Here is a 115,343-nt window from a genome sequence, read left to right as displayed (position 1 = left end):
AAATGCTGCATACCCAAGCGTTCTCAGCGATGACATTGTCGGGCCACCGAGTAATCGCAATCGTAAGATATCTGGATCAGTTATGCTGGGAGAAAGACATGTCATCGTTGCTCCAAGAAATGACAAATGCGACGACTGACTTAAGGTCTCGTACTCCCGCCTCCTCAATTCGGTAAAACTGGCAATTTCAGCATCTGAAAATCCAAATTGTTTTTCGATTGCAATTATTCTCTTATGCAATTTTGTAGGACCGGCTTTCTTATGCCAAAAATCGAGTACTTTGGCATCCGTGGTGGCTGAAAGATAATCGTCTGCTAGCTTGGAATCGTACTGAGTGGCAGCTAGAAGCAGTAATGCTTCTGTATATGTTCTAAGCTGTGCCTTTGCGGGAGTATCGTATCCTGCGGCACAAGAGAGCAAAAGTGATGCGCCGAATCCTGAAGCTGCACCAACGAGAGCCCAGGGCGCCAGCCTTCTGTGTTCAACTGGCGGACCTGGAACATTATTATTTAGCGACAGGTAGATATTAAAGAGCAAGTCCACCGTCACCTCTTGAACCGCAAACCACGGCTGAAGTGCATCAATCTCAGCCTCTGCTGCTAACAACGATGCCTTTGGTCTGTAGTTGCGCAGACCATGAATATCAGAATACTCGATGCTGGCATCTTTGAAGTATCGCGACCAAGCTTGCAAGAGTTCATCATGGATAGGATGCATAGCAGTTGGGATCGTGATATCTAACTTAGATAGTCATTCGAAATAGCATTGGCTACAACTACCCCGCCTTCCCATCCACTCTCGCACGCCAATAAATCGGTGCAAACTTGACCGCCCACAACCCAAAACACGTCAACCAAACCAGCGCCGCCAGCACGTAGAACATCGGTGCAATCGCCGAGATGAGGTCGGCCAGAATCCGGATCACGGCGGTTGCTTGGAAGCCCAGGAACAGCAGCCAGGTAATGCGGTCGAGTTCCAGTGGCCGTCCGGAGTGGCCGAGGGTGACGCGCGAGGCCATGGCGAGGATCATGCCGGAGAAGAAGCCGATGCCGATGGCGTGCAGCGGGGCAAGGCCCAAAATCAGGTTGCCGGAGGCGAAATACACCAGGCTTTGCACGGCGTAGAGCACCATAGCCACACCGAACCAGGCGAACGAGATGTGCAGCACCGCCAGCAGGCTCACTTTAAAGCTGCGTTGCAATCCCCAGCGGTACGATAAATACAGTGCGCACCCGGCCAACGGGAAGTCGGCGAGCCACAGATAAGCTGTTAACTCAAAGCATTGCAGCAAACCGTGCGCAGCAATGCAGCCGAGCATCAACCACAGCATCCAGAACGGCCGCACCATTTCATAATTGTCGAGCACGCGGCTGGAGAAAAACGGGATCATGCGATGCGAAACGGTCAGCACGATCGGCAGCAGGAAAAACCAGATACCGGCATGGCGGGCAAAATTCAGTATCACCGCACTGTCAGTAACCAGCCAGACCAAATATGCCCCCACGCCCAGCCAACCCATCAACAGCGCTACGCTGGTGACCCGGGCATGACGCTTGTCTTGCGCCGGTGTCGTGAGCAAGATGCGAAACAACACGTAAACGGCGATGCTCCATCCGGTCAGTATCAGTTCCACGCCGGTAATGCTGATGACTTTGTGCGTCAGCAAGCCTGCATAAAACAGCACCACGCCCGCCGCCATCAAAGCACAGGTGGCGATATATTCTTGCGGTTTTACCTTTTCACCGTTCATCCAGTTGGGATACGTGGTGAACAGAAAACCGAAAATAAAAAACGGGAAAAAACCATAAATCATCAGGAATGCGTGCGCCCAGGTCGGAACGATGCTCCAAACGGTCATCGATCCGGCGATGCCGTAACGTCCTGTCAGGTCGAATATCCACCATAATACCGTCAGCACGCCTTGCAGCGCGCCTGCCAGAAAGAGGCTGCGATGCGGCGCAGCGGCCAGATGATCGCGAACAGTTTGTAGCATAGTCATTGGGAGTCCTTACAAAATGGTTTTTCTATCATGTATCTAACTATCTCTTTCATTATCCAATACAATTATTTCTCTTCAATCGGGTTATTTGCTATCATGCGTGTCCCGCGATGCGCAACGGATTTACATGCTCAATATTGATTTGCATTGTCACTCCACCATTTCCGATGGTGTGTTATCACCCGCTCAACTGGTTGAGCGTGCCGCCTTGCGCGGCGTCGAAACACTGGCGTTAACCGATCACGACGATATCGCCGGACTTGCGGAAGCGCGGCAGGCCGCCGAAACGAAAAGTATCACATTTATAAACGGCGTGGAAATATCTGTCAGCTGGCGCGGCCGCACTTTGCATATCGTCGGACTGGATATTGATCCGGATTATGCGCCGCTGGTTGAAGGTTTGACCGCCGTTCGCGCCGGACGCACCCAACGGGCCGAGAATATTGCCGCGGAGCTGGCAAAAACCGGTATCCACGGAAGCCTGGAAGGCGCTTATGCCTATGTCGGCGTGCGACGTTTGATCGGACGCACACACTTTGCGCGTTTTCTGGTTGAACAAGGGTATGCCAAGGATGTTAAATCGGTATTCAAGAGATATCTGGTTAAAGGCAAACCCGGGTATGCGCCGCACGAATGGGCCACGCTCAGCGATGCGGTCAGCTGGATTTGCGGCAGCGGCGGCCACGCCGTGATAGCGCATCCGGGCCGCTACGATCTGGGCAAAAATGTGCTCAGCGATTTGCTCGACGAATTTTGCGCACTCGGCGGATCAGGCCTCGAAGTCGTTACATCCAGCCACACCCTGGAGCAGGCACAGCGGTTTGCCCAGCATGCCAAAGACAGAAATTTGCTGGCATCGTGCGGTTCGGATTTTCACGGACCAGGGGAAAGCCATTTCGATCTCGGGCAGTTACCTGAATTCCCACCCGGTTGCACTCCGGTCTGGCAGCATTGGAAAAATACGGTTACAGCCGAGCTTGCGTATTGATGTTTTGATGTGAAATTCAAATAATCCCGATTCCGTTTCACTGTGGCCCAATTTTTCTCCATTCATACCGACACCCCGCATTTACGCTTGATCAAACAAGCGGTCGCCATCGTGCGCAGCGGCGGAATCATCGTGTATCCGACCGATTCGTGCTACGCCTTGGGTTGCCACCTCGGCGATAAAGAAGCGATGACGCGCATTCGCACCATCCGGGAAGTGGATGAACGCCATCATTTCACGCTGGTGTGCCGCAACCTGGCGGAAATCGCCACCTACGCCAAAGTCGACAACAGCCAATACCGCCTGCTCAAAGCCACAACGCCCGGCAGCTACACGTTTATTTTACAGGCAACCCGCGAAGTACCTCGCCGCATGCAACACCCAAAACGCAGCACCATTGGTCTGCGCATTCCCGATCATCCGGTGGTGCTGGCTTTGCTGGAAGAACTCGGCGAGCCGTTGCTCAGTTCCACTTTGATATTGCCCGGAGACGAACTGCCGCTGAACGATGCGGAAGAAATCCGCGAACGCCTTGAGCATCAAGTTGAACTGGTGATGGATGCGGGTTCCTGCGGCATCGACATGACCACCGTGATCGATCTGACGACCGCCGTGCCGGAATTGATCCGGCCTGGTAAAGGCAGCCTCGAACTGTTTGGAATCGAACATGGATGAGATTATTCGAGGCATTGCCATTTATGCCTTGCCAGTCATTCTGGCTATCACCATGCATGAAGCGGCACACGGCTATATCGCCAAAAAATTCGGCGATCTCACTGCTTTTAACGCCGGGCGCATCAGTCTCAATCCAGCGCGGCATATCGATCCTGTCGGCACGATCGTGGTGCCGCTATCGCTGTTTGTTCTCAGTAAACTGACCGTCGGTGCAGGATTCTTGTTCGGCTGGGCCAAGCCGGTACCGGTTAATTTCGCCAATTTGCACCACCCGAAGCGCGATATGCTGTGGGTCGCCGCTGCAGGACCCGGCGCCAATCTGCTGATGGCGTTTTTCTGGGCGTTGATGATCAAACTAGCGCTTGCCATGCCGGAGAGCAGTTTTGCCAAACCATTGGCGCTGATGGGAATCGCTGGAATCGAAATCAACATCGTCCTGATGGTGCTTAATCTGCTGCCGCTACCGCCGCTGGACGGCGGCCGCATGACCATGAGTCTGCTGCCGTACCGCTTGGCTTACCAATTTTCCCGGATTGAGCCTTACGGCTTTATGATATTGCTGGTATTGTTATTCAGCGGTATTTTGAGTACCGTGATCGGACCGGTGATTCTCTGGGCTAAAATCATCATCGTATCCATTTTTGGGTTATATATTTAACAACGTTTCACATTTAGGATTTCAACATGTTTGCTGATCGCGTTTTATCAGGTATGCGCCCCACCGGCAGCCTGCATTTAGGACATTATCACGGCGTATTAAAAAATTGGGTGACGTTGCAGCAGCAATACGAATGCCTGTTTTTTGTCGCCGATTGGCATGCCTTGACAACGCATTACGACACGCCGGAGATCATCGAGAAGAATGTCTGGGATATGGTCATCGACTGGCTGGCTGCGGGCGTTGATCCGTCGCAGGCGATTTTATTCATTCAATCCAAAGTCCCGGCGCATGCTGAATTGTATTTGTTGCTGTCGATGATGACGCCGCTGGGCTGGCTGGAACGCGTGCCGACGTATAAAGACCAGCAGGAAAAATTGTCCGAAAAGGATCTCAGCACCTACGGTTTCCTTGGCTATCCGCTTTTGCAAAGCGCCGATATTCTGATTTACCGCGCCAACCGGGTTCCAGTCGGTGAAGATCAAGCACCGCATCTTGAATTCACGCGTGAAATCGCACGCCGCTTCAACCACATCTACGGCAAGGAACCGGGGTTTGAAGAAAAAGCGGAAGCGGCGATCAAAAAACTGGGATCGAAGAAATCCAAACTGTACACCGAGTTGCGCACGCTGTATCAGGAGCAGGGCGATGAAAATGCATTGGAAGAGGCGCGTTCATTGCTGAACGAACAACAGAATTTGAGCCTGGGTGACCGCGAACGCTTATTCGGCTACCTGGAAGGCGGCGGCAAAATGATTCTGGCCGAGCCGGAAACATTACTGACCGAAGCATCGCGGATGCCGGGATTGGATGGGCAGAAAATGTCCAAGTCATATAACAACACCATCAGTCTGCGCGAAGATCCGGAAAGCATCCGCAAAAAAGTCCGCACCATGCCGACCGATCCGGCGCGCGTGCGGCGCAGCGATCCGGGCGATCCAGCCAAATGCCCGGTATGGCAGCTCCACTTGGTGTACTCCGATGACAAAACCCGGGAATGGGTGCAGCGAGGATGCAAGAACGCGGAAATCGGCTGTCTGGATTGCAAAACGCCAGTGATTGATAAAATTCTCGCGGAACAAGCCCCGATGTACGAGCGCATCAAAAAATACGAAGAAGATCCGACACTGGTGCGTAACATCATCGCGGACGGCTGCGAAAAAGCCAACAAGCTGGCGGAAGAAACCATGCGCGACATTCGTGAAGCAATGGGACTCAGTTATTCCTGATATGTTTTCCACTGATTGAAACGGTGAATCTGGTTATTGATGTTGCAGAGCCCCAGCCGGTCGCCAAAATCTGCGGCGAACCGCTGCTGGAAATTCCACAGGATTTATATATTCCGCCGGATGCACTGGAAGTTTTTCTGGATACCTTCCAAGGCCCGCTGGACTTACTGCTGTATCTGATCCGCAAGCACAACCTGAATATTCTCGATATTCCGATGGCCGAGCTCACGCAGCAATACATGACTTATGTCGAAATGATGCGCGTGGATCAACTGGAACTGGCCGCCGAATATCTGCTGATGACTGCCCTGCTGATCGAAATCAAATCGCGCATGCTACTGCCGAATCCCAAGACGGCTGCGGAGGAAGAGCACGATCCGCGCGCCGATCTGGTGCGGCGCTTGCTGGAGTACGAGCAAATGAAAACAGCCGCGTTGCGCTTGAATCAATTACCGCAGGCCGAGCGCGATTTCAGCATCGTTCAAGTCTGGATCGAACAAAAAACTGCGACGCAATTACCCCATATCAATATGGACGATTTACGTAGCGCCTGGGCCGCTATTCTGACACGCGCCAAAGTCAACCGCCACCATCACATCAAACGCGAAACCCTATCTGTGCGTGCTTATATGAGCCAAGTGCTGCGCGATCTGCGCGGATTTGAGCAGGTTGAATTTTATGATTTGTTCAGCCCCCTGGCGACCGTCGCCGAGGTCGTCGTCACTTTCCTGGCTATCCTGGAATTGGCCAAAGAGTTGTTGCTGGAAATCTCTCAATCTCCCGATAGCGGAATGATTTATGTCCGTTCGATCAATGCCGCCTGAGTATAGTCAGCCTGAAGTACAGGATTCGCTCGGCCCTAGAAAAACCAGGCAAATTCTAGAAGCCGCTTTGCTTACCACGCAAGAGCCATTAACGATCAGCGAATTACGGAAATTATTCAATAACGAGTTAAGTGCTGCGGTCTTGGCGAATTTATTGGAGGAAGTCCGCGAGCAATGGCGCGATAGCGGCATAGAACTGGTCACTGTAGCCAGCGGCTGGCGCTTTCAGACCAAAGCGGAAATGCAGCCGTATTTGGAACGCTTAACGCCGCAAAAAGCACCGCGTTATTCTCGCGCGATTCTGGAAACGCTCGCGATCATCGCTTACCGCCAGCCGGTCACTCGTGGCGATATCGAAGAAATACGCGGTGTCGGCGTTTCCAGCGCCATACTCAAAACACTCGTGGCGCGCGGCTGGATTGAAGCAGTTGGACACCGCAACGTGCCCGGAAAACCAGAACTATTTGCCACTACAGCGCATTTTCTCGACGACTTGAATCTGCGCTCGCTTGAAGAACTGCCGCCGCTGGAAGAGATGAAATCCTTGCTTGAATCCGGCAGCGAGAATGAGCATCTGCCGCTGGAACAACCGGAGGCATCCGGTCATTGAGATTTTGCCGCGCTCTGTACTTCGATGAGTGCCGGTGTGAGATGCGGCGCAATCACTTGCAGCAAGTGCCCGAATATCTTGGGATTTCCGGCAATTATCTGACCACTTTCCAATTGTGTTTCATTGCCTTCCAGATCACCAACCAGCCCGCCGGCTTCAGTAATCAACAAGCATCCGGCCGCCATATCCCATGGCGCTAAACCGATTTCCCAGAAACCATCATAGCGGCCGCACGCGACATACGCCAAATCCAATGCAGCAGAACCCGGACGGCGGATACCCGCGATGCGCGGCACGAGGTCTTTCAGCATGGCAAAATACGCATCGATGTGCGTCAAATCACGAAATGGCAAGCCCGTGCCGATCAAACAATCGTCCAGCTTAGTGCGTTTAGCGACGCGAATGCGGCGATCGTTCAGAAAGGCGCCGCATCCACGGCTGGCGGTAAATAATTCATTATTCGTGGGATCGTAAACCACCGCATGACTCAATGCACCTTTATGCTTGAGCGCGATGGAAACCGAGTACTTCGGAAAACCGTGCAAGAAATTGGTCGTGCCATCCAGAGGATCGATAATCCACTGATATTCTGAATTTTTCTGATCGCCTCGGTGTCCGCTTTCTTCCGCCAGAATCGCATGATCAGGATAAGCGGTCTGCAACACCTTGATAATGGCTTCCTCAGCTGCGCCATCGACTTCACTGACATAATCGCTATGCGATTTTTTCGATACATTGAGTAGATCCAGATTTTGAGATGCCTGATTGATAATACTACCGGCACGGCGCGCGGCTTTCACCGCGATGGTCAGCATGGGGTGCATAGTGTTGATTCAGCTTTTAAAAAAAGCGCGATTTTATTATGAATTGAACTTACTTGCTTGATTTTATAGTGCTGTGGATTGCCTAATTAAATAGATTGAATTATTTCAGAATGACAAACCAGGATATAAAAAACCCGCACTTTAATGCGAAGTGCGGGCTTCTTGCGAACTAAAGCTTTATGCCTTAAGCACTGATACGGCGGCGTGCTGAGAAGCCGATCAGACCTAAGCCAGCCAGCAACATTGCATAGGTTTCTGGTTCTGGAACGGCCATGATGTATTCATAACCAAAAGTAACAGTATTAGAGTGACCAAGTGCTAAATCAGATACAGCATAGACGGTTCCCAGATTAAAAGCCAAGTTGATTGAGCTATCCGAAAAACCTTGGCTACCAGCTTGTCCAGCAGCAAAAATGGTAGCAGGGCTAACTGGACTGCAGCAGCTAAACGGATCAACATACCCAGCAACATCAAATGCCCCTGCACTGGTGGTATTAGCCAAGGTTAACGACCATCCATCCAGACTGGTCGCTTGCACAGCAGCAGCGCTGCCTGTTCCCAGGATCACATTTGTTGTGCCAAATCCGACACCGCCTGGAACACCTTGGTCAGGATCAACACCAACGCTCCATTGCACACCGCTAGCATCAACACCCGTGTTGTTGGTCAATTGAATTTGAACAGCTACGTGACCGCTCGATGGAATACTGACTGTCTCGAGCAGACTCCAGCCACCGCCGCCAAGATTAGTAGTAACGGAAATGCTGCCGCCCACGGGAAAAGAAATCGAACTTAACGGATTGGTACCGGCCACCGAATCAGCAACGGCAACAGCTCCGCTACTGTCATAGAGCGACCAGTTGGATGCGAATGTGCCATTATTAACAAATTCTCTGCCCAAGAAGCTTAAGCCAAGTGCGCCAGCGGGTGAGATATAACCTGCGTCGGCGATCGTAGCGGAAGTAGTGCCGAAACCGCTAATCGCGACTGGAGCAGCTTGAGCTGTAGTTGCCAATGCGCCGCAAAAAGCCAGTGCCACAGCTTTTGTAATATGACTTTTCAATTCAAATTTCATAATTATTACTCCTTATTTTAAATTCTAAGACCACTAAATTTAATTAATTTTTCATATATATACATATATCCCCCTTTTTTAGGGGTATGCATATTTTGTCGATAAAATGTCCTTATTGCAATAAGGATTTTGCTTATATTTCATTTTTTTTTATTATCAAATAATCTGACAGCAAGAACCCCAATAAAATAATTACTTTTCAATGATCTATAAATAATTTTGAAAAGATATTGCACATAAAAGTATTTCAAAATATCTGACAAAAATTCTATTAAAAATTTTTTATTTTCACTGTCTTAAAATCTCTTTTTTAAATTTATCCGGCGAGCTTTTTTCTCATAACAGCAAATAACACCAACTATCCACTTCTTTTTGCCACTTGGCATACCGTCACGCGTTCATAGAATAACAATCATAAATTAAGCCTTAATCGGCAGCGGGTTCAAATCGGTCGCAAAGTCCCCTTAATCCCGCCTAACGCCTATGACAAAACAATATAAGAATCAGTATGACGAATAGATTACATCATAAAGTTCGTGTACTTGTCGCAGAAAATTATGATCTTATTCGCATAGGCTTACGCGCTTTATTCAAGGATCACACTTCCTTGCATCTGGTCGCCGAGACCGGCGACATAGTCAATCTTTTTGCCCTAGTTGCAGAGCATCGCCCGGATGTGGCGCTCATTGATTGGCAGTTAAGTGAATGTGCCGCTGCTGAGCACATTTGCAAATTAACGCGCTTGCATCCCCAAACCAAGGTGCTGGTATTTTCTGATTGCATCAGCGAACCGATCAATTTAATCGCATTCCATTCCGGTGCATCAGGCATTATCAGCAAACATCACTCCTCGCAAGTGCTACTGAGTGCCATCCATGCAATTCATGCGGGAAAAACCTGGTTTAACCGTGACACCGCAGAACCGGAACAACAGCAGGCGCGATCCGATCCACAGGCAGAAATACGCTGCAATGACAGCATTTGGGCTCATCCTAAATTCAGCAATTGCGAACGCCGCATTGCTTTTCTGGCAAGCCAGGGCTTATCCGCCAAAGAAATAAGTAGCGGCTGGATATCACGGAAAAAACTGTTCGTAACCAACAATTATCCGCAATCTATCGAAAAACCGGTGTCAAAAAACAAATTGAATTATGTCTAATAGCTTCCCAATTTGATCACTTCAAATAATCCTACACAATAGGGATATTTTTTCTGATAAATTTCAAATAATGATATTTTCATAGGGACAAATACCATCTATCTATCAACATGCAAATTTGATAAAATCTGTTGCTAAATTAGACAGATATAATAATTCACTTTTATAATCTTTATATTACATAATATATCTCGAATGAATACGAGATTTGGTGTAATTTGGGCACGACTCCTGCAAATAAATCAGCCCCTCCTTTTTAGGGCTACATATAATTTAGAATACTAAAAAGCATGGTCGAGGAGTCTCATACAGAAATACGTCTCTTGGTAGCTGAAAGTTTTGAGCTCGTGCGTATAGGCTTGCGTTCACTGTTTGAAAACCACCATTCCATCCGCCTCGTTGCAGAGGCCAACTCAATCGAGGACTTATTCAAGCTGGCAGCACAGCATAAGCCGGATATCGTTCTTATGGATTTACAGCTCAGCGGTGGTAACTATGCCGAACATATCACCAAATTGCTGCATGCTTGTCCGCAAAAAGCAAGGTGCTGGCCTTTTCTCACCAGAATAGCGAACAAACGCACCTAAAAACCTTTCGCTCCGGAGCGATGGGCATTATCAGCAAGCATCACTCTTCCGATTTACTGTTGAAAGCCATCCATGCCATTCATGCAGGTCAAATCTGGTTCGATCGCAACGTCACCAAACTGCTCTGGCAAGCACAGTTTGATTCCAATCCACCGGTAGAAATCAAAACCGACAAACGCTCATCGCAGCAACCCAAATTAAGCGATAGTGAGCGTCATATTGCCTATCTGGCATGTAAAGGCTTATCGGCGAAAGAAATCAGTGCGCAGTTACTGGTCACAGAAAAAACAGTAAGGAATCAACTCTCTGTTATTTATAGAAAAATTGGTGTAAAGAAACAGATCGAGCTGTGCCTGAAAGCACCGTTGTATAATTACTTCAAAGAATCCTATCTTTTCGGGACATTTTTCCCGCAAGATCACGAAAAATAGCATCACCTTAAGGACAAATAGCTTCTATTTTACAGAAGTTATGTTTGTTAAAATCCCTCTCTGATTAAATAGATAGCAAATTTTTACCTCTGCTATCCATTGCTCAAATCGTAGGCTTCGCGCGAATCGTAGATCTCACTGAAAGAAAGTACCCGAACGCACTAACCGCAATGTATTTTCCCCTCACGGTTCGCTGATTACGAATTTTTTCACCACAGGAGGGAAACCTAAATGTCGTTTCAAGTTATTCAATCGAGCTGTGACATGCCACTCTCGCAGCACGGCATCGAAACAGCAAAGATTTCATACCGCTCGCTATGCACGCGAGCCGTTGCCGGTTTTGCACTGGCAATGTCAATATCTTTTATCGGCGCGGATAAAAGTTATGCCGCCGAACACGTGATCGAAATGTACGCGGAAGATATCGAGGACGATGGCTTACTGCTGGCTTATGGAATGGGCCGTCATACAGTGGATGGCCTCGATGTCACCGAACGGTACAGTCCCAATGCCACCATCCCGGGACCGATTATCGAGCTAACCGAAGGCGACAAAGTCAAGCTGACACTGATTAATAAGATCAGGGACAATTACCCGGTTAAGGGAATCAGCAAACAGGTCAGCGTGCATGTGCACGGCGTTCATTACAAAATCCTGAGCGACGGCACGCTGAAAGCGATCAATCGTGTCCTCGACGAGGGTGCTGGAGAAGGTCCGGAAAACAACTTTGTATCGTATGAGTACGAATGGGACGTTGCGCCTGGAACCGCCGGTACCTGGGCCTACCACGATCACAATTACGAAAACCATAACGGCGCCGAGCACAAGGGTCTGTTTGGCGCAATCATCGTCCATCCGGCAGGAAGCTCTCAACAAGCCGGTTCCTATTCCAAAGAATACTTACTTTACTTGGGTGACGATGCTTTCTGGGGGGCTGAAATTGATGGCGCCACCAAACGGCAATCCAAACATGGCGTTAATCCATCGTTCAATGCATCCAAAAACACCGATGTCCGCTTTCATCTCATTGCTTTGGGCACGGATATTCACAACTTTAGCCTGAATGGCTACAAATGGTTTGATCCGGGCACGCACAATCTTATCAATCAAATTGCAATCGGTCCTCTGGAAAAACATGTATTCGTTGTCAAAGCGAACAAAAGCACCCAATACATGGATAACAATTTCACCAACAAATTATTGGGAATGACCGGTAACTTTATCGTTGATTAATAAGCAATTAAGGATCACATCATGAAAGAACAGATTATAGGATTCAAAAAACGCATTGCGGCATTGGCAGTCTTTATGCTGCTTGCCGTCGCTTTCTTGTCATCGTCGATGGCGATGGCCGCCGTTCATAGTTTTAGTTTCACAGCCAAAACCTTACCTAACGGACAATTAGGCTACGCGCCCGGCAGCGATGCCGAGGCGGTTATTCCCGGCCCGGCCCTGTTCGTCAAACAAGGCGATACCATCCAAATCACATTGACCAATAACACCGCAGTCGACGTCGGCTTCAATGCCCCAGGGTTGGTGAATAACAATAGCGCCAAGGCCACACCAGGTCAAACACAAAACTACACATTACATGCCAATAAAACCGGCACCTATGTTTATCATGGCGACAACAATGGCAAAGAGTTGTTAGGGCTTTTCGGCGCCATCATCGTCGACAAAAAGAACGGTCCGGTCGATAGTTTCGTCAACGGCGATGGCAGCATCGTTCCAGTCACGCAGGCCGATCTCGACAAACAATTTGTATTGTTCATGGTCGGCTCAACGTTCTGGGGTACCGAAATATCCGCCGATGGCGTGCAAAAACCGCTTTGGGCAGCCCCTGATTTAGGCGCGGTCGAAAACGATCTGGTACGCTTCCATGTGTTATCAGTAGGGCCTGGGCACACCTTCCACTTGCATGCGCATCGTTGGCTCAAAAAAGATACAACGACTGTTATCGATACCAAATTGCTGAATGACGGTATCGATACCCACAGCTTTACCATTAAAGCCGGTAGCGGCGTTGGTCCGGGCGATTGGCAATTCCATTGCCACTTGATCGCGCACATGGAAGCCGGCATGCACGGCAGTTTCCGCGTTGATCCGGTAGGTGGAGACGGACACAGCGTTGTGGGCGCATCGCCTTATGGCAATATCCTGTTGGGTACGCGTCCCTCCGAACCCGGTTTGGTGACATTGGAAGTCAGCGACGAACCCGCCAGCTGGTTTAGAAGCGCGCGTGGCGATGCCATCGTTGGACTGCCTTTCGATATCAAAACCAAATCGCTGGAAGTCATCTATCCGGGCAGCAGCGTGAATTTCATCATGTCCGATACCAACGGCGTGCATACCATCAGTACGCTGTTATGGCCTACTGGCGCGCATCATATGCCGTTTGATCAAAGTTCCGCCTACCGTGGTGGCGGTATCGTCAAACTGACGACGCCGGGATTGTACGTGTTTACTTGTAAAGTCCATCCGTACATGTTTGGCGCGGTGATTGTCGACGATCCGGAAACCGACGGCCTTGATTTAGGCAATCCGGCAATGGATTACAAGATTGACCTGGTAACCGGCATCAGCGGCTTGCCGACCAGCAGCGATCTGGCTGTACGTTTGCTCAAAACCTTCTTTATCGCCACATCACCGGCTAACTGGCAGGATTACTCAACCGGTGTCTGGAACGTTAGATTCCCCAATCTGCCCGTTAGAATTTCAGGTGTACCTTATGGGGGTATAAAGAACGGTGGAATTGCAGCACCATTGTCTGATGATAGTTTACAACTAAATATTTATAACGCACCGCTTCCGATGCCTGGTTCAATAGAAACACCTCATCCAGCAACACCTGGGGTAGGGGAAGTATGGGTCAACACGCAATTTGAGAAAACCGCCGGAAAATACAAACCCGGTACCACGACAGTGGTAGATACCTCCAACTGGACGGTTAAACGCAAGGTTGCATTGCCGGAAATCAACAACAACAATCCGCATAACATGTGGACCAACCGCGATCAATCGGTGATTTATCAAACCCAATGGTTTGATACCAAGCTCTCAATGATTAATCGTGAAACGGGTAAATTGATCAAAAACATCACCGTTGGCAACACACCGTCGCATGTAGTGACGCTGCCTTCCAACGACGATCTGACCATTGCGATCAACGGCGAGAACGGTGTTGCGATCATTCCTGCCGGCACCACCACTGTCAGCAAAATGCTGCCGACTCAGGCGCATGGCCATACCTCAGCCAATCCGCATGGTCACTGGGTAAGCGCTGACGGCACCAAAATTGTGACACCGAACATCAACACCAATGATATCGGTATTTATGGTGCTACTGGTGGAATCCATGCACGTACCCCAACGGGAAATAATGCCCCGGGCGCTCATCCGATCGCCATCGGTATGATGCCGGATTCCAGCAAAATTTATGCAGCGAATCTGTTGCATCATTCGCTATCGGTTGTTGATGGCGCAACCGGCGCGTTGTTGGATACCGTCAATCTGATAGCAAACTACAACCATATTACTGGAGATATTTCCGGCCCAGTTGGTGTATTGCCGATTCAATCACCGGTGTCTCCGGATGGTAAGGCCGTCGTGATCGCCGCTACTGGCGGACAAATTGTCATCGTCGATACGAAGACTGACAAAATCGTCAAAATGCTGCCTTGCGATCCAGGTTGCCACGGCGCGAACTTTGGCGCGAAAGAGGGTGGCGGTTACTACGCTTACGTCACCACCAAATTCGGTAACCGGCTGACGGTAGTCGATATCGATCCGGACAATAACGGTGATATCAGCGATGCGCATATTGCTGGCTATGTTTCTCTGGTGGATACTGCAAGCACCGCTAAGGATGACACTGTGAGCAGCTTGCCGGGATTTGGCGGACAGGGGGTTATGGCTGTACCGAATGTCTACAACGGCTGGGTGCAAAACCTGCCGGATGTATGGAAAAACGGTTTAACAGCTGCACAGCGGAATCCTATAGGGCATTAATCTTAATCGTAGCTATAAAAGCACAACTGCCAGCTTAAGCTGGCAGTTGTGCTTTATCAACTCAATATAAAGGAAATATATCCAAAGGCTATGAATCATGCGTCAGCGCATTGCTTGCCAACCGGATCGAACTGGAATCGACTAGCTACAAGCCTCCTGGTCATATTTCCGTCAATACATCAGTGTGTTAAAGCATAACAGCATGTAAGTTCTCCGAAAATGCACATAAAAAAACACCCCGCTAAACGAATAGCGAGGTGCCAAGGCTTCGTTACGCGCTGATAATCTTCTGGCTGCTGCGTACGGAGCAATAAAGAGAACGATGAATTATGCTTTAAAAGCCGATTCCAACATAACCGCCCGCGGTCATACCGCTCAAATTAACACCGTCTGTCTTATTGACCAATTGATAGCGGCCATCGATACCGATAAAGAAATCTTTCCAAATATTGTAATCAACGCCTGCGCCAAACTGAATGCCTGGCGCTAAATACGTAATGGCCTCAGACGTTGGACTCATCACATGAATTGCTAAACCTGCAGGAATAATCCAAGGTCTTATTTTAGAACCTTCAAAAAATTTGATTTTAGGGGATGCCGTTAAAGTAAACTGACTGACTGTTACATTAATCGGATTGAGTGAACCGCCCGCTAACATAGTAGGCGCATTAGCCAGCGCATTGCCCTGAACATGGTTGCCAAACTGTTTATATTCAAACATCAATTCTGCAAAGACTGTCGTTCTTGGCATAAACCCCCACATATCTCTGGTCAGTCCCCAATCAATACCTGCACCCACATACCATCCATCTTTACCAGCCTGATCTTGAGCTCCAACCGGCGCGACAATACTTTGTATGCTTGAGCCGTTACGCTGATTCATTTGGTGTGTAAAACCGCCGCGGAAGTGCAGCATACGATTTTTTTCTGTGATATCTGTACCGATCCGTTGCGTTAGAGGATCTACCTTATCTAGGAGCGCTGCCTTCCTCTCTTCAAGACTATTTATTTTCTGTTCTGTCTGAGTAGCGGTTTGTTCTATACTTTTAACCTTTTGTGCAGCCTGAGCGGATTCAGATTTTATTCTTTGTAATTCAACTTGAATGGCCTGCAAGCTTTGTTCCAATTGCTTAATACGCTCAGCAGCCGCCTCATGTGCCACGGCTTGAGGCGCAGCCATTGCAATAGCTGCTAAAAGCGAACCAGCAAGAAAATTGCCGGTTAATTTTTTATTGGGTGATAAATACTTCATAACATTCTCCTTTAGAGGGTTGGTTTTTTTATTAGCAACTGACTTCAACCGCGACAGCATAAAAAAAAAGATTTACAGACACATTGATCTGCATCAACTTGAACAAAGAACACCGTTAATACTTTGCTGCTTGCAGCAGAAGCGCTTGATTTAAAACAGCCTAAAAATTAGGACATTTACCCCTATTTATCGGGATATTTGACTAGTAGGGTGCGCAGCGTAATGCTTCGGGATATATGTCACATATTTTCCCAAGTAACGATTTGATAAAATCACTGACAAATTAAACAGATAGCGAAATTATTCCCAAAATGAACTCTTTTACACCGTTTCCACCCGTGGAAAATGCGCTTACCGAGCCCAACGGGTTATTGGCTGTGGGAGGGGATTTATCACCGCAACGCTTGCTTGCGGCTTATCACAAGGGCATTTTTCCTTGGTTCAATGAAGACGATCCCATCCTTTGGTGGAGTCCAGATCCCCGAATGGTGCTGTTTCCTGCCGAATTAAAAATTTCCCGGTCATTACGCAAGACGCTGAAAAAAGACCACTACCACATTTGCACGGACCACAGTTTTACTCAGGTCATGCAAGCCTGTGCCGCGCCGCGCAAAGATCAGGCAGGCACATGGATACATCCGCAAATGATTGCGGCTTATAGCGCTCTGCACGAAATGGGATTGGCGCATTCGGTCGAAACCTGGATTGATGGTGAACTTGCTGGCGGGCTTTATGGTGTTGCGCTAGGAAAAGTATTTTTTGGTGAATCGATGTTCTCGCGCCAGCCAGATGCATCAAAAATCGCCTTCGTGCACCTGGTAAAGCAGCTACAATATTGGAAATTTGGCTTGATTGATTGCCAGGTCAGAACCAGCCATCTGGCGTCTTTGGGTGCGCGGGAAATTTCGCGAACGGAATTCAGTCAAACGTTGGATGACTTAATAACCGGAATCGAGCCCGGCAACACATGGAATTTTGATCGCGTTCCAATCGAATAATGACAGATACCCGTGCTTAAATTTCACACCACCAATCCTTATTCATGCAGTTACTTGCCCGGCAAGCTCGCTTGCTCTGAGGTCGTCACGCCGGAACATCATATCGATGCGCAAGCTTATGGAAAATTAGTACAAGCCGGTTTCCGCCGCAGCGGCCATTACACCTACCGGCCATGCTGTGAGCATTGTCATGCTTGTCTTTCCGTAAGGGTCAAGGTCGCCGCCTTTGTGCCCAAGCGCGCGCAGCGTCGTGCTTGGAAACAACATCAGCAGTTATCCGCCACCGTGCATCCGTTGCATTACAAACCAGCGCATTACGCGCTTTATCAACGCTATCAAACCAATCGCCATTTTGGCGGCGGCATGGATAACGATTGCCGCGAGCAGTATCACAATTTTCTATTGCAGAGTCATGTGAATTCCAAATTGGTTGAATTCCATGACAAAGATCAATTGCGCATGGTCAGTATTATCGATGTGCTGCCGGATGGCCTGTCATCGGTCTATACTTTCTACGATGCCGAGGTCGCTCAGGCGAGTTTTGGGACTTACAACATCCTTTGGCAGATTGAACAGTGCCGGGAGCACCATTTGGACTACCTTTACTTGGGCTATTGGATCAAAGAAAACCGGAAAATGCGTTATAAAGCCAATTTTCAACCGCTTGAAATCTTAATTAACAATAAGTGGGTTTTGCTGGACAGTAGCATTTTTTCGTAAAATCGATCCAAATCCGCAACTCTACAAAATAAAATTAGCATGTTCTACACACTTCTTCGCCCGCTTCTTTTTAAGCTTGATCCCGAGTCTGCACATCGCGTCACGTTCAATGGCATTGAGCTGGCCAGAAAGTTGGGTTTATTAACGCCCGCTGTCATCGCTTGCCCGTCCCGCACTGTCATGGGATTAAATTTCCCTAATCCGGTCGGGCTTGCCGCCGGGCTGGACAAAAATGGCGAATACCTGGATGCGCTAGCCATGCTGGGATTCGGCTTTATCGAAATTGGCACTGTCACGCCACGGCCGCAACCGGGAAATCCGGCGCCGCGAATATTTCGTATTCCCGAAGCCAGTGCAATCATTAACCGGTTGGGTTTCAATAATTTAGGTGTGGATCAATTGGTTGAAAACGTTAGGCATTCAGCTTATCGAGGCATACTCGGCATCAATATCGGCAAGAATTTCGATACCCCTCTGGAAAAAGCCGTTGACGATTATCGAATGGGTCTACAGAAAGTTTACCCGTATGCCAGTTACGTGACGGTCAATATCTCGTCGCCAAATACACAGAATTTGCGGCAGCTGCAAAACGCCGATGCACTTGATCAGTTACTCGATCAATTAAAGTTGGAACAAGCCAAGCTGGCGCAAATACATGCAAAATATGTCCCGATGGCAGTCAAAATCGCCCCCGATCTGAACGAAACTCAGATCCAGTCAATTGCCGCACTGCTGATAAAACATCGCATCGACGGTGTGATTGCCACCAATACTACGATTGCACGGACAGGTATCGAGCACTTGCCGGCCGCACAGGAAAGCGGCGGATTAAGCGGCGCCCCGTTGACGCAACGCGCCACTGCGGTTATCCGGCAACTGCATAGCATGATGCAGGGCGCCATGCCGGTTATCGGCGTCGGTGGCATCTTGTCGGCGCATGACGCGCAAGACAAGCTGGCGGCAGGCGCAAGCCTGGTACAGCTCTATACCGGTTTGATTTATCGCGGCCCGGATTTGGTTAAGGAAATTGCACGGGCTATCTGTACTGATCACGCAAAAAAATCGAATTAACATGAATCCATTGTTAATAGAAGAAATCGACGCGCTATTGCCGCAAACGCAATGCGGAAAATGCGGCTTTCCTGGCTGCAGGCCTTACGCGGAAGCGATAGCCGAAGGTCGCGCGGATATTAATCAATGCCCTCCCGGAGATCAGGAAGGTATCGGAAAATTGGCACAATTATTGGGCGTCCCGCCCAAACCGTTGAACACGTCGCATGGCTTTCCCCGGCCCGGTAAAGTTATTGCCAGAATTGACGAACAGTTGTGCATCGGCTGCACGTTCTGTACCCGAGTTTGTCCTGTTGACGCCATTGTCGGAGCTGGCAAACAAATACACACGGTCATCGCCGCGGAATGCACCGGCTGTGAGTTATGCATCGCGCCTTGTCCTATGGATTGTATTAACCTTGTGTCCGTCGCTGAGAAAACTGACGATATATGGCAGAAGCAAGCCGCTGATAGCGCGCGCTCACGGTATCACTTCAGATTGCAGCGCTTAGCAAGAGAAAAACAAACCAGTCCCAAAGCATTCACCAAAGCCATTGCACAACCGAAAATAACCCCTACTGCAGCGGAAAAACGTAAGCACGCCATCGTGCAAGCAGCCTTGAAACGTGCCATGGCCATCCGTACCCAAGCTGATAACAACCGCCCGCCGGTGAAATGACATGAATTCAGCCAAGCGGCACGAAATCTTTACTTGCTTGCAATCAACCAATCCGCATCCAACCACCGAGCTAGAATATCGTTCTCCTTTTGAACTGCTGATCGCGGTTATTTTATCGGCGCAAGCTACTGACAAGAGCGTGAATCTAGCGACACGGAAATTATTTCCTCAAGCCAATACACCGGAGAAAATTCTTGCTTTGGGTGAAGCGGGTTTGCTTGAATGTATCAAAAGCATTGGGTTATATAAAACCAAGGCGAAAAATATTCTGGCAACCTGCCAATTGCTGATACAGCATCATCATAGCGAAGTACCACGTACGCGCGAACAACTGGAAGCATTGCCCGGGGTCGGACGTAAAACTGCCAATGTCATTCTGAATACCGCGTTTGGCGAACCTACGATTGCAGTGGATACGCATATTTTCCGGGTTGCCAATCGTACCGGATTAGCACCCGGCAAAAATGTGCTGGAAGTCGAATTAAAGCTGCTCAAGGCAGTACCGAAGGAATTTCGTCATGATGCACACCATTGGCTAATCCTACATGGCCGGTATGTTTGCAAAGCCAGAAAACCGGCCTGTGCAATTTGCACGATCAATCATTTATGTGAATTCAAAGACAAAAATTTTGCACTCTAATCCCACTATTTATGTTTAAACCATCGAGAGAACAAGCACGGCAATTATTTTTCGACACGTGGCGTAAGTACCGCCAGCGGGAAATATTATCCGGTATCGAAACGATCGCGCTTGAGGTCATTCTGTTGCACCCGGAATACCATGACATTCTTAGCAACCCTGAGCGCTATTTGGATAAGGATTACTTACCGGAAATGGGTGACACTAATCCATTTCTGCACATGAGCATGCACGTCGCGATTAAAGAACAGCTATCCATTAATCAACCGGTTGGAATTTGCGAGCGATTTGCTCGTCTACAGAAGAATTGCGGAAGTGAACACGTTGCCGCACATCAGACGATGGAGTGTCTGGCAGAAATGATATGGCAAGCGCAGCGAACGCAGTCCGCGCCGGATGCCAGCATCTACTTCGATTGTTTGGATAAACAGCTAGGTTCGGTCAATTAAAATGAAAGCGGGATAAAACCATCAACTGGTATTTATCCCGCTTTTGAATTCGCGTTGTCAGCTCAAATAAATATTATTTGTTTGAATTCAGACCACCTGCCTGGCTGGAATAATAGAAAGCCAGGTTTTCAATATCGGCCGGGGTCAAATTGGCAGTCATTCCCGCCATAATCGGGTCATTCCGGGTGCCGGATTTGTAATCTTTCAATGCTTTTGCTATGTAAGTTCTGTATTGTCCGCCAATTTTTGGGAAATTTGGTGCCGGGCTATTACCGTCAACACCATGACAGGAAGCACAAACTTCAGCTGCTTTACTTTTACCTGCTTCAATATCAGCAGCCATTACTTGACTTGATAATATCAACGCTGCTCCGCTCACTGCGGCAATTAAATAATTCTTCATAATTCGTTCCTTGCGTGAATGACTCAGTTAATTTTTAGAATAGTATGCAGCAAGATCTTCTATATCTTGTTGAGACAATGTCTTAGCCAAGGCTGTCATGGTAGGATGGCTACGTGAGCCATTTTTGTAACCTTCCAACGCTTTAATGATATATTCTGCATGTTGTCCGCCCAGCTTTGGAACATGATAAGCGCTAGGAAAAGCGGTTTTATAACCTGAAATCCCGTGACAACCTGCACACATTGATAACTTGTCTTTTGCTGCCGCTGCGTCTCCAGCTGCTTGAGTTGCTCCCGAAAATGCCAAGAACATGCCCAAGGCAAGTAGTAAATTCATAATCGATTTTTGTTTCATGTAAGCCTCCTTCTCTCAAAAGTTGAACTTTAAACGATGCGCCCGATTTGGTCAATGAATAAGTGTAAGCATGTCCATGTTGTTTATGGGGAAATTTGTTGCCGGAGCTACATTTTTGCAGTAGATTTCGACTCCAATTCTTCCCATTTTGCAAGGTAGTCTGTCAATTCTTTTTCAATCGCCGCTAAGCGTGTTTGTAATGCTTTTACTTCGTCTGGGTGATCACGATAAATTGCTGGTTCGTTCAGGCGTAAAGTGATATTGGCCTGCTCCCGTTCCAACATATCAATTTTACCAGGTAATGCTTCAAGTTCACGTGTTTCCTGATAACTCAGTTTTTTAGTCCGAGCAAGTTTTGGCGCTGTAGAACCACTGTTTGGTGAGGTTTCCGGCTGCTTTGATAATATTTTTTGCTGATTGCTATTATCTTCAAACTGTTTTGCACGTATCCAATCTTCATAACCGCCAATATATTCACATAATTTTCCATTTCCTTCAAATGCAATTACTTGTGTAACGACATTATCCAGAAATTCCCGGTCATGACTGACCAAAAACAACGTACCGGAATAATCTTGCAACAACGCTTCCAGCAATTCCAGCGTTTCGATATCCAGATCGTTGGTGGGCTCGTCCAGTACCAGCACATTGGCAGGGCGGGTAAATAATCGCGCCAGCAACAAACGATTGCGTTCGCCGCCTGAAAGTGATTTGACGGGCGATCGAGCGCGTTCCGGGGGAAACAAGAAATCCTCCAGATAACTGATAACATGCTTACGCTTACCATTAATCTCAACAAAATCCGAACCGGGGCTGATGGTATCCGTCAGAACCATTTCTTCATTGAGCTGCTCGCGCATCTGATCGAAATAAGCAACCGACAGCTTGGTACCTTGCTGAATGTTGCCGGAATCCGGTTGTAATTCGCCCAGAATCAATTTTAATAACGTCGATTTTCCAGCGCCATTCGGACCCAGCAACCCCACCCGGTCACCGCGCATAATGCGACAGGAGAAATCCGTGATAATCGCTTTGTCACCGTAGCTTTTACTAACATGCGCCAGTTCAGCAACCAACTTGCCCGAACGTTCACCCGCGTCGACACTGATATTGGCCTTTCCAACCTTGTCCCGGCGCGCCGCGCGTTCCAGACGCAATGATTCCAGCCTTCGCACTCTGCCTTCGTTACGTGTGCGCCGCGCTTCGATTCCTTTGCGTATCCAAACTTCTTCCTGCGCCAGGAATTTATCGAACTTCCGGTTATGTATCGCTTCAACTTCCAGCATTTCCGCTTTCTGGCGCTGGTAATCGGAGAAATTGCCGGAAAAAGTCTGCAAATTTCCGCGATCCAGCTCAATAATTCTGGTCGCTACGTTATCGAGAAAACGGCGGTCATGCGTGATAAACAAAACGCTACCGGAAAAATCCCGCAGCAATCCTTCCAGCCATTCAATGGAAGAAAAATCCAAATGATTGGTAGGCTCATCCAGTAACAGCACATCCGGCGATATCACCAGCGCACGCGCCAACGCCACACGCTTTTTTAACCCTCCGGAGAGATGATCAATCAAAGTATCCGCAGGCAAATTCAGCTTATTGATCACAGTTTCTATTTTTGCTTGCAGGTTCCATCCGCCGTCGACTTCCAAAGCACCTTGCAAATCTTGCAAACGGATCAGCAATGCTTCGGTATTTTCCGGTGTTTCGCCTAATTCATGCGAAATAGCGTGATACTCCAGCAATATCCGGCTGATATTGCCCAATCCTGTGGAAACTTCTTGATATACCGTGTTGGTGGGATTCAGAAGCGGCTCTTGCGGCACATACGCCAGCTTTAAATTGGGCGCACGCCAGAGCCGGCCGTCATCGAGTTTAATCTCGCCAGCCAGTGATCGCAGTAAGCTTGATTTACCGCCGCCGTTTCTGCCGATCAGACCGACACGCTCGCCTGGGTCGAGCTGTAAGTTGGCATGATCAAGCAAAGCATGGTGGCCAAAAGCGAGGCAGGCATTTTCCAGTGTAATGAGCGGCATCAGTGAAGTTTAATGTGGATAAAATCGATTGCGGGATTAATCAAGTTATTGATTTTTCATTTCCCAATAAACCAAAGGGAGGCAATTTTGTCATGCTTTGGCCCGCTTGGCAAAAACAGGAGTAATAAAAATGGAGCCCGAAGGCTCCATTTCGCACGGTTGCGCGTCAAAAAGACTGCATTACTCAGCCGCAGTGACGCTAATTTTCTTCGGTTGCACAGCTTCACGCTTCGGTATAACCACCTCCAGCACACCGTGTTTTGACGATGCGGAAATCGCTTCAGCGTTAGCGGTATCCGGCAGACTGAAGCGGCGATAGAAGGAGCCGTACGTACGCTCAACGCGTTTGTAGCCTTCTTTTTCGGTTTTACTTTCGGATTTTTTCTCACCTTTGATGGTGAGTACGCCATCTTCCATGCTGATATCGATTTCTTCCGGTTTTACCCCCGGAATATCCGCATGAATAACAAATTTATCTGCTTCTTCCCTAATATCCACCGCGGGAGACCACTCCGCCGTTGCGGTAGAGCCTTCAGCGACACTGCGTTCCAATTCTCTTTGCAGTTGACTCAACAATCCCCAAGGTTCATAACGTGTAATAGCCATACTCAATTTCTCCTTATCAATTAAAAAAGCACATTGTGTAAGTTCAACATCAACGCCTCATTCAATCTCAAATTGCTCTAGGTTTAATGCAGCGTTCTCACAGTTACAAAAAGTACACTTTCAAACTTGATATAAGGATCAATTATTTTTTTTCAAGCACCCCGGAAAAGTCACTCAATACACTTATTATAATTCTCAATACAAATCAGATATGTAGCTAACGCGCGTAACGCCGCCGCAAACCATAATAGGCAGCCGCAAGCACCGCTAGCAGCAAAGCAACCCAGACTCCATTCCGTTTCATCCACTCCGACAGATTCGCCTGAACGGAAAAATTCGCTTCGGCGAGACCCAGCGCTTTAGTGTCTGCCTGCGCATTATCTTGCGTCACTATATGCAACTGAAACTTCAAAACCTGCTCCCCGGATGATTCCGGCGTCACGCGCCAGCGCCATTTAGCTGTACCGCCATAATCCGAAACCGGATCCTGCGCGCCCAATCTGTCAATTTCAAAACCATCGCCAGTGATCTCGGCCTTCATATTGGGCGACACAACACCGCGAATTCCCTGTATCGAAGTCCCTTCGGACGCCGTCGCTACAATCTCATTCAAAAACTTAGCAAGATGTTTTGTTTCCAGATTGACCGCCACCTCAAACGGTTCATATTGTTTCACCTCCGACGGAATCGTAATCACCGTGCTATCCAGCGGCAATTTCATGATCACCGGATTGTGTAGCCTTTTAGCCGACAACATATGCAACACCGCATTGATCGAAAAAGGCACCAGCAATAAAACAGCCAACATGGCAATTGGCACGATGAAATTAAAATTCAAACCGAATTGAGGTTCTGAGTCACGCATGATTTCTCCAGCGATGGGTTCATATTCAGGAGCAAATCATAACATTGTTGAAAGCCAAACTGAGTGAATCTCGAGTATAGCGAGCTCCACCTATCGGAACGATTCACTGGCATTAATCAGCTCAATCGCTAAAAGCGTCCCGATATTAGGCAAAAATAAACAAGCGGTTACGGGTTTATCTGGTAATTTACTGTAAAACGCCATGCTTGCGCAATGGTATTGTGATTTACCTTACGGCACGATAGAAAGGCATCCATTGCGAATGATGCGCTTCACTGCGCTCAGCACATCCTACGGCTCTAACTTGGTTTTAAAAGATGATGCGGTATGAAAGGCATCGTGGCGACTCAATGATCATCGCAAGTTTAAGGCATTTACTGGCGCAAAACTTTGCCGGTGTATTTTGCAAGCGCCATATTCTTGCAGTGCGGCCAAATGCGCTTTGGTTCCATAGCCTTTGTGCTTATCAAAGCCATAGCACGGATAAAGCTGGTGCAATCGCTTCATTTCTGCGTCACGCGCAGTTTTGGCTAAAATGGAAGCGGCTGAAATGGCGGGTATCAGACTGTCACCCCGGATGATGGTGCGCACCGGACATGGCAAGCGCGGGCTTTGATTTCCATCGACGAGTGCGATATCAGGCACAAACGGTAAGCTTCTCACGGCACGTTGCATGGCCAATAAGCTTGCTTGCAGGATGTTGAGCTGATCGATTTCTTCGACTGTGGCCGATGCCACAGCCCATGCGGCAGCATGTTGTTTGATCATGATTGCAAGCGCATCGCGCTTGTTTTCACTGAGCTTTTTAGAATCGGCCAATCCAGTAATCGGGTGATCGGAATTCAGTATCACACAGGCTGCATAAACGGGTCCGGCGAGAGGTCCCCGGCCAGCCTCATCGACGCCGCAAATCAGTTCATTAGCGGCAGCTTCAGCTCCGTTGCCAGTCACTATTTTAATCGATAGGATTGGATCCTAGACACTTCTAGCGGTACACATCAGTTGAGCTTCAGTCACCAGTTGTCCATCGACTTCCGCACGCGCCGAATATTTCCACAGTCCTTTGATTTGCCGTTCGATGGCGACTTTGAGGATTAACTGATCACCGGCAATGACCGGTCTCTTGAAACGGACACCGTCGATACCGACAAAATAGTAAACCGTGTCTTCTTTGTTAACCGTATCTTCGGTTCTCAGCGTCAGAATCGCGGCAGCTTGCGCTAATGCTTCGACAATCAAAACACCCGGCATGACGGGATGATGGGGAAAATGTCCGGAAAAAAACGGCTCATTAATGGAAACATTTTTCAATGCGACGATATCCTTACCCGCCTCATATGAAATGACCCGGTCTACCAGTAAAATCGGGTAGCGGTGCGGTAAGTATTTTAAGATTTCGTGAATATTCATAGTGCTCATTTTATTTTCCTTTCTAGCCCTAGGGACGCAATCAACATTGATTGAATTGTGACTTGTTATTCTTTGTCGAGCGTTTTAATCACTTTATCCGTGATATCGATGCGCTGGCTTCTATACACCGAGTCTTGCAATTGCAATATCAGATCATAATTTTCCGCTTCAGCGATTTTGCTGATAGCACGATTGGTGCGCTCCAGGATGATGCTGTATTCTTCATTTTGACGCACGCTTAGATCTTCTCGCATTTGACGCTGCGCGCGTTGATATTCCCGGCTCAGATTGGCGAGGTTTCTTTCCAGGTTGCGCCGTTCGGTTTCTTCCATCTTTATGCTGTTTTTTTCCAGCTTATCTTGCAGGTTCTTGGCTTCCAAAGCCATTTTCTTGATATCTTCGTCACGCGGCACGAATTCCTGCTCGATTTTTTTCTGCGCTTGGATCGCCGGCGCGGATTCGCGCAGAATTTTTTCGGTATTCACTACGCCGATTTTGATATCACCAGCAAAGGCAACCGTGAATCCACAGGCAATGATAGCGGCAGTTACCGCCATAACCAGATTGCGCCGCTGTTGATTGATTTGTTGTTGCAACATATACACTACCGGAGTCTCAACTAAATCAGAATTGTTGCCCGAACATGAACTGGAATCTTTGCAAATTATCGCCGGGCTGATCATTCAAGGGTTGCGCAATACTAACTTTCAATGGCCCCATCGGTGAGACCCAAGTGAGCGCCAATCCGGCCGAGTAACGCATAAAATTATTCAGATCGCCGAATTTATTGAATGTGGTACCGCCATCCAGGAATGTGCTCAAGCGCAACGATCGATCGTCTTTCATAAAGGGCACCGGGAACATCAGTTCGATATTACCCACAACACGCTTGCTGGCGCCAACGGCGAACAAGATTGAATTGCTGTTTGAGGTATTTGTAAACTGATCACGAGGACCCAAAGAGTTCAAATTATACCCTCGCACGGAATTATTACCGCCAGCAAAAAAGTTTTTGAAGAACGGCAATGTATTTCCGGTATATCCGTCACCGTAACCGGCTTCGCCATTTAGCATCAAAGTGAAGAAATCGGTAATGGGAAAATACCATTTTTGATTGTAACTGACTTTGTAGTAATTCAAATCCCCGCCGGGCACACTGACTTCACCGAACAATCGATGCGTCGTGCCGGAAGTGGGCCAGATGGCGCTGTCACGGCGGTCTCGAGCCCAGCTGATGGTCAACGGGAAATTATTGGTCGATGTGCCAAATTCCTTGACAAAGTTCAGATAACGCCTTGGGCTATCGTCAAAAGTTCCGATATGGGTATTTTCCGCAGCCAATCCGAAAGAAACGATATCGCCTTCGGCAATGGGTATACCCAACCGGACGCCAGCCCCGACAGTTTCCGTTTTAAATGCGCCAACCTGCGTCAAAGGCCGGGTATTCAAATCCCGCTTGTAAACATCGAAACCGAGACTGACTCCGTCCACGGTAAAATAGGGATTGGTGAATGAAGCGGCATAGGTTTTATTGATAAGACCGGTATTAACATCCAGACTGAAAAAATTACCGGTGCCAAAAATATTGTTCTGAGAAACCGAGCCATTCAGAATAATACCTTGTTGTTGCGAATAACCCGCACCGAACATGATGGACCCGGTCGGTCTTTCTTCCACCTTGACATTGATGTCCACCTGATCCGTTTTATTGGGTACGGCGGGCGTTTCGACATTGACGCTATTAAAGAAAAATAAACGGTCCACACGCACTTTGGAGAGATTGATATTTTTCGTGGAATACCAAGCGCCTTCCATTTGCCGGAACTCGCGCCGGATCACTTCGTCACGTGTGCGGTCGTTACCTGTGATGTTAATTTTCCGGATATAAACCCGGCGGCCGGGATCAACAAAGAATGTAAATCCAGCTTGCCGTTTTTCATGATCGATTTCCGGCGATGCATTGATATTAGCAAAAGCATAACCATCGTCACCCAGGCGGTCGGTCATGGATTTGATCGACTCGGTCAGCTTTTGCCGGGCGAATACCGTGCCGCTTTTGAGTAATATCAGTTTGCGCAATTCTTCTTCCGGCACAATGGTATCGCCAGCCACTTTGATATCGGAGACGGTATATTGAGCGCCTTCGGTCACATTGATGGTGATATAGATGTCGCGTAAGTCCGGTGTAATCGATACTTGCGTTGATTCAATATTGAATTCAAGATAGCCGCGATCCAAATAATAAGAGCGCAGCGTTTCCAAGTCGGCAGCTAGTTTCTGCTTTGAATATTGGTCATTTTTGGTGAACCAGCTCAGTAAATCAGGTTTCCTGAGAACCAGTATGCCACGCAACTCTTTGTCAGGAAATTTTTCATTACCGACAAAACTTATTTTTTTAATTCTGGCCGTGCGGCCTTCCTTGATGTCAAAATTAATCGCCACACGGTTACGTTCAAGAGGCGTTGTGGTTGTGGTAATTTTGACAGCATATTTGCCACGACTGATGTACTGACGCTTCAATTCCAGCTCCGCCCTTTCCAACAACGAACGACTGAAAATCCGCGATTCCGATATGCCTGCCTGTTTTAATCCTTCGAGCAGTTTGTCTTTCTCGAATTCCTTCGCGCCATTGATACTGATTTGCGCAATTGCCGGCCGCTCTACAACTTCCACGATCAAGATGTTGTTCTCGGATTTTAATTTTACATCTTTGAAAAAACCAGTTGCATAAAGCGCCTTGATCGCCTCGGTGGCTTTGTCTTCATTCATAGCATCGCCGACTTTAATCGGCAGATAGCTGAATACCGTGCCAGCTTCGGTACGTTGTATGCCTTCCACACGGATATCTTTGACAATGAAAGAATCGCTGGCCCAACAGGAGAATGCATAAAAAAAGCTGACAAGTGCAACGGCAAAATGCTGGAATTTCATTATCTAGCCAGTAATAAGCCGGTTAATATCGTTATAGATGGCAAATGTCATCAGGGTAAACAACATGGCCATGCCAATCTTCTGCCCAATGATGATGGCTTTGTCAGGAAGCGGATTGCCTCTTATGATTTCAATGAGATAGTACATCAGGTGCCCGCCATCCAGAATCGGGATCGGCAATAAGTTTAAAACACCGATGCTGACACTGATTAATGCCAGAAAAGCGAGATAAGATACCAGCCCCATCTGCGCGGATTGACCGGCATAATCGGCAATGGAAATCGGTCCGCTGACATTTTTCAGGGAAACGTCGCCCGTGATCATTTTGGACAGCATTTGCAATGTCAGTATGGTCGTTTCCCAAGTCTTCTCGATGGCTTTTTGGAATGCTTTGCCGGGAGAATAACTGACGGTGACGAGCAATTCGTCAAACTCAGCCTGATGGATAACTGGCGCCACACCGATTTTGCCGACTTGCTTGCCATTTTCAACCGTTGTTTCCGGCGTAACAGTCAGCGCGATCATTTCGCCGCTGCGCAAAATCTCCAGCTCCAGTGTCCGTCCGGCGCTCGAGCGTATTTCTTTGACAAAATCCATCCAAGTATGGATTTCCGTATCATAGACAGCGATGATTTCATCGCCTGCTTGCAGTCCGGCTTTGTTGCCAGCACCATCGGCTATGACCTGTCCGATGACTGGCTTGATGATGGGTTGATAACTGGTGAGTCCAATAATACCTGGAAAATTTTCATTAAGCTTATCCGGATCGACACGGCTTAGATCCAGTTTGCGCAAATTGATTTCGCCATTTTTATTAACGGTTTGCATCGTTACGTTCGCGGATTGATCAATAGCGTATCGTAATAAAGCCCAACGCGCATCCTGCCAGCTGGCGACCGGCTCGTTTTCGATGCTGACAATGGTCTCGCCTTCTACAAATTGTGCATGGGCGGCAGCCGTTGCAGGTTCAACCGGACCCACCACGGGCTTCATACCATTAACACCGAGAATGAAGAGCAGCCAATATAAAACAATCGCTAACAAAAAATTGGCTATAGGTCCCGCAGCTACGATAGCGAAACGCCGGGCAACCGGCTGACGGTTGAATGCGCGCGGTAAATCCTCCGCTGCAACGTGGCCTTCATTTTCATCCAGCATCTTGACATAGCCGCCCAGTGGAATTGCGGCAATCACCCATTCTGTCCGGTCTTTTCCCCAGCGTTTACGGAAAATGGGTTGACCGAATCCAATGCAAAACCGCAGTACTTTCACACCATTCCAACGTGCTACCAGATAATGGCCAAACTCATGAAATGTAATCAATATACCCAGGGCCAGTATGAACGAAATGATAGTATAGGTTATTGACATAGTGGATTATTACGTAAGGGATGCAGGTAGAGGGAGGGTTGTGACCGCACGATACTTATCATTTCACTGCTGATGCTGATTGAATAATACGCGATACTATCATTAATTCAGGAAAATAGAATCTAGTCACTGCAACAATTTTCTCACGAGGATTATTGCAGGTTTGCAAGCCAATTCCGCGCGACATCACGGGCCAGTGTGTCTGTTTTCAATACGTCATCCAATGTCACCATTTCTTCTTGCCGTACTGTTTCCATGGCATGCGCAATCATGGTCGGGATGGCGGTAAACGGCATACGTCTTTTAAGAAACGATTCCACTGCGATCTCATTGGCAGCATTCAGCACTGCGGGCATATTTCCGCCTGCGGCGAGTGCTTGATAGGCTAATTTCAAACACGGGAATTTTTTAAAATCAGGCTCTTCAAAATCCAGGTGAGCAACCTTGAACATATCTAAAGCGGATACTCCACTTTCTATCCGCTCGGGAAAGCCCATCGCATGGGCAATGGGTGTGCGCATATCCGGATTCCCCAATTGCGCAATGACCGAGCCATCGACATAAGCAACCATGGAATGAATGACACTTTGCGGATGAATCACCACTTGGATTTTCTCCGGTGGCGCCTCAAACAGCCAATGCGCCTCAATCACTTCCAATCCTTTATTCATCATGGTGGCGGAATCCACCGAAATTTTTTGCCCCATGTCCCAATTCGGATGCGCACAGGCTTGTTCCGGCGTAACGCTCGCGAGTGATTCTAACGGTGCGCGACGGAATGGCCCGCCCGAAGCGGTTAGTAGAATGCGGCTGATACCGGCTGCCGCCAAATTGCCATTGAAATGGTGCGGCAATGACTGATAGATAGCGTTATGCTCGCTGTCGATCGGTAATAATGTGGCATTGTGCTGTTTGACCAAATCCATAAAAATACGCCCGGCCATGACCAACGTTTCTTTATTGGCGAGCAGCACCAGTTTTCCGGTTCGTGCTGCCGCAAACGTCGGGCGGATACCGGCTGCGCCCACAATGGCAGCCATCACGGCATCGACTTCGGGAAGGGAGGCGACCTTTTCCAGCGATTCGATACCGGCCAGAACTTCCGTCCGGATCCCGGCTGCTTTAATTGCATCAGCCAGTTGCCCGGCACTGGCCGTATCCAGCATGACCGCAAATCGCGGCTGAAAGCGCTGGCACTGCGCGAGCATTTTTTCGACACTGTGATTGGCCGTTAATGCAAAAGCCTGAAAACGGTCCGGATGCCGTGCGATAACATCCAGCGTGCTCTCCCCGATGCTGCCGGTAGAGCCAAGAACAGTGATTTGACGGATAGTTTTCATAGTGCTGGAGAATAAAAAATGAGTAAGGCTAAAATGGCAAATGGCAGCGAAGCGGTCAAAGCGTCGATTCGATCTAAAATACCGCCATGACCCGGCAGAATATTTCCACTATCCTTAACTCCAGCCTGACGTTTCATCAGCGATTCATATAAATCGCCGACGATACCCAATATCGCCATCAGCAACAGTAACGGTATCAATTTAACCGCCAAAGATTCTTCAATAAACCAAAAATCCCAAGCCAGGCCATAAATGATTACTGCGATAAGAGCGCCAAATACACCTTCCCAGGTTTTATTCGGGCTGATCTGACTGGCGAGTTTTCGCTTACCCAATGATCTTCCGGTGAAATACGCCGCAGTATCGGAAATCCAGATAGTAGCCATGAGGCCCAGTAAAAGCGCCGGACTGATAGCGCGCAATTGATACAGCGCGAGACATGTGGGTAACAAAAGCATCCAGCCAGCCAACATCAAGAGTAGCGGATTTTTAATAGTGTAAAGCTGATTCAGATAGGGTGGCACACTGATGACCCAAAAAGCGGCCGATACAATATAAACCCAGATCAAATCTGAAGAGTAAACGTTGGTTTTTAACGATTCACTCATCTGAAACAACAATTCTCCCCCAATGAATGTAGTCAGGAGCATAAAAATGATGGTATTTCTTACCGAAAATCCGGCTAACCGGCTCCATTCGCGCGACCCGATCACTGTCAGTGACAGTAACACAATAGCCCAAAAGATATCTTGCAAGAAAAACAATGCCGACAAGAACAAAGGAAGAATGATAATTGCAGTTAGGATGCGGGTTTTAAGCATAAAAAGGCTACTTTTACCCTTCAGCGGACAAGTAACATTTGCAGTTGCTCGCTGGTACGGCCAAAGCGGCGCTCACGCTGCTGGTAAGACTGGATGGCCAATTCAAGTTCATGCTCGTCAAAATCCGGCCATAAGGTATTGGTGAAATATAATTCGGTGTAGGCCAGTTGCCATAATAAAAAATTACTGACGCGATATTCCCCGCCGGTACGGATGAATAAGTCCGGCTCGGGCGCATAACTCATGGATAGATATTGCGCCAAACTTTCTTCTTCAAAGTTAAGCGGCAGATCTTTTGATTGTGCCATCATCTTGCGCATGGCCTGCATGATATCCCAACGGCCGCCATAATTGGCCGCAATCGTAAATGTGAGACGCGTATTATTGGCAGTGAGTTGCTCGCCAAGGCGAATGAATTCTACGATTTTAGGATCGAATTTTGATATGTCGCCAATGACTTTAAAACGGATGCCATTTTCATGCAATTTGGCGATTTCTTGCTCCAATGCGCCAAGAAACAGTTGCATGAGAGACGTAACTTCATCCGTAGGCCGCCGCCAGTTTTCGCTGCTGAAAGCAAATAGTGTGAGGAAGGTAACACCGCGTTCCATACAGGCTTTAATAACGCCGCGAACTGTTTCGACACCTTGCTTATGACCGGCAATCCGAGGCATGTAACGGCTTTGTGCCCAACGGCCGTTACCATCCATAATAATAGCGATGTGTTTGGGTATTGAACCTGTTTCAGGTAATTCTGGGGTTGAACTCGGGCCTTGAGGCATATCAAACCGCCATCAGTTCGGCTTCCTTAACCTGTAAAACCTTATCAATTTCTAAGATATAACGATCTGTTAACTTTTGAATTTCGTCTTGACCCCGGCGTTCCTCGTCTTCTGATATGTCTTTAGACTTTAATAAGTCTTTCAAGTGTGTATTCGCATCCCGGCGAATATTGCGCATGGCCACTCGCACTGCTTCGGCTTCATGCTTAACCACTTTGATCAAGTCACGGCGGCGTTCCTCAGTAAGCGCCGGCATGGGCACACGAATCGTTTCACCTACCGGCATCGGATTTAAACCCAGATCAGATTCGCGAATAGCCTTCTCAATAGCGTTAGCCATTTTCTTTTCCCAAGGAATAACTCCGATCGTCCGCGCGTCTATGAGATTGATATTGGCGACTTGGTTGATCGGCGTTTGCGTGCCATAATAATCAACAGTGACATGGTCCAGTAAACCAGTATGTGCTCGCCCGCTTCTAACTTTACTCAAATCCACTTTCAATGCTTCCAGGCTTTTTTGCATTTTTTGTTCAGCGGATTTTTTTACATCGGCAATCATAATATCCTATCCCTCTTGAATCTATTTCAGAAGACCCGACTATCGTAGCATCAGACCGTCACTAACGTTCCTTCATCCTCTCCTGTTATTATACGTTTAAGAGCGCCAGTCTTGAAAATACTGAATACATTGAGCGGTAATTTTTGATCCCTGCATAGCGTCAGTGCTGTTGCATCCATTACCTGTAAATTCTTCGCAATCGCTTCATCAAAAGATAACTGGTGAAAGCGCGTCGCTTCCGGATTAATCTTAGGATCACTGGTATAAATGCCATCCACCTTGGTTGCCTTAAGCATGATATCCGCATTCATTTCCATGCCTCGCAAAGCGGCTGCGGTATCAGTGGTAAAAAAAGGATTGCCCGTTCCTGCCGCAAAAATTACCACCCTGCCGTCTTTCAGATAACGAATGGCACGTCCGCGGATATAAGGTTCCACGACTTGCTCGATGCGTAAAGCAGATTGTATTCGCGGCACCAAGCCGACAAGCTTCATGGCGTCTTGCAGTGCCAGGGCATTCATCACAGTGGCTAACATGCCCATATAATCGGCAGTAACGCGCTCAAGCCCGTCATTGGCGGACTTCATGCCACGAAAAATGTTTCCGCCGCCAACCACTATGGCAATTTCAACACCTAATTTACTGACCTCTTGAATCTCAGCAACAATTCTGCCCATCACTGCATGATTGATCCCATACTTATCTTCACCCATCAGGGCTTCGCCAGATAGCTTCAGTAAAATACGTTTATAAGCAACAGCAGTCATTGATCGTTAATTGGAGAGATTGGAGAGGTTGGAGAGATGATAACTCGTGCTACTTTGCTTGTTCCATCTGGGCTTTCACTTCTTCCGCAAAATTCTCGGATTTCTTTTCTATCCCTTCTCCAACCACAAACATCGTAAACCCGTTTACTTTGGCGGATTTTTTAGCCAGTAATTTTTCGATGGTTTGTTCCGGATCCTTGACAAAAGGCTGACCTAATAAGGTAATTTCAGCCAGATACTTTGCAATGCGGCCATCGACCATTTTTTCAATGATATTTGCCGGTTTGCCGCTATCAGCCGCTTGTGCCGTGAAGATCTGCCGCTCATGCGCCAAAACATCCGCGGACACTTGCTCTTTGGAAACGCACATGGGTTTACTTGCAGCGATGTGCATAGCCAGATCTTTGCCCAGCACTTCATCACCGCCGGTATAATCGATCATTACACCAATTTTAGTGCCATGAAGATAATAAGCCAGCTGACCTTGTGTTTCATGACGTCCGCAGCGGCGGATGCTGATATTTTCACCCAGCTTCATGATCAACGCTTTACGAACCGTTTCAACAGTTTCACCGCTCGGCAGCGCCGCTTCGCTTAATACTGCAACATCCGTAATATTCTTTGTGGCTATCAACCCAGCTAAGTTTTTGGCAAAACTGATAATATCTTCATTTCTAGCCACAAAATCCGTTTCACAGTTAACTTCAACCAGTGCACCGCATTTGCTGTCAGTCGAAATATACGCGCCAATGACACCTTCAGCAGCAATTCGCCCCGCTGCCTTACTCGCTTTGGCACCGCTTTTAATTCTTAACAGATCTTCTGCCGCTTTCATATCACCGTCAGTCTCTGCCAGCGCTTTTTTGCATTCCATCATGCCAAGACCGGTCATTTCACGCAATTCTTTGACCATGCTCGCGGTAATTTCCGCCATATTTACTCCAGTTACAAAATTAATTTATGAATGAATATAGATTTTAATCAAGATAAGATTAAAATTTACTTAACATTCAATGGCAAATTAAACAAACTTCAAATTCGCCACAGGTTGATAAGCCTTACCTTGAAACAGTTAAATTGTATTCATACCCAACGTAGCTACGCGCATGCGGCAGCTCTCAAAAAATGCAAATTCCTTAACTTTGCTCAGCCTCTGCACTCATTTGAACGATTTCTTGAATAGATTGATTACGTCCTTCCAGAATGGCATCGGCCACACCGCGGGCATATAGGCGTATCGCCCGGCTCGAATCGTCATTTCCAGGAATAATGTACTGTAAATTATCTGGATTATGATTAGTATCAACGACACCAATAACCGGAATACCAAGTTTTCTGGCTTCTGTAATAGCGCCTTTTTGATAACCTACATCAATGACAAATAGCGCATCCGGCAATCCTTTCATATCCTTAATGCCGCCCAAGCTGCTATTGAGTTTATCCAATTCGCGCTGAAGATCAAGCGCTTCTTTTTTCACAAGCTTATCCAGCGTTCCATCTTGTGTCATTACTTCCATCTCTTGTAAACGCTTAATTGATTGCTTGATGGTCTTGAAATTAGTCAGCATTCCGCCTAGCCAGCGTTGATCTACGTAAGGTGATCCGCAACGCTGGGCTTCCTCGCGCACAATGTCGCGCGCCTGGCGCTTAGTACCGACAAATAAAATAACACCCTTGTTTGCTGATAATTGACGCACATATTTCATGGCTTCTTCATACATCACCAAAGTTTTTTCGAGATTGATGATGTGAATTTTATTGCGATGGCCGAAGATATAGGGGGCCATTTTGGGATTCCAGAAGCGGGTTTGATGACCAAAATGAACACCTGCTTCCAGCATTTGACGCATAGTTACTGACATAAATTTTCTCCTTAAGGATTGAGCCTCCATTCGCTTTAATGATTCAAAATTAAGAGCGAATGTGTGTATTTAATTCAACTAGTATTTCATGCACTACCGCATAGACCGTTAAATTATGGCAGTATTATATAGCATTTTCCTTGGCTTACTCAAGCTGACAGAAGAACAGAATAACGCAGGCAATTAATACGGATGTGCAACAAGTGCTTTTCTAGCGTGGCGCTATGATAATAATCGTTGAAGATTTAATGGCTTTTTAGCAACTATCACTTTCAAGTGATGCAGGACGAGTTTCCCATTTTCAGTCTTAAGCGGGCAATATCATTTATTTGAATGTGTTTATTATCCACAGTGATGATATTCTCGTCTTGCAGTTTTGAAAACGCACGACTGACAGTCTCTAATTTAAGACCAAGATAGCTTCCAATTTCCTCGCGCGTCATGCGGAGATTGAATTCTGACTCGGAGTAACCGCGCATTAAAAAGCGGCGTGACAAATTGAGCAGAAATGACGCCAAACGTTCTTCGGCCTTCATACTGCCGAGTAACAGCATTACGCCATGATCCCGGACAATTTCACGGCTCATGATTTTATGAAAATGACGCATGAGAGAGGGGATGGTGCGGCTAATCTCTTCCAGCTTGGCGAAGGGAATTTCACACACTTCGCTATCCTCAAGCGCTATCGCATCGCACGTATGAGTGTCCGTACTGATGGCATCCAAACCCAGCAGCTCTCCGGTCATATGAAAACCGGTCACTTGCTGACGTCCATCTTCCTCAAGCACAGAGGTCTTCAAAAATCCGCTACGAATGGCAAACAAGGATTGAAAGCTCGAACCAGTACGATGCAGGTAGCCGCCACGTTGAATTTTCCGTTTATGGCTGACGACATCACCCAGAACCTGAATTTCCTGATCATTAAGACCGACAGGCAAGCAAAGCTCGCGCAAACTGCAAGTAGCGCAGCTAGATCGAATGTGCGAGATATTGAGATGATGTAGCGATGTATCGTTAAGCAAAGTGTTTTCCAAATTGGGAATTACATTTCAACGCTTTAATTGATCTGAATCAAAATTAACATTTCTAACCCGCAGCATAATTCTACGATATTGCCGGAGGAGTGGATATTCTTTTTTAAATTGATCGCATTCAGCACTATATACATTAGGTTATGAAAACCAGTAAATGATGGCATATCAATGCAGATTTCTTTGGGTAAAATTCTTCACAAAATGAGATTCCCAGTGCATCCACTAAGATTTTCCGATTCATCTACTGATTTGCTTCAAATCAGCTCCGAACTCATTCGCCGGTTCGGTATTTACAATGCTGATTATCGCTTGTACCCGGAGACGGATTACTTTGCCGAAACATTTGATGCGTGCACCTATTCCACATGGTTGAACAATTGCAAATCAGGGCACTTCCGCCGGCCAATCTCATTATATGTGCACATCCCGTTTTGCCGTTCTTTATGTTTTTACTGTCAGTTTAATCAGATCATCACTGACAAAAACGACAGCATATCGACCTATCTCGATTACTTATCACGTGAAATAAGACTACAAGCGCAGTTTTTCAGAGAAGACCCGAAGCTAGAACAGCTATATTTCGGAGGGGGCACACCAACGCTGCTAAATGATGCTCAGTTAAGCAGTATCTTAAAAGAAATCCAACGAAATTTTAACCTGATAAAAGACGGCGAATTCTCAATCGAAATCGATTCGCGGCAAATGCCTGATCTATCCATGCAGGCTTTGAAAGAAATAGGTTTTAATTGCGCGATTATCGGTGTTCAGGATTTCGATGATCATGTGCAACAATCCGTCCATCGCGTTCAGACAGAAAATGCCACGTTACTTGCTATCCGTGACGCTCAACAAGCCGGCTTTAAAACAATAAGAACGGAATTGATTTATGGGTTACCCAAGCAAACTGTAAAAAAGTTTGAATACACGCTGGGAAAAATCATAACGGCCGACCCGGATCAAATTAACTTATTAAATTTCCAGCACCTGCCAGAAAAATTTAAACCGCAACAAAATATAAATCCGGAAGATTTACCTGATATAGAAACCGGATTGGAAATGCTTTTGCTTGCTATTGCCCGTTTAACGGCAGCAGGATACCTGCACATCGGCATGAATCTATTCACAAAACACGATGATCAACTGATCGTTGCACAACGTCAAGGCCGGCTTTACTACGGTTTGCAAGGTTATTCGATCTATCCTGACAGCTATCGCGTCGCATTGGGAGTTTCGGGAATCGGAAGCATTGGCCCGGCTTTAAGCCAAAATGATTGCGATCTGCTGCAGTATTACAGCAAACTGGAACACAATATTCTGCCGATCAGACGCGGTATCGAATTAAGTCCCGACGATTTAATCCGGCGCTCCGTCATGCAAGCGCTTATTTGTCATTCCGTGCTTTCGTTTGAGTCGGTAGAAGCCTATTTTCCCATTGAATTCAAAAACTATTTTGCTACGGAATTGGCAGAACTCACGGTTTATGAACAAGCTGGCTTGGTCACGCTAAATGATCAGGAAATTACGGTAACGCCCAAGGGGCAATTATTGATGAGCAGTATTTGCGCAGTTTTTGATAAGTATCTGCGCGCTGTGCAGCAACGTAAAAACCGCTCGATACCCATTTGAGTTTTACCTGAGAATCACTGGATTCCCAGGTAATTTGGAATTATTTGACTTGGCTATTCGTTAAAATATATTCAGCCAAACGGTCGGCAGATTCACCCTGAATATTCTTAAATGCCGGCATTCTCATACTGCCCGATTGAAATTTCTTGATGATTGCATCCTTATTGGCCACTTTTTCGCTTAAGACCATTGCCACATTAGCGCTTAAAGGCTTATGGCATTCTGTACAAGCAGAGCTAAAAATTGTTTCTCCGGATGCATCTGCTGGCGGAGTATAGTCTTTGCTTGCGCCACAGCCGACTAAAATGAATAGCGCCGATATCGTTAATGCAAAATTTAATTTTTTCATTCCCTGACTCCAGTTTATTTACTTCAATAAAAATACCGGGAGTAATCCCGATCCCTACTTGGTTGCTTATAAAATTTATCAGCTCCGCGCTTTAGAAGACCAACCATACCCAATATCATAACAGCTTGCCAAACAAATGTTTTAAGACAGTTTCCCGGCATCCCGAGGTCATCCGGTGTAAATAAGAGCATTGAGCATTACCTAAGAATACAACACAATCAATGAGATAACGCATATTTGCCGAAGCTGCCAAACTGATTAAAATCTCCGTTTCAATAGCATTGTTGGCATTAAGTGTAATTCTTAACAATTTCTTAACATTTCCCATGTTATTGTGCGCAGCAGTTCTGAATTATTATTAATTTAGGCTCTTCAATTTTAATAACAATTAATGACAATAGCATCATTTACGTTAAGCGTGATTCTTAACAATTTCTTAACATTTACTATGCTACTGTGCGCAGCACTGTAGTAAAAAGAACGACAAAAATTCTTTTTCTACAAAAAAATCAAGTGTTACGCTAAAAAAATGAAGTTAGCAACCCGCTATCATCAATATAATTGAAGCAGTTGCATGCAGTAGAGTTTTTTTGTATTGGTAACAAAACATTAACCAACAGTTTAGTAAAATCACATTGCATTAATAGGGAGATTGCATGTTTAAAAAGATAAGTACTGTTATTTTGTTGGCTGCATTTGGCTTGTCGCTGAGCAATCCAGCTGCTGCTGACGCTACGGCGGAAGATTTTGAAGTTTGGGGAGGTATTTTCTCACAGGGTAATTTCGGTTTCGTAAACCCACAAAACCCCGAATTGAAAAAATTCAGATGGTGGATGGAAGGACAAGGCCGGTTTGGTAATGATGCTACGCAATTTTCGCAATCGTTAGTTCGTCCGGGCTTAGGTTATGCGGTAACCGATAAAATTGTTGTGTGGGCAGGTTATGCTTGGGCACCGACTGCTGAACCTTTAGCATTAAAGTCAGGACATCCATTCAACGAGCACCGGATTTGGGAGCAAATAACCTGGGCGGATAATTTCTCATTCGGTAGATTATCGGCGCGCAGCCGCTTCGAGCAACGCTTCTTTGATCATAATGCACCGCTTCCCGGTGCAAATGATGTAGCACATCGGTTCCGTCAATTGGTCAAATTGGCTGTTCCATTGCCTCAAGTCAATCCGAATTTAAGCTTCATCGTTCAAAGCGAGTTGTTTATTGCCATGACAACCATTGATAACAATCCTGGCTTTATTTCCCGCGGTTACGATCAGAACCGGGCATTCGTTGGATTGGGTTACAAAATCAATCAGTATGCGACCGTTGAAATGGGTTACATGAACCAATTCATCAACAGACCGCACAGCAGACGTCCGGATCAAATGATGCATAACTTTGTAGCCAGTTTATTCCTGAACTTCTAAGACACACTATGTGATGCTAAGCAGTTAACACCTAGTTTGTTTTCAAATAGCCGGTTAATTTCCTAATCTTAGGAAATTAACCGGCTAATTTTTTTCCACAATCGCTAGATTGTATTCGCGGATACAAAAATCCGGCTCTTTATTCTCGATTTTCTGCATTGAATATCAGCAGACACAAGAAATAGTAACTTTTTCTTCGCATTCTATTACTATACTGCTCCTTTTCGACCACTCACAAAGTAACACATGCAAGATTTTAAACCAGGCCAGTGTTGGATCTGCGATGTCGATCTGCAACTGGGATTAGGCACGGTGCAAACCGTCGAACACCGGATCGTCACCATTCTGTTTAAAGCAACCGGTGAAACCCGTTCATACGCCAAGCAATCGGCGCCGCTAACGCGGGTAATCTTCAAACCGGGCGATACCGTCAGCAGTCAAGATGGCGCCGTCATCAAAGTCACCGGCGTGATCGAACGCGATGGATTGATTGTTTATACCGGCACCCGCGCAGACGGCAGCCGGACTGAGCTAGCGGAAGACCGGCTAGCGCCGCAGGTACAATTGAACCGTCCGTCCGAGCGCCTATTCACCGGCCAATTCGACCAGGACAAATGGTTTCGCATCCGCTATCAAACACTGCTGATCCGCAACCAGCTGGCAATCGCCCCGCTGTATGGACTGGTGGGCACGCGCACCAGCCTGATTCCGCACCAACTCTATATTGCCCGTGAAATCGGCCGCCGTTTTGCGCCGCGCGTGCTGCTGGCCGACGAAGTCGGATTGGGCAAAACCATCGAAGCCGGTCTGATTTTGCACCAGCAATTACTTACCGAGCGCGCCAAGCGCGTGCTCATCGTGGTTCCGGAAACCTTGATTCATCAATGGTTAGTGGAAATGCTGCGGCGCTTTAATTTGCAATTCAGCATTTTTGACGAAGAACGCTGTTTGTCGCTGGAAGCAAGCGATGAAGATGACGATGAGGACGAGGAAGTCGAAAAAGATCAGCAAGACGAGAATCCTTTTCACAGCGAGCAACTGGTGCTGTGCAGCCTACATTTTCTGCGACAGCATCCAAAACGGTTTGAACAAGCGCTGGAAGGCCGCTGGGATTTGCTAGTGGTCGACGAAGCGCATCATTTACACTGGTCACCACAAACCGCCAGCCCGCAATACGCCATGATCGAGCAGTTGGCGGCACGCACTCCGGGCGTGCTGTTACTGACCGCAACACCGGAACAATTGGGTAAAGCCAGCCACTACGCCCGCCTGCGCCTGCTCGACCCGCACCGCTTCAACAGTTTTTCCGGATTTGTCACCGAAGAACAATCGTACGAACCCATCGCCTGTGCCGTCGAAGCGTTGCTCGAAGGGAAAGACTTAACCGGAGACACCCGCCAATTGATCGCGGACACGCTTGACCCGGCCCAAGCCCAAGCACTACTGGCGGAACTGCAAGACCAGCAAGCCCGGAATAAACTCGCGGAATCATTGCTCGACCGGCATGGCACCGGGCGCATTCTGTTCCGCAACACCCGCGCGGCGGTCAAAGGGTTTCCCGCGCGCAAGCTGGTCGCCAGTCCGCTGCCGCTACCGGCGGAATACCTGCCGTTCCTGGTAACGTTTGAAACCACGCCACTGTCCAAGCCGCAATTGCTGCTATGCCCGGAACTCATCTACCAGGTGCGATGCGAAGACGATCAGCCGTACTGGAGCGAAATCGACCCGCGCGTGAATTGGCTAATCGCGACGCTCAAGCGGGTGAAACCGGAAAAGGTGCTGGTCATCGCTGCCAATGCGCAAACCGCGCGCGATCTGGCGCAAGCGCTTAAAGAAACCACCGGGCAATTCATTCCGGTATTCCACGAAAGCATGAGTCTGATCGAGCGCGACCGCGCCGCGGCGTTCTTTGCCGACAAGGAAACCGGCGGGCAAGTACTGATCTGCTCGGAAATCGGCAGCGAAGGGCGCAATTTCCAATTTGCGCATCATCTGGTTTTATTTGATTTGCCGCTCAATCCCGATTTGCTCGAGCAACGCATTGGCCGCCTGGATCGCATCGGCCAGACCGACACCATCCAAATCCATGTGCCCTATTTGGAAAACAGCGCGCTGGCGGTGATGTTCCATTGGTATCACGAAGGCTTGAATGCATTCGAGAAAACCTGCCCGGCCGGTCAAACGGTGTTTGTCAAAGTCGAAGAACAACTCATCGCCGCGCTACATCAGCGCCAGACTCAGGCCGAAGCATTGGCCGGATTGATCGGCGTCACGCAAACGGCGCACCGGGAATTGAACGAAGCGCTCGACCGCGGGCGCGACAAGCTGCTGGAATACAATTCGTTCCGGCCGCTCGCAGCGGAACAGCTCACGCATGCCGCACGCGCGCAGGATAACGACCCGCTGCTGCCGCAATACATGGAAACGGTATTCGATTGCTGCGGCGTGCATATCGAAGACCACCGCAGCGGTAGCTTTCTGATCGAACCGAGCGAACACATGAGCATGCCGTTTCCCGGCTTGCAGGACGAAGGCTCGGTCATCACCTACGCGCGCGAAGTGGCGCTGGCCAACGAGGACATGTACTTCCTGACGTGGGAACACCCGATGGTCACGCACGCCATGGAACGGATTCTAAGCCACGAAAACGGTAACGCCGTGGTGGCCATGATGAAACACAAACAAGTGCAACCCGGTACCTTGCTGCTGGAAACCCTGTTTGTGCTCGAAGCCAGCGGACACAACGTGCAGCAAAGCAACCGCTACCTGCCGCCCGCCGTAATCCGCATTGTGCTCGACGAACACGGTAGCGGCGACTACCCGTTCCTGGATCACGACTCGATCAATCAACACCTGCAACCGGTCGCAACCGGCATCGCCAAGCAAGTGATCCAACTGAAAGAAGACGCCATCCGTGAGCTATTAACCGCCAGCGAACAACAAGCCAGCGCGCAAGCCCCGCAACTCATCGCCGCCGCTGAAACGCGCATCCGGAAAACCTTCGCTCCGGAAATCGAACGCCTCAAAGCGCTGCAACAAGTCAACCCGAACGTGCGCGACGAGGAAATCCAGTTCTTCGAAAAACAGTTGCAACAACTGACCACCGCGCTGCAATCCAGCAACCTGCGGCTCGATGCCGTGCGGGTGATCGTGGCGACGTGAAACCATCCAGCAGCACGGCAATGACGAAATAAACATGGTCAACTTTGGCGAGAGGTATGATACAAACCCGTGTTACCCAAACCTCAGGAGTCTGCATGAATCAGCAAATCATCTTGCAGCGAGTGCAAAACCGCTTACCGGATCTGCTGGCGCTGTATGCCTTTGGCAGCCGCATCCAGGGTCAAGCCAACGCTGAAAGCGATCTGGATCTGGCGGTATTGGTGGCCGGTTATGCCGATCCATTGCTGTTGTTCGATCTGGCTGGAGAATTGGCCGATGTTGCGGGTTGTGCCGTGGATTTGCTCGATCTGCGAGCAGCGTCGACGGTCATGCAATACCAGATCATCACCACGGGCGTGCGCTGGTGGCAAAAAGATAGTCAGGCGGCACTTTTTGAGACGGCTATTCTCAGCGAAAAGACCGCGCTGGACGAAGCGCGCTACGCGCTGATCAATGACATTCAACACCGGGGAAGCGTGTATGGCCGATGATGTCTTGCTGAACAAAGCCGCCACCATTGAGCGTTGCGTGCTGCGCGCCCGCGAGGAGTACGAAGCTGATCCTACCACGTTTGCCGAAAATCACACCCGGCAGGACGCCGCCATTCTAAACATTCAGCGCGCCTGCGAAGCGGCGCTGGATATGGGTCAGCACTTGATCCGCCGCGAAAGGCTGGGCATCCCGCAAAGCGCGCGCGATGTGTTTGCGCTGCTGGCGCAGGCGGGCTGGATCGATGCGGCCTTGGCGGACAAACTGAAGCGCATGGTAGGGTTTCGCAACATTGCGGTGCATGAGTATCAGGCGCTGCAATTACCGATCACCGTGGCGGTAATCAAAAACCATCTGGACGAATTTTTGCAATACAGCAAGGCAGTGCTGCTCAAGGATGCTGTGCACGCGCGGCGGCAGGAATGAGGTAGGAATGTGGCGATTTTGCTTCGGCTCAATTCAGCATGGAAGTGGAAGAAAAATTTTTGGGATAACTCCGCGATCAATTTCGATTTGTACCCTAATAGCATTGGGAACTAACCAACTATCGAGGATTTCTCGGTGGTTCAGAATAAGAGCTGTCGAAAATACACTCAAGTACTTTGGCTTGAGTGCCATCATTGCGGTGGAACTGGTGCAACGCAGCAAAACGCAGTACATTTGCGATACATTCTCAGATTAAGGCTATGCGTGAAGCCCGCAAGAGTTAAGCCTTGTCCATCCGTGCCTCTGCAAACATTAAGCAGTTATTGCGGGTAGCTAATGAATGTGAATACGCTCTATCACTTCGATAAATGAAGGTGTTGATTTTGGATTACGCGCAGCAGCATGGCCTGAAACCTAAGATAAATGTTATCAAGGTTGATGAAGGAAAAGATGATTAACAAACTGGAGCTATCCGAACGGGATATCTGCACCAAGTTCATCACCCCAGCCATCCAGCAAGCTGGCTGGCTACAACACCAGTTTCGCGAGGAAGTGAATCTTACCGATGGCCGCGTCATGGTGCGCGGCAGGCTTGCCGTCCGCATCAAGAATCCCGAAGCCAAAGGCGGCCCGAAACGTGCCGATTTCGTACTCTACGCAAGGCCCAACGTTCCTATCGCCGTTATTGAAGCCAAACAAGCTAAATTCCCGGTTGGATATGGCATGCAACAGGCCTTGGCTTATGCCGAAATGCTGGATGTTCCATTTGCCATCAGCAGCAATGGGGATGGCTTCCTGCTACATGATCGCACTGGATTGAACTCGCCTGTCGAGCGAGAGCTATCACTCGGTGAATTTCCCTCCTTTGATGACCTTTGGCGGCTGTACCAGCAGTGGAAAGGACTGACCGAGCCCGCGGTCGTCAAGCTTGTTGAGCAGCCTTTCTATTCGGATGGCAGTGGCAAAGAACCTCGCTATTACCAGCGCGTAGCCACCAATCGTGCCATCGAGGCCATTGCGAAAGGACAACAGCGCGTGTTGCTGGTCATGGCCACTGGCACCGGTAAAACCTACACCGCTTTTCAAATTATCTGGCGCTTATGGAAAGCCAAAGCCAAGAAGCGCATTCTGTTTTTGGCTGACCGTAACATTCTCGTTGACCAAACCATGCAACAGGATTTCGCCCCATTCGGCGAGGTGATGCACAAAGTCATTAACCGGGAAGTCAAGAAAAATTATGAGATCTACCTGGCGCTGTATCAGGCCGTGACCGGCAAAGAGGAGTGGAAGCAGATCTACCGCCAGTTTCCGGCGGATTTTTTTGACCTGGTGGTCATAGACGAATGCCACCGGGGTAGTGCTGCCGATGACTCGGCGTGGCGTGACGTGCTCGATTACTTCAGCGGAGCCACACACTTAGGCTTGACTGCTACGCCCAAAGAAACCAAAGACATCAGCAATATCACCTATTTTGGTGACCCGGTCTACACCTACTCGCTCAAACAAGGCATTGAAGACGGCTTTCTCGCACCTTACAAGGTGATCCGCATCGCGACCGATGTGGACGCCGTCGGTTACACGCCGGAGAAGGGCAAGGTCGACAAGCTCGGCCAAGCGATTGAACAGCGTCAGTACAACATCAAGGATTTCGACCGCAATCTGGTACTGGAAAAGCGCACCCGGCTCGTCGCCAGCAAGGTATGGGAGTACCTCAAGGCCACCGACCCGATGGCCAAGACCATTGTTTTCTGCGATGACCAGGACCACGCCGAGCGCATGCGGCAAGAGCTGGTCAAACTGATCCCAGCCGCCGCCAGTAACCGCCGTTATGTGATGCGCATCACCGGCGACGACAACGAAGGCAAGGCCCAGCTCTCCTACTTCATCGACAATGACGAGCCGTATCCGGTCATTGCCACCACCTCCAAACTGCTCACCACCGGGGTTGATGCCAAGACCTGCAAGCTTATCGTGCTCGATCAAAACATCAACTCGATGAACGAGTTCAAGCAAATCATTGGCCGTGGCACACGCCTGCGCGAAGATTACCAGAAACTCTACTTCACTATCATGGACTTCAAGGGCGCCACACGCCTGTTTGCTGATCCGAACTTCGATGGCGAACCGGTGGTGATCTATGAACCCAAACCCGATGAATCCGTGGTGCCGCCGGAAGACACAAATCCACCGGGTGTTGGAGAACCCGAACCACCGCCTTATGTCCCCGGCTCCACCGGCGGTGGCGGCGAAGGCCGCATCAAATACGTCATCGACGACGTCAATGTGCGCGTGGCAGTGGAGCGCTCGCAATACCTCGATGCCGATGGCAAGCTCATCACCGAGGACTACCGCGTTCTGCTCAAGGACGACATCAAAAAAGCGCTGCAAGCCGAGTTCGGCACGATGACCGGCTTTCTGCGCCGCTGGAACAGTGCCGAGCGCAAGCAGGCCGTGCTGGACGAGCTGGCCGGCCACGGCGTGCCGCTCGAAATCTTGCAGCAGGCGGTTGCCAACGGCAGCGAGCTGGATGTGTTCGATCTGGTCGCCCATGTCGCCTTCGACCAAAAACCACTCACCCGCCGTGAGCGTGCCAACAACGTCAAGAAACGGGACGTGTTTGGCAAGTACGGCGAGCAAGCCCGCGCCATACTCGAAGCCCTGCTCGACAAATTCGCCGACCACGGTGTGCAGGACATCGAGGACGCCAAGGTACTGGAGCTGCCGCCGTTCGATCGGTTTGGTAGCAAAACACAGATCCGCCGCGGCATTTTCGGCAGCGTCGAGCGATACACTCAAGCCGTAAAGGAGCTTGAGCAAGCCCTCTACGACAGTCACGAACAAAAACAAGGTTGATCCAAGCTATCAATCAAAGCGACCAAAGAACTACTCGATGAATCTCAACAGCACCATCAAATCCATCCAAGACATCATGCGTAAGGACGACGGCGTCGATGGCGACGCTCAGCGCCTGGGTCAGCTCACCTGGATGCTTTTTCTGAAGGTATTTGACCAACGCGAAGAAGAGTGGGAAGACGACAACGCAAAATATAAATCGCCTCTGCCCGAGCGCTTTCGCTGGCGCAATTGGGCCGCCTACAAGGCCGATGCTGAAGGCAAGAAGAAACCCCAGATTGCCGCCAGTGACTTGATTTCTTTTGTCAATAACGAACTGTTCCCGGCGCTGAAAGAAAAAATAGATGCCAGCGTGAGCCCACAGCACAAGGTTGTCAAAAGCGTGTTTGAAGACGCCAACAACTACATGAAATCCGGCCCGCAGATGCTGGCCGTGATCGAGAAACTGGAAGATGCCATCAACTTCCACGATTTTAAAACCCGCGCCAGTCTGGGCGACGTGTACGAGCAAATGCTCAACGACCTGCGCAGCGCTGGCAATGCGGGCGAGTTCTATACCCCACGCGCTATCACCGCTTTCATGGTTGACCGCATCAATCCGCGTCTGGGCAAGCGCGAAACCGTGATGGATCCGGCCTGTGGTACAGGTGGCTTTCTCGCCGCCGCGATCGACCACTTGCGCCTCCAGATTACTACCCAATCCAGCGCCGAAGACCAACGTGCCATCGAATCGCTGATCCACGGCATTGAAAAAAAGCAGCTACCGCACCTGTTGTGCACCACTAACATGCTGCTGCACGGCATCGACGTACCGAGTCAGATCGAGCACAAAAACACGCTGGGCATCGGCTGGAACGAATGGAGCGCCCATGACAAGGTTGACTGTGTCATCACTAATCCCCCGTTTGGCGGTTATGAAGATGACGGTGTTGGCAGCGACTACCCGGCCGACCTGCGTACTCGTGAAACCGCCGACATGTTCATGGCCCTCATCATCAAGAAGCTATTGAAGGAAAACGGCCGCGCCGCTGTGGTGCTGCCCGATGGTTTCTTGTTTGGCGACGGCATCAAGGGCACGCTGAAAAAACTGCTGTTGCGCGACTGCAAGCTGCACACCATCATCCGCCTGCCCAAGGGCGTGTTCGCGCCGTACACCACCATCAAAACTAACCTGCTGTTCTTCACCAAGGGCGCCACGGTGGATGACGGCACCGAACACTTTCACACCGACACCATCTGGTTTTACGAGCACCCCTACCCACAAGGTTACAAAAGCTACTCCAAGACCAAGCCGATCCGGCTGGAAGAGTTCAAACCTGAACAGGAGTGGTGGGGCGATGAGGCCAACGACTTCGCCGATCGCGTGGAAACCGAATTCGCCTGGAAGGTAGACTTTAAAACCAAACGCGAACAGGCGGAAATCCTTGCACACCCGCATTGGCAGCGCGCGGAAGACCTGAACAACCAAGCCGCTGCGATCGAAGCTGAGGCCAGCAATCTGCGCAAAAGCCTGATTGGCAACACCGACGCGACCTACCGCGAAAAGATCGACGCCCAGATTGCCGCACTGCGCGCCCAGGCCGAACCGCTGCGCCTGCAAGCCCGAGATGCGCAGGCCGCAGGCGACCGCATCTACTGGCCGATCTTCAATCTCGACATCAAAAACCCCAACGCACCCGAAGAAGAAACGCACGACCCGGATGTATTGCTGGAAAAATACAAGAAGCTGCTGGGCGAAATCGAAGAAACCGAAAACCAGCTCAAGAGCGAACTGGCTGCCGCGCTGGCGCATCACTTCAGCGCAGAAGCGGTGCCCAAATGAGCAAGCTACCTGCCGCTTCGCCAACGCCCGCCGATCAGCAACTGCTGGGTGATATTCGCAGTCTCATCGCGCAAAGCCGCCAGCAGCTTGCCACTGCCGTCAACAGCGCACTGACGCTGCTCTACTGGCATATCGGCCAGCGTATTCGCAATGAAGTGCTACAAAGCGAACGGGCCGCTTATGGCGAGCAGATTGTCTCCGCACTGGCGAGACAATTGGAGAGCGACTATGGGCGCGGCTTCTCCGCCAAAAACCTGCGCCACATGCTGCGCTTTGCCGAAGCTTTTCCCGACATGCAGATTGTCTCGACACTGTCGAGACAATTGGCCTGGAGCCACTTTCTGGAGCTCATCTACCTCAAGGACCCGCTGGCCCGCGACTTCTACACCCAGATGTGCGCGCAAGAGCGCTGGAGCGTGCGGCAGCTGCGCGAGCGCAAGGAGACGATGCTGTTCGAACGCACTGCGCTGTCGCGCCAGCCCGATGAACTACTGGCCTGGGAACTGACCGCCTTGCGCGAACAGGGCGAACTGAGCCCAGCGTTGCTGCTCAAAGACCCTTACGTGCTCGACTTCCTCGGCCTGCAAGACCGCTATCTGGAAAAAGATCTCGAAGACGCCATTCTGCGCGAGCTGGAAAACTTCCTGCTCGAACTGGGCGCAGGCTTCACCTTCGTCGCCCGCCAAAAACGCATCCAGATCGACAACGACGACTTCTACATCGACCTGCTGTTTTACAACCGCCGCCTCAAGCGCCTGGTCGCCATCGACCTTAAACTTGGCGACTTCAAAGCCGCCGACAAAGGCCAGATGGAGCTCTACCTGCGCTGGCTCGCCAAACACGAACAGGAGTCCGGCGAAGCCCCGCCGCTCGGCATCATCCTGTGCAGCGGCAAAAAGCAGGAACAGATCGAACTGCTGGAACTCGACGCCAGCGGCATCCATGTCGCCGAATACCTCACCGAACTGCCACCCAAGGCTGTGTTGCAGCAAAAACTCCACGACGCCATCGAACGGTCGCGCCAGCGGCTGGAAAACCGCAGCGGGGAACAAGGCTGATGGATGCACAGCAGTTCTTGGCAGCGTTTGGGCATATTGCGAATGCGCCGGGGGGTGTGGGCAAGCTGCGCGAAATGGTGTACCAGCTGGCCATTACAGGAACATTGACACCTCAACGCGATACTGATGGTGATGCACGTGAGTTACTGGCCGACATCGCAATATTAAGGGATCGGTTAATTCGCGAAAGAGCGTACAAGCGCCTGCCAAAGTTGGAGGCTGAAGCGATTGATATTCCGTCAGCCATAGAGCTACCTGCCTCATGGTGTTGGACACGCCTTCTTGATCTTGGCGAAATTAGTCCGAGAAACGACGCGCCAGACGAAGCCGCTGCGTCGTTTATTCCAATGAGCGGTTTCTCAGACGTCCACACGGGAGCACTGGCACCAGAGGCGAAGAAGTGGGGAAAAATAAAGAAGGGGTTCACCCACTTTAGAAACGGCGATGTCGTTGTTGCCAAGATCACGCCATGTTTTGAGAACGGCAAAGCCGCTGTTATTGATGGATTGGAGCATGCTATTGGCGCGGGCACGACCGAGCTGCATGTATTCCGACCGATCCATACGGGCATATTGCCGGGTTACATCTATCTATTTTTAAGGTCGCCATTTTTCGCTGTTGAAGGTGAAAAAAACATGACCGGCACTGCGGGCCAGAAGCGATTGCCAACGGAATACTTTGCTACCCGTGCTTTGCCACTACCACCGTCCGCCGAACAATCCCGCATCGTCGCCAAAGTCGATGAGCTGATGGCCTTGTGCGACACGCTAGAAAAGCAACAGCAAATCCGCCTCAAACTGCAAAACAACCTGCGCCAGTCCACCCTGCAAGCCGTCGCAAGCAGCCAAAGCCCTCACGAACTGCAAACTACCTGGACACGCCTAGCCGATAACTTCAGAGAGCTGTTTCATGCGCCGGAGGATGTGACACAACTGAGAAATTTGATATTGGACTTGGCCATTCACGGCTTATTGGTTCATCAATTAGACGCTGATGAGCCTATTGCGAAATGGTTGTCAGACATCGCAGCTAAGAAGGCTGGGTTAGCCAAACAAAAGCTCATAGCTAAGCAAATTGCATTGGCCGATGTTTCTGAAGAGGAATATCCGTTTCCGCTCCCTAAAGGATGGGCCTTTGTCAGACTTGCTCAGATTACAAACAAGATTGGCTCTGGCAGTACCCCCAGAGGCGGAAGAGAGGTATACATCAAAGTAGGGATTCCATTTCTGCGTTCTCAAAACATATGGAACGATGGATTACGCATGGACGACGTCGCCTGCATAACGGCTGAAGAGCACGAAAGAATGTCGGGGACGACGGTGCTTGGCAACGATATTTTGCTAAACATCACGGGCGCATCACTTGGACGTTGTGCACTGGTGCCATCCGACTTTGGTGAAGCAAACGTAAGCCAACACGTCACGATCATCCGTCTAACTGATCCTGAAGTTAGAGAGTATCTGCACCTTTGTATCTTGTCCCCATACACGCAAGCAATGATTTGGAACAGGCAAGTCGGAATGGCTCGAGAGGGCTTGAGTAAGAAGGTTCTTGAGCAATTCGAGATCCCTTTGCCGCCACTTGCAGAACAACGGCGAATAGTGGGCCGAGTAACGGAGTTAATGCGCTTCTGTGACGTACTCGAAAGCCAATTGCGGCATGCAAACATCGTTGCTGAGCGTTTAGCAACCACCTCTATAGCTAGCCTCACCGGTGTCGCCATCGAACAACAAGAGGAACCCATGAAAGCTCCACAAACCGAATTGATTGCTCCACTGCATTTGGGTACTGCACCCGACATCAAGGCCCAAGCCCCGCTGGCCACCATCCTGGCCCGTCACAACGGCGAAATGAGCGCCAAGGATTTATGGCAGCGCTTCGGCGGTGAAATCGATGCCTTCTACGCGCAGCTGAAAACCGAAGTGGCCCACGGCTGGATTCTGGAGCCCGCGCCCGCCGAAGTGCTCAACTTGTTATGAATAAACAGCTTTTCGCGTCCCGCGATGTTTTTTCAATCAGATTCTGAATCTAATAGCGTCAATAAGTTTTTTATGTCGCCCACAGCGACAGGTCAATCGAACATGTCGCAAATTTTAGGTTTTTGCGACATGTTCAATCAGGAAACTTAAACATTAAACCGGAAGTGCATCACGTCACCATCCTTGACGATGTATTCCTTGCCTTCAAGGCGCATTTTTCCGGCTTCCTTGGCGCCTTGTTCGCCGTTGTAGGCGATGAAGTCGTCGTAGCTGATGACTTCGGCGCGGATGAAGCCTTTCTCGAAGTCAGTATGGATGACACCGGCAGCTTGCGGCGCGGTGTCGCCTTTGTGGATGGTCCAGGCGCGGACTTCTTTGACACCGGCGGTGAAGTACGTTTGCAGTCCGAGCAGTTCATAGCCCGCGCGCACCAGGCGGTTAAGGCCAGGTTCTTCCAGGTTCAGGTCGGCTAAGAAGATTTTCTTATCTTCATCGGACAATTCCGCGATTTCAGCTTCGAGTGCCGCGCAGATGGCGACGACCGGCGCGCCTTCCTGGGCGGCATATTCTTGCACGCGGGTCAGCAGCGGGTTGTTTTCAAAACCGTGGTCGTCGACATTGGCGACGTAGATCGCGGGTTTGGCGGTCAGTAAGCACAGCGGCTGCAATAAGAGTTTTTGCTCTTTATCCAAGTCCATTGTTCTGGCGGGTTTGCCTTGGTCAAGATGCGCTTGAACTTGCTCCAGCAGGGCACATAACTTGATCGCATCCTTGTTGCCGGATTTGGCGACCTTGGATTCGCGCAGCAATGTTTTTTCGACTGTGGCGAGATCGGCCAAGGACAATTCAGTTTGAATGACTTCGATATCGGAGATCGGATCGACTTTACCGGCGACGTGCACGACGTTGTCATCGTTGAAGCAGCGCACCATGTTGACGATGCCGTCGGTCTCGCGGATGTTGGCGAGGAATTTGTTGCCTAATCCTTCGCCTTTGGATGCGCCCGCGACCAGCCCGGCGATATCGACGAATTCGACGATGGCCGGTTGTATTTTTTGCGGTTTGACGATGCCGCTGAGTTTTTGCAGGCGCGGATCAGGTACTTCGACAATGCCGACATTCGGATCGATAGTGCAAAAAGGATAGTTTTCCGCCGCGATGCCTGCTTTGGTCAAGGCATTAAACAAGGTGGATTTGCCGACATTGGGTAGACCCACGATTCCACATTTCAGACTCATGACCGGTTTCTCATTAAAAAGGGTTAAATAACAATGTTATGAATTATTGCTGGAATTTATGCTTTCGTGTGCAGTTTCAGCATGGCCGCCTCGCACGCGCCTTGCGCGATGAGCGGCCAGACTTCCAGGCTTTTTTGAATGGCTTCATCAATCAGCGGCGCTTCTTCTTTTCTCGGCAGATGCAACACATAACTGGCCACGGCATTGCGGTCGCCGGGATGACCGATGCCAATGCGCAGCCGCCAGAAATCCTGCGTGCCCAATTTTGCGGCGATATCCTTGAGGCCGTTATGCCCGCCCAAACCACCGCCTTTTTTTAGTTTGGCGATGCCTGGGAGTAAATCCAATTCATCGTGCACCACGATGATTTCATCCGGCAGGATTTTATAAAACTGGCACAATGCAGCGACCGATTGGCCGCTTCGATTCATAAAGGTTTGCGGTTCCAGCAGCCACAAGTCGGTATCTCTCTCCCGCACCTGCGCACACGATCCATGAAACCGGGCTTCCGGTCTTAGCGTGGCGTGCAACGTATGCGCTAACCGGTCAACCCACTCAAAACCGGCATTATGGCGCGTACCGGCATACTCTCTGCCGGGATTACCCAATCCGACGACAAGTTTCATGAAATGATGTCAGGCTTCAGTGAGAATTTATCGGGTTACTGAGAGCATCCCCAGAAACGAAAAATCTGCCGGTGTATATTGCAACCCCGGCAGATTTGTCCAATTTCCAGAACAGCTCAGTGCTTTATCACTCAGCTTACTTTTTCTCAGCGCCCGATCCCTCGGCACCGGCTTCTTCAGACAATACCGAGCGTGGAATGACGATTGTGGCTACCGGCAGATTTTCACCTTTGCTCAGTGCCACGGTTTCTACGCCTTTAGGCATGACCAAGTCGCTCAAATGCAGTGTGTGTCCGGCAGTGAGTTCGGCCAGATCGACTGAAATAAATTCAGGCAGATCATCGGGCAGACAGCTGATGTCCACTTCCGTCAGGATATGAGAAACGATACCGCCGGAGGTTTTTACACCCGGTGCAACTTCAGCATTGATAAAGTGCAACGGCACTTTCATGTGTATTTTCTTGTCCTTGTCGACGCGTTGAAAATCCACATGCAGCACTTGCTGTTTGTAAGGATGCATTTGAATGTCGCGCAGCAGTACGGGCTCTTTTTTCCCTGCGACAGCTAACGTCAACACGGAAGCGTGAAAAGCTTCCAGCTTGAGTTTGTGATACAGATCGTTGTGATCCATCTCAATCGATTGGGCTTCTTGATCACCACCATAAATGACTGCCGGAACTTTACCGGAACCACGCAGGCGGCGGCTCGCACCCTTTCCCTGCAACGTGCGCTTATCAGCGCTGATTTCTATTTTCATTGTGATACTCCATAAAGATGGTTTGCTCGCGACCAAACAAACCGGTTAAAAAAACTTAATCTATTCCATGAATAATGAGCTTAAAGAGCTTTCATTGCTAATACGCAACATGGTTTCCGCCAGCAGATTGGCGATGCTCAACTGACAAATGCGATCGCACGCCTGCGCGTCCTCGCGCAATGGGATGGTATCCGTCACCACCAGCTTATCCAACGCCGAGTTCTGGATGCGTTCCACCGCATTACCGGATAATACCGCGTGCGTGGAATACGCTATCACGGCTTTCGCGCCGTGCTCTTTTAATGCATTGGCTGCCTGACACAGCGTATTGGCGGTATCCACCATGTCATCAATAATCACACAAGTGCGGTCTTTGACTTCACCGATGATGTTCATGACTTTTGCTTCATTGGGTTTGGGGCGGCGTTTGTCGATGATGGCCAGATCGCATTCCAAGCGCTTTGCCAGATGGCGGGCGCGGACTACGCCGCCGACATCCGGGGATACCACGATTAGATTCTGGTAATTATGTTTCCAGATATCGCCGAGCAAAATGGGCATGCCATATATATTATCAACCGGCATATCGAAAAAACCTTGGATTTGATCCGAATGCAAATCCATCGTGAGCAGCCGGTCAATACCCACGGTGCTCAGCATATTGGCGACCACTTTGGCGGTAATCGGAACGCGCGCCGAGCGCGGCCGTCTATCCTGACGGGCATAACCGAAATAGGGGATTGCAGCGGTAATACGGCTGGCTGATGCGCGTTTCAACGCATCCACCATGACCATTATCTCCATCAAGCTGTCATTGGTAGGCGCACATGTGGATTGCAATACAAACACATCCTTACCGCGCACATTCTCGAGAATTTCCACCATGACTTCACCGTCGCTGAAGCGTCCGACAGTAGCGCGCCCCAGATGGATATTGAGATGCTTCACGGCATCCTCCGCCAATTTGGGATTCGCAGTTCCGGTAAAGACCATCAAACTGTCATAAGCCATGATATTTCTTTGCGCTAGCTAGCCTGGGTAAGGGAGTACAGGTTTCTCTGGTTAAATAAGCAGCTGTGATGATCACAGTTTTGTTTAATTCCGCATCCATTCTCAATCGGAATGAATGAAAGTCTCCTCTCCGGAGTTACTGCCATGCCAAGATACTGGCTGGGGAGGTAGGGATCGAACCTACGAATGCCGGAATCAAAATCCGGTGCCTTACCACTTGGCGACTCCCCAAAATCTTCAATTCAGGGTTTTGTGCATCGGATGGCAATCCAATCCTTTTGCGACAAACCCTTTCATATCATCTGGAATCTGTTCAAAAGCAGCTCGCGCGGCCCGTTCTGTGGCAAATTCTGCAAATACACACGCGCCTGAACCGCTCATCGCCGCTATTGTAGTATTTTCTAGCCGCTTTAGCCACTCCAAGCATCTTGCCACTTCAGGATACGCCCGGCAAACGACTAATTCTAAATCGTTATGCCCTTGCCAGACAGAAAAGGGCGGTATTGTGATGGGTATCGTGTTGCGTGTCAATTCCTTACTGGTAAAAATCTCTGCGGTCGATACTTGCACCGGTGGTACTAGAACCAGGTACCAAGCGGGTGGCAGTTCAATAGCGGCGAGTTTTTCACCAACTCCTTCAGCGAAAGCATTTTGTCCAAAAATAAATACCGGCACATCGGCACCCAGTTGAAGCCCTAATTCGAGCAATTGCTCTGGATTTAAATTCACTTTCCACAAGTGATTCAGTGCCAGCAATGTGGTGGCAGCATCAGAACTCCCGCCGCCCAGACCGCCGCCCATCGGAATTTGTTTTTGCATAAAGATATCCACACCCTGCGTGGCCCCGGTTTTCTGTTGCAGCAGTTTGGCGGCACGGACGCACAAATCTTTTTCTTCCGGCACACCGGCAATCGGATTATGCAACCTGACGATACCATCCGGGCGTACTGCAAAACTGAGTTGATCGGAAAAATCGAGAAACCGGAAAACCGTTTGCAGCAAATGATAACCATCTTGTCTGCGGCCAACGACATGTAAAAAAAGATTCAGCTTGGCAGGAGCGGGGAATGTGAACATAGAAATAAGGATCGAGCGCTTATGCTTTAACGGCAGTAACGGTTATTCAACTTTCCAATCATCCACAACCAGGCGGATTTTCAGCTTCTGATAGACTAAATTCAGTACCCGGGGAAGCGCTGCGGCGTTGGGTTGTGCCGCCGTGAAGCCCTGATAATGAATGTGCCAGCCATCTTGCCGGATCGCGATAATCTGATTTTTATTATCGAAATCCTTTTGCGACGCGTTTGCGGGCGAATGTATACCCTGTATCCAGAATTGCAGCCCATTGAGCGGCAGGCGCCAGCCGAGAATTTCTTCCGTCAAACTTTCCACGTCGTTGGCATAAAAAGCTTCCAATTTAGAGGTGATCAGCCGCACGCCTTCGTGATCTTTGGAAATTTCCGCAACCGCTTGACCTAACGGTGTAAATAGCAAAATTTCATCACTGGCGGCCAGATGCTGCCAGCGGAAACTGCCGGAAAAACTTTGATTCTCGTCTTGAATCGCTATTCTGCCCAAGATGTTGAAATCAGGGGCAACCGCGTTATGCGCACCCGCAACAGGCTCTGTTTGGATGGTCGTGACGGCCGCTTCGGGTTGCGTTTGAACGGGTAATAGCTGGCAGCCGGAAAATAACGGAAAAATACAACCGGACAGAATTCCCAGAATAATTTTCCATGGTTGAATTCTGAACTTGTTTGCTGGTAATTCAATATAAAAACAGGCAGATATCAATTGCGCAATTACCAACGGATTATGGAGTGTGCTTCGTTAACTATTGATCGTCTTGTTCGTTTGCTGAAAATCAGGCAATACGATATTGAGTTCCAGTGTTTCCTGATTCTCGTCTTGTTCAAAGTTAACCGATATCGCATCCTGATCAACGTTTACGTACTTCCGGATAACCTCTAACAGCTCTTTCTGCAATTGTGGCAGATACGAAGGTTGATTACGGTAGCTGCGCTCATGCGCAACCAGAATCTGCAATCGTTCTTTCGCCAGCGAAGCGGTTTTGGGTTTGGATGATCTGAAATAGTCCAGTAAACTCATTTTCTTCCTCCGAATAGCCTTCTGAGAAACCCTTGTTTACCATCGATAAACCGATGCGGCAGCTTTTCTCCCAAGTAACGCGCAACGACATCGGCGTATGCCTGACCGGCTTCACTCTTCTCATCGAGAATGACCGGCATACCTGCATTTGATGCAGATAGAACCGATTTCGATTCGGGAATAATGCCCAATAATTCCAGCGACAGGATTTCCTGCACATCCTCCAGACTCAACATCTCACCCAGCTTAACCCGGTCGGCATCATACCGGGTCAGTAATAAATACTCTTTAATGGGGTCTTCATTTCTTTCGGCCCGGCGTGATTTACTGGACAGAATCCCCAGCATGCGATCCGAATCGCGGACGGAAGAAATTTCCGGGTTGGTAACGACAAATGCATCGTCGGCAAAATAAAGCGCCAGATTGGCGCCTTTCTCAATACCGGCGGGAGAATCGCACACAATATACTCAAAATCCTTGGATAATTCGTCTAAAACTTTGCCCACGCCTTCCTGCGTCAGCGCGTCTTTGTCGCGTGTTTGCGATGCCGGCAGGATATACAGCAGATTGCAGTTCTTATCGCGGATGAGCGCTTGATTAAGACTGGCTTCGCCATTGATCACATTGATAAAATCATAAACAACCCGGCGTTCACAGCCGAGAATCAAATCCAGGTTCCGCAGACCCACATCAAAATCGATGACCGCTGTTTTATGCCCTTTTTTCGCCAGCCCCATGGCGATCGCTGCGCTTGTGGTTGTTTTACCAACGCCGCCCTTGCCTGATGTCACGACTATAATTCTTGCCAATTGAGCCTCCTTTGCTGTTTGGTCTTAAGCAATCTCTTTAATGATCAACGCATGATTCTGCAAATAGATCTGCACGGGATGATTGTATGCCTGCTTATTCAAATCCTCGCTGGTTTTATAATCGCCCGCGATGGAAATAAGTTCTGCCTGTAAATCGAAACAAAATATCCGGGCAGCTGTATTGCCATGCACGCCTGCCAAAGCACGCCCTCTTAACGTATTATAGACGTGTATATTGCCTTCGGCCATAATTTCGGCGCCAGCGCTAACCTGCGACAAAATGATCAAATCGCCGGCTGCGTAAATCCGTTGCCCAGAGCGGATCGGTTGCGTCACTAAGGTTGCCGTTGCGGCCACCGGCGGAATCGGAACAGGCCGGATGGATGGCTCTTTAACCGTCACTGTTTCAGGTTGCGCGGCAGGCTGTTGAGCCGCTTCCTGTTTCTGCGATTCCCCAATGATGATGGAACTGCCTTGCTCGCGCACCGTATCGATTGGAATGAATAAAGCGCGCGCCTGTTTATTCTGGCTCTCATTACCGCCGCGGATACCGACCGGAAAAAAACTGACTCTGCGTAACAGCTGGATGATCTGCGTGAAATCCAGATCCTGATTTTGCTTGTTTAATTCGCGTAAATCGATAATCAGCGGAGAATCTTTGAAGAATTCCGGCGCCAGGTTGATTTTTTCATGCAGTGTCTGTTCGATTGCAGCCAGATCGTTGGTGTAAAGAATCAAGATGGGCGCGAAAAAAGTGCTGCTTTTGAATTCCAGTGCTGGAGTGGTGTTTAGCATTTTAATTGTTTGACAGGCTCACAGAGATTCATCGCAGGATCAATAGCACTGTTTAATGATGTTTGAAAAGGCACCGGTTACGTCCATGAAACCGATTTAATCAATCGCTCTCTTTTTTGTTAACCGTTGCAATGTTTCCAGCAGGACTTCGTTATCCGGATCTTTTTCCAAGGCAGTACGCCATATATTTTTGGCATCGTCTTTAGCGCCTTGTACCCAAAGCACCTCACCCAAGTGCGCCGCAATTTCAGCATCCGGGCGGGCGGCGAATGCCAAATTCAAGAAATTCAATCCTTCCACGAAATTTCCCATGCGGTAGTATACCCAACCCAAGCTGTCCATAATATAGGGATCCTCCGGAGAAAGCTCAACGGCTTTCCTGATCAATTTCAACGCTTCCGGTAAATGCATACCGCGCTCAGCGAAGCTGTAACCCAAGGCATTATAGGCATGCGCATTTTCCGGTTTTAGCTTGATCAGTTTGCGCAAATCCTGCTCCAGGATTTTAAATTTACCCAACTTGTCGGCTGCTAAGGCGCGGTCATAAAGCAGCTCGGGATAATCCGGCAGTTTCTTTAATCCTGCATCGAGCAAATTGTAGACTTCCTGATGGGCCTTGGAACGCCGCAGAATCTGCGCTTCCGCCAATATCAAATGCGCAGCCTGCTGATCATTGGCGGCAGGTAGTTTTTGCAGGTGCGCGCGCGCTTCCTGCAAATGACCTTTTAATGCCAATAAATCCGCGTAACGGATTTGCGCCGGTAAATAACGCCCCCCGCTTTTTACCTGCTGATATGCTTCCATGGCTAAATCGGGGCGATTGGTTTCCTCATAAATCTGCGCCAAGTGGAAGTACACTGCATTGGTATCTTTGTATCCCAGAGTCAGTGCCTTTTTGAAACTGGCTTCCGTAACATCAAAATCACCCATCTCCGTGGCCAATAATCCGGCTGCCAGGGTGATTTCGGCGTCTTCGGGATTTTTATCCAATAACCATTGCACTTGCTCGCGTGCCTGATCAATCTCGTTTGCACCGATCAATACCCGGGTATAAGCCACCCTGACTTCATTGGATGCCGGATATTTTTCGAGATAGCCGCGGTAGAATTCGCTCGCATCAGCAGCGGAAACGCGTTGCAATATTCTGCCATTATGAACGGCGGCGATTTCCCATTCGGGGCGCAAAGCCAGCGCGCGCTGCATCTCATCCAATGCCAGCTGATGCTGATTGGCAAACCATGCTGCCTGGGAAATGGCGAAATGGACTTCCGGAACATCCTTATACGGTTGCGAAAGCTGTTGTATCAATTGCAATGTCGCGGTTTTGTCCGGATTGCGTGACAACAATTGGTTGAGTTGCATGAAGGCATTGTCGACGCCTTCTTTTTCCGTAGCCAGCAGTTTTTCGAGATGGGGCCGCGCGGCATCCAGCTTGCCAAGATTGACCAGCAGTGCAGCGATGGTTTGGCGCGCATCGACGGAATCAGGCTCGAGTCCAACCCACAGAGTGGCTGCTTGTTCGGCCGCAAAGGGATTGCCGGCATGCAGGGAAATTTCCGTTGCACGTTTGGCGATACGGGGATCGCGCGTCGTTTTGGCCAGCTTAACATAGCGGTTGACCGCAATATCCAAGCTACCTCGCTGCAATGCGGTTTCACCGACTAAAAAATCAAACAGAATGGGCGCAGTCAACTCCTGCTTGGGTAAATTCAGCTGACTGACTTCTTCCGGATCGGTGGATTCCCCTGTTTTTTCTGCCTCCTTATTGGAAGGAAGCTGCGCGCAGGCAGTAAGTCCGGACAGCAATAACACGCATAGAATTTTAAATTTCATGAGAAATCCGATTGATTTTCAAATATAAGATAAAACGTACAACTTCTGTGCAGCATTCGCAGGATTCATTAAATCATTTAGCATTCAGTCATTTTTTGTGCAGCCGTGCGCTGGATTCAAGACCGGATGTTACGCAAAACAGTGCGCATATTCTACTTTTATACCGGCAATAAAGTGAATAAATAATTATTTAGCATAAGTCGTATGGAATGTCACCCGGAAAAGTAAGATTAAAATTGTACGCAAAGATGTCACGGGTTAATTTATGATAAAGCAAATGCTGAGAACACCATTAAAATATGAAAGTTCAGTGCAGTTTCTATGGTATCCGGTAATTTCCGGCGGCTGACCGTTTTTCCCATCTTCATCGCTAATTGGACTCGATTGAAAAATCCTTTGTTACAACTGATTATTGTTTTTCTGCTGGGCATGCTGACCGTCCTCGGTTTTGCGCCTTTCTACCTTTTTCCGGTGCCGGTCATTACCGTGGCTGTATTGCTGGGATTGTGCCACAAAAGCCAAAGCCCGCTGAAAAATGCCGCATTGGGGTTCGGTTTCGGCATGGGGCTGTTTAGCGCCGGGGTCACCTGGATTTACGTCAGCTTGCACGATTTTGGCGCAATGCCAATGCCCATCGCGGTGGTTGCATTGATCGTACTCTGCGCTTACCTGTCGCTGTTTCCGGCTTTGGGTTTTTGGCTTCTGACCCGGTCTCGTCTGACCTCGCCTTTTCTTTGGGCATCGCTGGCTGCGGCCTTATGGATGCTGTCGGAATGGTTGCGCGGCACGTTGTTCACTGGTTTTCCCTGGCTGGCGCTGGGCTATTCGCAAGCGCCATTGAGTCCCTTGGCAGGTTTTGCACCGGTTTTCGGTGTTTACGGTATTTCGTTTTTGCTGATATTCAGCGCGGCTTTGCTTTTTTTCTGGCTGGATCATGGGATTAAAAAATGGCGTTACGCATTGCCTTTACTGCTGATATGGTGCGGCGGGTATGGCTTGCAGTTGATCGACTGGGTTAAACCGGAGGGAGAGCCGGTTAGCGTGAGTTTACTGCAAGGTAATATTCCACAAGACATGAAGTGGCGTGAAGATCACCTGGAAAGCACCATGCAAACATACGCCAAGCTGATCGTGGAAAGCGATAGCCGCTTGATCGTGACGCCAGAAATTTCCATTCCGTTGTTCAGTGATGCCGTGCCGCCACTGTATTTGTCGTATCTGGCCGAGCATGCCAGGAATAATAACGGCGACGTGTTGATCGGCCTGGCCGAGCGCACTGGCCATGAGAGCAAAGAATATTACAACACCATGTTCAGCTTCGGTACCGCGCCGGAACAAAGTTACCGCAAGCATCACCTGGTTCCCTTCGGCGAATATATTCCGTTCAAGCCGCTTTTTGGCTGGGTGATTCAAGTACTGCAAATTCCGCTGTCCGATTTTTCGCGCGGCGGTTTGGATCAGCAGCCGATGAACTTAGCCGGGCAGCGGGTGGCGATCAATATCTGTTATGAGGATGTATTTGGCGAGGAAATCATCTATCAATTGCCGCAAGCCACGATGCTGGTCAATGTCAGCAACGATGCTTGGTTTGGGCGCTCGATCGGACCCCAGCAGCATTTGCAGATTTCGCAAATGCGCGCCTTGGAAACCGGGCGCTACATGCTGCGCGCCACGAATACCGGTGTGACCGCGATCATCGATGAGCGCGGCAGAGTGTTGCAAACCATCGAAATTTTCACCACCGCGGCGCTGCATGGATTGGCGCAAGGCTTTACCGGCGCGACACCGTATGTGCGCATGGGCAATTACCCGGTGCTGGGGCTGGCCGGGTTGTTATTGTGCATTGGTTTGCTATCTGCCTTTCGCGCGGCATGGAAAACCCGGTAAAATCCGCATAATTTTTCTTTTAATGGCGATAAAACTCGATTCTTCATGCCAACACCAACACCAGAACCAAAACCGCCACTGACCTTCCAGGAAATTATCCTGACCTTGCAGCAATATTGGAACAAGCAGGGATGCGCGATTTTGCAGCCGTACGATATGGAAGTGGGCGCGGGCACCAGTCATACCGCCACTTTTCTGCGCGCCATCGGCCCGGAGCCGTGGAAAGCCGCTTATGTGCAACCGGCGCGCCGTCCCAAAGACGGCCGTTACGGCGACAACCCCAATCGCTTGCAGCACTATTATCAGTTTCAGGTCGTGCTGAAACCGGCGCCGAAAAATATTCTGGATTTGTATCTTGAATCGCTGCGCGAACTCGGTTTCGATCTGACGCAAAACGACGTGCGGCTGGTCGAGGACGATTGGGAGAATCCAACCTTGGGCGCGTGGGGATTGGGCTGGGAAACCTGGCTCAATGGCATGGAAGTCACGCAATTCACCTATTTCCAGCAAGTCGGCGGCATCGATTGCAAACCGATCACCGGCGAAATCACCTACGGACTGGAGCGTCTGGCGATGTATTTACAGGGTGTGGAAAGCGTGTTCGATCTAACCTGGACCAAAGGTTTGACGTACCGTGACGTGTACCATCAAAACGAAGTCGAGCAATCCAAATATAACTTTGAGCACAGCGATACCGAATTTCTGTTTCTGGCGTTCAGCAAGCACGAAGCGCAAGCCAATCACCTCATCGAACAGCAATTGGCGCTACCGGCTTATGAACAAGTATTGAAAGCGGCGCATACGTTCAATCTGCTCGATGCGCGCGGCGCGATTTCAGTGACCGAGCGTGCCGCGTATATCGGCCGCATCCGCAACCTGTCGCGCCAAGTCGCCAAAGCCTATTACGACAGCCGTAAAAACCTCAATCCGCCGTTCCCGATGGCGCCGCCCAAATGGGTCGCACAAATGCCCGACATGCAGGAATCCGCATCATGAGCAAGAATTTGCTGGTTGAATTATTGGTCGAGGAATTGCCGCCCAAATCGCTGAAACAACTAGGCGCCAGTTTTGCGCAATTGCTGGCTGACAGCTTGAAAGCGCAAGGTTTGATCGCGCACGACGCAACCATCACGCCGTATGCCACCCCGAGACGATTGGCGGTGCATATCGTCAATGTTGCCACGCAAGCCGCCGATCAAGCGGTCACGCAAAAACTGATGCCGGTCAAAGTCGGCCTGGACGCGCAAGGCCAGGCTACGCCACCATTATTGAAAAAACTGGCCAGCCTCGGCGCGGATGCCTCGGTCGTGCCGCAACTCCAGCGCGCAATGGATGGCAAGACTGAAACGCTGTTTCTGGATATTACCGTCAAAGGCACATCGCTGACCGATGGACTGCAAAAAGCATTAGAGGAAGCGATTGGACGATTACCGATCCCGAAGGTGATGACGTATCAATTGGCGGATGGCTGGAGCAGCGTCAACTTTGTGCGCCCCGCGCACGCACTGACTACATTGCACGGCGCGGACGTCGTACCGGCCAGCGTGCTTGGCCTGCAAGCCGGACGCGAAACGCAGGGTCATCGTTTTGAGGCAAAAGTGAATCCCATCGTGCTGCACAACGCCGACAGCTACGCGCAACAACTGCAAACCGAGGGTGCCGTGCTTGCCAGTTTCGCTGAGCGCCGCGCCGAAATCACGCGCCAGCTCGCCACCGCTGCGGCGCATGAGCACCTGACACCGGTCGATGACGACGCGCTACTCGATGAAGTCACCGCGCTGGTCGAACATCCGAACGTGCTGGTTGGCCAATTTGACGCCGCATTCCTGCAAGTACCGCAGGAATGCCTGATTCTGACGATGAAAGCGAACCAGAAATACTTCCCGCTGCTCGATGCCAACGGAAAACTGGCGAACAAATTCCTGCTGGTATCCAACATCCGCCCCGCCGATCCCACGCAAGTCATCGCCGGTAATGAACGCGTAGTCCGCTCGCGCCTCGCCGATGCCAAGTTTTTCTTCGATCAGGACCGCAAAAGAACGCTGTTCTCTCGTGTGCCGGAATTGAAAAAGGTGGTTTATCACAATAAACTCGGTACACAAGATCAGCGAATGCGTTATGTCTATGAGATTGCAGAAAAGATCGCAGAACTCCTGGATCATGATAATGTTGAACTAGCTGATGATGTTAAAAAAGCCGCTATGCTGGCAAAAGTGGATCTACTAACAGATATGGTGGGTGAATTCCCGGAACTGCAAGGCATCATGGGGCGCTATTACGCGCAGCATGAAAGTTTAAGCGACGATGTCGCGTTTGCCATCGAAGACCATTACAAACCGCGTTTTGCCGGGGATGCATTGCCACGTAACTCGGTGGGTGTTTGTCTAGCGCTGGCAGACAAACTGGAAACCTTGATCAATATGTTTAGCATTGGAGAAATTCCGACCGGCGACAAAGATCCATTTGCATTGCGGCGTCACGCGTTGGGCGTTATTCGCATTTTGATTGAAAAAGATTTAAAGCTTCATTTAGATGATCTGATTGATAACGCTATTCATAAAATTAATGAAATTAGTCTCCTTCCTGCTCCTGGTTCTAATAGCAAGCCAAAATATGATAATCATGCTGTTAGTAAGGAATCATGTTCGGAATTGATAACCTTCATTTACGAGCGGCTTTCTGGTACTTTACGCGACCAAGGATACACGCCGCAGGAAGTCGATGCCGTACTCAGTTTGAATCCTCAGCATTTAAGCGATATCCCGAAACGTCTCGCCGCCGTACGGGCGTTTGCTGCACTGCCAGAAGCAGTCAGTCTGGCGGCGGCCAACAAGCGCGTCGGTAATATCCTCAAAAAATCCGAAGGCGATAGCAGCGATAGCGTCGATACCGGCTTATTGCAGGAGGCGGACGAGCAGGCGCTTTATCAGGCGTTGCAAGCCATTCAACCGCAAACCGAGAAAGCCTTTGCTACCGGTGACTACACCGCTTCGTTGCAACTGCTGGCAACGCTGAAAACCCCGGTCGATACCTTTTTCGATCACGTCATGGTGAACGTCGACGATGAGAAATTGCGCAACAACCGTCTTGCTTTGCTGAAGCAACTGCGTAAGACGATGAATCAAATCGCCGATCTCTCCAAGCTGGCCGCCTAATATGAAACTGATCATCCTCGACCAAACTGGTGTGATTAATCAGAGCAGCGGTACGTTTATCAAAACGCCGGATGAATGGATTGCGATACCCGGCAGCCTGGAGGCGATTGCCCGCTTGACGCATGCTGGGTATCGCGTGGTGATCGCCACTAACCAATCGGGCATCGGGCGCGGGCTGCTCGATATGGCGACTTACAACGCCATCAATGACAAAATGTACAAAGCGGTCAATCACGCGGGCGGGCGCATCGATACAATATTCTTCTGCCCGCATACCAACGCGGATAAGTGCTCCTGCCGCAAACCGGCGACTGGGTTGTTCGATGAGATCATGCAGCGTTACGGCGTCAATCTGAAAAATGTCATGGTAGTCGGCGATTCGTTGAAGGATTTGCAAGCGGCGGCAGCGGTCAGTGCAATACCGGTGCTGGTGCTGACCGGCAATGGAGAAACAACGCGCGCCGCTCAGGAAATTCCGGCGCATACGCAGATTTTCGACAACCTCGCCGCCGTGGCCGATGCGTTGGTTGGAGAAGAATAATAGTGGCCATTTTCCGTTCGGCGCTGTACATGCTGCTACAAATCATCATCACACCGCCGTATGCCATTTTTACGCTGGCGTGTTTTCCACTGTCGCCGCATAACCGCTACCGCGTGACCTCGAGCTGGACACGCATCATGCTGTTTCTGTTGTGGCACTTGTGCGGCATCCGCTATCGCATCATCGGCGCGGAAAATATCCCAAAAACCCCGAGCATCGTGCTCTCCAAACACCAATCGGCGTGGGAAACACTGGCTTTCCAGGAAATTTTTCCGCCGCAGGTGTGGGTGCTGAAAAAAGAATTGCTGCGCATTCCGTTTTTCGGCTGGGGCTTGGCGATGACCAGTCCGATCGCGATCGACCGCAGCGCGCGGAAGAAAGCCTTGGAGCAAATCGTCGAGCAAGGCAAGGACCGTTTGCAACAAGGCTTCTGGATCGTGATCTTTCCCGAAGGCACGCGCATCCCGCCGGGTCAGCGTGGCAAATACCGCATCGGCGGTGCCTGGCTGGCGACGCACACCAACGTGCCGGTGGTCCCGGTCGCGCACAATGCCGGTGAGTTGTGGGGGAGAAATTCTTTCGTCAAACACCCCGGCACCATCACCGTCAGCATCGGCCAGCCGATCGATCCCACCGGTATGGAAGCCGGGGAGTTGAACGCGCAAGTGGAAGCCTGGATTGAGGCTGAAATGCTGCGCATCGGCCGGAAAAACCTGCAAGAACCCTAACGTGTTCGTGCAAGCCACTACGACGCTCAACGGCCGGGAAATTACCTACACGCTCAAACGTTGTCAGCGCAAATCGATCGGTTTACAAATTGATCACCACGGTTTGCGCATTAGCGCGCCGCTGCAAACCGCACTCCCGCACATCGATACCGTTCTGCGGGAAAAAGCCGGTTGGATCACGAAAAAGCTCGATCAATGGCAAGCCAAAAAAAGCCTCGCATTGGCGTGGACGCATGATGCGGCCTATCCGTTGCTCGGCGAACCATGGCGCATCGCACTGAAACCATCCGGCGAGATCGACATGGCGCGGCAAATTGCCTGCAATGAAGCGAAACAATCCCTAGCACAACTCAATCCCCGCCAAATCGAGCAATTCGTCATGGCCTGGTACGGCCAGCAAGCGGTTGCGTGCTTCAAAGAACGCATTGCAATCTATGCCCCGGCATTAAATGTACCCCCGCCACCATTCCGCCTGTCACGCGCAAAAACCCGCTGGGGCAGCTGCAACAGCCGTGGTCTTGTCACGCTCAACTGGCGCTTGATCCAACTGCCGTTACATTTGATCGACTACGTCGTTGTGCATGAACTGGCGCATTTGATTGAAATGAATCATTCAAAGGCATTTTGGGGACTGGTTGAGACGATTTACCCCGATTATCAGGTTGCCCGGAAAACGCTCAAAAACTATGGTTGATCTTTTGTTTTGCAGGAAAAAAATAGCTTTATGCGTATAATGGGCACCTATTCAATATAAGTTTTAGTAACCAATAATCGTATTGATTATTAGAAGTTTTTTAATTTTGCAATTACCAAAGCGAGGATAAACATAACATGCGCGTTTTAAAAGATACCGTGGTCTCACTCAACTATGAATTGTCGGACGCTTCGGGAAAAATTCTGGAAAAAACAGATACACCGATCAGTTATTTACACGGTGGCTATGGCGGTATTTTTCCCTTGGTTGAAGAAGCGCTGCATGAAAAGGAGGTTGGTCATTCCTGCACAGTTTCGATGGAGCCGGAAGATACTTTCGGTGAGTATGACGCTGAATTAATCCGCGTGGAACCGCGCAATTCATTCCCCGATAATGTGTCAATCGGCATGCACTTCGAAGGTGGTGCGGAAGATTCCGATGATTTTATTCTCTACAAAGTCACTGACGTCACGGAAGACTCGGTTATTGTCGACGGTAACCATCCATTTGCCGGGATGCGGTTGAATTTTGCCTGCACCGTGACGGATGTACGTCCGGCCACTGAGGAAGAAATCGCGCACGAGCATGTTCACGGCGCGCATGGGCATGAGCATTAATGCAGCAAAAATTGCGCTGGGGCGATAAAAGCTAGCTGTTATCCGCAGTACCCAGGGCTTCTTTCAATACATAGAGTTGTTCCAATGCTTGCCGGGGATTCAATTCGTCCGGCGAAAGCTTTTGCAGCATGGTAATGACGGGATGTTCTTGCACGCTTTCCTCTTGCGGTCCGGCAATCGAAACAGAAAACAGATCCAATTGCGGTTCTTGTTTTACACTTTCCTGTTCCAACTTAATCAAGTGTTTTTTCGCCAGCTTGATCACCGCATCGGGAACGCCTGCGAGTGCAGCCACTTGCAGGCCATAACTTTGACTGGCGGGCCCTTCGGCAACCTTGTGCAGAAAAACAATACGGTGCTTATACTCGACCGCATCCAAATGCACGTTTTGGAGCTGTTTGAATTCTTCCGCAAGCTTGGTCAATTCAAAATAATGCGTGGCAAAAAGAGTAAAACTGCGGTTCTTGACCAGTAGATGACGCGCAATGGCAAACGCTAAAGCCAAACCATCAAATGTCGACGTACCACGCCCGACTTCGTCCATCAACACCAGGCTGTGCGCTGTGGCGTTATGCAGAATGTTGGCGGTTTCGGTCATTTCCACCATAAACGTCGAGCGTCCGCTGGCCAAATCGTCGGCCGCACCGATGCGAGTAAAGATTTGATCCAAGATTCCAATTTGTACAACTTTAGCCGGTACATAACTGCCGCAATGCGCCAGCAAGGCAATCAACGCAATTTGCCGCATGTAAGTTGATTTGCCGCCCATGTTGGGACCGGTAATCATCAGCATGCGCGGTTTTCCGCTATGCTCGGCGCCCAGCTGCACATCATTGGCGACAAAGTTTTCCACCTGCTGCTCCACCACCGGATGGCGGCCGGTGTCGATGATAAACACATCCTCACCGGCTAACTGCGGAGCAGCATAGCCGAGCGCTTGGGCACGTTCGGTAAATGCACACAGAACGTCGATTTCCGCGACGCTCGCGGCGATTTTTTGCAGCGCATGAATGTACTGGGCAAGCGCATTCAACAATCCTTCGTACAAATATTTTTCCCGCGCCAGTGCCCGATCTTGCGCAGATAAGGCTTTATCTTCGAAGGTCTTCAGTTCCGGTGTAATGTAGCGCTCGGCATTCTTTAACGTTTGTCTGCGGCGGTAATCGGCGGGGATTTTCTCGCTGTGCGCATGCGTGACTTCGATATAAAAACCATGCACACGGTTATATTCCACCTTAAGGTTAGGAATGCCGGTGCGTTCCTTTTCGCGCATTTCCAGTTGCAACAAAAATTCACCGCAATTGTTTTGCAGCGCACGCAACTCATCGAGCTCGGCGTCGAAACCATCGGCAATGACATTACCTTCGCGCAACACCACACCCGGCTCCGGCAACAAAGCTTTGCTCAGTAACTCAACCACTGCGGGTTCAATCTGCATGACGTGAAGCAATTGGCCGATGCGCTCACTGTTACAGTGGGCGGTAGCCAGGATGACTTGCGGCAGCAGTTTCAAACTGTCACGCAAACCCGATAAATCCCTTGGCCGCGCCGATTTCAGCGCAATACGCGCGGTTATCCGCTCGATATCGGCACATTGCCGCAACAGAACGCGCACGGCCGCAAAATGATGCTGCCCGTTTTCTCCGATCAGCGCCGCCACGCTATCAAGCCGCTGCTGTATGACGGTGCGATCGCGCAGCGGATGATGCAGCCAGAATTGCAGCAAACGGCTGCCCATATTGGTGGCACAGGTGTCGAGCAACGACAGCAACGTCGGCGATCGCTCGGCGCGTATCGTTTCGGAAATTTCCAAATTGCGGCGCGTTGCGGCATCCATGCGCACATAAATACTCTCCCGCTCCGCTTGCAACGACGAAATATGGGGCGCGGCGGATCCCTGCGTCAGGCGCGTGTATTCCAATAATGCCCCGGCGGCGCACAGCGCAGTGGACAAATCCTCACAACCGAAACCGCTGAGATCATGGGTTGCAAATTGCCGCGTCAACGTATTGCGCGTACTGTCATGATCAAACTGCCACTGCGGCAAACGCTTCAACGCCCAGTTTCTTCCTTGTATCTCAGGCAATTTCAATGATTCGGGCAAAAGAATCTCCGCCGGTTGCAAACGCTCCAGTTCGCTGAGCAGATTGTGCGGCACGGTTTCCAGCACGCGTAATTGCCCTGCCGCGAGATTCAACCAAGCCAATCCCAAGGTCGATTCCTGTATCGACAACGCCAATAAGATGCAATCGCGCTTATCTTCCAGCAATGCCGCATCGGTCAGCGTTCCCGGCGTGATGATGCGGGTCACTTCGCGCGTTACTGGCCCCTTACTGGTCGCCGGATCTCCGACCTGCTCGCAGATCGCAATGGATTCACCCGCCTTGACTAGCTTTGCCAAATACTGCTCGGCCGCATGGTAGGGCACGCCCGCCATTTTGATCGGCTCCCCGGCGGAAGCGCCGCGTTGTGTCAGCGTGATCCCCAGTAGTTTTGCCGCTTTTTCCGCATCGTCAAAAAACAACTCATAAAAATCCCCCATGCGATAAAACATCAGCATGTCCGGATGCTGCGCCTTGATGCGCAAATATTGCTGCATCATCGGCGTATGCTGTTCTTTTTGGGTTTTCATTTATTCACGCAAGATTATTTTTGCATTGGAAAATGCATCATTTGTTTAAAATCTTTCCGCCCACACGAATCTCTTGATGTTTCACGATTCTCTTTAAACGCTGCATTGATTCAAAATAGAATAAACCTGGATCGGGTGGATGACTGGCATAGAACGGCGATTGATGCTACCTCAGTATTCGCACGGTATTATAGGCAAATTATTTGGATAATTCCGGGAAATTGATTTGCGCGGATAGAAACAGATGAATTAGGGAAACGCTGATTAATTAGGCGAACGAGATGAAGCACGAGGCGCACGGAACACAGCAACCGAGACATATCTACAAGATAGGCAAGGGAGTGAGTACCTCGCAACGAAGTGATTCGCTCGTGTAGTCAATTAATCAGCGTTTCCTTAGAAATTAAGTGATGCGCCATAGCGTTGCAGGCGTGTAGAATGGAAAATACTGAACAAACCGGGGAATCAACTAACGCTGCTTCGCAGCGTGAAAAACACACGGTTATTCTTCTTTTGAATAGGCCTTATACCATGCGAACAATTCTTTTTTTGCTGACACTGACTTTTTCCCTCATGGTTTGGGCTGATGAGGATAAGGGTACGACGGATACGGAAAAGCAAACACGTCAACTGGAAAAAGCGTTAGCTCACATACAGCAAGAATCTCAATCCATTCAACAGCAATTCATGATGATTCAAGAATTACGCCGCAATGATATCGCTGAGCCTTCCATGAATATACCGTTGCCGAGCACACCTGGGCAAAGTATTCCGGTGCCTAATTACAATAATTTAATGCAGCAGAAACAAGAAAGGGATCAACGGATTGAAAAATATACAGCCGACTTAAACCGGCTGTATGCACGTTTCACAGAACTGGAAAATGAAAAACAGGATATCCTGGAACAAATAAAATCACTGGAACAAAAAACGGAAGAATGACCATCATCAGCGGTGCTGACGACTACTTTCCTTCAAAATTCTTAAACCAGATGTCATAAATTTCGTCCGACCATAGGGATTTTATCCAGACGATCACATCATCCACCTGCTGTTCCGTCAGCTTACCCTCCCATGCGGGCATGGAGCCAATTTCAGGCGGCGTCCCTTTGAGTATTGTTTTTTTCAAAACGTCGGTCGAATGATGCCAGGCGTGCGCGGTGCTATCCAATGGCGGTGGCGGATATTTTTCATCCGCACCAGGTTTACGCCATTCCGGGGTCGCTTCGCCGTTAGGTCCATGGCATCCAATGCAATTGGCGTTATAGACACTCTCACCGCGTTTGATTTGCGCTTGATCCAAATTCCGCTTTATTAAGCCTGTCTTGCTATCAACCTGATGCTGGCCGGAAGAAACACCGGGCGGCGCAGAATTACCGCAACCCAGCATTGTTGCAGCAAAAATGCAGAGCACCACATTACGCACGATCATGAAAAAGCCGCTACTACTTCAAGCGCATCACAGAACTGCTTTTCTCCGGCTCAGCATTAGCCGGTTCCGCTTCTTGCACGGCTTTCTTGGCATAAGGGTCATAACGGTGATAAATCTTCGTATCCTTGCGCGCTTGATCCCGTTCTTCGATCAGCAGAACATTATATGGATCGACTCGTCCGCTGCCTTCCATACCCGGCGTGCCGTGCGGCATATCAGGAACAGATAATCCTACCGCCTTCGGTTTTTCTTTCAATAAGCGGATGATGTCCGGCGCCGGTACATGTCCTTCAATCGCATAACCGTTGATCAACGCGGTATGGCAAGAGCCCAGGGATTCGGAAATACCCGATTTTTTTCGGATTTCCTTATTGCCCACATCGTGCGTTTTTACGGTAAAGCCGTGATCACGCATGTGATCGACCCATTTAGCACAGCACCCGCAGGTCGGGCTTTTATAAACATCAACCGTCGTTGTAGCGGCTGCTTGCGCAGCAACACCTAACAATCCAGCTGCCAGTATCGCACCTATTCGTAATTTCATTTTTTCTCCACAATGATTGTTCCATGCATTTTCTTAAAATGGCCCGGCAACGGGCAGGCAAAATCAATTGTCCCTGCGTGCGTGAATTGCCAGATCAGTTCTTTTTGCTCGCCCGGCTCCAGTTGCAGCAGATGAGCTTCGGAATGCTCCTTATCAGGATACATGCGCCGCATATTAGCAACTTTTTTCAACTCTGCCATCGAACCCAGCAACATTTCATGCGGGTGATTGCCGCCATTTTTCACCACAAACCGGATCGTTTCGCCTTCATTTACTTTGACTTCAGCCGGTAAAAACATATTATCCACTTGTGTCAGCTTGATGATACGGGATACTTTGTCCGCCTCACCCGGCCTGCCAATATCAACTTCAACATTGGAATAGTTAGTATTCGAGTAACTACTGGTTGAAAACAAGACCAAGACCACAAATGGTATAATCCCGTTCATAGAATGCTCCTGAAATAATTCCCGAACCTGTTTATCCGTCTTGATTAGAATCCGGCTATGCTAAATTGTTCCACTTTATTTGTCTAATATTCCACCACCAGTATCGTGCATTTTACCGGATTAAAAAGGTCATTTTCATCCACTGGAATCTCATAAAGTATGCAACAAAAACAACAATATAATACCAACAAGCTGCAAAAACGCCTGCGGCGGCTGGCCGGTACTGCGATTGCTGATTTCAATATGATCGAGGCCGGCGACCGGATAATGGTCTGTTTGTCCGGCGGCAAGGATAGTTATGCTTTATTGGATATACTGCGCAATCTGCAAGCGCATGCACCATTGGAATTTGAGCTGATCGCGGTCAATCTGGATCAAAAGCAACCCGGTTTTCCTGAGCAGGTACTGCCCAGCTACCTGACGGAAATCGGCATGCCTTTCCGTATCATCGAACAAGATACTTACAGCGTTGTAAAACGCGTCATCGCGGAAGGGAAAACCACGTGCAGTCTTTGCTCGCGTTTACGCCGCGGCGTGCTTTACCGGGTTGCCAGCGAATTGGGCGCCACCAAAATCGCGCTGGGCCATCATCGCGACGACATCCTGGAAACCCTGTTTCTGAATATGTTTTATGGCGGAAAATTGAAAGCGATGCCGCCCAAGCTGGTCAGCGATAATGGCAAGCACATCGTTATCCGTCCGCTGGCTTACTGCAAGGAAAAGGATTTGGCAGCGTACGCCGCCATTGCAAATTTTCCAATCATTCCCTGCAACTTATGTGGATCGCAGCCTAACTTGCAACGCCAGGTCATCAAAGAAATGTTGCAACAATGGGATAAAAAATTTCCCGGTCGGCTGGAAACCATGTTTCGCGCCTTACAAAACGTTCAACCATCGCATCTGGCCGATACTTCCCGCTATGATTTCTTCAACCTGAAAGCGCAAGATCAACCCTTCATCGGCGGGGACACGGCGTTCGATGAAGAAACTTTCGAACCCAATATCGAAGAAATGCTAACCCCTGGCGCGGAAGAAACGGATGATCGTTCACTCGTTTCATCATCATGACCGGCGATTTCCGCGCACCGGCGGCACCCATTTGAAAGTCATCGCGACCAAACCGGCAAACACAATATAAACCGCTGTCAACACGCCTTCCGGTGCATCGTAAAACATGATGCGATGAAGCCAATGCTGAATAAAACTGCCGCCGGTTTCAACCTGGCGCAAGCTATTTTCCCATGCTGTCAACGGGCAAACGGCGCCCATCAAAGATTCCATCACGACCAATACAATCGCGCCAAGATGTAAATAACGAAACCATGGATTCCTGATAAAGCTCAGCTTAAACCACGCGCCCAGCCAAATGACGGGCAGGCTTCCAACCACAAACAGCACATACAAAAAATGAACGATCAGTACAATGTCAGCCAATGGCGTGTTTGATGGGGTAATTTTGCATTAACGATGACCGGCGCAACAACTCATCGCGCCATTGAGGCAGGAATGAATTGCAAGTTTTTGTTTTCCATACAACTTGCAATTCATGGGTACAAACAAAATTAATAATCACCGGTTCCTTGGGTACGCATATCATTCTTGATGAATCTTATACCATTGATACTGCGTGCAACGGCCATGGCTTTATCGATATCGTCGCGAGAATTGACGGTGCCGCTAAGTTCGACCACACCCTTTACGGTTCTGACATTGATTTCGAAAGGCCGCAAGGAGAGCTCATCGATAATGGCTTCGTGAACCTTGGTGGTAAGGACAATATCATCGTATTGCTCTGCGCTTCCCTCATACTTAGGCGCCGATGTGCAGGCCGGGAAGAAAGCCATTTGCGCAATCAAAAAGAAAACAACAAAACGACTATTGCGATCAAGTTTTACCATGATGAGGTTCTCCTAAATGAATATTGGAAAAATATCCCTCGTCACATTTAGATTAAAGACCCTTGCGCTACTGCCTTCTAAAATTGATTCAATTCAAAATTAACAGTGTTATTGAATTTCCGGTAAGTATTCGCAAAATCAGAATGCGAGGTTTTTTATGGACAGAGTAGCTCGCGTGCATGCCAGTATAAAAAGCATTCTATTCCTGCAATAAATATTACCTGAATATCACGCAGTGCAATTGTTTATTTGGAATACTTGCGCAATAGATCTCACTATAATTTTGCAGCTTTAGCGCTTAAGGCTAAGACAAATTTCAAAAGATGAAACAACTTACGATCCTGAAGAAACCGGCGCTATTAGCTGGTTTTTTCTGACGGCTGCGCGGGTGAAGTTTCCTTGAGCAATGGAAGAACCAATTTTTCCAGTTTTTTCAAATTGACCCGGCCTACATAGGTTTCCGCAATTTCACCGGAACGGTTAATGACCACGGTATACGGCAATACCGACATGCGGTTGCCAGCCGCCGCTGCCAGCGACCACGCGTCCATGCTGCCGACCAGTACGGGATAGTTGATGCCGAATTCCTGGCTGAACATTTTCACTTTGTCGGCTTGATCCAGCGCGATGCCGACAAACACCAATCCTTGCTCGCGGTATTTTTCCTGCGCCTCGACAAACTCAGGGATTTCCTCTTGGCAAGGTGTACACCAAGTAGCCCAGAAATTCACCACCAGCACTTTTCCAGACCACTGCGAAACGGCCTGATTTTCGCCGTGAATATCCGGTAAATTGGCTTCGAGAATCGCTTTTGCACCTTGCTGGCTTTCTGCACTGGATAATTCCACCTGATACGACTCCGTCAATACGGATCGCAGAAATGAACCTGCTCCCAGTGCAAATAATGCGACACAAACATACAAAAAAATCTGCTTAAATTTTGACATCACGAAATCCTTTGATAGTTTTCCAGCTTGAAGAAACTTGATATTGGGTTTTAGTGCGCGCAAATACAACGCAAGAAGTTTAGATTTTGGCATCGCTACTTCACTTCCTTAGATAATTTTCAATCTGCAGAAACCTGTTGTCAGGTTTAATGCATGCCTAAATCAAAACGGCGTTCAGCACAGTTAAGAAATCATTTTTATTCAGAAAACCGATCACTTTAATATCAGGCACATCGTTACCCTGGCGATCGATAAATAGAATGCCCGGCGGGCCGAATAGCTTAAACCGCTTCAATAAAGCCGCATCATCCGGTGTACCGTCGGTCACATCGATTTGCAGCAGCACGACATCCTTCAAACGTGATTGCACTTTGGCATCGGACAACGTAAAACGATCCATTTCCTTGCAGGAAACACACCAATCCGCATGAAATCTAACCATAACGTGCTTGCCTTTGGATTGGCGGATTTGCTCATCCAATTCCGCAACGGTTTTTACCCCCTGAAAAGGTAAAGCCGGATAACTGGAAACTGCTGCCTCTTGACCGCTTGCCGCGTCCGCTGCCAAGTTTAGTTTTGACAGCGGCTGCAACACATCGCGGCTACCGGATAACACGCCGATTAATAATGCCACACCTACCAGCAAAGCAATCACACCGATGCCTTTGAGAAATTTCTGCAAACCCGAAGCGCGTTCCGGCAGCGGATCAATCGCATGCAGATAAATAGCCGAGATAATCAGCAACGCCGCCCACAACAGCATATGCACCACGTCGTTAATAACCGGAGAGATCAACCAGATAGCGACGCCGAGCAGTAATACGCCAAAGAACCGCTTGATCGATTCCATCCATGCTCCGGCTTTTGGCAACAACGCACCGGCGGATGTGCCCAGCAACAGTAAAGGCACGCCCATCCCCAGCGCCATGACGAACAGCGCCGAACCACCCAGTATCACATCGCGGGTCTGGCTGATATACAGTAAAGCACCAGCCAAAGGCGCCGCGACGCAAGGGCCGACGATCAATGCCGACAATGCGCCCATGCCGAACACGCTGGTCAAATGCCCGCCTTTAAGGTGACCGGCTTCCTCGGATAGCTTGGTCTGCAAAACACCGGGCAATTGCAGCTCATAAAAACCGAACATGGAAAAAGACAGCAGCACAAAAATCACTGCAAACGAACCCAGCACCCAGGCATTCTGCAATGCGGCCGACAGCATTGAGCCCGACAACCCAGCCGCCACACCGGCAATGGCATACGTAATCGCCATGCCCAGCACATACGCCAATGCCAGGATAAATCCATGACTTTTAGTCACGTGCTTGCCGCGATTGGCAATAATTCCCGACAAAATCGGAAACATCGGAAACACACAAGGGGTAAGCGACAGCAGCAAGCCAATACCGAAAAATCCGGTCAGGATCAACCAGAAATCACCGGTTTGAAACATTTGGTCAATTTTGTACGCCTCGGTTTCAATGGCAGGCGCTTTGGATGGCATCTGGAACAAATCTGCCGTTGCATCCACCCCGGCCGCAGCAGCCGGGTTACTCACGGCGTTAGCAACCGCGCCGATAGCGGCTTTCACTGCCGGTAATGTCAGATCGATGGCTTTATGAATCGGCGCGTAACAAACACCGACCGGCTCATTGCAACCCTGATAAGTCGCCGATAGCGTCAGCGGTTGCTCGCTTGCGGAATCCACGCGTTTTAGCGAAATGATGGCTTGTACCGGACTGTAATAAACTTCCGTTTGGCCAAACGTTGCGTCTTCTTTCATTTTGCCCGGCGGCAACGTCACTTTTTCAATAACCATGCCGTCTTGCTTTGGCTCAAACACGATTTTATCGCGATACAAATAATAATCCTTAGCCGGTGTCAGGCTCGCGATCAACGTGTGGCCATCGCGCACCTCCACCGATAGCTTAAATGCCTCATCCGGCGGCAGAAGCTCTTGCGGATTGCTTTGACCCAGCTTGATCCCCAGTCCCTGAAGTTTCTGGAACAAGCTGAAAGAACTGCCTTCCTCGGCATGCACCTGAGTACTGGCCAAACATAAAATCAGTAACAAAAATTGGATTGATCGCATCGGTATTCAGTCGTGTTTAATCGGAATCGGATAGTAGTGTTGTATCGGCGATCCACTGCAAATAAGCAGGCAGCCCACCGGCTATAGGAACCATAATCACTTCAGGAAGTTCATAAGGATGCATCATCTTGATCAACTGTTCAACCCGGTCGTAGTGCTGCTTCCGGGTTTTGATCAAAACCGGAACTTCTCCGGCCGATTCGATTTTACCTTGCCAGCGATAGATCGAAACACAGGGACTCAGCACATTGACGCACGCCGCCAAGCGCTGCTCGATTAAAGCTTCAGCCAGTAGCGTAGCTGTTTTTTGATCGGGGAAGTTGGAGATGATCAGTACCGCTTCCATTGGCGTTATCAGTTAATACACAATAGCTGATTTTACCTCGCTTAACGCTGCAATGGACAGTTGTGATAGCAAACGCGCGCGCTGGGCATGCCGCGCCAATACGCATATACTTAAAAAATAATTAATCGCAAGGAGTAGAGCAAATGAAAGGACTATTTAACTTGGTTATAGCGCTATCGATCATTACCCCGGTCACGGTATTTTTTGGCTATATCCTCATGGATGAAGGTGATCAATTCACGACCGAGCATTATATGGTGACAGGATTAAGCACAATTCCCTTCATTTTCGCGCTGCTCGTCAAATTTCTGATGTCAGGCGTCGAGAAAGAATAACAAACCCTTCGCAAAAAAAGCCCTGATAAACTCGAGCAATTTCAGTGACAAGGTTGCATGAAAATTCTTTGCGTCAATCTCAATACCTCTTCCGGTGACGTACATTCCAACGGCTGAACTTAGGATCAGCAGTAAAATAATGCGCTTGCTAAAAGCGCTAAAATTTTAAACGACCGCCCGCAATCTGTTTATTAACCAGACAATCTCATTTTCTTTAATCCCCAGCCAGCGCGCCTTGTGAACATTCACAGGCGCGCTGATAGGCCAACCCGGCTACCGCCAGATCCCCCAGGGCCAATCCCCGGAACACAAACGCGGTGCGCTCGTCAGCCGTGCAGCGCCCAGCTGCATCGCCCGTCACCAATCCGGTCAGATCACCGTGCACCAGCGCCGGATCAACCAGCGGTTTGTCCATGCTGGCTTCCTGTTCCAAGTCATCGACGATAATCCGGTCAAACGCCGCTATGCTTTCTTTCAGCCACGGTGCGGCCAGATCCGTCATGGTGACAAAAACACCGGGTTTCAGCCAGCGCGCATCCAAAAAAGGAACGAGTTGCGGCGATAAGGTTACCGATGTGACAATCAAATCCGCATCGTGCATCGCTTCTCGCGCAGTTTCGCTGGCAACCGCCGTCAGTCCCATTTTTTCCGCGCTGCGGCAGAAAGTATCCCGGCTCATTGTCCCGCGCCCAAACGCGCGAATCTCTGTGAGCGGAAACAACGCAACCAGCGCCTGCAAATGGCTATGCGCTTGCACGCCGCAACCGATAAACGCAGCAACGGAAGCATCCGGCCGTGCCAGCCGCTTGGCCGCAACGGCGCTCAATCCGGCAGTGCGCACTGCCGTCACCCAGTTGCCGTCGAGCATCGCGAGCGGCAATCCGCTGCGGCTATCGAGCAAAGTCACCAGCGAATTAATACTGGCCAAGCCGTTTTTAGGGTTATCCGGATTCAACACCAAGGCTTTGACAGCAAGAAAAGGTGGATCGTCGGCCGCCGCCAGCGTAGCCATCATATACCGGCCATCCGGCGGCGTAATGACTGCTTTGGGCGCATTCCAAACTTGCTGGCGCTTACGGCCGAGCAACAGATGCTCAATACTGAGCGCAATTTCCTGCGGCGTTAATTGCAGAGATTGCAATAAATCCCAAGATAAATACCGGATGTCAGAACTTTGCCGCACGGAACGTTGTCTCTGAAGATTCTATTAAGTTAATGGAAAATTAGCCATTTTCGCGCTACGGCTGCTATAATACCGCCCCCGCCGCAACAACTAAAAGCTTATTTTTTGAGGAATTATTTATGTCTCGCCCGATCCGCAATATCGCCATCATCGCTCACGTTGACCATGGCAAAACCACGATGGTTGACAAACTGTTGCATCAAGCCGGCACCTTTGCCGCACACCAGCAAATTTCTGATCGCGTGATGGATTCCAACGATATTGAACGCGAGCGCGGTATTACCATTTTAGCCAAGAATTGCGCCATCGACTACGAAGGGGTTCACATCAATATCGTCGACACCCCGGGTCATGCGGACTTCGGCGGTGAAGTCGAGCGCGTGTTGTCGATGGTCGACGGGGTTTTGCTGCTGGTCGATGCCGTAGAAGGCCCGATGCCGCAAACCCGCTTTGTCACCAAAAAGGCGCTGGCGTTGGGATTGCGTCCGATTGTCGTGATCAACAAGATTGACCGCCCCGGCGCGCGTGCCGATTGGGTGGTCGATCAAACATTTGATTTGTTCGACAAACTGGGCGCCAGTGACGAGCAGCTTGATTTCCCGGTCGTGTATGCTTCAGCGTTGAATGGTTTTGCCACGCTGAATATTGAAAAACCCAGCACGGACATGCGTCCGTTGTTTGACACCATCCTCAACTATGTCCCCGCTCCCAATGAAAATCCCGATGAGCCCTTACAACTGCAAATCAGCGCGCTGGATTATTCCAGTTTCGTCGGCCGTATCGGCATTGGCCGTATCCGCCGCGGTAAACTGAGACCCGGCCAGGAAGTCATGGTGTTAATGGGCGATAAGCCGCCGAAAAAAGCCAAAGTCAATCAAGTGCTCGGTTTCCAGGGCCTGGAACGGATACAAATGAAAGAAGCCTTGGCCGGTGACATCGTGCTGATCAACGGCGTGGACGAACTCAGTATCGGCGCCACACTGGCCGATGTCGACAAACCCGAAGCGCTGCCGGTTCTCGCTGTTGATGAACCAACCCTGACCATGACGTTCCAGGTCAACACCTCACCATTCGCCGGCCAGGAAGGCAAATTCGTCACCAGCCGCCAATTGCGCGAACGTCTGGAAAAAGAATTGCTGACCAACGTCGCGCTGCGCATGGAAGAAACCAACGAGACCGATTCGTTCCTGATTTCCGGACGCGGCGAATTGCACCTGACCATTCTGCTGGAAAATATGCGCCGCGAAGGCTACGAGCTGGCAGTATCGCGCCCGCACGTGGTGATCCGTGAAATCGATGGCGTCAAATGCGAACCGTTTGAAATGCTCACCGTCGACGTCGACGAAGCCAATCAAGGCGCAGTGATGGAAGCCCTGGGCGCACGCCGCGGCGACTTGCAAGACATGGTGTCGGATGCCAAAGGCCGTGTACGGCTGGATTACCGCATTCCGGCGCGCGGTCTGATCGGTTTTCAATCCGAATTCATGACCATGACGCGCGGCACCGGCTTGATGAGCCATGTGTTTGACGAATTCGCTCCGATGCGCCAGGAAATCCCGCCGCGCAGAAACGGCGTGCTGATTTCCGCCGAACTGGGGGAAGCCGTCGCCTATGCGTTATGGAAACTGCAAGACCGCGGCCGCATGTTCGTCAGCCCCGGCGACCGCCTGTACGAAGGCATGGTGATCGGCATTCACACCCGCGATAACGATCTAGTCGTCAATCCGATCAAAGGCAAGCAATTGACCAACATCCGTGCATCCGGCACCGACGAAGCCGTGACATTAATCCCGCCGATTCAGCTGACCTTGGAATCCGCGATTGAATTCATCGCCGACGACGAGCTGGTGGAAATTACACCGCAAACGATTCGCATCCGTAAACGCTTCTTGCTCGAGCATGAACGCAAACGTGCTTCACGCGCGGCTGCTTAATAGCTAATCTAAACAATTGCGCCGGTCTTAATCACACCGGCGCATTCCATTCTTTCCGTTACAACAACCGATCAGTTCGCTTTAGTTGCACCGCTTTTCAGCAAATTGGGCGGCGGGCCGACCGGCTCAAAGTCCTTCAGCAGCGGCACATCGCTTTTATTAACCGAGCGGAGATCCATGTCGTACGTGCCGTGCGGCCCCCAACTGCCGGTGAATTGCTTACCGTCCGGTGTGAATGTCCAGCACATATCCTCGCCACCGGTATTGACCGCATCACCGAGATTCACCGGCTCCTGCCATTCGCCATTGGCATTTTGCCGTGCAATCCACTCGTCATGACCGCCGCGCGAACCCAAATCGGTGCGCATGCTGGTGATGATCAGACTTTTGCCGTCCTTCGATAACCCCGTCCAATGCATATGGTCGCGCTGCGGTGAATTGATTTTCGGCCCCAGGCTTTCGGGTTTCTGCCACACACCGTCTTTCTTCTCGACCTTCCAGATATCGCTGTCCTGCGTCACGCCCGGCTGGTGATAACTGAAATAAATCAGGCTATCGGACGCAATGATCGGGCAATGCTCCTCGCCTGTCGAAGTATTGATGCTCGGCAGCTCCGGCACGTCGTTCCAATTTCTGGCCGATTGCCACACGCCATCGACTTTTTGCACCACATACAAATCGCCGGACAACATATTGCCCGCTTCGTAGCGGGTAAAATAAATCACGTTGCCGTCATCGGAAAAGCTCGGCTCCAGCTCCCACGCCGAAGTATTGATGTCCGGCCCCACCTTCGGATCGATCCCCGGCCCCAAATGAACCGGCTCCTGCCACTCGCCATCGACCCGATGCGACATCCAGATATCGAAACTGTAATGACCGCCAGGCGATTGAACACTACCCTCGCGCGTCGACACAAAAATCGCCGTCTTGCCGTCGGCGCTATAAGTAATCTCCATCTCCGAACCGGTCGAATTGATTTTCCCGCCGATGCTGTTCGACACGCGCGAATGCTCCGTCGCTGCACCGTTGCCGGAACCGTGCATGCCAGGCATCGCATGGGAAACGCCATGCGCCAGGATAAGCGCCAGCGGGATGAAATACAATTTTGGCATTAAAAGATTCTTTTTCATTGACTGACCCTCCATTTTAGGTAGCTTTGGGTTTTAGGAAGAATAGATTGGTATATATCGTATTTCATCAATTCAACTTATTGCCAGTAGGGTGGAAGATCTCTTTGCTGGAGAGATTATCGTTAAAACCTTCAAACATGAAAAGTTCTTATAGTGCTATGTTATTGGCACGATCGTGACAATTCACGAGGAATTACAAGTTAAATCAGTTCTATTTTTTACTACTATCAGTAGACTGTCCTGACTGTGAATTACCTGTTGAATTTGTAGAATTATTATCTGGCTTTTTTTGTGGCATCAAATTATGAGCACCATCAAAACTCTTTTTTTCTATTTTTGGATCTAAATTATTAGCGCCATAAAAACTCTCCTTACTTATACTCTGATTTGATTCATTCTTTTCTGACATATATTTCTCCATTGAGCTAATTTTATTTTCTGCAGCAATATAACTAAAAATTGAAGCTAATAAAACACCGACAATAAAAACGAAAATGGATAATCTATCTAGAATAGCTAAGATTTTATTATTCTTATTATTGCCTGCTATCAATTCTTCCAAATGCTTCGCATTCCAAGAAAAAATGGCAAGTATGAGAATAATACATAACAAAAAGCAGGCAATAGCTAAAACAAAAATATACAACAAAGTTGTTGAACCAACATTTGTAACAGTAAGTAGAGTAATTAAGAGACCTATAGCACCTGTTGATAGAACTAATAAGCTTTTATCATATTCAAGCTTAGTATTAAACCAAGCATTTACTTTCGCAGCATAGTATGCAACTTCTTTTTCATCAGACATTGTAGAAATGCTAGCTAGTTAAACTTGCCTAAATATCAATATTCGTAGCCCTCAACGCATTTTTCTCGATAAACGCCCGTCGTGGTTCCACCACATCGCCCATCAGGGTGGTGAAGATTTCGTCAGTCAGGATACTGTCTTCGATTTGCGCGCGCAGCAGGCGGCGGTTTTGCGGGTCCATGGTGGTTTCCCAGAGTTGGCTGGGGTTCATTTCACCCAGGCCTTTGTAGCGTTGCACGTTCAGGCCTTTTTTCGCTTCTTCCAGCAGCCATTCCAGCGCGTGTTTGAATTCACCGGCTGCTTGCTTGCGTTCGCCGCGTTGAATGTAAGCGCCTTGACTCAGTAAGCCTTCAAACACTAGCGCAGTTTTCTGGATTTGCGCGTAGTCACCGCTGTCGAGAAAATCGTTATCCAGGTAGCTGGTCAGCACATTGCCGTGCGACAAGCGCATGATTTTGAGGCGGTAGCGTTCGTGTAGATCGTCGTATTCGGCGGCGATTTCCACATCTTTGACGCGCGCCGCCAAGCGGGATGCACTGTCCGCGGCTGCTTGTCCGCTGCTCAAATCGACATCAGGTTTGCGCAGCAGCGCGTGCATGACATGGCTGTCGATCGCTTGAGTCATGCGCTCGATCACAGCTTCGGCCAAAATGTATTCATTGGCGATTTTTTCCAGCGTTTCGCCGGTCAACGAAGGTTTGCCGTCGCCGGTATGCAGTTCCGCGCCATCCAGCGCCAGGCTCAGCATGTATTGCTTTAATTCGTGATCGTCCTTGACGTAGCGTTCCTTTTTGCCGTGCTTGATTTTATACAGCGGCGGTTGCGCGATATAAATGTGACCGCGCTCGATCAATTCGGGCATTTGCCGGTAGAAGAATGTAAGCAGCAATGTACGGATATGCGAACCGTCCACGTCCGCGTCGGTCATGATGATGATACGGTGATAGCGCAGTTTGTCAGGATTGTATTCATCCTTGCCGATGCCGGTGCCGAGCGCGGTGATCAGCGAAATGATTTCCTGCGACGAGATCAATTTGTCAAAACGCGCTTTTTCCACGTTCAGGATTTTACCCTTGAGCGGCATAATGGCTTGGAATTTACGATCGCGCCCTTGCTTGGCGGAACCGCCTGCGGAATCACCCTCGACCAGATAGAGTTCGCACAATGCCGGATTCTTTTCCTGACAATCAGCCAGTTTTCCCGGCAGTCCCATGCTGTCGAGCACGCCTTTCCGGCGCGTCAATTCGCGGGCTTTACGCGCTGCTTCGCGAGCTCTGGCGGCATCAATGATTTTGTTACAAATCGTTTTAGCGTCGATGGGATTTTCCAGCAAATACTCGGTTAGTTTTTGCGATACGACTTCTTCCACTACCGGGCGCACTTCGGACGACACCAGTTTTTCCTTGGTTTGCGACGAAAACTTAGGTTCGAACAATTTTACCGACAACACGCACGACAAACCTTCGCGCATGTCGTCACCGGAGGTTTCCACCTTGGCTTTTTTGGCTAGTTCGTTCTTCTCAATGTAATTGTTGAGCGTACGCGTCATCGCCGCGCGCAGGCCGGTCAAATGCGTGCCGCCGTCTTTTTGCGGAATATTGTTGGTGAAGCACAGCACCTGTTCGGTGTAGCTGTCGTTCCATTGCATCGAAACCTCGACGGCAATGTTGTCCTTCACACCCGTTGTATAAAAAATACTGGGGTGCAGCACGGTTTTGCTGCGGTTGATGTACTCGACGAAGTTTTTGATACCGCCGGTGAAAGCGAACCTTTCATCCTTGCCGGTACGTTGATCGATCAGATGTATTTTTACGCCGTTATTGAGGAACGACAGTTCGCGCAAACGCTTGGCGAAAATGTCGTAGTGGTATTCAACGTTGCCGAAAATTTCCTTGCTGGCGAGAAAGTGCACTTCGGTACCGTGCCGTTCGCTTTCGCCGGTAGCTTCCAGCGGCTTGACCGGAACACCCATGCGAAATTCCATCTGATGCATTTTGCCGTCGCGGCGGATAGTGAGTTTCAACCATTCCGACAACGCATTGACCACCGATACACCGACACCGTGCAAACCGCCGGAAACCTTGTACGAATTGTCGTCAAATTTTCCCCCGGCATGCAGTTCGGTCATGACGATTTCCGCTGCGGAGCGCTTCATTTCGTCGTCATGCTTAATGCCAGTCGGAATGCCACGGCCGTTGTCCAGCACGCTGATGGAATTGTCCGGATGGATGGTGACGGTGATGTCGTCGCAATGTCCCGCCAGCGCCTCATCGATGGCGTTATCAACGACTTCGAACACCATGTGATGCAAGCCGGTACCGTCGCTGGTATCGCCGATATACATGCCAGGCCGTTTACGCACGGCGTCCAGGCCTTTCAGGATTTTGATGCTTTCGGAACCGTAATCGCTCGAACTGTCTTTAGGTACGTTGGGGTTTTGATCGCTCATGGGTCAGGATTTTCAGGGTTATGTACGTTGCAGGGAATGACTTCGATAGTTGCGGATTTTGCTGAGTTCTTGCTCACATGCGGTTAAATTCTCATCGGCATGACGATATATTTAAACGCATCGTTCCCAGGTATTGTGATCAGCACGCTGCTATTGGCATTTTCAAACGCGCACTGCACGATTTCGCTATCGATATTGTTCAATAAATCGAGCAGATAGGTGATGTTCAAGCTGATATCCACTGCTTCTTCAGTGTAGTTGATTTCCAGTTCTTCTTCGGCTTCTTCCTGTTCGTTGTTTTTGCAAACGATACGCAGGTTATTTTCACTGACGATCAAGCGAACGCCACGGAATTTTTCGCTTTGATTAGACAATATCGATACGCGTTGCAACGCTTGCAAGAAGGTTTGGCGGCTAATTTCAAACTGTTTGTTGTTCCGGGTCGGGATAACGCGGTTGTAGTCGGGAAACTTACCGTCGATGACTTTGGACGTCAGGACAATGCCCGAAAAGGAAAACCGCACCTTGTTCTGGAAGTATTCAATGGTCACCGGCTCTTCGCTGTCTTCGAGCAGTTTGGATAGTTCATACACAGCCTTGCGTGGCAGGATGACTTCCTGTTTTTTCTGTGCTTTATCCAATGCCGCTGCGATGTAAGCCAAACGATGCCCGTCGGTGCCGACACTGATGAATTGCTTGTTATCCGTCAATAACAAAAGACCGTTCAGGTAATAACGGATGTCTTGTTGCGCAACAGCAAACTGGACATGATGCAACAAGTCTTTTAATTCTTTTTGTTTCAGCGTAATCGCATCTTCCGATTCAGCTTCTTCCGCAACTTCTGGAAAGTCTTCTGCTGGAAGTATTTGCAGATTGAACGCGCTTTTACCGGATTTGACGTAGAGATGATCGTCCTGCCGGGTCAGTGTCACTTCAGCATCAGCGGATAGCGAACGCAAAATATCCTGTAGTTTTTTTGCGGAAACCGTTAAGGAAAAATCCTGTTTGGGCAACAAATCAAGGGTTGCAATCGTTTTGATTTGTATTTCCAGATCAGTGGTCAAAAAAGAGGTCTTTTCCGCATTTTGCCGGATCAGCGCGTTTGATAGGATGGGTAATGTCTGACGTCGTTCGACAATTCCGGTAACCGTTTGCAACGGTTTTAGCAATGTATCTCGATTGGTTTTAATTAAAAGCATTTAAATAAAAATAGTAGTAATTAGATAATGTCCGCAATTCTTCTGTATAGTTTTTAACATCCGCTGAATATCAACAAGATAGTATAAAATTTTCGACTGTATGATAAGTGTATACGGCTTGGATAGTTTGTGGATAAAAATCGCGATCTTTTAAAAAAAAGAGTTATACACAATCTATTCAACTGTTATCAACCTCTTAAAATGAGTATCAGCGCGTTGAAATCGCGATTCACCACGGGGTCGGAAACCCGCAATTCGTTGATCTTCCGGTAGCCATGCAACACGGTGGTATGATCTCTGCCGCCGAAGGCTTCGCCGATATCCGGCAGGCTCAATGCAGTCAATTCCTTGGCGATAGCCATCGCCATTTGCCGCGGCCGTGCGACGATACGCGAGCGTTTTTTCGAGTACATTTCCGATACTTTGATTTTGTAGTAATCGGCAACGGTTTTCTGGATGTTCTCGATCGAAATCTGCCGGCTTTGCACGGCGAGCAAATCCTTTAGCGCTTCCTTCGCCAGATCCAAGGTGATTTCCTGACCGACAAAGCGCGAAAAAGCCAGCACGCGTTTCAATGCGCCTTCCAGTTCGCGTACATTGGAGCGGATATGTTTGGCGATGAAAAATGCGACATTTTCGTCCAGGCGCATTTTTTCCTGGAAGGCCTTCTTTAATAAAATCGCCACACGCATTTCCAGCTCCGGCGGTTCGACCGCAACTGTCAATCCCCAGCCGAAACGCGATACCAGCCGTTCTTCCAGTCCGGTAATTTCTTTTGGATAGGTATCGCAAGTAATGATCACTTGTTTATGTGTTTCAATCAGTGCGTTGAACGCATAAAAAAACTCTTCCTGTGTACGGTTTTTGCCGCCGAAGAACTGCACATCGTCCACCAGCAGCAGATCGAGCGAATGATAATACAGCTTGAACTTGTCGAACGCTTTGTGCTGGTATGCGCTGACCACGTCGGATACGTATTTTTCCGCATGCACGTAGCGGATCTTGGCGTTTTTGTTGTTTTCCTGCACGTAATTACCGATGGCCTGGATCAGGTGCGTTTTTCCCAGTCCCACGCCGCCGTAGATGAACAACGGGTTATATGCAATGCCGGGCGATTCGGCTACCTGAATAGCACCGGCGCGCGCGAGTTGGTTGGCTTTACCGGTGACGAAATTATCAAATGTAAAATTTGGATTCAGACCGCTGGGATTTTTCCTGCCTGGCTGGTATGCGGTCTTGGGTTCCACTGGTGGTTCCTGTGGCGTTTCCACCGGCGCGGCTTTGACTATCACAGCTTTTGCATCATTTGGCTCAGCCAGTTTCAGGTGAAACTGGATTTTCTTATCGAAGTACATCAGCGCCATGTTTTCAATGTGCCCGATGAAATTATCTTTAACCCATTGTGACACGAAACGATTCGGTGCAATCAATACAACTTCGTCGTCGCTATTCAGTTCCGGATCAATTTGTAAGGGCTTGATCCAGGTATTAAATTGCTGTGCGTTGAGTTCTTTTCTAAAATGATCAAGGCAAGATAACCAGAAAGTATTCAGTGATTGCATCATTTTTTGTTCTTCGTCTGTCTGGTTTGGAAAGGCGGTCATAATGCAATGTTATTTTAGAAAAATCGGCGGTTCAATTTCCAGGTTATCAATTAATCGTGTCTTGTCGAGCCAAGCTGCCCCTAAAACGACTAAATCTTGATCCGGAGCTTGTGCCGGAAGTAGTGAACTGCGTCTATGGATGCTGATGTAATCAACTTTCCAGCCGCGCTGCGCTAGATTGTTGCTGGCGTTTTCCTGTAATGCCTGAAAATCGTTGCAGCCTGAAATGATTTCCTGCTTGATGCGCAAAAGCGTCTGATAAAGGTGACAGGCTTCTGCCCGTTGCGTACCGTTTAAATACTGATTGCGCGAACTTAATGCTAGTCCATCAGCTGCCCGGATCGTTTCTCCGGCTACAATATTAACGGGTAAATTCAATTGTCGTACCATTTCACGCACTATATGCAACTGCTGATAATCCTTTTTGCCGAATACAGCCAGGTCAGGTTGAATAATATTGAATAGTTTCAATACGATCGTTGCAACACCACGAAAAAACCCCGGACGGAATTTCCCTTCCAAGATATCTGCTACAGGCGGTAATGCTAACAAGAATTCTTGCGGTGTTGGGAAAAGAATTTTTTCATTAGGTGCGAAAACGGTCTTGACATTCAATGCGGACAGCGCCCTGCAATCTTCTTCCAATGTGCGCGGATAGCGCTCGAAATCTTCGTGCGGCAAGAATTGCAGCCGGTTGACAAAAATACTGACCACCACGCAACCGGACAGCCGGTTTGCCTGTTCGATCAGCGCCAGATGGCCTTCGTGCAGATTGCCCATAGTTGGAACGAAAGCAATGTTTTTTTCACCGCGCAGCGTTTCACGCAATGCGGCAATATCGGTCAGTATGTTCATACAGCGCAGGTGATCAAAATTCGTGTTCTTTAGCAGGAAACTGTCCGGTTTTGACAGCCTGGACATAATTCGCCACTGCTTCGGGTATGCTTTTAGCATCCGGCATAAAGTCTTTGACGAAACGCGGTTTTTTACCTTGGGATAGTCCCAGCATATCGTGCAGCACCAGCACCTGACCTGAGCAATCGGCGCCCGCGCCGATGCCGATCGTCGGAATAGATAATGCTTGGGTAATTTTTTTCGCCAATTTCGCCGGAACCATTTCCATGACCAGCAAGCTCGCACCGGATTTTTCCAGCATTTTTGCGTCGTCGAGCAATTGTTTCGCCGATTTCTCCGTATTGCCCTGTAGTTTATATCCACCCAGCTGGTGAACTGATTGCGGTGTCAAACCGATGTGCGCGCACACTGGGATACCACGCTGGGTCAGGAATTGAATCGTGTCAGCCATGAGATGACCACCTTCAATTTTAACCATCTGCGCACCCGCGGCGATAATCCTGGCGGCATGCTCAAACGCTTGCGCGGGTGAGATCTGATAACTGCCGAACGGCATATCCGTGACGATCAGCGCCTTGCTGCTGCCGCGCGCTACACAGCGTGTATGGTAAAGCATATCGTCCATTGTCACGGTCAAGGTAGTGTCACTACCGTGCAATACATTGCCCAACGAGTCGCCAACCAATAACACGTCTACACCGGCATTTTCCAGCACGGCCGCAAAAGTTGCGTCGTAACAGGTCAGTACCGCGAATTTTTCACGATTCTCAACCATTTTTTGCAGGGTAAGGTGGGTAATTCTCATGTTTTTGTATCAATACCTGATAAAGACTTAGCTGTTACCGGATCATAGCGTATTTGCTGGCTTCCAATGGACGTTTCAATATCCTGAATGGATGTGCATTCCGCTGTGATTTTTCTCACTGCGATTCCGGGTCAATCGCGTTATCTTGAAACTGGATTGGTTGATAAATGCATTGGCAGCAGTTTTTGGCAGCGCCAAAACCTTATTTCAATCGCAACTTTGGGATCGATCAATCCGCCTAGTAATGTTTATTAAACCCTTCAAAGGAGAAAAATCATGTCTCATGAAATGAGCGGTTCTGAAAAAATGAAAGCCGAATGCCAAACCATGGCGAGCTTAACCCCGGAGGAAATCAGTCAAATCGCGGGTGGATTATCCGGTTTCGGTGCGGTTAATTTTAACACTTTTCCATCTTGGTTGATCAGGGGTATCCCGGTCGATATTTCTCATTTTAACAATTCGTTCAACGCCGGACACTAACAGTTCATAAAGAGGGAGATAGCAATGGGACCAACCGGATCAGCCCGTATTTTGCAAATACATCCAACACGGCAGTGTAATCTAAGTTGTCTCCACTGCTATTCTTCTTCTTCACCACGTGCGCACGGCGCACTTGCGCTTGATCTTTTGTGTGAGGCCATTTCGGATGCAGCCGATGAAGGTTTCAATTTTGTCAGTCTTTCCGGTGGTGAGCCGCTGCTTTATAAACCACTGGCGCAATTATTACAGTATGCCCACACGTGCGGTATGCGTACCAGCGTGACTTCCAACGGGATGTTGCTGACCGCGCCGAATATCGAGCTGTTGCAAGGCAACGTCGATGTGCTGGCGATCAGCATTGACGGCATACCCGAGTCGCATAATCGCATCAGAGGTTCGCAACTGGCGTTCGATACCATGAAAGCGCGCTTGCCGCTGCTGCGCGCAGCGAATCTGAATTTCGGTTTTATTTTCACATTGACGCAATACAATCTGAACGAACTCGACTGGGTCCGGGATTTTGCCATCAGTGAGGGTGCAAAATTGCTCCAGATTCACCCCTTGGAGGAAGTCGGTAATGCCGCCACGATGCTGCAAGGAAGTGCACCAGATGCGACGGAAAGCGCGTATGCCTGGTTGCTCGCCCAGCAAAGCAATAACAGCGCATTGAGAGTGCAAATTGATCTCGCATTTAGCGAAACCGTGAAACAACATCCTGAGTTGGTTTTTGCCAGTGTTGCGTCAGAACACAAAAGTAAACGGTTTGGCGATTTGGTTTCTCCGGTCGTGATTGAGGCGGACGCCACCGTCAGTCCAATTCAATACGGATTTGCGCGGGATTTTGCCATAGGTAATTTAACCCAGGCACCGTTGCGTACACTGCTGAAAGACTGGCAAGTAAAGCGCCTGCCAGCATTTTATACGCTCTGCCGGGATGTGTACGATGAAATTGCCCGCGCGCCTAACCCCTATTTCTTTGACTGGAACAATTTGATTGGCAAACGGGCGGAAGAAACGAATCATCCGTCTCCCATGAAAAAGAGCGGTCAATCGAATGTAGCGCATGCGCACAGCGATATTTGACGTCATCCATCGATCCAATGAAACACAACCTCTTTCGCACAGAAGCCTTATCCCACCAGCAAAACCGCCTGCATGGCGATGTTTTGATTGCCCGGTCTCCGGCGATCAGTGTGCTGGTTTGGGCAGCTGCGCTTTTTGCCATTGCGATCGCCGGTTTTGCATACTGGGGGGAATATACCCGTAAGGAGCATGTGGTGGGTTATTTGTCGCCGACACAAGGCATGATCCGGATTTTCTCCCCGCAAGCTGGAACCGTGGTTGAAAAGCACGTCAGTGAAGGTCAACAGGTCAAACAAGGCGATGCGTTGCTGATCATTACCAGCGAACGGACCACGTCGAATACGCGCGAAGCGCAGGCGGCGATGCTCGCTGAACTGAAACAACGGCGCGATAGTTTGCGGCAGGAACAAGGTAAGCAGCAGCAAATCGATGTACTGACCGGCAGCAGTATTGCCGGACGGATCCGTGGATTGGAAACGGAAATCCGCGAAGCTTTGGCGCAATTGGCGCTTCAAGCCAGCCGCGTGGTGAATGCGGAACGCACGGTGGCGCGCTATGAAAAATTACTGACAGAGCATTTTGTCTCCGATGCGGCCGTGCAGGAAAAGCACGAGGCGCTGATCGATCAGCGAAATCAACACGCGCAATTAAAACGCAGCATCACCGGCTTGAATCGCGAGCTAAGCGCGGCGCGCGTGGAATTATCGGCTTCCGGTTTGAAACAGGCCAATAATACCGCTGCGATCGAACGGCAAATCTCCGAGCTGGAGCAGCAGCTCACGGAAGCGGATGCACGCCGCAGCGTTATTTTGACCGCACCGGCCGATGGCACGGTTACGACCATTTTGGCTGAAGTAGGGCAGATGGCGAATCCGGCGATGCCGCTGCTTTCCATTTTGCCCGAGGGCGCCGAGCTACAAGCGCAGTTATTGGTGCCCACGCGCGCCGCCGGATTTATTAAGCCGGAACAGCAAGTTTCTCTGCGCTATCAAGCTTTTCCCTATCAGCGCTTCGGACATCATCTGGGTGAGGTGGCCGAAATTGGCCGCACGGTGATTCAACCAAATGAATCCAGTTTGCCGGTAGCGATTCAGGAGTCGGTATACCGCATCACGGTCCGTTTGCCACAGCAGCAGGTGCAAGCGTACGGCCAAGCGATGCCATTGCAAGCGGGCATGGTACTGGATGCGGATATTCATATCGACCGGCGGCGATTGATTGAATGGGTGTTTGATCCGGTGTTGTCGATCACCGGCCGGATTTAAAGGGCTGATGATGCTTAATTTTTCCTTACGCCACAAAACCCCGGTTATTCTGCAAACCGAAGTGGCCGAATGTGGTTTGTCGTGCTTGGCGATGATTGCCAGTTATCATGGCCATCGCATCGATCTGGCTACTTTGCGAACACGCTATCCCATCTCGTTACGCGGATCGACACTCGCCGATTTAATGAAAATTGCCGGTCAACTCAAACTCACACCGCGCCCCTTGCGGCTGGATCTTGTACATTTGCCGGAACTGAAGCTGCCTTGCGTGTTGCACTGGGACTTCAGTCATTTTGTGGTATTGACTCGCGTTCAAGGAGACCGCGTCACACTGCACGACCCGGCTGCGGGTGAACGTGAATTGGCGTTAGCCGAATTCTCCAAGCATTTCACCGGAATTGCGTTAGAGCTGATGCCAGCCAGCGAATTCACGCCGCGCGACGATACGCGCAAGGTAAAACTGACCACGTTGATCGGCCGTTTGCAAGGATTGAGCGGGACGGTTACCCAGATCCTGGTGCTCGCGTTGGTATTACAGCTTTTTGCCATCCTCGCGCCCTTCTATATGCAGTGGATTGTCGATCAGGCACTGGTGGCGCAAGATTATGATCTCATCACCGTGCTGGGAATTGGATTTCTGTTGTTCGCCGTAGTGCAAGCGGGTGTGACAGCATTGCGCGCCTGGGTGCTGATGGTGCTTGGAACAACGCTCAATTTGCAGATGATCACGAACCTGTTTCGTCATTTGATCCGCCTGCCCATGAGCTGGTTTGACAAGCGCCACGTCGGCGATATCGTGTCGCGTTTCGATTCGCTCAATGTCATACAACGTACCCTGACAACCGGATTTCTGGAAGCGTTGATCGATGGTGTGATGGCGATGGTCACGTTCGGCATGATGCTTTTTTACAGTATCAAACTGGCATTGATCGCGCTGATTGCCGCTGTGGTTTATGCCTTGCTGCGGTTTGCGTTATACCGCCCGTTTCGTCTTGCCACGGAAGAACATATTGTCCGCAGCGCCAAACAACAAAGTCATTTTCTTGAGACGATCCGTGGCATGCAGAGCATTAAGCTGCACGCGCATGAATCGCCGCGCACGGCAGCGTGGCAAAATCTGACGGTCGATCAGTTCAATGCCAGCATCCGGACCCAGCGTCTGGGTATTTTGTATCAGGGACTCAATGGCTTGCTGTTTGGCGTGGAGAATGTAATTACCATTTGGTTCGGCGCCATGCTGGTGCTGGATACCGCGAACGGCAGCGGTTTTTCGATCGGAATGCTGTTTGCTTTCATCGCGTATAAAACCCAATTTGTGCAGCGTGTCGCGGGCTTGATTGAAAAGGGTCTGGAATTGCGCATGTTGGGGTTGCACACGGAACGTGCCGGTGATATTGCGCTGACGCCCACGGAACCGCCTGATGAATCGGGAAGTATCACGGCGCCGCTTGCCGGACGGATCGAAGTAAAACATCTGGCCTTCCGTCATGCGGAAACCGATCCGCTGGTGTTGCACGATGTCAGCTTCGATATCCAACCGGGTGAGTCGGTCGCTATCGTTGGCCCATCGGGTTGCGGTAAAACGACTTTGGTTAAATTGATGTTGGGACTCTTGCAGCCGAGCAGCGGCAGTATCGAAGTGGATGGTGTTCCGCTGGGCCGTTTTGGGATTGAACGGTACCGCAATGCGGTTGCCAGCGTGATGCAGGACGATCAATTGTTCGCCGGTTCCATCTCGGAAAACATCTGTTTTTTCGATGCGCAAGCGGATTACGGCCGTATCGAAGCAAGCGCGCGGCTGGCATCGATCCATGACGACATTACCGCGATGCCGATGCAATACAATACATTAGTTGGCGATATGGGCGCGGTTTTGTCCGGTGGACAGAAACAGCGGCTATTGCTGGCCCGGGCGCTTTACCGCCAGCCCAGCATTCTTTTCCTTGACGAAGCCACCAGTCATCTCGATATCGCGCGTGAGCACAGCGTCAACGAAGCGATCCGTGCGTTGAAACTGACGCGCATCATCGTTGCGCATCGTCCCGAAACCATCGCCAGCGCGGATAGAGTCTTTGTGTTGGAGGATGGAAAAATTATCAGCGATACACCGGGCCAAACGTCCGCGCAAATACTGGAACTCGGTTCCGCCGTGTATTCCTCGGCAGAACAGCCAGTTGCCATTGCAGGTTAAAAGCCGGGTGAGGGCGATTCCTTGATTTGTTCCAGTTGTTGTTCGTGACACGCGGCAAGCAGCGGTGCAATGAGTCCGTGACCCGGAATAACGCAATCCGGTGCAATCTCAAACAAAGGTTTTAACACAAAGGCACGTTGTGTCATGCGCGGGTGAGGGATGGTCAGGTGGGCATCCTGGTATTGCAGCGCATCGTACAACAGAACATCGAGATCAAGCGTTCGCGGCGCGTTGAGCGATTCGCGTATGCGCCCGTGGCATTGCTCGATGGCCAGCAACGCATTGAGCAGATCGTGTGGCGCAAGCTGGGTTTCAATCAAGGCCACTGCGTTGATAAAATCAGGCTGATCCAGTCTTCCCACCGGAGCGCTTCGATACAGCGATGAGCAGCTGATCAAGCGGGTGCCGGGCAGTCGTTTCAATTCGTCAAATGCCTGTTGGATCTGAAAAACCGGGTTTTCCAGATTGCTGCCCAAAGCGATGAAGGCCTGGCTCGGTTTTTTATGCATGCGAGGAGTGTATTAAGAGCTTTCTTGATCCGTTGCGTTGCCGGACGGAGCAGCGGAACTGGAAGAAGATTTTTTGCGGCTGCGTCTTTTCCGGGGTTTTTTACCGGATGTTTGCTTGGGCAGCATTTTTTCCCGTTCTTCACTATCTACGGACAGGAAAGTTTTCCACCATTCGCCCAGCTCCGCGCCCAATTCACCGCTTTCGCAGCGCAGTTGCATGAAATCGTAAGCTGCACGAAAACGCGGATGGGCGAGTAAACGGAACGGTTGACGGCCGCTACGCGCTTCAAAGCGTGGTTGCATCGACCATATTTCCTGTATCACCGCGTCAAAGCGACGGGGAATCGCCAGGTTCTTGTGTTGCCGTGCAAGAATTTGATCCATCGCCTTAAATAAAGCGGGCATCGGTTTTTCGCCGGATGCTTTCAAGGTGTTCCAGTTTGCCAGCACTTCGTGCCACAACAATATGGCAAACAGAAATCCGGGTGACACGGGTTTGTTTTGCCGGACCCGTTCGTCGGTATTCTTCAGTGCGATGGTGATAAAACGCTCACCGAGCGGTTGTTCCAGGATCACATCGAGCATCGGCAGAAGACCGTGATGCAACCCGCGCGCGCGCAATTCGACCACGCAAGACAACGAGTGTCCCGACAGTAACAGCTTCAGCATTTCATCAAACAAGCGCGATGGCGGAACATTTTGCAGCAATGGCGCGAGATCGCCGATCGGTTTGGCGGTTTCCGCGTCGATTTGCATATCCAGTTTCGACCCTAACCGCACCGCGCGCAACATACGCACCGGGTCTTCGCGGTAACGTTGTTCCGGATCACCGATAATGCGCAGCTTTTTGGCTTTAATGTCGTCAAAGCCGTCCAGATAATCCAGAATTTCTTCCTTGATCGGATCGTAAAACAGTGCGTTGACGGTGAAATCGCGGCGTACCGCATCTTCTTCCTGACTGCCGAAAACATTATCCTGCAACAGGCGGCCATGCTGGTCGGTTAACGGGACTGCTGCGGAATCTTCCTCATCGTCCGGTGATGGTCCGCGGAAAGTCGACACTTCGACCGTTTCCATACCGCACATCACATGAACTAGGCGAAAACGGCGCCCGATGATGCGTGAACGGCGAAATAGCTTATGGATTTCTTCCGGGGTTGCGTTGGTTGCGACATCGAAGTCTTTCGGTGTCAATCCCAGCAGCAAGTCACGCACCGCCCCTCCGACGATATAGGCGGAAAATCCGCCCTGTTGCAGGGTAGTGGCGACTTTTAACGCGCACGGATTAATCTGGTTACGCCGGATGCCGTGGCGCTTGTTTGGAATGATACTCAGCGTTGCGATCGATTCGGCAGCGGGCGCTTTACGGTTGAATACCTTGCGGAGAAATTTACGGATCATTGCTAAACGTAAAGTATCAAGCGCTCATTGTGTTTTTGCATGATGGCTACAATTCAATTCGGGTCAATCTCATTAAAATTTTGTGAAGCCAGCCGGTAAGCCGGGTTCTGTCGTGGACAGTCATTCCTCTAGACGCACGGTTACCCGTGCATTCAAGCAACCTACCCGCAGGCTCTGCGAGCAACATCATCGCCTGCCTATTTGGTCTTGCTCCGGATGGAGGTTACCGCGTTTCACCGTAACTGAATACGCTCGTCTCTGTGGCCCTGTTCCTCGCCTCACGGCGGACGGCCGTTAACCGTCATCCTGCTCTATGGAGCCCGGACTTTCCTCCCCCTGCGTTCAAAAAGAACGACAGGCGGCGACTGTCTGGCCAGCTTCGGCGGTTATTCTATCACTAGCGGGATTGGCCGTTGGAAGATTGTCCGTTACTTGATCAACATGGCGTTAATTTGTATTAACGTATCTTCGTCCAATTCACCGGCTTCCGCGCTCAGACGTAAGCGGGACATCAGGTAGCTGTGGTAGGCCTTGGCCAGATCGCGCTTGGCGGCATACAGTTGCTGCTGGGCATTGAGCACGTCGACTTCGGTTCTAACCCCGACTTGCTGGCCGAGAATGGTCGAATCCAATTGGCTTTGGCTGGAAACCAAAGCTTGCTTGAGCGCTTTGACCTGTGCAATGCCATTGGTTACGTTCAGATACTGCTGACGTGTTTGTATCGTAATGTTGCGCCGGGTGTTTTCCAGATCGTGCAAGGCTTTATTTTGCAATGACATCGCTTCGCGCACCTGGGATTGCACCGAAAAACCCTGGAATAAAGGCACGTTGAGCTGTAAACCGATGGATTGCGAAGTGAGATCGATCCCGCGCCCGGTAATCGCCGCGCCGACGCCGATTTGATTGCTGTATTGCGCGACCAGATCCAAGGTTGGGTAGTGTTGCGCCCAGATTCTTTTTACGTTTTGATGCGCCGACTCATACGCAGCCTGTTGTGCTTTCAAGGTAAAGTTTTTTTCTTCCGCGGTGCGCACCCATTCATCCATGCTGCCGTATTTCAAAGTGGCCAGGTTGTTGGCGATTTCCCTGGCGCCGGAGAGATTCTCCGGGAGACGGTCGATAATGCCTTGCAACGCGCGCTTTTTGATTTCCAATGCGTTGCGCGCGGCGATTTCCTGCGACAGCGTCAAGTCATAACGCGCTTGCGCTTCATTGGTATCGACGATGGTCGAAACGCCCACTTCAAAATTACGCCTGGCTTGTTCGAGTTGTCTCAGGATGGCATTTTTCTGCGTTTCGATGACTTCGACATCGATTTGCGCATCCAATACGTCGAAATACGCTTGCGCTACGCGCAAAATGAGGTCTTGCCCGGCAGTGATGAATTGTGACTCCGCTTTGCTGACTTCGATTTTTGCCTGCTGGTAAATGACGATATTTTGCATGCGGAAAATCGGCTGCGTTGCGGAGATCGTAATCCCGCCGCTTTGAACGATATTGGCGCCGGGATTGGTGGCCAGCCCGGTTGTCGAACTGACAATTTTGCCGGCATCAACTTCCTGCACTTGGCGTGTGCCCGAAAAGGTGATGTTCGGTAAAAAACCGGCCCTGCCTTGCGGTATTTTTTCCTGAGCCGCTTCATAGGCGGCCCGCGCAGACTTGAACTGGGCGTCTTGTGTTAATGCTTCCTGATAAATATTCATCAGGTCGGCGGCTTGCAGCGTGGCATGCGATAGCATCCCGATGCAGGCAACCCAAACGAATGGCATAAATTTCATAGCGATTTCCGGCAATTGCCCGGAGCCGGTGATACTTCAGCTATAGGTTGATTGCTGTGGCCAATGACGCGCGTCAATGCTTTGATACTCAAAAGCTGAACCTTGCGGGTTGCTGGGCATTCACGAGTGCTGCCGTGCTGGTTTCAAATAATTGGGTGGTGGTGAATTCACCGGGAGCCACGCAGGTAATCAATAACGCTTCCATGACGGGATCTTCGCCGACAATCGCAAACAAACGTCCGCCGGGATTCAGGCTGTTTTGAAAAGCAGCCGGTAACACTGGAGTCGATGCGGTTAACACAATTACATCGTACGGTTCATGCTTGGACCAGCCGCGTGCGGCATCGCCTTGTTCGACTGTGACGTTGGTGATGTTGTGCGCTTTCAGATTGTTTTCCGCCATCGCTTTCAGTTCGGGTATGATTTCGACGCTGTACACATGCGCGCCCCTGTCCGCCAGTAACGCTGTCATGTAGCCGCTGCCGCTGCCCACTTCGAGAATTTTATCTGTCTTCTGAACGTGAAGTTCCTGCAGAATGCGCGCTTCCATTTTCGGCGTCAGCATGACTTGGCCGTAACCGAGTGATATTTCCATATCGACAAAAGCGGCGGCACGGTTTTCCGCCGGCACGAATTCTTCACGTTTTACTTTATATAGCAGATCCAGCACGTTATCATCCAATACATACCATGTGCGAATTTGCTGCGCTACCATGTTAAAGCGGGTTTGTTCAAGGTCCATTTCTATTCCGTATTCTTAAATTGACATAAGACTTGCAATTATTTCACATTTCCATTAGCTTCACAGCATCAGCTAGGGGTCCGTTTTCAGAATTGTCTGATATTTGGTGAGAAAGTCCCTTATTACCTGACGCGGATAATGCCGCCGTAGGGAAGCTGGGATTCATCCTCCCGCTCTTTATGGCATTTCTATTAAGGAGCATTTTATGAGCATTACAGTTTTAAATCAGAAAAGTTTTTCCAGTTCCACAGCCGAAGTCGACGCCGCGGCCATCAAGCCGCTGCCGAATTCGCGCAAAATCTACGTGCAGGGTTCGCGTGCCGATATTCAAGTGCCGCTGCGCGAAATCCAGCAGAGCGACACAACCACGAGCATGGGCGGGGAAAAAAATCCGCCGATCTGGGTTTACGATACTTCTGGCCCCTATACCGATCCGGCAGTAAAAATCGATATCCGTTCCGGATTACCGGCGCTACGGGAAAAATGGATTGCCGAGCGTGATGATACCGAAATCTTGGCAAGTCATAACTCCGCTTACAGCCAGGCCCGTTTGAATGATCCGAAACTGGCGGATATGCGCTTTAATTTGCAGCGCCAGCCACGCCGCGCCAAGGCGGGACTGAATGTCTCACAAATGCATTATGCCCGCCGCGGCATTATCACACCGGAAATGGAGTATATCGCCATTCGCGAGAATCAGCGCGCGGAAGCGTTCAGCGCGCAGCATCATGATTTATTGACGCGACAGCATCCCGGGCAGGATTTCGGCGCGTCGCTGCCGAAAACGATTACCCCGGAATTCGTGCGCGATGAAGTGGCGCGCGGGCGCGCCATTATTCCGGCCAATATCAATCACCCGGAATCCGAGCCGATGATCATCGGACGCAATTTCCTGGTGAAAATCAATGCCAATATCGGTAATTCCGCGTTGGGATCGAGCATCCAGGAAGAAGTGGAAAAAATGACCTGGGCGATCCGCTGGGGCGGCGATACCGTGATGGATTTGTCCACTGGTAAGAACATTCACGAAACGCGCGAATGGATCATCCGCAACAGCCCGGTGCCGATCGGCACGGTGCCGATTTATCAGGCACTGGAAAAAGTCGACGGCAAGTCGGAAGAGCTGACTTGGGAAATCTTCCGCGACACGCTGATCGAACAGGCTGAGCAGGGCGTGGATTATTTCACGATTCATGCTGGAGTCCGTCTGGCCTACGTGCCGATGACCGCGAAACGCATGACCGGTATCGTGTCGCGCGGCGGCTCGATCATGGCGAAATGGTGTCTGGCGCATCATAAGGAAAGCTTCCTGTACACGCATTTTGAAGAAATCTGCGAGATCATGAAAGCGTACGATGTCAGCTTCTCGCTCGGCGACGGGCTGCGTCCTGGTTCTATTTATGACGCCAACGATGAAGCGCAGTTTGCCGAACTGAAAACGCTCGGTGAATTAACGAAAATTGCGTGGAAACACGACGTGCAAACCATGATCGAAGGCCCGGGCCATGTGCCAATGCACCTGATCAAGGAAAACATGGAATTGCAGTTGAAACATTGCGACGAAGCACCTTTTTATACCTTGGGACCACTGACCACCGACATTGCACCGGGTTACGATCACATCACCTCCGCCATCGGCGCGGCGATGATCGGCTGGTATGGCACGGCGATGCTGTGTTACGTAACACCGAAGGAGCATCTCGGTTTGCCGGACAAAGACGACGTCAAGGATGGCATCATTACGTACAAGATCGCAGCGCATGCAGCGGATCTGGCGAAAGGCCATCCCGGTGCGCAAATCCGCGATAATGCGTTATCCAAAGCACGCTTCGAATTCCGCTGGGAGGATCAATTCAATCTCAGTCTCGATCCCGATAAGGCGCAGCAATTCCACGATGAAACCCTGCCGCAGGATGGCGCTAAAGTCGCGCATTTCTGCTCGATGTGCGGCCCGCATTTCTGTTCGATGAAAATCACTCAGGACGTGCGTGATTATGCTGCTAACCAAGGCGTCGCCGAGGATGAAGCCTTAAAACTGGGAATGGCGCAGAAATCGGCGGAATTCAAGGAAAAGGGCGCTGAGATTTATAGCAAGCTGTAATTTCAATTTTATGAAGGCATAACAAAAACGCTTATGGATTTAGCCTTATTGCTAAAAGCGTTGATCCTGGGCGTTGTTGAGGGATTGACCGAGTTCCTGCCGGTTTCATCGACCGGCCATTTGATTCTGATTGGCGATTTGCTCAATTTCAACGATGAACGCGCCAAGGTGTTCACTATCGCGATTCAGTTGGGCGCGATTTTGGCGGTTTGCTGGGAATATCGCGCTAAGGTGATCGAAGTGGTTCGTGGCATTGGCCGCAGTGCGGCGGCGAACCGCTTCGTCATCAACCTGTTGATCGCATTCTTGCCGGCTGCGGTGATGGGATTGTTGTTCATCAAAATCATCAAATTCTATTTGTTTCACCCCATTCCGGTGGCTACCGCTTTGATTGTCGGCGGTTTGCTGATTTTATGGGCGGAGCGCAGAGAACATGTTATTGAAGTCGAGCAAGTCGATGACATGGATTGGAAGCATGCGCTAAAAGTCGGTTTGGCGCAGTGTTTGGCGCTGATTCCCGGCACTTCGCGCTCCGGTGCCACGATTATCGGCGGCTTATTTTTCGGTCTGTCGCGCAAAGCGGCTGCGGAGTTTTCTTTTTTCCTGGCGATTCCCACTATGTTCGCCGCCACTTTTTACGATCTCTACAAAAACCGCGAACTGCTGGATTGGAATGATTTAACGCTAATCGCAGCAGGTTTCGCTGCCGCTTTCTTCAGTGCTTTACTGGCCGTACGCGCTTTGCTGCGGTTTGTCAGCAATCACGACTTCACCATTTTTGCCTGGTACCGGATTGTGTTTGGCATTGTGATATTGGTGACGGCGTATACCGGTGTGATTGGCTGGTCGGAAGCTTGAGAGACGCTCTTAAAATGTACGATTTGAAATCGAGTTCAACATGCTCATTACCCACCACAAACTGACCGCGTTGAACCCGATTTCGCCTTTGCTGGCGTTGCCTATTACTGTTTTTTGAGTTTCCTATCGCTTGGCGGCAATTCCTACGGCATCAATATCTAAGATAACCTCAGCTGGCAAATCATGCCCGGTTGTAATAACAGTAGTTTCCATTTCAGTCGCCGTGAGGCAAATTGTCAGTAAATCACCTGGCAATCCTGCAGCAGGAGTCGAGCCGGTAATATCCCATATTTTATTGAACCGGCTATTGCTTATCATATCGGCGTATGATTTTTCCCAGGTTTCACCGGCTGATTTTAGGCCATAACCAACCCATACTTCACCATCTCCCACGTATGCGCTAATGTCGATAGGTTCATTAGAGAGCGTAATGGGCATGACAGGCTGGAGTGTGCCACCATCCCCATTTGGAAAAATTACAGAAAAATTGCGAGGAGTGGAATCATTGCTGTCAGCAGCATTCAACCATATGGCACCGTTAGTTAACCATATTACATCAGGCTGACTCTTACGCCGGAAACCGACGAAGATATCCCCGGTTTTGAAATGATCCTGCTCATTGATAATGACATTATGATCGAGAATGACTTTATCGAATTTTCCGAGTTCGCCTCTCACCGATGTTTGTGGAAAGCAGTACTTGGCTGGCGCAGAGAATTTGACGGTATCCGCGTGCAAGAGTGTGGCGCTTAGTAATAGCGTGTGTGCAAGTAAAAATTTCTGAATTATGTGTTTCATAGTAGTGGCTCCAAAATTTAATATAAAAAATGCTTCATCACTCGAGTGATGAATGATTAGAAATGGGGAAGCTAACAATCGTTGGAATGTTTACGTCAGAGGCAATCGATTGTAAAGATAATCCAGAGTTATAAGAAATTTCATACAACATAAGTCTATTCATCAAATATCACAATAACAATGCGACAATTTGCCATACCTTTTCAATGAAAGAATTTTCCTGGCGATCCTAAGAGAATATTGAAAAAGGATTGTGCTCAGCCTTGCGACCGTTGCAAAAACCCTCTCATAAAATGCCACCGGCTATTGTGTCGCATTGTTTGCAAAGATTTTACATTCTCTTAACAATTGGCCATGTATGCCCCGGTATAGTTCTTCCCAGTGCAGCAAGATGCTTTCTTCATAAGACTGCTTATCTGGCTGATTTAAAGAACGAGCAGAGTTTTGATTATTGTTTTTTGAGGGAATAATGACATTACAACAGCAACGTCCCAATAATGTAGCGAAGCCGCCAGTTACCGCATCCGATCCGGCCGCAAATGAGTTTTTGACATTCCGGCTGGGCGGTGAGGAATATGGCATCGATATTCTGAAAGTTCAAGAAATCCGCTGCTACGACGCCATCACGCAGATTGCGAATTCACCCGGCTATATCAAGGGCGTGATCAATTTGCGCGGCATTATCGTACCCATCGTCGATATGCGAATCAAGTTCAATTTGGCTCATGCCAGCTATGATCAATTTACGGTAGTGATCATTTTGACCGTCGCAGGCCGGGTCATGGGAATCGTGGTGGATGGCGTCTCGGACGTGATCACGCTAGAAAATGAGCAAATGCGCCAGGCTCCCGGCCTAGGCTCGGTGATCGAAACGGAATTCATCATGGGGTTGGGTGCTGTGGGCGAGAGGATGTTGATATTGATCGACATCGAAAAGCTGATGAGCGGTAGCGATATGGGCCTGATTGCGCCTGACCTCAATTAATTAACCGGTTTTATAAGTGATTTCGAAAGGAGAAGAAAAATGCTGAACAACATGACCATTAAATCTCGATTAGTCATAATGATTGGATTTTTTTCCGTGCTGCTGGCTGGCATGGGTGTACTGGGTATTTCTGGGTTGAGCCAAAGCAACGATGCCTTTAAAGGCGCCATTCCGCTGGGAGATTTGGGTCTCATCGTTGATCGCATGCAGCGCGCGCGGCTGAATGCTGTCGTATCTGCTTACGGAAGAAATGTTGAGATTGTGAAACAGCGGCAAGCATTGAATGAGCAGAGAGATGCCGAGATTGCAGCGACATGGCAGCAGTATCTGACGAATACTTTGACTACCGAAGAAAAGAAACTGGCTGATGATTTTGGCCAGCAATGGAAAGTCTATGTTGAGGCACGTAATCGCACGATGGAATTGGCAGCATTAGGGGATTTCGATGAAGCTATAAAGAATGCCACGGTAGTTGCGACACCCAAATTCGAGGCCGCGCATGGCACGTTATTCAAATTGCTGGAATTGCGGCGCGACTCGGCTAATACAGAATATGCGCATGCCGAGATTCATTACCAAGATACGCTCAATATCACGATAACGGCTGTGGTAACGGGAATATTGCTAGCCATGCTGATCGGATATCTCTTGGTGCGGGCTATCCTGGAACCTCTGAATAAAGCCATCAAAGCAGCCAATAGAGTAGCCTCGGGCGATTTGACGGCTCATATCGAAGTCAATTCAACCAATGAAATGGGCAAGTTACTGCAAGCGCTGAAAACGATGAACGACAATTTGCTGGATTTGGTCAGTAAAGTCCGTAATAGCACGGAATCGATTGCCACGGCATCGGGTGAAATCGCATTGGGCAATTCGGATTTAAGCCAACGCACTGAAGAACAAGCCTCCAGCCTGGAAGAAACCGCTTCGTCGATGGAAGAGCTAACCTCGACCGTGCGGCAAAATGCGGACAACGCCCGTCAGGCGAATCAACTGGCCGTTGGTGCAGCCGAAGTCGCGAAAAAAGGTGGAACAGTAGTAGGTCAAGTGGTACAAACGATGAGTTCGATCCATGACAGCTCGAAGAAAGTCGTCGAGATCATCAGCGTTATCGACGGCATTGCGTTCCAAACCAATATTCTCGCACTGAATGCTGCCGTGGAAGCAGCCCGTGCCGGCGAGCAAGGCAGGGGGTTCGCGGTGGTTGCGACCGAAGTACGCACCCTGGCCCAACGCTCAGCGGCGGCGGCCAAGGAAATCAAGGAACTGATCGGCGACTCTGTTGCAAAAGTCGATGAAGGCACCAAACTGGTGGATGAAGCAGGCTTGACCATGGATGAAATTGTCACGGCAGTCAAACGTGTGACCGACATCATGAGTGAAATTTCAGCTGCATCGCAAGAGCAAAGTTCGGGAATCGATCAAATCAATCAGGCGGTGACGCAAATGGACGAAGCAACCCAACAGAATGCCGCCTTAGTGGAAGAAGCATCCGCTGCGACTGAATCGATGAAGGAGCAATCTCGAGTCTTGACGCAAGCAGTTAGCATGTTCAAATTTACCGGCCGGACAGAAAGAGTTGCTTCTGAACCAGCAACGAAAAAACTGCCTGCCGCTACCTTGACCAAACTGCCCAATCGCCGCTCGATCATCAAGAAAGCAGCCGCTGAAACCGGGATGGATGCAGCAGAAAAATCCCCGCTAACGCCACGCAGAGCCGCAGCGGTTGGTGGAAACGATTGGGAAGAGTTTTAAAAACATAGTGAAATCAGGTTCAGCACCGTTTCAAGAGTTCGAAAACAGCTTGCGCCTGATTTCAAAAGAATCTAACCAAACGCGACAATCTTCACCCCCTTCTTAATCAGAAGCCTGGCGATACCTGAGAACACTCCGGTATTGCCTTGTCATAATCGTCAAGTAATTTCCTGCACAAATTATACTAATCCTGTTTCCACGTTTGACGCTCTGCTCGACTTTCAGTAGAGTCGGTGTGGGAGAATCGATATCACCCATACTATAGAGGGACATTGTGATGAATATCAATAGATTAGTTTTTGGAGCTTTAATTTTTATCAGTGGCGCATTACCAGCTGTGGCACACGAAGCAAAATACGCGGCACCGTTACTCGGCAGTAGTGAAGTACCCGCGAGTCTGTCACCTGCGAGCGGTTCGGTGCTGATTACGATCGATTTTGACTTAGTGACGATGCGGGTCGAGACCAATTTCAGCGGTCTGCTGGGAACTGTGACTGCGGCGCACATCCACTGCTGTACGGATCCGGGAACCAATGTCGGTGTTGCAACGCAAACCCCATCTTTCACCGGCTTTCCTCTGGGTGTGACAGCAGGTACGTACGATCATACTTTCGATATGGCGCTGGCTTCCAGTTATAACGCAGCATTTATCACCAATCACGGCGGCTTGGTGAGCACAGCTTTCAACGATTTGGTCGCAGGTCTTGATGCCGGAAAAGCTTATTTCAATCTTCACACGAGTGTATTCACGGGCGGCGAGATACGGGGATTATTGAGCCCGGTGCCGGAGCCTGAAAGCTATGCGTTATTGCTGGCCGGTCTTGGAGTTTTAACACTATTCGCGCGCCGTAACAAGCGTGAAACTGCTCACGGTTGAGTGGTTTTTGACGGAAGCCAATTCGGCTTTTCTTAATAGAAAAAAGCTACCCAAAACTAGTATAAATATACTAGTAAACTAGGAAGATAATCCATTGCGTAAAATTGCTCCCACCGATATTGTCATTAAAAATTGTCTGGTTATTGGCATTTTTTATAAAAGAAATATAGGGAGCGTCTTTTAGTTAGTTCAAAAAGGAATTTGAATACTACGCGGATGGAATCTCAAGCAGGATTCGTCCGAATTGGATCAATGACAAAAAGGAATAATAAAATGAATAAAATACAATTTACTGCGCTATTCGCGCTAACTGCCTTTATCGGCACATCAGCTATGGCTGCGCCGGTGCTGTTTGGGCCCTCTTCTTATCTATCGGATGCAGACATTCCCGCCGGTTTTTATCAGGGTGGCGCACCGGCATTTCTGGATAACTTTGAGGATGGTCCCGGCATTGGCGGTGGCTTGACGGCTAGCGCTGGTTCCCGGATTGGAGTGGGAGTATTTGACGGCATCCGTGATTCAGTCGATGGTGATGACGGTGCTATTGACGGATCAGGCGTAACTGGTTCAAGCTGGTTCAACGGTGCAGGTGTTGTGCAATTCACCTACACAGGTAGCGATCTGCCGACGGCCTTTGGATTGGTGTGGACTGACGGTGGTGGCTCCATTACATTCGAAGCCTTTGATGGTAGCGACACGTTGCTGCTTTCACAGACTTTCACTGGCATACCTGACGGTAGCTTTGGTGGTGGAACCGCAGAAGACCGCTTTTTCGGCCTAACGTTCGATGGCGGTATTAAGTCGATCTTAATCTCGAACAGCGCTGGCGGCATTGAGGTGGATCATGTGCAATACGGCACCATGTTTGCTGCACCGATACCGGAACCCGATACCTGGGCGTTATTGATAGCTGGGTTAGGGTTGATTGGTGTTGCTGTACGCCTGCGCAGTTGAGTCTTTAAGTTTCAATGAGTTACATCAGCCGCCTGCCGGATTAAAGGCAGCGCGACTGTATTGCTAAAGTCACCGTTTTCTTAATTCTTAACTCTGTACCCACGGCAAACCGGCGGCCTTCCAGCCGGAAGCCTTGCCGCGCTGGCCGTTTTCATCGCGGTCGCCTTCAAAACCTTCCAGGATGTTGTAGCATTCGGCAAAATCCATGTCTGTTGCCATCGCCGCCGCTTGGTTCGAGCGTGCGCCGCTGCGGCAGATAAACAAAACCGGCAACGATTTATCGAGTTGGTTGGTCAGTTGATCGAAAAAATTCGGATTCGGCTGCATGCCGGGGTACGAACGCAATTCGATTTCGGTTGCGCCGGGAATGCGCCCGACCCAATCCAGCTCGGCGCGCGAGCGCACATCCACCAATTGTGCTTGCGTATGTTCCTGTAACATACGGTAAGCTTCCATCGGTAGCAATGCGCCTTTGTAGGGAAGCCCCAATTCTTGCGCGCGTTGTTGCGCTTTTTCCAGTATTGCTGCGGTAGTTTCCATAAATGATCCTAGCGATGTTATTAAAAATGATCGATTGATTACCTTTATAATAGCGGTAACGCCCACTTTTCATTCCTCGTATTGCCCATATTATAGCGCTTCATGGAAAAAATCCGCTTATCCAAACTGATGTCCGAGCAAGGCATTTGCTCGCGCCGCGAAGCAGACCGGTACATCGAGCTGGGTTGGGTGTTTGTCGACGGCGAACGGATTTCCGAGCTCGGCACCAAAATTTTTCCGACGCAAAAAATCACCCTGAACAAAGCCGCGCAAGCGCAACAAACCCAGCAGGTGACGATATTGCTCAACAAGCCGGTCGGTTACGTATCCGGGCAGCCGGAACCGGGCTATCAACCCGCTGTGGTGCTGATTAAGCCTGAAAATCAGTTCATTCCGAAGCAACCGGCGCAACCTGCCAAAAGATTTCAGCCTGCGCACCTGAAAAACCTCGCACCTGCGGGGCGGCTAGATATTGATTCGCAAGGCTTATTGGTGCTGACACAGGACGGTCGCATCGCCAAGCAGTTGATCGGTGAAGAATCCCGTATTGAAAAGGAATATCTGGTACGGGTTGAAGGCGGTTTGCCACCGGCCAAACTGGCATTGTTGAATCATGGTCTGAGCTTGGACGGTAAAGCTTTAAAACCAGCGCAAGTGAGCTGGCAAAATCAGGATCAACTGCGCTTTATCCTGCACGAAGGCAAAAAGCGCCAGATCCGCCGCATGTGTGAACTGGTGGGTCTTAAAGTGACCGGTTTAAAGCGCGTGCGTATCGGCAAAGTCAAACTGGGCAATCTGCCCGAAGGCCAGTGGCGCTATCTGGAGGATGGCGAGAAGTTTTGATGGTGTTTCCTGATTGAGGCTGTTTATGCATCAACACCTGCACGTTGTGCTTAAAATTCCTGCGCATCAATTGCTGTACTACTACGAAGGTGCAGTGGATACCGTGGCGGCCGAGGCAATCGATGGCCGCATCGTTCATTTTCCGGCCAATGTATTGCGCTCCGTAGTACGGAACAACGGGGTGTACGGCACGTTTGAATTGGTTTTCGACGAAAACAATAAGTTTGTATCAATCAAGCGCATGGGCAGTTGAGCAAATCCCTTCCATTTGGCTATCATTGCCGCGAGACGTGCGCTAAACTCACCGTCTATTCGTTTCTTAATTTTTTTCATATCAAACAAAGATTAAACCCATGGCTCAATATGTAATGTCGATGCTCCGCGTGAGCAAAATCGTTCCACCCAAACGTCAGATTATCAAGGATATATCGCTCAGCTTTTTCCCCGGCGCAAAAATCGGCCTGCTCGGCTTGAATGGCTCCGGTAAATCGACCGTGCTGCGCATCATGGCCGGTGCGGATAAGGAATTTGACGGCGAAGTGCAGCGCCTGCCGAACATCCGCATCGGCTATCTGCCGCAGGAGCCGCAACTGAACCCCGAGCACACCGTGCGCCAGGAAGTCGAGGAAGGCATGGGCGAAGTGATGCAGGCGCAGAAGAAGCTGGAGGATGTCTATGCGGCGTACGCCGAGGAAGGCGCCGATTTCGATGCGCTGGCGGAAGAACAAGCGCGCTTGGAAGCAATCATCGCCACCGCGGGCAGCGATACCGAGCACCAGATGGAAATCGCCGCCGACGCGCTGCGCCTGCCGCCGTGGGATGCGGCGATTAGCCACCTATCCGGCGGGGAAAAACGCCGCGTCGCATTGTGTAAATTGCTGCTGGAAAAGCCGGACATGTTGCTGCTCGACGAGCCGACCAACCATTTGGATGCGGAATCGGTCGAATGGCTCGAGCAATTTCTGGTGCGCTTTCCCGGCACCGTCGTCGCGGTGACGCATGATCGCTACTTCCTCGACAACGCCGCCGAGTGGATTCTCGAGCTCGATCGCGGCCACGGCATCCCATGGAAGGGCAATTACTCCAGCTGGCTGGAGCAGAAAGAAGCGCGCCTGGAGCAGGAGCAGAAGCAAGTCGATGCGCATATGAAGTCGATGAAACAAGAATTGGAATGGGTGCGGCAAAATCCCAAAGGTCGTCAGGCCAAATCCAAGGCGCGTCTGGCTCGTTTTGAAGAACTCAATTCGCAGGAATACCAAAAGCGCAACGAAACGCAGGAAATTTTCATTCCGGTCGGCGAGCGCCTCGGTAACGAAGTCATCGAGTTCAACGGTGTGTCGAAATCCTACGGCGACCGTCTGCTGATCGACAATCTGAGCTTCAAAATCCCGCCGGGCGCGATCGTCGGTATCATCGGCCCGAACGGCGCGGGTAAATCGACGCTGTTCAAACTGATCACCGGTAAGGAACAACCCGATTCCGGCGAAGTGAAAATCGGTCACACCGTCAAGATAGCGCACGTCGATCAAGCGCGCGACTCACTGGAAAACGATAAAACCGTATTCGACGCCATTTCCGGCGGCAACGATCTGCTGGTGGTGGGCAAATACACCACCCCGGCACGCGCTTACCTCGGCCGTTTTAACTTCAAAGGCAGCGACCAGCAAAAAGTCATCGGCCAGCTCTCCGGTGGAGAACGCGGCCGCCTGCACCTGGCGCAAACGCTGATTTCCGGCGGCAACGTGCTGCTGCTCGACGAACCGTCCAACGACCTCGACGTCGAAACGCTACGCGCCTTGGAAGACGCGCTGCTCGAATTCGCCGGTTGCGTGCTCGTCATCTCACACGACCGTTGGTTCCTCGACCGCATCGCCACCCACATCCTCGCCGCCGAAGGCGAATCGCAATGGACCTTCTTCAACGGCAACTATCACGAATACGAAGCCGACAAGAAAAAACGCCTGGGTGAAGAAGGCGCGAAACCGAAACGGATACGGTATAAGCCGATTAGCCGATGATTATAAAATTTTTACGGTGAAGAAAGAGGATGCCAACGATCAGCCAGTTTTTTGGAATCGTGATTCAAATGTTCTGGCGCGAACATGCGCCACCGCATTTTCATGCGCTATACGCGGAATATGAAGCATTAATTGATATAAGAACATTAGAGATATTAAAGGTAATCTTCCAAAAAGGGCATTGGCAATGGTTCTGGAATGGGCAGTACAACATCGCACGGAATTGATGGAGGATTGGAAATTATGTCAACAGAAACAGCTACCCAAGAGCATCGCTCCTCTGGAATAACGGCTGTAGCGCCATGGCGTATACGTTCAGTGACTGTACTGCCTGATTATTGCCTTTCTGTGACTTGTAACGATGGCACGGCTGGTACCGTCAATATGTCGCAGCTTATTTTCAGTGAGAAGGCGGGTATCTTTGCATCACTCAAAGAAGAACAATTATTCAATCAGGTTTGCATAAAGCTAGGTGTGCTTACATGGCCGAATGGTGCGGATCTTGATCCGGTCTGGTTGCATGAGGAGATTGGGAAAGGTGGAGCTTGGTGTATACCAAAATAATATGTTTAAACCATCAGTTTTATTTTAATTCGGTTTAAACGGGTTATGGAAGTAAGAAAAATCATACAAAGAATTTCCGCGAATGACTTAGATAAAGTTCTTGCAGAAATTTATAATCAAAAATCCCGGGAGTTGGTTTTAATTGGTCCTAATCTTATTTATGATAAAAATGAATTTATCAATCGGTTATCGTACTGGATTTCGGATTATAGTCGCGTTTATCAGTTGACATCATATGTCAGTAATATATGTGAAAAATTGAGCCATCTCTCACATTTAAATTCGCTTGTATTGGGAGATTTTGAGATTAAGCCGATAGAGGTTAAGAAATTAGTAAACTTGAAAAGCCTTACAAAACTTAATCTGGCAGGCTTACATATTGGAACTTCAGGTGCAAAATATTTGGCTGCACTACCAAACTTGAAGATACTTGATCTTTCGGATAATGGGATTTGTAATGAAGGTGTCAGATATCTTTCTTGGGTTAATACTCTAACTGAACTTGGTTTGAAGGGAAATGATATTGGCGATAAGGGAGTTTTTTATCTTGCAGATCTAAACAAGCTTACTACTCTTGATTTAACAAATAATGAAATAAAAGATACTGAGTATTTATCAAAACTAAGTAGTCTCACTGAACTATATTTGTCTGATAATCAAATTCGAGATAGTGGTGTCGATCATCTCAGAAATTTGAAACATCTAAAAGTGCTCCAACTTAATAACTGTAAAATTGGAAATGACGGAGTTAAGCACATTTCATCTTTAACAAATCTCACAGAGCTTGATCTTGCAAATAACTTTATAACTGATGTCGGTGCAAAGCATCTTAAGTCTTTAAGTCATCTAACAAAATTAAATTTAAGTAATAACGAAGGGTCTTAGGAAGTTAAAGCGGGTTTAAACGTAACAATTTAAGAATTTCATGATAGAGATTATCACGGCGATGATTAAAACGAAATTCGGTTTCTTTCAAGTGCAGGT

At 49.6% G+C, this 115,343-nt stretch carries 109 protein-coding genes, 1 tRNA gene, 1 other RNA gene, 2 pseudogenes and 1 riboswitch (1 of these 114 running past the window's edge); of the genes and pseudogenes, 53 read left to right on the top strand and 60 right to left on the bottom strand.

All coding sequences use genetic code 11. The features are described from left to right. On the bottom strand, positions 1–717 hold the 5' portion of the coding sequence (locus DU481_RS01250) for a hypothetical protein (RefSeq protein WP_350131535.1). Its footprint begins 186 nt before the window's first position; only the first 717 of its 903 coding nucleotides appear in the window; it begins with the start codon at positions 715–717; the stop codon falls past the left edge of the window. A 58-nt stretch (positions 718–775) separates the two neighbouring features. Then, positions 776–1,999 (bottom strand): NnrS family protein, encoded by a 1,224-nt coding sequence (locus DU481_RS01245; protein ID WP_350131533.1) that lies wholly within the window; start codon positions 1,997–1,999, stop codon positions 776–778. A gap of 127 nt (positions 2,000–2,126) precedes the next feature. On the opposite strand from DU481_RS01245, the gene DU481_RS01240 reads away from it, so the two are divergent. From DU481_RS01240 to scpB, 6 genes are read left to right on the top strand one after another with little or no spacing between them, the layout of a single operon-like run. Beyond that, the gene (locus tag DU481_RS01240) at positions 2,127–2,987 is read left to right on the top strand and encodes a 3',5'-nucleoside bisphosphate phosphatase (RefSeq protein WP_350131531.1); all 861 of its coding nucleotides are present in this window, start codon (positions 2,127–2,129) and stop codon (positions 2,985–2,987) included. Between the two features lie 42 nt (positions 2,988–3,029). Next, the gene (locus tag DU481_RS01235) at positions 3,030–3,662 is read left to right on the top strand and encodes an L-threonylcarbamoyladenylate synthase (RefSeq protein WP_350131529.1); all 633 of its coding nucleotides are present in this window, start codon (positions 3,030–3,032) and stop codon (positions 3,660–3,662) included. Further along, positions 3,655–4,320, top strand: coding sequence for a site-2 protease family protein (locus DU481_RS01230; RefSeq protein WP_350131526.1), 666 nt, complete (start codon positions 3,655–3,657; stop codon positions 4,318–4,320). The genes DU481_RS01235 and DU481_RS01230 overlap by 8 nt, the downstream gene beginning before the upstream one ends. Positions 4,321–4,346: 26 nt before the next feature. Next, on the top strand, positions 4,347–5,549 hold the full coding sequence (locus tag DU481_RS01225; RefSeq protein ID WP_350131524.1) for a tryptophan--tRNA ligase: 1,203 nt from the start codon (positions 4,347–4,349) through the stop codon (positions 5,547–5,549). 23 nt (positions 5,550–5,572) lie between these two features. Continuing rightward, positions 5,573–6,373, top strand: a complete 801-nt coding sequence (locus DU481_RS01220) for a segregation and condensation protein A (protein ID WP_350131521.1) — start codon at positions 5,573–5,575, stop codon at positions 6,371–6,373. After that, on the top strand, positions 6,348–6,983 hold the full coding sequence (scpB, locus tag DU481_RS01215) for an SMC-Scp complex subunit ScpB (protein ID WP_350131518.1): 636 nt from the start codon (positions 6,348–6,350) through the stop codon (positions 6,981–6,983). The genes DU481_RS01220 and scpB overlap by 26 nt, the downstream gene beginning before the upstream one ends. Here the strand turns inward: scpB and DU481_RS01210 are convergent. Beyond that, on the bottom strand, positions 6,977–7,807 hold the full coding sequence (locus DU481_RS01210; RefSeq protein ID WP_350131515.1) for an inositol monophosphatase family protein: 831 nt from the start codon (positions 7,805–7,807) through the stop codon (positions 6,977–6,979). The genes scpB and DU481_RS01210 overlap by 7 nt on opposite strands. Positions 7,808–7,991: 184 nt before the next feature. Further along, positions 7,992–8,882 (bottom strand): PEP-CTERM sorting domain-containing protein, encoded by an 891-nt coding sequence (locus tag DU481_RS01205; RefSeq protein WP_350131512.1) that lies wholly within the window; start codon positions 8,880–8,882, stop codon positions 7,992–7,994. A gap of 508 nt (positions 8,883–9,390) precedes the next feature. Here DU481_RS01205 and DU481_RS01200 point away from each other — a divergent pair. From DU481_RS01200 to DU481_RS01180, 5 genes are all read left to right on the top strand, one after another. Then, on the top strand, positions 9,391–10,041 hold the full coding sequence (locus DU481_RS01200; RefSeq protein ID WP_350131509.1) for a response regulator: 651 nt from the start codon (positions 9,391–9,393) through the stop codon (positions 10,039–10,041). 290 nt (positions 10,042–10,331) lie between these two features. After that, positions 10,332–10,628: a response regulator transcription factor gene (locus DU481_RS01195; protein ID WP_350131506.1), complete on the top strand. Its 297-nt coding sequence runs from the start codon at positions 10,332–10,334 to the stop codon at positions 10,626–10,628. A 20-nt stretch (positions 10,629–10,648) separates the two neighbouring features. Next, on the top strand, positions 10,649–11,059 hold the full coding sequence (locus DU481_RS01190) for a helix-turn-helix transcriptional regulator (protein WP_350131504.1): 411 nt from the start codon (positions 10,649–10,651) through the stop codon (positions 11,057–11,059). Positions 11,060–11,290: 231 nt separating this feature from the next. Continuing rightward, positions 11,291–12,292, top strand: a complete 1,002-nt coding sequence (locus DU481_RS01185; protein WP_350131501.1) for a multicopper oxidase domain-containing protein — start codon at positions 11,291–11,293, stop codon at positions 12,290–12,292. 21 nt (positions 12,293–12,313) lie between these two features. Beyond that, the gene (locus tag DU481_RS01180; RefSeq protein WP_350131498.1) at positions 12,314–15,067 is read left to right on the top strand and encodes a multicopper oxidase domain-containing protein; all 2,754 of its coding nucleotides are present in this window, start codon (positions 12,314–12,316) and stop codon (positions 15,065–15,067) included. A 334-nt stretch (positions 15,068–15,401) separates the two neighbouring features. Here the strand turns inward: DU481_RS01180 and DU481_RS01175 are convergent, their stop codons facing one another. Continuing rightward, entirely contained in the window at positions 15,402–16,319 is a 918-nt protein-coding gene (locus DU481_RS01175) for a porin family protein (RefSeq protein WP_350131495.1), read from the bottom strand. Positions 16,320–16,618: 299 nt separating this feature from the next. On the opposite strand from DU481_RS01175, the gene aat reads away from it, so the two are divergent. From aat to DU481_RS01145, 6 genes are read left to right on the top strand one after another with little or no spacing between them, the layout of a single operon-like run. Next, positions 16,619–17,317 carry a leucyl/phenylalanyl-tRNA--protein transferase gene (aat, locus tag DU481_RS01170; protein WP_350131620.1) on the top strand — a complete coding sequence of 233 codons (699 nt, stop codon included), beginning with the start codon at positions 16,619–16,621 and terminating at the stop codon, positions 17,315–17,317. A 12-nt stretch (positions 17,318–17,329) separates the two neighbouring features. Next, a complete protein-coding gene (locus DU481_RS01165; protein WP_350131492.1) occupies positions 17,330–18,037 on the top strand; it encodes an arginyltransferase in 708 nt (235 codons plus the stop codon). A 39-nt stretch (positions 18,038–18,076) separates the two neighbouring features. Continuing rightward, complete coding sequence (locus DU481_RS01160) at positions 18,077–19,108, top strand: quinone-dependent dihydroorotate dehydrogenase (RefSeq protein WP_350131489.1); 1,032 nt, start codon at positions 18,077–18,079, stop codon at positions 19,106–19,108. Between the two features lies 1 nt (position 19,109). Next, a complete protein-coding gene (locus tag DU481_RS01155) occupies positions 19,110–19,766 on the top strand; it encodes an electron transport complex subunit RsxB (protein ID WP_350131486.1) in 657 nt (218 codons plus the stop codon). A gap of 1 nt (position 19,767) precedes the next feature. Next, entirely contained in the window at positions 19,768–20,406 is a 639-nt protein-coding gene (gene nth, locus DU481_RS01150) for an endonuclease III (RefSeq protein WP_090315128.1), read from the top strand. Positions 20,407–20,417: 11 nt separating this feature from the next. Next, entirely contained in the window at positions 20,418–20,855 is a 438-nt protein-coding gene (locus tag DU481_RS01145) for a DUF1841 family protein (protein WP_350131483.1), read from the top strand. 73 nt (positions 20,856–20,928) lie between these two features. On the opposite strand, the gene DU481_RS01140 is transcribed toward DU481_RS01145, so the two are convergent. From DU481_RS01140 to fnr, 18 genes are all read right to left on the bottom strand, one after another. Then, a complete protein-coding gene (locus DU481_RS01140) occupies positions 20,929–21,258 on the bottom strand; it encodes a c-type cytochrome (RefSeq protein WP_090315123.1) in 330 nt (109 codons plus the stop codon). Positions 21,259–21,285: 27 nt separating this feature from the next. Beyond that, entirely contained in the window at positions 21,286–21,612 is a 327-nt protein-coding gene (locus DU481_RS01135) for a c-type cytochrome (RefSeq protein ID WP_350131480.1), read from the bottom strand. Positions 21,613–21,719: 107 nt separating this feature from the next. Then, positions 21,720–23,645: an ATP-binding cassette domain-containing protein gene (locus DU481_RS01130; RefSeq protein ID WP_350131477.1), complete on the bottom strand. Its 1,926-nt coding sequence runs from the start codon at positions 23,643–23,645 to the stop codon at positions 21,720–21,722. A 180-nt stretch (positions 23,646–23,825) separates the two neighbouring features. Then, on the bottom strand, positions 23,826–24,251 hold the full coding sequence (locus DU481_RS01125) for an Hsp20/alpha crystallin family protein (protein ID WP_090315116.1): 426 nt from the start codon (positions 24,249–24,251) through the stop codon (positions 23,826–23,828). A 217-nt stretch (positions 24,252–24,468) separates the two neighbouring features. Continuing rightward, the gene (locus DU481_RS01120; protein WP_350131474.1) at positions 24,469–25,116 is read right to left on the bottom strand and encodes a hypothetical protein; all 648 of its coding nucleotides are present in this window, start codon (positions 25,114–25,116) and stop codon (positions 24,469–24,471) included. A 354-nt stretch (positions 25,117–25,470) separates the two neighbouring features. Next, the gene (gene rnhB, locus DU481_RS01115; protein WP_350131471.1) at positions 25,471–26,067 is read right to left on the bottom strand and encodes a ribonuclease HII; all 597 of its coding nucleotides are present in this window, start codon (positions 26,065–26,067) and stop codon (positions 25,471–25,473) included. Between the two features lie 24 nt (positions 26,068–26,091). Further along, positions 26,092–26,535, bottom strand: a complete 444-nt coding sequence (gene fabZ / locus DU481_RS01110) for a 3-hydroxyacyl-ACP dehydratase FabZ (protein ID WP_090315112.1) — start codon at positions 26,533–26,535, stop codon at positions 26,092–26,094. Positions 26,536–26,591: 56 nt separating this feature from the next. Continuing rightward, complete coding sequence (locus tag DU481_RS01105; RefSeq protein ID WP_350131617.1) at positions 26,592–27,083, bottom strand: OmpH/Skp family outer membrane protein; 492 nt, start codon at positions 27,081–27,083, stop codon at positions 26,592–26,594. Positions 27,084–27,150: 67 nt separating this feature from the next. Continuing rightward, positions 27,151–29,457, bottom strand: a complete 2,307-nt coding sequence (bamA, locus tag DU481_RS01100; RefSeq protein WP_350131468.1) for an outer membrane protein assembly factor BamA — start codon at positions 29,455–29,457, stop codon at positions 27,151–27,153. 3 nt (positions 29,458–29,460) lie between these two features. Continuing rightward, complete coding sequence (rseP, locus tag DU481_RS01095) at positions 29,461–30,828, bottom strand: RIP metalloprotease RseP (RefSeq protein WP_350131466.1); 1,368 nt, start codon at positions 30,826–30,828, stop codon at positions 29,461–29,463. A 152-nt stretch (positions 30,829–30,980) separates the two neighbouring features. Then, the gene (gene ispC, locus DU481_RS01090; RefSeq protein ID WP_350131463.1) at positions 30,981–32,168 is read right to left on the bottom strand and encodes a 1-deoxy-D-xylulose-5-phosphate reductoisomerase; all 1,188 of its coding nucleotides are present in this window, start codon (positions 32,166–32,168) and stop codon (positions 30,981–30,983) included. Next, positions 32,165–32,989: a phosphatidate cytidylyltransferase gene (locus DU481_RS01085; protein WP_350131460.1), complete on the bottom strand. Its 825-nt coding sequence runs from the start codon at positions 32,987–32,989 to the stop codon at positions 32,165–32,167. Before DU481_RS01085 ends, ispC begins: the two co-directional genes overlap by 4 nt. Positions 32,990–33,009: 20 nt before the next feature. Then, complete coding sequence (gene uppS, locus DU481_RS01080) at positions 33,010–33,771, bottom strand: polyprenyl diphosphate synthase (protein ID WP_350131458.1); 762 nt, start codon at positions 33,769–33,771, stop codon at positions 33,010–33,012. Position 33,772: 1 nt separating this feature from the next. After that, complete coding sequence (gene frr, locus DU481_RS01075) at positions 33,773–34,330, bottom strand: ribosome recycling factor (RefSeq protein ID WP_292666917.1); 558 nt, start codon at positions 34,328–34,330, stop codon at positions 33,773–33,775. 50 nt (positions 34,331–34,380) lie between these two features. Continuing rightward, a complete protein-coding gene (gene pyrH / locus DU481_RS01070) occupies positions 34,381–35,097 on the bottom strand; it encodes a UMP kinase (RefSeq protein WP_350131456.1) in 717 nt (238 codons plus the stop codon). A 49-nt stretch (positions 35,098–35,146) separates the two neighbouring features. Continuing rightward, positions 35,147–36,031, bottom strand: coding sequence for a translation elongation factor Ts (tsf, locus tag DU481_RS01065; protein WP_350131454.1), 885 nt, complete (start codon positions 36,029–36,031; stop codon positions 35,147–35,149). Positions 36,032–36,233: 202 nt separating this feature from the next. Continuing rightward, positions 36,234–36,959 (bottom strand): 30S ribosomal protein S2, encoded by a 726-nt coding sequence (gene rpsB, locus DU481_RS01060; protein ID WP_350131614.1) that lies wholly within the window; start codon positions 36,957–36,959, stop codon positions 36,234–36,236. A gap of 272 nt (positions 36,960–37,231) precedes the next feature. Beyond that, a complete protein-coding gene (fnr, locus tag DU481_RS01055) occupies positions 37,232–37,981 on the bottom strand; it encodes a fumarate/nitrate reduction transcriptional regulator Fnr (protein ID WP_350131452.1) in 750 nt (249 codons plus the stop codon). 180 nt (positions 37,982–38,161) lie between these two features. Here fnr and hemN point away from each other — a divergent pair, with 180 nt between their 5' ends. Next, positions 38,162–39,619 carry an oxygen-independent coproporphyrinogen III oxidase gene (gene hemN / locus DU481_RS01050; protein ID WP_350131450.1) on the top strand — a complete coding sequence of 486 codons (1,458 nt, stop codon included), beginning with the start codon at positions 38,162–38,164 and terminating at the stop codon, positions 39,617–39,619. A gap of 40 nt (positions 39,620–39,659) precedes the next feature. Here hemN and DU481_RS01045 read toward each other — a convergent pair whose 3' ends face one another. Further along, the gene (locus DU481_RS01045) at positions 39,660–39,968 is read right to left on the bottom strand and encodes a c-type cytochrome (protein WP_107802802.1); all 309 of its coding nucleotides are present in this window, start codon (positions 39,966–39,968) and stop codon (positions 39,660–39,662) included. A gap of 656 nt (positions 39,969–40,624) precedes the next feature. Between DU481_RS01045 and DU481_RS01040 the strand changes: the two genes are divergently transcribed. From DU481_RS01040 to DU481_RS01005, 8 genes are all read left to right on the top strand, one after another. After that, positions 40,625–41,389, top strand: a complete 765-nt coding sequence (locus tag DU481_RS01040; protein WP_350131448.1) for a DUF2490 domain-containing protein — start codon at positions 40,625–40,627, stop codon at positions 41,387–41,389. Between the two features lie 246 nt (positions 41,390–41,635). After that, complete coding sequence (rapA, locus tag DU481_RS01035) at positions 41,636–44,551, top strand: RNA polymerase-associated protein RapA (RefSeq protein WP_350131446.1); 2,916 nt, start codon at positions 41,636–41,638, stop codon at positions 44,549–44,551. A gap of 95 nt (positions 44,552–44,646) precedes the next feature. Continuing rightward, positions 44,647–45,042 carry a type VII toxin-antitoxin system MntA family adenylyltransferase antitoxin gene (gene mntA, locus DU481_RS01030; protein WP_350131444.1) on the top strand — a complete coding sequence of 132 codons (396 nt, stop codon included), beginning with the start codon at positions 44,647–44,649 and terminating at the stop codon, positions 45,040–45,042. Beyond that, on the top strand, positions 45,032–45,466 hold the full coding sequence (hepT, locus tag DU481_RS01025; RefSeq protein WP_350131442.1) for a type VII toxin-antitoxin system HepT family RNase toxin: 435 nt from the start codon (positions 45,032–45,034) through the stop codon (positions 45,464–45,466). The genes mntA and hepT overlap by 11 nt, the downstream gene beginning before the upstream one ends. A 450-nt stretch (positions 45,467–45,916) precedes the next feature. After that, positions 45,917–48,319, top strand: coding sequence for an EcoAI/FtnUII family type I restriction enzme subunit R (gene hsdR, locus DU481_RS01020; RefSeq protein ID WP_350131440.1), 2,403 nt, complete (start codon positions 45,917–45,919; stop codon positions 48,317–48,319). 37 nt (positions 48,320–48,356) lie between these two features. Next, positions 48,357–50,141, top strand: a complete 1,785-nt coding sequence (locus tag DU481_RS01015) for a class I SAM-dependent DNA methyltransferase (RefSeq protein WP_350131438.1) — start codon at positions 48,357–48,359, stop codon at positions 50,139–50,141. Next, positions 50,138–51,199 carry a PDDEXK nuclease domain-containing protein gene (locus DU481_RS01010; protein ID WP_350131436.1) on the top strand — a complete coding sequence of 354 codons (1,062 nt, stop codon included), beginning with the start codon at positions 50,138–50,140 and terminating at the stop codon, positions 51,197–51,199. Before DU481_RS01015 ends, DU481_RS01010 begins: the two co-directional genes overlap by 4 nt. Further along, a complete protein-coding gene (locus DU481_RS01005) occupies positions 51,199–53,178 on the top strand; it encodes a restriction endonuclease subunit S (RefSeq protein ID WP_350131434.1) in 1,980 nt (659 codons plus the stop codon). Before DU481_RS01010 ends, DU481_RS01005 begins: the two co-directional genes overlap by 1 nt. Before the next feature lie 146 nt (positions 53,179–53,324). Here the strand turns inward: DU481_RS01005 and ychF are convergent, their stop codons facing one another. The 11 genes from ychF to DU481_RS00950 all read right to left on the bottom strand — a co-directional run bounded on the left by ychF (position 53,325) and on the right by DU481_RS00950 (position 62,356). Continuing rightward, positions 53,325–54,416 carry a redox-regulated ATPase YchF gene (ychF, locus tag DU481_RS01000; RefSeq protein WP_350131432.1) on the bottom strand — a complete coding sequence of 364 codons (1,092 nt, stop codon included), beginning with the start codon at positions 54,414–54,416 and terminating at the stop codon, positions 53,325–53,327. Positions 54,417–54,472: 56 nt separating this feature from the next. Beyond that, positions 54,473–55,042 carry an aminoacyl-tRNA hydrolase gene (pth, locus tag DU481_RS00995; protein ID WP_350131430.1) on the bottom strand — a complete coding sequence of 190 codons (570 nt, stop codon included), beginning with the start codon at positions 55,040–55,042 and terminating at the stop codon, positions 54,473–54,475. Between the two features lie 136 nt (positions 55,043–55,178). After that, positions 55,179–55,799, bottom strand: coding sequence for a 50S ribosomal protein L25/general stress protein Ctc (locus tag DU481_RS00990; protein WP_350131428.1), 621 nt, complete (start codon positions 55,797–55,799; stop codon positions 55,179–55,181). 60 nt (positions 55,800–55,859) lie between these two features. Next, positions 55,860–56,810 carry a ribose-phosphate pyrophosphokinase gene (locus DU481_RS00985; protein WP_090315077.1) on the bottom strand — a complete coding sequence of 317 codons (951 nt, stop codon included), beginning with the start codon at positions 56,808–56,810 and terminating at the stop codon, positions 55,860–55,862. 156 nt (positions 56,811–56,966) lie between these two features. Continuing rightward, positions 56,967–57,041 (bottom strand) — tRNA-Gln (locus DU481_RS00980). Between the two features lie 6 nt (positions 57,042–57,047). Further along, positions 57,048–57,887, bottom strand: a complete 840-nt coding sequence (ispE, locus tag DU481_RS00975) for a 4-(cytidine 5'-diphospho)-2-C-methyl-D-erythritol kinase (RefSeq protein ID WP_350131426.1) — start codon at positions 57,885–57,887, stop codon at positions 57,048–57,050. Between the two features lie 42 nt (positions 57,888–57,929). Beyond that, the gene (gene lolB, locus DU481_RS00970) at positions 57,930–58,604 is read right to left on the bottom strand and encodes a lipoprotein insertase outer membrane protein LolB (protein ID WP_350131424.1); all 675 of its coding nucleotides are present in this window, start codon (positions 58,602–58,604) and stop codon (positions 57,930–57,932) included. A 36-nt stretch (positions 58,605–58,640) separates the two neighbouring features. Next, positions 58,641–58,919, bottom strand: coding sequence for a cell division topological specificity factor MinE (gene minE, locus DU481_RS00965; RefSeq protein WP_090315071.1), 279 nt, complete (start codon positions 58,917–58,919; stop codon positions 58,641–58,643). Then, positions 58,916–59,728 (bottom strand): septum site-determining protein MinD, encoded by an 813-nt coding sequence (gene minD / locus DU481_RS00960; RefSeq protein WP_121166478.1) that lies wholly within the window; start codon positions 59,726–59,728, stop codon positions 58,916–58,918. The genes minE and minD overlap by 4 nt, the downstream gene beginning before the upstream one ends. Positions 59,729–59,752: 24 nt before the next feature. Further along, entirely contained in the window at positions 59,753–60,523 is a 771-nt protein-coding gene (minC, locus tag DU481_RS00955; protein ID WP_350131421.1) for a septum site-determining protein MinC, read from the bottom strand. Positions 60,524–60,619: 96 nt separating this feature from the next. Then, complete coding sequence (locus DU481_RS00950) at positions 60,620–62,356, bottom strand: tetratricopeptide repeat protein (RefSeq protein ID WP_350131420.1); 1,737 nt, start codon at positions 62,354–62,356, stop codon at positions 60,620–60,622. 429 nt (positions 62,357–62,785) lie between these two features. Between DU481_RS00950 and lnt the strand changes: the two genes are divergently transcribed. The 7 genes from lnt (at position 62,786) to DU481_RS00915 (ending at position 69,978) form a co-directional block, all read left to right on the top strand. Next, on the top strand, positions 62,786–64,243 hold the full coding sequence (gene lnt / locus DU481_RS00945) for an apolipoprotein N-acyltransferase (RefSeq protein WP_350131611.1): 1,458 nt from the start codon (positions 62,786–62,788) through the stop codon (positions 64,241–64,243). Positions 64,244–64,288: 45 nt separating this feature from the next. Continuing rightward, positions 64,289–65,239, top strand: a complete 951-nt coding sequence (gene glyQ / locus DU481_RS00940) for a glycine--tRNA ligase subunit alpha (RefSeq protein ID WP_350131418.1) — start codon at positions 64,289–64,291, stop codon at positions 65,237–65,239. After that, positions 65,236–67,398, top strand: a complete 2,163-nt coding sequence (gene glyS, locus DU481_RS00935) for a glycine--tRNA ligase subunit beta (protein ID WP_350131416.1) — start codon at positions 65,236–65,238, stop codon at positions 67,396–67,398. Before glyQ ends, glyS begins: the two co-directional genes overlap by 4 nt. A gap of 1 nt (position 67,399) precedes the next feature. Further along, the gene (gene gmhB, locus DU481_RS00930; RefSeq protein ID WP_350131414.1) at positions 67,400–67,939 is read left to right on the top strand and encodes a D-glycero-beta-D-manno-heptose 1,7-bisphosphate 7-phosphatase; all 540 of its coding nucleotides are present in this window, start codon (positions 67,400–67,402) and stop codon (positions 67,937–67,939) included. Between the two features lie 2 nt (positions 67,940–67,941). Then, on the top strand, positions 67,942–68,667 hold the full coding sequence (locus DU481_RS00925; RefSeq protein ID WP_292666618.1) for a lysophospholipid acyltransferase family protein: 726 nt from the start codon (positions 67,942–67,944) through the stop codon (positions 68,665–68,667). A gap of 1 nt (position 68,668) precedes the next feature. Next, complete coding sequence (locus DU481_RS00920) at positions 68,669–69,361, top strand: M48 family metallopeptidase (protein WP_350131412.1); 693 nt, start codon at positions 68,669–68,671, stop codon at positions 69,359–69,361. A gap of 137 nt (positions 69,362–69,498) precedes the next feature. Further along, positions 69,499–69,978 carry an FKBP-type peptidyl-prolyl cis-trans isomerase gene (locus DU481_RS00915; protein WP_292666621.1) on the top strand — a complete coding sequence of 160 codons (480 nt, stop codon included), beginning with the start codon at positions 69,499–69,501 and terminating at the stop codon, positions 69,976–69,978. A gap of 31 nt (positions 69,979–70,009) precedes the next feature. On the opposite strand, the gene mutS is transcribed toward DU481_RS00915, so the two are convergent. Next, positions 70,010–72,610 carry a DNA mismatch repair protein MutS gene (mutS, locus tag DU481_RS00910; RefSeq protein WP_350131410.1) on the bottom strand — a complete coding sequence of 867 codons (2,601 nt, stop codon included), beginning with the start codon at positions 72,608–72,610 and terminating at the stop codon, positions 70,010–70,012. Positions 72,611–73,048: 438 nt separating this feature from the next. Between mutS and DU481_RS00905 the strand changes: the two genes are divergently transcribed. Then, entirely contained in the window at positions 73,049–73,552 is a 504-nt protein-coding gene (locus DU481_RS00905; protein ID WP_350131408.1) for a hypothetical protein, read from the top strand. A gap of 22 nt (positions 73,553–73,574) precedes the next feature. Here DU481_RS00905 and DU481_RS00900 read toward each other — a convergent pair whose 3' ends face one another. The 3 genes from DU481_RS00900 to DU481_RS00890 are packed head-to-tail and all read right to left on the bottom strand — an operon-like array spanning position 73,575 to position 75,035. Further along, positions 73,575–74,042, bottom strand: coding sequence for a c-type cytochrome (locus DU481_RS00900; RefSeq protein WP_350131406.1), 468 nt, complete (start codon positions 74,040–74,042; stop codon positions 73,575–73,577). A 13-nt stretch (positions 74,043–74,055) separates the two neighbouring features. After that, positions 74,056–74,586 (bottom strand): DUF411 domain-containing protein, encoded by a 531-nt coding sequence (locus DU481_RS00895; protein ID WP_350131404.1) that lies wholly within the window; start codon positions 74,584–74,586, stop codon positions 74,056–74,058. Continuing rightward, positions 74,583–75,035, bottom strand: coding sequence for a cupredoxin domain-containing protein (locus DU481_RS00890; protein ID WP_350131402.1), 453 nt, complete (start codon positions 75,033–75,035; stop codon positions 74,583–74,585). Before DU481_RS00890 ends, DU481_RS00895 begins: the two co-directional genes overlap by 4 nt. A 159-nt stretch (positions 75,036–75,194) precedes the next feature. On the opposite strand from DU481_RS00890, the gene ttcA reads away from it, so the two are divergent. Further along, positions 75,195–76,103 (top strand): tRNA 2-thiocytidine(32) synthetase TtcA, encoded by a 909-nt coding sequence (gene ttcA / locus DU481_RS00885; RefSeq protein WP_350131400.1) that lies wholly within the window; start codon positions 75,195–75,197, stop codon positions 76,101–76,103. Here ttcA and DU481_RS00880 read toward each other — a convergent pair. The 5 genes from DU481_RS00880 to cutA all read right to left on the bottom strand — a co-directional run bounded on the left by DU481_RS00880 (position 76,098) and on the right by cutA (position 80,318). After that, positions 76,098–76,469, bottom strand: coding sequence for a DUF2784 domain-containing protein (locus tag DU481_RS00880; protein ID WP_350131398.1), 372 nt, complete (start codon positions 76,467–76,469; stop codon positions 76,098–76,100). The genes ttcA and DU481_RS00880 overlap by 6 nt on opposite strands. 128 nt (positions 76,470–76,597) lie before the next feature. After that, a complete protein-coding gene (locus DU481_RS00875) occupies positions 76,598–76,933 on the bottom strand; it encodes a BON domain-containing protein (protein ID WP_090315034.1) in 336 nt (111 codons plus the stop codon). 359 nt (positions 76,934–77,292) lie between these two features. After that, positions 77,293–77,880, bottom strand: coding sequence for a TlpA family protein disulfide reductase (locus DU481_RS00870; protein WP_350131396.1), 588 nt, complete (start codon positions 77,878–77,880; stop codon positions 77,293–77,295). 157 nt (positions 77,881–78,037) lie between these two features. Next, on the bottom strand, positions 78,038–79,972 hold the full coding sequence (gene dsbD, locus DU481_RS00865) for a protein-disulfide reductase DsbD (RefSeq protein ID WP_350131394.1): 1,935 nt from the start codon (positions 79,970–79,972) through the stop codon (positions 78,038–78,040). Positions 79,973–79,988: 16 nt separating this feature from the next. Beyond that, complete coding sequence (cutA, locus tag DU481_RS00860; RefSeq protein WP_350131392.1) at positions 79,989–80,318, bottom strand: divalent-cation tolerance protein CutA; 330 nt, start codon at positions 80,316–80,318, stop codon at positions 79,989–79,991. Between the two features lie 143 nt (positions 80,319–80,461). On the opposite strand from cutA, the gene DU481_RS00855 reads away from it, so the two are divergent. Then, complete coding sequence (locus DU481_RS00855; protein WP_350131390.1) at positions 80,462–80,653, top strand: hypothetical protein; 192 nt, start codon at positions 80,462–80,464, stop codon at positions 80,651–80,653. Between the two features lie 214 nt (positions 80,654–80,867). Here the strand turns inward: DU481_RS00855 and DU481_RS00850 are convergent, their stop codons facing one another. After that, complete coding sequence (locus DU481_RS00850; RefSeq protein ID WP_350131388.1) at positions 80,868–81,836, bottom strand: ornithine cyclodeaminase family protein; 969 nt, start codon at positions 81,834–81,836, stop codon at positions 80,868–80,870. A gap of 119 nt (positions 81,837–81,955) precedes the next feature. On the opposite strand from DU481_RS00850, the gene typA reads away from it, so the two are divergent. Continuing rightward, the gene (gene typA, locus DU481_RS00845; RefSeq protein ID WP_350131386.1) at positions 81,956–83,770 is read left to right on the top strand and encodes a translational GTPase TypA; all 1,815 of its coding nucleotides are present in this window, start codon (positions 81,956–81,958) and stop codon (positions 83,768–83,770) included. 71 nt (positions 83,771–83,841) lie between these two features. Here the strand turns inward: typA and DU481_RS00840 are convergent, their stop codons facing one another. From DU481_RS00840 to panB, 7 genes are all read right to left on the bottom strand, one after another. Then, positions 83,842–84,900 carry a hypothetical protein gene (locus DU481_RS00840; protein ID WP_350131384.1) on the bottom strand — a complete coding sequence of 353 codons (1,059 nt, stop codon included), beginning with the start codon at positions 84,898–84,900 and terminating at the stop codon, positions 83,842–83,844. Between the two features lie 211 nt (positions 84,901–85,111). Beyond that, a complete protein-coding gene (locus tag DU481_RS00835) occupies positions 85,112–85,705 on the bottom strand; it encodes a hypothetical protein (RefSeq protein ID WP_350131383.1) in 594 nt (197 codons plus the stop codon). Between the two features lie 28 nt (positions 85,706–85,733). Further along, on the bottom strand, positions 85,734–88,154 hold the full coding sequence (gene gyrB / locus DU481_RS00830; RefSeq protein WP_350131381.1) for a DNA topoisomerase (ATP-hydrolyzing) subunit B: 2,421 nt from the start codon (positions 88,152–88,154) through the stop codon (positions 85,734–85,736). Between the two features lie 83 nt (positions 88,155–88,237). Next, positions 88,238–89,353 (bottom strand): DNA polymerase III subunit beta, encoded by a 1,116-nt coding sequence (gene dnaN / locus DU481_RS00825; RefSeq protein ID WP_350131379.1) that lies wholly within the window; start codon positions 89,351–89,353, stop codon positions 88,238–88,240. Positions 89,354–89,541: 188 nt separating this feature from the next. Next, positions 89,542–90,915 (bottom strand): chromosomal replication initiator protein DnaA, encoded by a 1,374-nt coding sequence (dnaA, locus tag DU481_RS00820; RefSeq protein ID WP_350131608.1) that lies wholly within the window; start codon positions 90,913–90,915, stop codon positions 89,542–89,544. A gap of 51 nt (positions 90,916–90,966) precedes the next feature. Beyond that, entirely contained in the window at positions 90,967–91,812 is an 846-nt protein-coding gene (gene panC / locus DU481_RS00815; RefSeq protein WP_350116530.1) for a pantoate--beta-alanine ligase, read from the bottom strand. Positions 91,813–91,825: 13 nt separating this feature from the next. Then, entirely contained in the window at positions 91,826–92,617 is a 792-nt protein-coding gene (gene panB / locus DU481_RS00810) for a 3-methyl-2-oxobutanoate hydroxymethyltransferase (RefSeq protein WP_350131377.1), read from the bottom strand. 276 nt (positions 92,618–92,893) lie between these two features. Here panB and DU481_RS00805 point away from each other — a divergent pair, with 276 nt between their 5' ends. Genes DU481_RS00805 through DU481_RS00790 form a run of 4 tightly spaced genes read left to right on the top strand, consistent with a single transcriptional unit; the run spans position 92,894 to position 97,636 of the window. Further along, a complete protein-coding gene (locus tag DU481_RS00805) occupies positions 92,894–93,097 on the top strand; it encodes a hypothetical protein (protein ID WP_350131375.1) in 204 nt (67 codons plus the stop codon). Between the two features lie 24 nt (positions 93,098–93,121). Continuing rightward, positions 93,122–94,180, top strand: coding sequence for a radical SAM protein (locus tag DU481_RS00800; RefSeq protein WP_350131373.1), 1,059 nt, complete (start codon positions 93,122–93,124; stop codon positions 94,178–94,180). Between the two features lie 17 nt (positions 94,181–94,197). Further along, complete coding sequence (locus DU481_RS00795) at positions 94,198–95,445, top strand: HlyD family secretion protein (protein WP_350131371.1); 1,248 nt, start codon at positions 94,198–94,200, stop codon at positions 95,443–95,445. Between the two features lie 7 nt (positions 95,446–95,452). Continuing rightward, positions 95,453–97,636: a peptidase domain-containing ABC transporter gene (locus DU481_RS00790; RefSeq protein WP_350131369.1), complete on the top strand. Its 2,184-nt coding sequence runs from the start codon at positions 95,453–95,455 to the stop codon at positions 97,634–97,636. On the opposite strand, the gene folK is transcribed toward DU481_RS00790, so the two are convergent. The 5 genes from folK to DU481_RS00765 form a co-directional block, all read right to left on the bottom strand. Then, complete coding sequence (gene folK, locus DU481_RS00785; RefSeq protein ID WP_350131367.1) at positions 97,633–98,145, bottom strand: 2-amino-4-hydroxy-6-hydroxymethyldihydropteridine diphosphokinase; 513 nt, start codon at positions 98,143–98,145, stop codon at positions 97,633–97,635. The genes DU481_RS00790 and folK overlap by 4 nt on opposite strands. Positions 98,146–98,157: 12 nt before the next feature. Then, positions 98,158–99,546, bottom strand: a complete 1,389-nt coding sequence (gene pcnB, locus DU481_RS00780) for a polynucleotide adenylyltransferase PcnB (protein ID WP_350131365.1) — start codon at positions 99,544–99,546, stop codon at positions 98,158–98,160. An 80-nt stretch (positions 99,547–99,626) separates the two neighbouring features. Further along, positions 99,627–99,927, bottom strand: an RNA gene (gene rnpB, locus DU481_RS00775) — RNase P RNA component class A. A gap of 47 nt (positions 99,928–99,974) precedes the next feature. Beyond that, a complete protein-coding gene (locus DU481_RS00770; protein WP_350131363.1) occupies positions 99,975–101,324 on the bottom strand; it encodes a TolC family outer membrane protein in 1,350 nt (449 codons plus the stop codon). An 88-nt stretch (positions 101,325–101,412) separates the two neighbouring features. Beyond that, positions 101,413–102,066, bottom strand: coding sequence for a protein-L-isoaspartate O-methyltransferase family protein (locus tag DU481_RS00765; protein ID WP_121168259.1), 654 nt, complete (start codon positions 102,064–102,066; stop codon positions 101,413–101,415). A 64-nt stretch (positions 102,067–102,130) separates the two neighbouring features. After that, positions 102,131–102,236, top strand: a riboswitch (TPP riboswitch). 35 nt (positions 102,237–102,271) lie between these two features. Between DU481_RS00765 and thiC the strand changes: the two genes are divergently transcribed. After that, complete coding sequence (thiC, locus tag DU481_RS00760) at positions 102,272–104,167, top strand: phosphomethylpyrimidine synthase ThiC (protein ID WP_350131361.1); 1,896 nt, start codon at positions 102,272–102,274, stop codon at positions 104,165–104,167. 33 nt (positions 104,168–104,200) lie between these two features. Beyond that, positions 104,201–105,025 carry an undecaprenyl-diphosphate phosphatase gene (locus tag DU481_RS00755; RefSeq protein ID WP_350131359.1) on the top strand — a complete coding sequence of 275 codons (825 nt, stop codon included), beginning with the start codon at positions 104,201–104,203 and terminating at the stop codon, positions 105,023–105,025. Between the two features lie 123 nt (positions 105,026–105,148). On the opposite strand, the gene DU481_RS00750 is transcribed toward DU481_RS00755, so the two are convergent. After that, positions 105,149–105,823: a hypothetical protein gene (locus DU481_RS00750; RefSeq protein ID WP_350131357.1), complete on the bottom strand. Its 675-nt coding sequence runs from the start codon at positions 105,821–105,823 to the stop codon at positions 105,149–105,151. Between the two features lie 469 nt (positions 105,824–106,292). On the opposite strand from DU481_RS00750, the gene DU481_RS00745 reads away from it, so the two are divergent. The 4 genes from DU481_RS00745 to DU481_RS00730 all read left to right on the top strand — a co-directional run bounded on the left by DU481_RS00745 (position 106,293) and on the right by DU481_RS00730 (position 110,394). Further along, a complete protein-coding gene (locus tag DU481_RS00745; protein WP_350131355.1) occupies positions 106,293–106,808 on the top strand; it encodes a chemotaxis protein CheW in 516 nt (171 codons plus the stop codon). A gap of 39 nt (positions 106,809–106,847) precedes the next feature. Then, on the top strand, positions 106,848–108,563 hold the full coding sequence (locus DU481_RS00740) for a methyl-accepting chemotaxis protein (protein WP_350131353.1): 1,716 nt from the start codon (positions 106,848–106,850) through the stop codon (positions 108,561–108,563). A gap of 277 nt (positions 108,564–108,840) precedes the next feature. Then, complete coding sequence (locus DU481_RS00735) at positions 108,841–109,440, top strand: CHRD domain-containing protein (protein WP_350131351.1); 600 nt, start codon at positions 108,841–108,843, stop codon at positions 109,438–109,440. A 273-nt stretch (positions 109,441–109,713) separates the two neighbouring features. Further along, the gene (locus DU481_RS00730) at positions 109,714–110,394 is read left to right on the top strand and encodes a PEPxxWA-CTERM sorting domain-containing protein (RefSeq protein WP_350131349.1); all 681 of its coding nucleotides are present in this window, start codon (positions 109,714–109,716) and stop codon (positions 110,392–110,394) included. An 87-nt stretch (positions 110,395–110,481) separates the two neighbouring features. Here the strand turns inward: DU481_RS00730 and DU481_RS00725 are convergent, their stop codons facing one another. After that, positions 110,482–110,934: a rhodanese-like domain-containing protein gene (locus tag DU481_RS00725; RefSeq protein ID WP_350131347.1), complete on the bottom strand. Its 453-nt coding sequence runs from the start codon at positions 110,932–110,934 to the stop codon at positions 110,482–110,484. 102 nt (positions 110,935–111,036) lie between these two features. Here DU481_RS00725 and DU481_RS00720 point away from each other — a divergent pair, with 102 nt between their 5' ends. The 6 genes and pseudogenes from DU481_RS00720 (at position 111,037) to DU481_RS00695 (ending at position 115,244) form a co-directional block, all read left to right on the top strand. Continuing rightward, positions 111,037–111,777, top strand: coding sequence for a pseudouridine synthase (locus DU481_RS00720; RefSeq protein ID WP_350131345.1), 741 nt, complete (start codon positions 111,037–111,039; stop codon positions 111,775–111,777). Positions 111,778–111,802: 25 nt separating this feature from the next. Further along, positions 111,803–112,030 (top strand): DUF2835 domain-containing protein, encoded by a 228-nt coding sequence (locus DU481_RS00715; protein ID WP_090314972.1) that lies wholly within the window; start codon positions 111,803–111,805, stop codon positions 112,028–112,030. Positions 112,031–112,130: 100 nt separating this feature from the next. Then, positions 112,131–113,795, top strand: a complete 1,665-nt coding sequence (ettA, locus tag DU481_RS00710; RefSeq protein WP_090314970.1) for an energy-dependent translational throttle protein EttA — start codon at positions 112,131–112,133, stop codon at positions 113,793–113,795. A 29-nt stretch (positions 113,796–113,824) separates the two neighbouring features. Beyond that, positions 113,825–114,084 (top strand): annotated as a pseudogene (locus tag DU481_RS00705) (DUF4160 domain-containing protein). Beyond that, a complete protein-coding gene (locus DU481_RS00700) occupies positions 114,039–114,359 on the top strand; it encodes a DUF2442 domain-containing protein (protein ID WP_350131342.1) in 321 nt (106 codons plus the stop codon). Before DU481_RS00705 ends, DU481_RS00700 begins: the two are co-directional and overlap by 46 nt. Before the next feature lie 45 nt (positions 114,360–114,404). After that, on the top strand, positions 114,405–115,244 hold the full coding sequence (locus tag DU481_RS00695; protein WP_350131340.1) for a leucine-rich repeat domain-containing protein: 840 nt from the start codon (positions 114,405–114,407) through the stop codon (positions 115,242–115,244). Between the two features lie 4 nt (positions 115,245–115,248). Here DU481_RS00695 and DU481_RS00690 read toward each other — a convergent pair. Next, positions 115,249–115,343, bottom strand: a pseudogene (locus DU481_RS00690) (IS1595 family transposase); the annotation flags it as partial.

This window comes from Nitrosomonas sp., from assembly GCF_040240425.1.
Taxonomy (GTDB): domain Bacteria; phylum Pseudomonadota; class Gammaproteobacteria; order Burkholderiales; family Nitrosomonadaceae; genus Nitrosomonas.
This window is presented reverse-complemented; position numbering and strand designations above follow the sequence as displayed.

Excerpts from the sequence above, each read along its gene's own strand:
- panC (WP_350116530.1), bottom strand. The coding sequence starts at position 91,812 with ATGAACATACTGACCGATATTGCCGCATTGCGTGAAACGCTGCGCGGT.
- rpsB (WP_350131614.1), bottom strand. The coding sequence starts at position 36,959 with ATGTCAGTAACTATGCGTCAAATGCTGGAAGCAGGTGTTCATTTTGGT.
- mutS (WP_350131410.1), bottom strand. The coding sequence starts at position 72,610 with ATGAAAACCCAAAAAGAACAGCATACGCCGATGATGCAGCAATATTTG.
- DU481_RS01140 (WP_090315123.1), bottom strand. The coding sequence starts at position 21,258 with ATGAAGAATTATTTAATTGCCGCAGTGAGCGGAGCAGCGTTGATATTA.
- DU481_RS01240 (WP_350131531.1), top strand. The coding sequence starts at position 2,127 with ATGCTCAATATTGATTTGCATTGTCACTCCACCATTTCCGATGGTGTG.
- DU481_RS00890 (WP_350131402.1), bottom strand. The coding sequence starts at position 75,035 with ATGAACGGGATTATACCATTTGTGGTCTTGGTCTTGTTTTCAACCAGT.
- fabZ (WP_090315112.1), bottom strand. The coding sequence starts at position 26,535 with ATGAGCACTATGAATATTCACGAAATCTTAAAATACTTACCGCACCGC.
- DU481_RS00750 (WP_350131357.1), bottom strand. The coding sequence starts at position 105,823 with ATGAAACACATAATTCAGAAATTTTTACTTGCACACACGCTATTACTA.
- folK (WP_350131367.1), bottom strand. The coding sequence starts at position 98,145 with ATGCATAAAAAACCGAGCCAGGCCTTCATCGCTTTGGGCAGCAATCTG.
- minE (WP_090315071.1), bottom strand. The coding sequence starts at position 58,919 with ATGAGTTTACTGGACTATTTCAGATCATCCAAACCCAAAACCGCTTCG.
- dnaA (WP_350131608.1), bottom strand. The coding sequence starts at position 90,915 with ATGCAATCACTGAATACTTTCTGGTTATCTTGCCTTGATCATTTTAGA.
- DU481_RS01145 (WP_350131483.1), top strand. The coding sequence starts at position 20,418 with ATGTTTAAACCATCGAGAGAACAAGCACGGCAATTATTTTTCGACACG.
- DU481_RS00740 (WP_350131353.1), top strand. The coding sequence starts at position 106,848 with ATGCTGAACAACATGACCATTAAATCTCGATTAGTCATAATGATTGGA.
- ychF (WP_350131432.1), bottom strand. The coding sequence starts at position 54,416 with ATGAGTCTGAAATGTGGAATCGTGGGTCTACCCAATGTCGGCAAATCC.
- DU481_RS00700 (WP_350131342.1), top strand. The coding sequence starts at position 114,039 with ATGTCAACAGAAACAGCTACCCAAGAGCATCGCTCCTCTGGAATAACG.
- frr (WP_292666917.1), bottom strand. The coding sequence starts at position 34,330 with ATGATTGCCGATGTAAAAAAATCCGCTGAACAAAAAATGCAAAAAAGC.
- DU481_RS00895 (WP_350131404.1), bottom strand. The coding sequence starts at position 74,586 with ATGAAATTACGAATAGGTGCGATACTGGCAGCTGGATTGTTAGGTGTT.
- glyS (WP_350131416.1), top strand. The coding sequence starts at position 65,236 with ATGAGCAAGAATTTGCTGGTTGAATTATTGGTCGAGGAATTGCCGCCC.
- DU481_RS00800 (WP_350131373.1), top strand. The coding sequence starts at position 93,122 with ATGGGACCAACCGGATCAGCCCGTATTTTGCAAATACATCCAACACGG.
- DU481_RS00715 (WP_090314972.1), top strand. The coding sequence starts at position 111,803 with ATGCATCAACACCTGCACGTTGTGCTTAAAATTCCTGCGCATCAATTG.
- DU481_RS00790 (WP_350131369.1), top strand. The coding sequence starts at position 95,453 with ATGATGCTTAATTTTTCCTTACGCCACAAAACCCCGGTTATTCTGCAA.
- uppS (WP_350131458.1), bottom strand. The coding sequence starts at position 33,771 with ATGCCTCAAGGCCCGAGTTCAACCCCAGAATTACCTGAAACAGGTTCA.
- DU481_RS00855 (WP_350131390.1), top strand. The coding sequence starts at position 80,462 with ATGAAAGGACTATTTAACTTGGTTATAGCGCTATCGATCATTACCCCG.
- DU481_RS00770 (WP_350131363.1), bottom strand. The coding sequence starts at position 101,324 with ATGAAATTTATGCCATTCGTTTGGGTTGCCTGCATCGGGATGCTATCG.
- DU481_RS00695 (WP_350131340.1), top strand. The coding sequence starts at position 114,405 with ATGGAAGTAAGAAAAATCATACAAAGAATTTCCGCGAATGACTTAGAT.
- DU481_RS01185 (WP_350131501.1), top strand. The coding sequence starts at position 11,291 with ATGTCGTTTCAAGTTATTCAATCGAGCTGTGACATGCCACTCTCGCAG.
- rapA (WP_350131446.1), top strand. The coding sequence starts at position 41,636 with ATGCAAGATTTTAAACCAGGCCAGTGTTGGATCTGCGATGTCGATCTG.
- cutA (WP_350131392.1), bottom strand. The coding sequence starts at position 80,318 with ATGGAAGCGGTACTGATCATCTCCAACTTCCCCGATCAAAAAACAGCT.
- typA (WP_350131386.1), top strand. The coding sequence starts at position 81,956 with ATGTCTCGCCCGATCCGCAATATCGCCATCATCGCTCACGTTGACCAT.
- panB (WP_350131377.1), bottom strand. The coding sequence starts at position 92,617 with ATGAGAATTACCCACCTTACCCTGCAAAAAATGGTTGAGAATCGTGAA.
- ispC (WP_350131463.1), bottom strand. The coding sequence starts at position 32,168 with ATGAAAACTATCCGTCAAATCACTGTTCTTGGCTCTACCGGCAGCATC.
- DU481_RS00915 (WP_292666621.1), top strand. The coding sequence starts at position 69,499 with ATGCGCGTTTTAAAAGATACCGTGGTCTCACTCAACTATGAATTGTCG.
- DU481_RS01200 (WP_350131509.1), top strand. The coding sequence starts at position 9,391 with ATGACGAATAGATTACATCATAAAGTTCGTGTACTTGTCGCAGAAAAT.
- DU481_RS00875 (WP_090315034.1), bottom strand. The coding sequence starts at position 76,933 with ATGGTAAAACTTGATCGCAATAGTCGTTTTGTTGTTTTCTTTTTGATT.
- nth (WP_090315128.1), top strand. The coding sequence starts at position 19,768 with ATGAATTCAGCCAAGCGGCACGAAATCTTTACTTGCTTGCAATCAACC.
- DU481_RS01190 (WP_350131504.1), top strand. The coding sequence starts at position 10,649 with ATGGGCATTATCAGCAAGCATCACTCTTCCGATTTACTGTTGAAAGCC.
- DU481_RS00720 (WP_350131345.1), top strand. The coding sequence starts at position 111,037 with ATGGAAAAAATCCGCTTATCCAAACTGATGTCCGAGCAAGGCATTTGC.
- DU481_RS00755 (WP_350131359.1), top strand. The coding sequence starts at position 104,201 with ATGGATTTAGCCTTATTGCTAAAAGCGTTGATCCTGGGCGTTGTTGAG.
- DU481_RS00835 (WP_350131383.1), bottom strand. The coding sequence starts at position 85,705 with ATGTCTGATGAAAAAGAAGTTGCATACTATGCTGCGAAAGTAAATGCT.
- hepT (WP_350131442.1), top strand. The coding sequence starts at position 45,032 with ATGGCCGATGATGTCTTGCTGAACAAAGCCGCCACCATTGAGCGTTGC.
- mntA (WP_350131444.1), top strand. The coding sequence starts at position 44,647 with ATGAATCAGCAAATCATCTTGCAGCGAGTGCAAAACCGCTTACCGGAT.
- DU481_RS00765 (WP_121168259.1), bottom strand. The coding sequence starts at position 102,066 with ATGGACCTTGAACAAACCCGCTTTAACATGGTAGCGCAGCAAATTCGC.
- ispE (WP_350131426.1), bottom strand. The coding sequence starts at position 57,887 with ATGTTCACATTCCCCGCTCCTGCCAAGCTGAATCTTTTTTTACATGTC.
- DU481_RS00730 (WP_350131349.1), top strand. The coding sequence starts at position 109,714 with ATGAATAAAATACAATTTACTGCGCTATTCGCGCTAACTGCCTTTATC.
- DU481_RS00795 (WP_350131371.1), top strand. The coding sequence starts at position 94,198 with ATGAAACACAACCTCTTTCGCACAGAAGCCTTATCCCACCAGCAAAAC.
- DU481_RS01130 (WP_350131477.1), bottom strand. The coding sequence starts at position 23,645 with ATGCCGCTCATTACACTGGAAAATGCCTGCCTCGCTTTTGGCCACCAT.
- DU481_RS00900 (WP_350131406.1), bottom strand. The coding sequence starts at position 74,042 with ATGATCGTGCGTAATGTGGTGCTCTGCATTTTTGCTGCAACAATGCTG.
- ettA (WP_090314970.1), top strand. The coding sequence starts at position 112,131 with ATGGCTCAATATGTAATGTCGATGCTCCGCGTGAGCAAAATCGTTCCA.
- scpB (WP_350131518.1), top strand. The coding sequence starts at position 6,348 with ATGTCCGTTCGATCAATGCCGCCTGAGTATAGTCAGCCTGAAGTACAG.
- DU481_RS01180 (WP_350131498.1), top strand. The coding sequence starts at position 12,314 with ATGAAAGAACAGATTATAGGATTCAAAAAACGCATTGCGGCATTGGCA.
- DU481_RS01230 (WP_350131526.1), top strand. The coding sequence starts at position 3,655 with ATGGATGAGATTATTCGAGGCATTGCCATTTATGCCTTGCCAGTCATT.
- gyrB (WP_350131381.1), bottom strand. The coding sequence starts at position 88,154 with ATGAGCGATCAAAACCCCAACGTACCTAAAGACAGTTCGAGCGATTAC.
- glyQ (WP_350131418.1), top strand. The coding sequence starts at position 64,289 with ATGCCAACACCAACACCAGAACCAAAACCGCCACTGACCTTCCAGGAA.
- DU481_RS01245 (WP_350131533.1), bottom strand. The coding sequence starts at position 1,999 with ATGACTATGCTACAAACTGTTCGCGATCATCTGGCCGCTGCGCCGCAT.
- DU481_RS01005 (WP_350131434.1), top strand. The coding sequence starts at position 51,199 with ATGGATGCACAGCAGTTCTTGGCAGCGTTTGGGCATATTGCGAATGCG.
- DU481_RS01205 (WP_350131512.1), bottom strand. The coding sequence starts at position 8,882 with ATGAAATTTGAATTGAAAAGTCATATTACAAAAGCTGTGGCACTGGCT.
- pth (WP_350131430.1), bottom strand. The coding sequence starts at position 55,042 with ATGAAACTTGTCGTCGGATTGGGTAATCCCGGCAGAGAGTATGCCGGT.
- DU481_RS00990 (WP_350131428.1), bottom strand. The coding sequence starts at position 55,799 with ATGAAAATAGAAATCAGCGCTGATAAGCGCACGTTGCAGGGAAAGGGT.
- dsbD (WP_350131394.1), bottom strand. The coding sequence starts at position 79,972 with ATGCGATCAATCCAATTTTTGTTACTGATTTTATGTTTGGCCAGTACT.
- minC (WP_350131421.1), bottom strand. The coding sequence starts at position 60,523 with ATGCTAAACACCACTCCAGCACTGGAATTCAAAAGCAGCACTTTTTTC.
- DU481_RS01040 (WP_350131448.1), top strand. The coding sequence starts at position 40,625 with ATGTTTAAAAAGATAAGTACTGTTATTTTGTTGGCTGCATTTGGCTTG.
- DU481_RS01160 (WP_350131489.1), top strand. The coding sequence starts at position 18,077 with ATGTTCTACACACTTCTTCGCCCGCTTCTTTTTAAGCTTGATCCCGAG.
- DU481_RS01105 (WP_350131617.1), bottom strand. The coding sequence starts at position 27,083 with ATGGCGGTAACTGCCGCTATCATTGCCTGTGGATTCACGGTTGCCTTT.
- hemN (WP_350131450.1), top strand. The coding sequence starts at position 38,162 with ATGCAGATTTCTTTGGGTAAAATTCTTCACAAAATGAGATTCCCAGTG.
- DU481_RS00805 (WP_350131375.1), top strand. The coding sequence starts at position 92,894 with ATGTCTCATGAAATGAGCGGTTCTGAAAAAATGAAAGCCGAATGCCAA.
- DU481_RS01010 (WP_350131436.1), top strand. The coding sequence starts at position 50,138 with ATGAGCAAGCTACCTGCCGCTTCGCCAACGCCCGCCGATCAGCAACTG.
- DU481_RS01015 (WP_350131438.1), top strand. The coding sequence starts at position 48,357 with ATGAATCTCAACAGCACCATCAAATCCATCCAAGACATCATGCGTAAG.
- DU481_RS00905 (WP_350131408.1), top strand. The coding sequence starts at position 73,049 with ATGGAAAATACTGAACAAACCGGGGAATCAACTAACGCTGCTTCGCAG.
- tsf (WP_350131454.1), bottom strand. The coding sequence starts at position 36,031 with ATGGCGGAAATTACCGCGAGCATGGTCAAAGAATTGCGTGAAATGACC.
- thiC (WP_350131361.1), top strand. The coding sequence starts at position 102,272 with ATGAGCATTACAGTTTTAAATCAGAAAAGTTTTTCCAGTTCCACAGCC.
- DU481_RS01210 (WP_350131515.1), bottom strand. The coding sequence starts at position 7,807 with ATGCACCCCATGCTGACCATCGCGGTGAAAGCCGCGCGCCGTGCCGGT.
- ttcA (WP_350131400.1), top strand. The coding sequence starts at position 75,195 with ATGCAACAAAAACAACAATATAATACCAACAAGCTGCAAAAACGCCTG.
- DU481_RS01195 (WP_350131506.1), top strand. The coding sequence starts at position 10,332 with ATGGTCGAGGAGTCTCATACAGAAATACGTCTCTTGGTAGCTGAAAGT.
- rseP (WP_350131466.1), bottom strand. The coding sequence starts at position 30,828 with ATGTCAATAACCTATACTATCATTTCGTTCATACTGGCCCTGGGTATA.
- DU481_RS01155 (WP_350131486.1), top strand. The coding sequence starts at position 19,110 with ATGAATCCATTGTTAATAGAAGAAATCGACGCGCTATTGCCGCAAACG.
- hsdR (WP_350131440.1), top strand. The coding sequence starts at position 45,917 with ATGATTAACAAACTGGAGCTATCCGAACGGGATATCTGCACCAAGTTC.
- DU481_RS01175 (WP_350131495.1), bottom strand. The coding sequence starts at position 16,319 with ATGAAGTATTTATCACCCAATAAAAAATTAACCGGCAATTTTCTTGCT.
- DU481_RS01120 (WP_350131474.1), bottom strand. The coding sequence starts at position 25,116 with ATGCGTGACTCAGAACCTCAATTCGGTTTGAATTTTAATTTCATCGTG.
- DU481_RS00725 (WP_350131347.1), bottom strand. The coding sequence starts at position 110,934 with ATGGAAACTACCGCAGCAATACTGGAAAAAGCGCAACAACGCGCGCAA.
- DU481_RS00870 (WP_350131396.1), bottom strand. The coding sequence starts at position 77,880 with ATGTCAAAATTTAAGCAGATTTTTTTGTATGTTTGTGTCGCATTATTT.
- DU481_RS01225 (WP_350131524.1), top strand. The coding sequence starts at position 4,347 with ATGTTTGCTGATCGCGTTTTATCAGGTATGCGCCCCACCGGCAGCCTG.
- DU481_RS01135 (WP_350131480.1), bottom strand. The coding sequence starts at position 21,612 with ATGAAACAAAAATCGATTATGAATTTACTACTTGCCTTGGGCATGTTC.
- DU481_RS00840 (WP_350131384.1), bottom strand. The coding sequence starts at position 84,900 with ATGAAAAAGAATCTTTTAATGCCAAAATTGTATTTCATCCCGCTGGCG.
- gmhB (WP_350131414.1), top strand. The coding sequence starts at position 67,400 with ATGAAACTGATCATCCTCGACCAAACTGGTGTGATTAATCAGAGCAGC.
- DU481_RS00950 (WP_350131420.1), bottom strand. The coding sequence starts at position 62,356 with ATGAAATTTAAAATTCTATGCGTGTTATTGCTGTCCGGACTTACTGCC.
- DU481_RS01085 (WP_350131460.1), bottom strand. The coding sequence starts at position 32,989 with ATGCTTAAAACCCGCATCCTAACTGCAATTATCATTCTTCCTTTGTTC.
- pyrH (WP_350131456.1), bottom strand. The coding sequence starts at position 35,097 with ATGACTGCTGTTGCTTATAAACGTATTTTACTGAAGCTATCTGGCGAA.
- DU481_RS00745 (WP_350131355.1), top strand. The coding sequence starts at position 106,293 with ATGACATTACAACAGCAACGTCCCAATAATGTAGCGAAGCCGCCAGTT.
- dnaN (WP_350131379.1), bottom strand. The coding sequence starts at position 89,353 with ATGCTTTTAATTAAAACCAATCGAGATACATTGCTAAAACCGTTGCAA.
- DU481_RS00735 (WP_350131351.1), top strand. The coding sequence starts at position 108,841 with ATGAATATCAATAGATTAGTTTTTGGAGCTTTAATTTTTATCAGTGGC.
- pcnB (WP_350131365.1), bottom strand. The coding sequence starts at position 99,546 with ATGATCCGTAAATTTCTCCGCAAGGTATTCAACCGTAAAGCGCCCGCT.
- DU481_RS00985 (WP_090315077.1), bottom strand. The coding sequence starts at position 56,810 with ATGGCTTATGACAGTTTGATGGTCTTTACCGGAACTGCGAATCCCAAA.
- lnt (WP_350131611.1), top strand. The coding sequence starts at position 62,786 with ATGCTGACCGTCCTCGGTTTTGCGCCTTTCTACCTTTTTCCGGTGCCG.
- bamA (WP_350131468.1), bottom strand. The coding sequence starts at position 29,457 with ATGAAATTCCAGCATTTTGCCGTTGCACTTGTCAGCTTTTTTTATGCA.
- DU481_RS01045 (WP_107802802.1), bottom strand. The coding sequence starts at position 39,968 with ATGAAAAAATTAAATTTTGCATTAACGATATCGGCGCTATTCATTTTA.
- DU481_RS01125 (WP_090315116.1), bottom strand. The coding sequence starts at position 24,251 with ATGGCTATTACACGTTATGAACCTTGGGGATTGTTGAGTCAACTGCAA.